This window comes from Serratia proteamaculans, assembly GCF_008830365.1.
GTDB lineage: Bacteria > Pseudomonadota > Gammaproteobacteria > Enterobacterales > Enterobacteriaceae > Serratia > Serratia proteamaculans.
On the sequence record NZ_WBKI01000001.1, the window covers coordinates 860908 to 976250 of the forward strand.

The 115343-nt window shown below is 55.1% G+C and carries 106 protein-coding genes and 2 pseudogenes (1 of these 108 running past the window's edge); 61 read left to right on the plus strand and 47 right to left on the minus strand.

Features of this window, described 5'->3' with window-relative positions; all coding sequences use genetic code 11:
• The 3 genes from F8R23_RS04080 to fusA form a co-directional block, all read left to right on the plus strand.
• On the plus strand, positions 1-873 hold the 3' portion of the coding sequence (locus F8R23_RS04080; protein WP_129934587.1) for an ABC transporter permease. 711 nt of this gene lie to the left of the window's left edge; the window shows 873 of its 1584 coding nt (coding positions 712-1584); its start codon lies beyond the left edge, outside the window; it ends in the stop codon at positions 871-873.
• On the plus strand, positions 870-1907 hold the full coding sequence (locus tag F8R23_RS04085; protein WP_129938177.1) for an ABC transporter ATP-binding protein: 1038 nt from the start codon (positions 870-872) through the stop codon (positions 1905-1907). The genes F8R23_RS04080 and F8R23_RS04085 overlap by 4 nt, the downstream gene beginning before the upstream one ends.
• Positions 1908-2164: 257 nt before the next feature.
• Complete coding sequence (gene fusA / locus F8R23_RS04090) at positions 2165-4270, plus strand: elongation factor G (protein WP_129934585.1); 2106 nt, start codon at positions 2165-2167, stop codon at positions 4268-4270.
• Between the two features lie 31 nt (positions 4271-4301).
• On the opposite strand, the gene F8R23_RS04095 is transcribed toward fusA, so the two are convergent.
• A complete protein-coding gene (locus F8R23_RS04095; RefSeq protein ID WP_129934584.1) occupies positions 4302-5267 on the minus strand; it encodes a DMT family transporter in 966 nt (321 codons plus the stop codon).
• An 83-nt stretch (positions 5268-5350) separates the two neighbouring features.
• Positions 5351-6178 (minus strand): AraC family transcriptional regulator, encoded by an 828-nt coding sequence (locus tag F8R23_RS04100; RefSeq protein ID WP_129934583.1) that lies wholly within the window; start codon positions 6176-6178, stop codon positions 5351-5353.
• Positions 6179-6392: 214 nt separating this feature from the next.
• On the opposite strand from F8R23_RS04100, the gene F8R23_RS04105 reads away from it, so the two are divergent.
• Positions 6393-7826, plus strand: a complete 1434-nt coding sequence (locus tag F8R23_RS04105) for an NAD-dependent succinate-semialdehyde dehydrogenase (RefSeq protein ID WP_129934582.1) — start codon at positions 6393-6395, stop codon at positions 7824-7826.
• Between the two features lie 59 nt (positions 7827-7885).
• Here F8R23_RS04105 and F8R23_RS04110 read toward each other — a convergent pair whose 3' ends face one another.
• From F8R23_RS04110 to F8R23_RS04120, 3 genes are read right to left on the minus strand one after another with little or no spacing between them, the layout of a single operon-like run.
• Positions 7886-8800 (minus strand): alpha/beta hydrolase, encoded by a 915-nt coding sequence (locus tag F8R23_RS04110; protein ID WP_151415306.1) that lies wholly within the window; start codon positions 8798-8800, stop codon positions 7886-7888.
• The gene (locus F8R23_RS04115; protein WP_129934580.1) at positions 8790-9686 is read right to left on the minus strand and encodes an alpha/beta fold hydrolase; all 897 of its coding nucleotides are present in this window, start codon (positions 9684-9686) and stop codon (positions 8790-8792) included. The genes F8R23_RS04110 and F8R23_RS04115 overlap by 11 nt, the downstream gene beginning before the upstream one ends.
• Before the next feature lie 29 nt (positions 9687-9715).
• A complete protein-coding gene (locus tag F8R23_RS04120; RefSeq protein WP_129934579.1) occupies positions 9716-10771 on the minus strand; it encodes a sugar phosphate isomerase/epimerase family protein in 1056 nt (351 codons plus the stop codon).
• 141 nt (positions 10772-10912) lie between these two features.
• Here F8R23_RS04120 and F8R23_RS04125 point away from each other — a divergent pair, with 141 nt between their 5' ends.
• Positions 10913-11506 (plus strand): TetR/AcrR family transcriptional regulator, encoded by a 594-nt coding sequence (locus tag F8R23_RS04125; protein ID WP_112349918.1) that lies wholly within the window; start codon positions 10913-10915, stop codon positions 11504-11506.
• Here F8R23_RS04125 and F8R23_RS04130 read toward each other — a convergent pair whose 3' ends face one another.
• The 5 genes and pseudogenes from F8R23_RS04130 to F8R23_RS04150 all read right to left on the minus strand — a co-directional run bounded on the left by F8R23_RS04130 (position 11507) and on the right by F8R23_RS04150 (position 14103).
• The gene (locus tag F8R23_RS04130) at positions 11507-11809 is read right to left on the minus strand and encodes a cupin domain-containing protein (RefSeq protein WP_129934578.1); all 303 of its coding nucleotides are present in this window, start codon (positions 11807-11809) and stop codon (positions 11507-11509) included.
• A gap of 146 nt (positions 11810-11955) precedes the next feature.
• A pseudogene (locus tag F8R23_RS04135) lies at positions 11956-12159 on the minus strand (KUP/HAK/KT family potassium transporter); the annotation flags it as partial.
• 24 nt (positions 12160-12183) lie between these two features.
• The gene (locus F8R23_RS04140; RefSeq protein ID WP_232811072.1) at positions 12184-13053 is read right to left on the minus strand and encodes a hypothetical protein; all 870 of its coding nucleotides are present in this window, start codon (positions 13051-13053) and stop codon (positions 12184-12186) included.
• A 36-nt stretch (positions 13054-13089) separates the two neighbouring features.
• Complete coding sequence (locus tag F8R23_RS04145) at positions 13090-13572, minus strand: Hcp family type VI secretion system effector (protein ID WP_112349919.1); 483 nt, start codon at positions 13570-13572, stop codon at positions 13090-13092.
• Between the two features lie 48 nt (positions 13573-13620).
• On the minus strand, positions 13621-14103 hold the full coding sequence (locus tag F8R23_RS04150) for an Hcp family type VI secretion system effector (protein WP_112349920.1): 483 nt from the start codon (positions 14101-14103) through the stop codon (positions 13621-13623).
• Positions 14104-14432: 329 nt separating this feature from the next.
• On the opposite strand from F8R23_RS04150, the gene F8R23_RS04155 reads away from it, so the two are divergent.
• Positions 14433-14780 (plus strand): ArsR/SmtB family transcription factor, encoded by a 348-nt coding sequence (locus F8R23_RS04155; protein WP_099062958.1) that lies wholly within the window; start codon positions 14433-14435, stop codon positions 14778-14780.
• Positions 14781-14783: 3 nt separating this feature from the next.
• Positions 14784-15317, plus strand: a complete 534-nt coding sequence (locus F8R23_RS04160) for an SRPBCC family protein (protein ID WP_112349921.1) — start codon at positions 14784-14786, stop codon at positions 15315-15317.
• Here F8R23_RS04160 and F8R23_RS04165 read toward each other — a convergent pair whose 3' ends face one another.
• Complete coding sequence (locus tag F8R23_RS04165; RefSeq protein ID WP_129938180.1) at positions 15318-16346, minus strand: transporter; 1029 nt, start codon at positions 16344-16346, stop codon at positions 15318-15320. It abuts the gene before it with no gap.
• A 204-nt stretch (positions 16347-16550) separates the two neighbouring features.
• On the opposite strand from F8R23_RS04165, the gene F8R23_RS04170 reads away from it, so the two are divergent.
• The 4 genes from F8R23_RS04170 to F8R23_RS04185 all read left to right on the plus strand — a co-directional run bounded on the left by F8R23_RS04170 (position 16551) and on the right by F8R23_RS04185 (position 21206).
• The gene (locus F8R23_RS04170; RefSeq protein WP_129934577.1) at positions 16551-18161 is read left to right on the plus strand and encodes an inorganic phosphate transporter; all 1611 of its coding nucleotides are present in this window, start codon (positions 16551-16553) and stop codon (positions 18159-18161) included.
• Between the two features lie 26 nt (positions 18162-18187).
• Complete coding sequence (gene ppk2, locus F8R23_RS04175; RefSeq protein ID WP_129938181.1) at positions 18188-19102, plus strand: polyphosphate kinase 2; 915 nt, start codon at positions 18188-18190, stop codon at positions 19100-19102.
• Between the two features lie 142 nt (positions 19103-19244).
• Complete coding sequence (gene pbpG, locus F8R23_RS04180; protein WP_129938182.1) at positions 19245-20078, plus strand: D-alanyl-D-alanine endopeptidase; 834 nt, start codon at positions 19245-19247, stop codon at positions 20076-20078.
• Between the two features lie 156 nt (positions 20079-20234).
• Positions 20235-21206, plus strand: a complete 972-nt coding sequence (locus F8R23_RS04185; RefSeq protein ID WP_151415307.1) for an LLM class flavin-dependent oxidoreductase — start codon at positions 20235-20237, stop codon at positions 21204-21206.
• Here the strand turns inward: F8R23_RS04185 and F8R23_RS04190 are convergent, their stop codons facing one another.
• The gene (locus tag F8R23_RS04190; RefSeq protein ID WP_151415308.1) at positions 21207-22511 is read right to left on the minus strand and encodes an aminotransferase class I/II-fold pyridoxal phosphate-dependent enzyme; all 1305 of its coding nucleotides are present in this window, start codon (positions 22509-22511) and stop codon (positions 21207-21209) included.
• Between the two features lie 68 nt (positions 22512-22579).
• Here F8R23_RS04190 and F8R23_RS04195 point away from each other — a divergent pair, with 68 nt between their 5' ends.
• From F8R23_RS04195 to pdxY, 3 genes are read left to right on the plus strand one after another with little or no spacing between them, the layout of a single operon-like run.
• Positions 22580-22834 carry a hypothetical protein gene (locus F8R23_RS04195; protein WP_151415309.1) on the plus strand — a complete coding sequence of 85 codons (255 nt, stop codon included), beginning with the start codon at positions 22580-22582 and terminating at the stop codon, positions 22832-22834.
• Positions 22831-23547, plus strand: a complete 717-nt coding sequence (locus tag F8R23_RS04200; RefSeq protein ID WP_129934572.1) for a glutamine amidotransferase — start codon at positions 22831-22833, stop codon at positions 23545-23547. Before F8R23_RS04195 ends, F8R23_RS04200 begins: the two co-directional genes overlap by 4 nt.
• Positions 23548-24387: a pyridoxal kinase gene (gene pdxY / locus F8R23_RS04205; RefSeq protein ID WP_151415310.1), complete on the plus strand. Its 840-nt coding sequence runs from the start codon at positions 23548-23550 to the stop codon at positions 24385-24387.
• Between the two features lie 138 nt (positions 24388-24525).
• Here the strand turns inward: pdxY and F8R23_RS04210 are convergent, their stop codons facing one another.
• The 8 genes from F8R23_RS04210 to F8R23_RS04245 form a co-directional block, all read right to left on the minus strand.
• On the minus strand, positions 24526-24876 hold the full coding sequence (locus F8R23_RS04210) for a DUF7716 domain-containing protein (RefSeq protein WP_017892955.1): 351 nt from the start codon (positions 24874-24876) through the stop codon (positions 24526-24528).
• The gene (locus F8R23_RS04215) at positions 24876-29186 is read right to left on the minus strand and encodes an RHS repeat-associated core domain-containing protein (RefSeq protein ID WP_151415311.1); all 4311 of its coding nucleotides are present in this window, start codon (positions 29184-29186) and stop codon (positions 24876-24878) included. The genes F8R23_RS04210 and F8R23_RS04215 overlap by 1 nt, the downstream gene beginning before the upstream one ends.
• A 9-nt stretch (positions 29187-29195) precedes the next feature.
• The gene (locus tag F8R23_RS04220) at positions 29196-29648 is read right to left on the minus strand and encodes a DcrB-related protein (RefSeq protein WP_129934568.1); all 453 of its coding nucleotides are present in this window, start codon (positions 29646-29648) and stop codon (positions 29196-29198) included.
• Between the two features lie 200 nt (positions 29649-29848).
• The gene (locus tag F8R23_RS04225; protein ID WP_099062947.1) at positions 29849-30562 is read right to left on the minus strand and encodes a flagellar brake protein; all 714 of its coding nucleotides are present in this window, start codon (positions 30560-30562) and stop codon (positions 29849-29851) included.
• 74 nt (positions 30563-30636) lie between these two features.
• Positions 30637-31419 carry an N-formylglutamate amidohydrolase gene (locus tag F8R23_RS04230; protein WP_129934567.1) on the minus strand — a complete coding sequence of 261 codons (783 nt, stop codon included), beginning with the start codon at positions 31417-31419 and terminating at the stop codon, positions 30637-30639.
• Positions 31420-31518: 99 nt separating this feature from the next.
• Entirely contained in the window at positions 31519-33240 is a 1722-nt protein-coding gene (gene olsF / locus F8R23_RS04235) for an ornithine lipid synthase OlsF (protein WP_129934566.1), read from the minus strand.
• A gap of 157 nt (positions 33241-33397) precedes the next feature.
• A complete protein-coding gene (locus tag F8R23_RS04240; RefSeq protein WP_151415312.1) occupies positions 33398-35068 on the minus strand; it encodes a DUF4091 domain-containing protein in 1671 nt (556 codons plus the stop codon).
• A gap of 107 nt (positions 35069-35175) precedes the next feature.
• Positions 35176-35427 carry a hypothetical protein gene (locus F8R23_RS04245; protein WP_129934564.1) on the minus strand — a complete coding sequence of 84 codons (252 nt, stop codon included), beginning with the start codon at positions 35425-35427 and terminating at the stop codon, positions 35176-35178.
• Positions 35428-35533: 106 nt separating this feature from the next.
• Between F8R23_RS04245 and F8R23_RS04250 the strand changes: the two genes are divergently transcribed.
• The 13 genes from F8R23_RS04250 to uspE all read left to right on the plus strand — a co-directional run bounded on the left by F8R23_RS04250 (position 35534) and on the right by uspE (position 48608).
• The gene (locus tag F8R23_RS04250; protein ID WP_151415313.1) at positions 35534-36787 is read left to right on the plus strand and encodes an ABC transporter substrate-binding protein; all 1254 of its coding nucleotides are present in this window, start codon (positions 35534-35536) and stop codon (positions 36785-36787) included.
• 81 nt (positions 36788-36868) lie between these two features.
• Complete coding sequence (locus F8R23_RS04255) at positions 36869-37807, plus strand: carbohydrate ABC transporter permease (protein WP_151415314.1); 939 nt, start codon at positions 36869-36871, stop codon at positions 37805-37807.
• Positions 37808-37819: 12 nt separating this feature from the next.
• Entirely contained in the window at positions 37820-38638 is an 819-nt protein-coding gene (locus tag F8R23_RS04260; RefSeq protein WP_085116964.1) for a carbohydrate ABC transporter permease, read from the plus strand.
• Between the two features lie 22 nt (positions 38639-38660).
• Positions 38661-39773, plus strand: coding sequence for an ABC transporter ATP-binding protein (locus tag F8R23_RS04265; protein WP_129934562.1), 1113 nt, complete (start codon positions 38661-38663; stop codon positions 39771-39773).
• Positions 39774-39792: 19 nt separating this feature from the next.
• Entirely contained in the window at positions 39793-41076 is a 1284-nt protein-coding gene (locus F8R23_RS04270) for a Gfo/Idh/MocA family protein (protein WP_129938190.1), read from the plus strand.
• A gap of 19 nt (positions 41077-41095) precedes the next feature.
• Positions 41096-42004: an ROK family protein gene (locus F8R23_RS04275; RefSeq protein WP_129935168.1), complete on the plus strand. Its 909-nt coding sequence runs from the start codon at positions 41096-41098 to the stop codon at positions 42002-42004.
• A 332-nt stretch (positions 42005-42336) separates the two neighbouring features.
• Positions 42337-43107 carry a transcriptional repressor AgaR gene (gene agaR, locus F8R23_RS04280; protein ID WP_112349940.1) on the plus strand — a complete coding sequence of 257 codons (771 nt, stop codon included), beginning with the start codon at positions 42337-42339 and terminating at the stop codon, positions 43105-43107.
• A 26-nt stretch (positions 43108-43133) separates the two neighbouring features.
• Positions 43134-44300, plus strand: coding sequence for an SIS domain-containing protein (locus F8R23_RS04285; RefSeq protein WP_151415315.1), 1167 nt, complete (start codon positions 43134-43136; stop codon positions 44298-44300).
• A 9-nt stretch (positions 44301-44309) separates the two neighbouring features.
• Positions 44310-45164: a tagatose bisphosphate family class II aldolase gene (locus F8R23_RS04290; RefSeq protein WP_112349942.1), complete on the plus strand. Its 855-nt coding sequence runs from the start codon at positions 44310-44312 to the stop codon at positions 45162-45164.
• Between the two features lie 321 nt (positions 45165-45485).
• Complete coding sequence (locus tag F8R23_RS04295) at positions 45486-45776, plus strand: hypothetical protein (RefSeq protein WP_129934559.1); 291 nt, start codon at positions 45486-45488, stop codon at positions 45774-45776.
• Between the two features lie 231 nt (positions 45777-46007).
• Complete coding sequence (ogt, locus tag F8R23_RS04300; protein ID WP_151415316.1) at positions 46008-46532, plus strand: methylated-DNA--[protein]-cysteine S-methyltransferase; 525 nt, start codon at positions 46008-46010, stop codon at positions 46530-46532.
• Between the two features lie 222 nt (positions 46533-46754).
• The gene (locus F8R23_RS04305) at positions 46755-47519 is read left to right on the plus strand and encodes a fumarate/nitrate reduction transcriptional regulator Fnr (protein WP_151415317.1); all 765 of its coding nucleotides are present in this window, start codon (positions 46755-46757) and stop codon (positions 47517-47519) included.
• Positions 47520-47645: 126 nt separating this feature from the next.
• A complete protein-coding gene (gene uspE, locus F8R23_RS04310; RefSeq protein ID WP_099062933.1) occupies positions 47646-48608 on the plus strand; it encodes a universal stress protein UspE in 963 nt (320 codons plus the stop codon).
• 54 nt (positions 48609-48662) lie between these two features.
• On the opposite strand, the gene pntB is transcribed toward uspE, so the two are convergent.
• Positions 48663-50057: a Re/Si-specific NAD(P)(+) transhydrogenase subunit beta gene (gene pntB, locus F8R23_RS04315; RefSeq protein WP_129934556.1), complete on the minus strand. Its 1395-nt coding sequence runs from the start codon at positions 50055-50057 to the stop codon at positions 48663-48665.
• Between the two features lie 10 nt (positions 50058-50067).
• Positions 50068-51597 (minus strand): Re/Si-specific NAD(P)(+) transhydrogenase subunit alpha, encoded by a 1530-nt coding sequence (gene pntA / locus F8R23_RS04320; RefSeq protein ID WP_129938192.1) that lies wholly within the window; start codon positions 51595-51597, stop codon positions 50068-50070.
• Positions 51598-52136: 539 nt separating this feature from the next.
• On the opposite strand from pntA, the gene ydgH reads away from it, so the two are divergent.
• Positions 52137-53087: a DUF1471 family protein YdgH gene (ydgH, locus tag F8R23_RS04325; RefSeq protein ID WP_099062931.1), complete on the plus strand. Its 951-nt coding sequence runs from the start codon at positions 52137-52139 to the stop codon at positions 53085-53087.
• Positions 53088-53331: 244 nt separating this feature from the next.
• The gene (locus F8R23_RS04330) at positions 53332-54723 is read left to right on the plus strand and encodes an amino acid permease (RefSeq protein WP_129938193.1); all 1392 of its coding nucleotides are present in this window, start codon (positions 53332-53334) and stop codon (positions 54721-54723) included.
• Positions 54724-54752: 29 nt separating this feature from the next.
• Here the strand turns inward: F8R23_RS04330 and F8R23_RS04335 are convergent, their stop codons facing one another.
• Positions 54753-55169 carry a hypothetical protein gene (locus tag F8R23_RS04335; RefSeq protein WP_112349950.1) on the minus strand — a complete coding sequence of 139 codons (417 nt, stop codon included), beginning with the start codon at positions 55167-55169 and terminating at the stop codon, positions 54753-54755.
• A 126-nt stretch (positions 55170-55295) separates the two neighbouring features.
• Here F8R23_RS04335 and folM point away from each other — a divergent pair, with 126 nt between their 5' ends.
• From folM to F8R23_RS04365, 7 genes are all read left to right on the plus strand, one after another.
• Positions 55296-56018: a dihydromonapterin reductase gene (gene folM / locus F8R23_RS04340; protein WP_112349951.1), complete on the plus strand. Its 723-nt coding sequence runs from the start codon at positions 55296-55298 to the stop codon at positions 56016-56018.
• A 74-nt stretch (positions 56019-56092) separates the two neighbouring features.
• Positions 56093-56818, plus strand: coding sequence for a two-component system response regulator RstA (gene rstA / locus F8R23_RS04345; RefSeq protein WP_099063046.1), 726 nt, complete (start codon positions 56093-56095; stop codon positions 56816-56818).
• Positions 56815-58119: a two-component system sensor histidine kinase RstB gene (gene rstB, locus F8R23_RS04350; RefSeq protein ID WP_129934553.1), complete on the plus strand. Its 1305-nt coding sequence runs from the start codon at positions 56815-56817 to the stop codon at positions 58117-58119. Before rstA ends, rstB begins: the two co-directional genes overlap by 4 nt.
• A 67-nt stretch (positions 58120-58186) precedes the next feature.
• Positions 58187-59683: a carboxypeptidase M32 gene (locus F8R23_RS04355; protein ID WP_151415318.1), complete on the plus strand. Its 1497-nt coding sequence runs from the start codon at positions 58187-58189 to the stop codon at positions 59681-59683.
• Between the two features lie 312 nt (positions 59684-59995).
• On the plus strand, positions 59996-60283 hold the full coding sequence (asr, locus tag F8R23_RS04360; RefSeq protein ID WP_129934551.1) for an acid resistance repetitive basic protein Asr: 288 nt from the start codon (positions 59996-59998) through the stop codon (positions 60281-60283).
• 91 nt (positions 60284-60374) lie between these two features.
• Complete coding sequence (gene ydgU, locus F8R23_RS24450; RefSeq protein WP_455431200.1) at positions 60375-60455, plus strand: small membrane protein YdgU; 81 nt, start codon at positions 60375-60377, stop codon at positions 60453-60455.
• A 129-nt stretch (positions 60456-60584) separates the two neighbouring features.
• Complete coding sequence (locus F8R23_RS04365) at positions 60585-61406, plus strand: trypsin-like serine peptidase (protein ID WP_129938194.1); 822 nt, start codon at positions 60585-60587, stop codon at positions 61404-61406.
• 4 nt (positions 61407-61410) lie between these two features.
• Here F8R23_RS04365 and F8R23_RS04370 read toward each other — a convergent pair whose 3' ends face one another.
• A complete protein-coding gene (locus F8R23_RS04370; RefSeq protein ID WP_151415319.1) occupies positions 61411-62229 on the minus strand; it encodes a helix-turn-helix domain-containing protein in 819 nt (272 codons plus the stop codon).
• A gap of 102 nt (positions 62230-62331) precedes the next feature.
• Between F8R23_RS04370 and F8R23_RS04375 the strand changes: the two genes are divergently transcribed.
• Positions 62332-63480 carry a multidrug effflux MFS transporter gene (locus tag F8R23_RS04375; RefSeq protein ID WP_151415320.1) on the plus strand — a complete coding sequence of 383 codons (1149 nt, stop codon included), beginning with the start codon at positions 62332-62334 and terminating at the stop codon, positions 63478-63480.
• Here the strand turns inward: F8R23_RS04375 and hrpA are convergent.
• A complete protein-coding gene (gene hrpA, locus F8R23_RS04380) occupies positions 63458-67345 on the minus strand; it encodes an ATP-dependent RNA helicase HrpA (RefSeq protein WP_129934547.1) in 3888 nt (1295 codons plus the stop codon). The genes F8R23_RS04375 and hrpA overlap by 23 nt on opposite strands.
• Before the next feature lie 269 nt (positions 67346-67614).
• Here hrpA and azoR point away from each other — a divergent pair, with 269 nt between their 5' ends.
• The gene (gene azoR / locus F8R23_RS04385) at positions 67615-68220 is read left to right on the plus strand and encodes an FMN-dependent NADH-azoreductase (RefSeq protein ID WP_099062922.1); all 606 of its coding nucleotides are present in this window, start codon (positions 67615-67617) and stop codon (positions 68218-68220) included.
• Positions 68221-68345: 125 nt separating this feature from the next.
• Here the strand turns inward: azoR and F8R23_RS04390 are convergent, their stop codons facing one another.
• The 3 genes from F8R23_RS04390 to F8R23_RS04400 are packed head-to-tail and all read right to left on the minus strand — an operon-like array spanning position 68346 to position 71484.
• Complete coding sequence (locus tag F8R23_RS04390) at positions 68346-68669, minus strand: YdbL family probable chaperone protein (RefSeq protein ID WP_112349960.1); 324 nt, start codon at positions 68667-68669, stop codon at positions 68346-68348.
• 8 nt (positions 68670-68677) lie between these two features.
• Entirely contained in the window at positions 68678-68875 is a 198-nt protein-coding gene (locus tag F8R23_RS04395; protein WP_129934545.1) for a YnbE family lipoprotein, read from the minus strand.
• Positions 68872-71484 (minus strand): YdbH family protein, encoded by a 2613-nt coding sequence (locus tag F8R23_RS04400; protein ID WP_151415321.1) that lies wholly within the window; start codon positions 71482-71484, stop codon positions 68872-68874. The genes F8R23_RS04395 and F8R23_RS04400 overlap by 4 nt, the downstream gene beginning before the upstream one ends.
• Positions 71485-72021: 537 nt before the next feature.
• Here F8R23_RS04400 and F8R23_RS04405 point away from each other — a divergent pair.
• Both F8R23_RS04405 and hslJ read left to right on the plus strand, forming a co-directional pair.
• Positions 72022-73014, plus strand: a complete 993-nt coding sequence (locus F8R23_RS04405) for a 2-hydroxyacid dehydrogenase (protein WP_099062918.1) — start codon at positions 72022-72024, stop codon at positions 73012-73014.
• Positions 73015-73036: 22 nt separating this feature from the next.
• Positions 73037-73465, plus strand: coding sequence for a heat shock protein HslJ (gene hslJ, locus F8R23_RS04410; RefSeq protein WP_129934543.1), 429 nt, complete (start codon positions 73037-73039; stop codon positions 73463-73465).
• Positions 73466-73506: 41 nt separating this feature from the next.
• On the opposite strand, the gene F8R23_RS04415 is transcribed toward hslJ, so the two are convergent.
• Together F8R23_RS04415 and F8R23_RS04420 are read right to left on the minus strand one after the other, a co-directional pair.
• The gene (locus F8R23_RS04415) at positions 73507-73767 is read right to left on the minus strand and encodes a DUF333 domain-containing protein (protein WP_129934542.1); all 261 of its coding nucleotides are present in this window, start codon (positions 73765-73767) and stop codon (positions 73507-73509) included.
• A gap of 435 nt (positions 73768-74202) precedes the next feature.
• A complete protein-coding gene (locus tag F8R23_RS04420; protein ID WP_085116991.1) occupies positions 74203-74535 on the minus strand; it encodes an SMR family transporter in 333 nt (110 codons plus the stop codon).
• Between the two features lie 251 nt (positions 74536-74786).
• Between F8R23_RS04420 and nifJ the strand changes: the two genes are divergently transcribed.
• The 3 genes from nifJ to F8R23_RS04435 all read left to right on the plus strand — a co-directional run bounded on the left by nifJ (position 74787) and on the right by F8R23_RS04435 (position 80873).
• Positions 74787-78320 (plus strand): pyruvate:ferredoxin (flavodoxin) oxidoreductase, encoded by a 3534-nt coding sequence (nifJ, locus tag F8R23_RS04425; RefSeq protein WP_151415322.1) that lies wholly within the window; start codon positions 74787-74789, stop codon positions 78318-78320.
• A gap of 435 nt (positions 78321-78755) precedes the next feature.
• Positions 78756-80051, plus strand: a complete 1296-nt coding sequence (gene tcuC, locus F8R23_RS04430) for an MFS transporter (RefSeq protein WP_129934540.1) — start codon at positions 78756-78758, stop codon at positions 80049-80051.
• Between the two features lie 15 nt (positions 80052-80066).
• Positions 80067-80873, plus strand: a complete 807-nt coding sequence (locus F8R23_RS04435) for a substrate-binding domain-containing protein (RefSeq protein WP_112349967.1) — start codon at positions 80067-80069, stop codon at positions 80871-80873.
• Here the strand turns inward: F8R23_RS04435 and psrA are convergent.
• Together psrA and F8R23_RS04445 are read right to left on the minus strand one after the other, a co-directional pair.
• Entirely contained in the window at positions 80848-81747 is a 900-nt protein-coding gene (gene psrA, locus F8R23_RS04440) for an L-proline-binding transcription factor PsrA (protein WP_129934539.1), read from the minus strand. The genes F8R23_RS04435 and psrA overlap by 26 nt on opposite strands.
• A gap of 254 nt (positions 81748-82001) precedes the next feature.
• Positions 82002-82607, minus strand: coding sequence for a TetR/AcrR family transcriptional regulator (locus F8R23_RS04445; protein ID WP_099062909.1), 606 nt, complete (start codon positions 82605-82607; stop codon positions 82002-82004).
• A gap of 144 nt (positions 82608-82751) precedes the next feature.
• Between F8R23_RS04445 and F8R23_RS04450 the strand changes: the two genes are divergently transcribed.
• From F8R23_RS04450 to F8R23_RS04475, 6 genes and pseudogenes are all read left to right on the plus strand, one after another.
• Positions 82752-83159, plus strand: coding sequence for a RidA family protein (locus F8R23_RS04450; protein WP_129934538.1), 408 nt, complete (start codon positions 82752-82754; stop codon positions 83157-83159).
• 22 nt (positions 83160-83181) lie between these two features.
• A pseudogene (locus F8R23_RS04455) lies at positions 83182-83402 on the plus strand (aldo/keto reductase); the annotation flags it as partial.
• Between the two features lie 371 nt (positions 83403-83773).
• A complete protein-coding gene (gene umuD / locus F8R23_RS04460; protein WP_198642426.1) occupies positions 83774-84130 on the plus strand; it encodes a translesion error-prone DNA polymerase V autoproteolytic subunit in 357 nt (118 codons plus the stop codon).
• Complete coding sequence (umuC, locus tag F8R23_RS04465; protein WP_129938200.1) at positions 84130-85398, plus strand: translesion error-prone DNA polymerase V subunit UmuC; 1269 nt, start codon at positions 84130-84132, stop codon at positions 85396-85398. The genes umuD and umuC overlap by 1 nt, the downstream gene beginning before the upstream one ends.
• Before the next feature lie 127 nt (positions 85399-85525).
• On the plus strand, positions 85526-86458 hold the full coding sequence (gene ttcA, locus F8R23_RS04470; RefSeq protein ID WP_112349971.1) for a tRNA 2-thiocytidine(32) synthetase TtcA: 933 nt from the start codon (positions 85526-85528) through the stop codon (positions 86456-86458).
• Positions 86459-86599: 141 nt separating this feature from the next.
• Complete coding sequence (locus tag F8R23_RS04475) at positions 86600-86998, plus strand: VOC family protein (protein WP_099062904.1); 399 nt, start codon at positions 86600-86602, stop codon at positions 86996-86998.
• Between the two features lie 217 nt (positions 86999-87215).
• Here the strand turns inward: F8R23_RS04475 and zntB are convergent, their stop codons facing one another.
• Positions 87216-88199, minus strand: a complete 984-nt coding sequence (gene zntB / locus F8R23_RS04480) for a zinc transporter ZntB (RefSeq protein ID WP_129934536.1) — start codon at positions 88197-88199, stop codon at positions 87216-87218.
• Between the two features lie 158 nt (positions 88200-88357).
• Here zntB and F8R23_RS04485 point away from each other — a divergent pair, with 158 nt between their 5' ends.
• On the plus strand, positions 88358-89068 hold the full coding sequence (locus F8R23_RS04485; protein ID WP_129934535.1) for a hypothetical protein: 711 nt from the start codon (positions 88358-88360) through the stop codon (positions 89066-89068).
• Complete coding sequence (locus F8R23_RS04490) at positions 89065-90138, plus strand: hypothetical protein (RefSeq protein ID WP_390901285.1); 1074 nt, start codon at positions 89065-89067, stop codon at positions 90136-90138. Before F8R23_RS04485 ends, F8R23_RS04490 begins: the two co-directional genes overlap by 4 nt.
• A gap of 83 nt (positions 90139-90221) precedes the next feature.
• On the opposite strand, the gene F8R23_RS04495 is transcribed toward F8R23_RS04490, so the two are convergent.
• Positions 90222-91856 (minus strand): peptide ABC transporter substrate-binding protein, encoded by a 1635-nt coding sequence (locus F8R23_RS04495; protein WP_099062901.1) that lies wholly within the window; start codon positions 91854-91856, stop codon positions 90222-90224.
• A gap of 160 nt (positions 91857-92016) precedes the next feature.
• Positions 92017-92367: a hypothetical protein gene (locus F8R23_RS04500; RefSeq protein WP_129934533.1), complete on the minus strand. Its 351-nt coding sequence runs from the start codon at positions 92365-92367 to the stop codon at positions 92017-92019.
• Positions 92368-92565: 198 nt separating this feature from the next.
• Here F8R23_RS04500 and mpaA point away from each other — a divergent pair, with 198 nt between their 5' ends.
• The gene (mpaA, locus tag F8R23_RS04505) at positions 92566-93273 is read left to right on the plus strand and encodes a murein tripeptide amidase MpaA (RefSeq protein ID WP_151415323.1); all 708 of its coding nucleotides are present in this window, start codon (positions 92566-92568) and stop codon (positions 93271-93273) included.
• A 5-nt stretch (positions 93274-93278) separates the two neighbouring features.
• Here the strand turns inward: mpaA and ycjG are convergent, their stop codons facing one another.
• Complete coding sequence (gene ycjG / locus F8R23_RS04510; protein WP_151415324.1) at positions 93279-94250, minus strand: L-Ala-D/L-Glu epimerase; 972 nt, start codon at positions 94248-94250, stop codon at positions 93279-93281.
• A 223-nt stretch (positions 94251-94473) separates the two neighbouring features.
• Between ycjG and tpx the strand changes: the two genes are divergently transcribed.
• Positions 94474-94977 carry a thiol peroxidase gene (gene tpx / locus F8R23_RS04515; protein WP_112349976.1) on the plus strand — a complete coding sequence of 168 codons (504 nt, stop codon included), beginning with the start codon at positions 94474-94476 and terminating at the stop codon, positions 94975-94977.
• A 71-nt stretch (positions 94978-95048) separates the two neighbouring features.
• On the opposite strand, the gene tyrR is transcribed toward tpx, so the two are convergent.
• The 3 genes from tyrR to F8R23_RS04530 form a co-directional block, all read right to left on the minus strand.
• On the minus strand, positions 95049-96620 hold the full coding sequence (gene tyrR / locus F8R23_RS04520) for a transcriptional regulator TyrR (RefSeq protein ID WP_112349977.1): 1572 nt from the start codon (positions 96618-96620) through the stop codon (positions 95049-95051).
• A gap of 329 nt (positions 96621-96949) precedes the next feature.
• Entirely contained in the window at positions 96950-98011 is a 1062-nt protein-coding gene (locus F8R23_RS04525) for a YcjF family protein (protein WP_129938202.1), read from the minus strand.
• On the minus strand, positions 98008-99405 hold the full coding sequence (locus F8R23_RS04530; protein ID WP_129934528.1) for a YcjX family GTP-binding protein: 1398 nt from the start codon (positions 99403-99405) through the stop codon (positions 98008-98010). The genes F8R23_RS04525 and F8R23_RS04530 overlap by 4 nt, the downstream gene beginning before the upstream one ends.
• A 309-nt stretch (positions 99406-99714) precedes the next feature.
• Between F8R23_RS04530 and F8R23_RS04535 the strand changes: the two genes are divergently transcribed.
• Positions 99715-101562 (plus strand): hypothetical protein, encoded by a 1848-nt coding sequence (locus F8R23_RS04535; protein ID WP_151415325.1) that lies wholly within the window; start codon positions 99715-99717, stop codon positions 101560-101562.
• A 13-nt stretch (positions 101563-101575) separates the two neighbouring features.
• Here F8R23_RS04535 and pspD read toward each other — a convergent pair whose 3' ends face one another.
• The 4 genes from pspD to pspA all read right to left on the minus strand — a co-directional run bounded on the left by pspD (position 101576) and on the right by pspA (position 103245).
• Positions 101576-101839, minus strand: a complete 264-nt coding sequence (gene pspD / locus F8R23_RS04540) for a phage shock protein PspD (protein ID WP_151415326.1) — start codon at positions 101837-101839, stop codon at positions 101576-101578.
• Between the two features lie 95 nt (positions 101840-101934).
• On the minus strand, positions 101935-102294 hold the full coding sequence (pspC, locus tag F8R23_RS04545) for an envelope stress response membrane protein PspC (RefSeq protein WP_099062891.1): 360 nt from the start codon (positions 102292-102294) through the stop codon (positions 101935-101937).
• Complete coding sequence (gene pspB, locus F8R23_RS04550) at positions 102294-102521, minus strand: envelope stress response membrane protein PspB (protein WP_012145351.1); 228 nt, start codon at positions 102519-102521, stop codon at positions 102294-102296. Before pspB ends, pspC begins: the two co-directional genes overlap by 1 nt.
• Positions 102522-102579: 58 nt before the next feature.
• Positions 102580-103245 carry a phage shock protein PspA gene (gene pspA, locus F8R23_RS04555; protein WP_085117009.1) on the minus strand — a complete coding sequence of 222 codons (666 nt, stop codon included), beginning with the start codon at positions 103243-103245 and terminating at the stop codon, positions 102580-102582.
• A 184-nt stretch (positions 103246-103429) separates the two neighbouring features.
• On the opposite strand from pspA, the gene pspF reads away from it, so the two are divergent.
• Positions 103430-104437: a phage shock protein operon transcriptional activator gene (gene pspF / locus F8R23_RS04560; RefSeq protein WP_099062890.1), complete on the plus strand. Its 1008-nt coding sequence runs from the start codon at positions 103430-103432 to the stop codon at positions 104435-104437.
• Between the two features lie 192 nt (positions 104438-104629).
• On the opposite strand, the gene zigA is transcribed toward pspF, so the two are convergent.
• Genes zigA through folE2 form a run of 3 tightly spaced genes read right to left on the minus strand, consistent with a single transcriptional unit; the run spans position 104630 to position 107309 of the window.
• Complete coding sequence (gene zigA / locus F8R23_RS04565) at positions 104630-105817, minus strand: zinc metallochaperone GTPase ZigA (RefSeq protein WP_129934526.1); 1188 nt, start codon at positions 105815-105817, stop codon at positions 104630-104632.
• Between the two features lie 12 nt (positions 105818-105829).
• The gene (locus tag F8R23_RS04570; protein WP_129934525.1) at positions 105830-106390 is read right to left on the minus strand and encodes an LbetaH domain-containing protein; all 561 of its coding nucleotides are present in this window, start codon (positions 106388-106390) and stop codon (positions 105830-105832) included.
• The gene (gene folE2 / locus F8R23_RS04575; protein WP_151415327.1) at positions 106380-107309 is read right to left on the minus strand and encodes a GTP cyclohydrolase FolE2; all 930 of its coding nucleotides are present in this window, start codon (positions 107307-107309) and stop codon (positions 106380-106382) included. Before folE2 ends, F8R23_RS04570 begins: the two co-directional genes overlap by 11 nt.
• A gap of 205 nt (positions 107310-107514) precedes the next feature.
• Here folE2 and sapA point away from each other — a divergent pair, with 205 nt between their 5' ends.
• The 6 genes from sapA (at position 107515) to F8R23_RS04610 (ending at position 114428) form a co-directional block, all read left to right on the plus strand.
• On the plus strand, positions 107515-109167 hold the full coding sequence (sapA, locus tag F8R23_RS04580; RefSeq protein WP_129934523.1) for an ABC transporter substrate-binding protein SapA: 1653 nt from the start codon (positions 107515-107517) through the stop codon (positions 109165-109167).
• On the plus strand, positions 109164-110129 hold the full coding sequence (sapB, locus tag F8R23_RS04585; protein ID WP_112349987.1) for a putrescine export ABC transporter permease SapB: 966 nt from the start codon (positions 109164-109166) through the stop codon (positions 110127-110129). Before sapA ends, sapB begins: the two co-directional genes overlap by 4 nt.
• A complete protein-coding gene (gene sapC / locus F8R23_RS04590; protein WP_099062885.1) occupies positions 110116-111006 on the plus strand; it encodes a putrescine export ABC transporter permease SapC in 891 nt (296 codons plus the stop codon). The genes sapB and sapC overlap by 14 nt, the downstream gene beginning before the upstream one ends.
• The gene (gene sapD / locus F8R23_RS04595; RefSeq protein WP_012145360.1) at positions 111006-111998 is read left to right on the plus strand and encodes a putrescine export ABC transporter ATP-binding protein SapD; all 993 of its coding nucleotides are present in this window, start codon (positions 111006-111008) and stop codon (positions 111996-111998) included. Before sapC ends, sapD begins: the two co-directional genes overlap by 1 nt.
• A 1-nt stretch (position 111999) precedes the next feature.
• Positions 112000-112812 (plus strand): putrescine export ABC transporter ATP-binding protein SapF, encoded by an 813-nt coding sequence (gene sapF / locus F8R23_RS04600; RefSeq protein WP_129934522.1) that lies wholly within the window; start codon positions 112000-112002, stop codon positions 112810-112812.
• A 425-nt stretch (positions 112813-113237) separates the two neighbouring features.
• Complete coding sequence (locus F8R23_RS04610) at positions 113238-114428, plus strand: CMD domain-containing protein (protein WP_129934521.1); 1191 nt, start codon at positions 113238-113240, stop codon at positions 114426-114428.
• Position 114429: 1 nt separating this feature from the next.
• Here F8R23_RS04610 and F8R23_RS04615 read toward each other — a convergent pair whose 3' ends face one another.
• Positions 114430-115326, minus strand: coding sequence for a LysR family transcriptional regulator (locus F8R23_RS04615; protein WP_112348445.1), 897 nt, complete (start codon positions 115324-115326; stop codon positions 114430-114432).
• Positions 115327-115343: the final 17 nt, after the last annotated feature.

Below are 115343 nucleotides of genomic sequence, written 5' to 3' on the forward strand. Positions count from 1 at the left end.
ATGCTAGCCGGGGTACTGGTGCTGTGCTGTCTGGGATTACTGATGCTGGAGGCCGCCAGCCGCGGCCGGGCGCGTTATGCTCGCGTCGGCTCCGGCAGTGCGCGCAGTCAAACGGCCTATCGCCTTGGCCCCCTCGCTACCCTGTTCGGCATGCTGTTGCCCCTGAGTCTCACCGCATTGGCGCTGGGCGTGCCCTTTATTACGCTGGCTCGCTGGCTGACCCTGGGCGGGCTCGAAGTATGGCGCAACGCCGAACTGCTGCCGGCATTGCTGCAAACGCTGTCACTGGCTGCCAGCGGTGCGTTGCTGATCACCCTGTGCGCCATCCCGATGGCCTGGCTGTCGGTACGCTACCCGGCACGATTGTATCGGGTGCTGGAAGGCTGCAATTACGTCACCAGTTCGCTGCCCGGTATTGTGGTGGCGCTGGCGCTGGTGACCATCACCATTCACAGCTTCCGGCCTATTTATCAAACAGAAATCACCCTGCTGCTGGCCTATTTGCTGATGTTTATGCCACGCGCCCTGATCAACCTGCGCGCCGGTATTGCGCAGGCCCCGGTAGAGCTGGAAAACGTGGCCCGCAGCCTTGGGCGCTCACCGGCACAGGCGCTATGGAGCACCACCCTGCGTCTGGCCGCGCCTGGCGCCGCCGCAGGTGCGGCGCTGGTGTTTCTGGCAATCTCCAATGAGCTGACCGCGACGCTGCTACTGGCCCCCAACGGCACCCGTACGTTGGCCACCGGCTTCTGGGCGCTGACCAGCGAAATTGACTATGTGGCGGCCGCGCCCTACGCCCTGATTATGGTGGCATTGTCTCTGCCACTGACCTGGCTTCTTTATTCTCAATCCAAACGTACGGCGGGATTATGAGCACGCTTGAACTGCAAGGCATCGGTAAATCCTATAACTCGGACAAGGTGCTGGAGCATGTTGACTTGCGAGTTGAACAGGGCAGCCGCACCGCGATTGTCGGCCCTTCCGGCTCAGGGAAAACCACCCTGCTGCGTATCATTGCCGGTTTTGAAATACCGGACAGCGGCCAGGTGATGCTGCAGGGCCAGCCGATGGCCAACGGCAGCGGCTGGGTACCGGCACACCTGCGTGGCATAGGTTTTGTACCGCAGGACGGCGCGTTATTCCCGCACTTTACCGTAGCCGGCAATATCGGTTTCGGCCTGAAAGGCAGCAAGCGCGACAAGCAACTGCGTATTGATGCGCTGATGGAGATGGTGGCGCTGGATCGCCGTCTGGGGGCATTGTGGCCTCACGAGCTTTCCGGTGGGCAGCAACAGCGGGTGGCCCTGGCTCGCGCCCTGTCTCAGCAGCCCAAGCTGATGTTACTGGACGAACCCTTCTCCGCGCTGGATACCGGCCTGCGCGCCGCAACCCGCAAAGCCGTGGCGGAATTGCTGGCTGAGGCCAAAGTCGCATCGATTCTGGTGACCCACGATCAGACCGAAGCCCTGTCGTTTGCCGATCAGGTAGCGGTGATGCGCAACGGTCGATTGGCGCAGGTTGGACCGCCGCAGGATCTCTATCTGCGCCCGGTGGACGAGCCGACCGCCACCTTTTTAGGCGAGACGCTGGTACTTTCCGCCGAGCTTGAGCAAGGCTGGGCCGATTGCGTGCTCGGGCGAATTGCCGTGGACGATCATCAGCGCCGTGGCCCTGCCCGCATCATGCTGCGTCCGGAACAGATCCAAATCAACCAGTGCGAGACTCAGCAGCAGAGCCAGGCGATGGTGACCAGTATCGATTTCGCGGGTTTTGTCTCCACCTTAAACCTGCGCATGACCGGCAGTGATATCGCAATCGAGATTAAAACCGTCAGCCGCGAAGGTATTCGCGCCGGTTCTCACGTCAGCCTGAATATCATCGGCCAGGCACATATCTTTGCCGAGTAATACAGCAAGGGGCGCTTTAGTGCCCCGGCTATTCAGGCCAGTTGGCCAACGCCGACTGTATTAACCGTCTACTTCCTCGCCGTTCAGAAAGATATAACCTATCGCAGCCATCGAATACGAAAACCCCCGTCATCAACTACGATTAGTCTGTGACCGGTGTAATCACTCGCCCGTCCGGAGATAACCCACAGAGGATTATCATAATTATTCATACTGTTTGAGCCGCTGTTCTTTAAAGTGGCTAAGAAAGGTTAATTATGGCACGTACTACCCCCCTCGAACGCTACCGCAATATCGGCATCTCAGCGCACATTGATGCCGGCAAAACCACCACCACCGAGCGGATTCTGTTTTATACCGGGGTCAGTCACAAGCTGGGCGAAGTGCACGACGGCGCCGCCACCATGGACTGGATGGCACAGGAGCAGGAACGCGGGATTACCATTACCTCGGCGGCGACCACCTGTTTCTGGAACGGCATGCAGCATAATTATCCGCAGCATCGCATCAATATTATCGACACCCCGGGGCACGTGGACTTCACCATTGAGGTCGAGCGTTCCATGCGCGTACTGGACGGTGCGGTGATGGTTTATGACTCGGTGGGCGGTGTACAGCCACAGTCAGAAACCGTCTGGCGTCAGGCCAATAAATACAAGGTGCCGCGGCTGGCGTTCGTCAACAAAATGGACCGCGTCGGCGCTGACTTTTTCCGCGTGCGCAAAATGATGATCGAACGCCTGAAAGCCAACCCGGTACCGATCGTTATCCCGATGGGTGCCGAAGACCATTTCACCGGCGTGGTGGATTTGGTGCGTATGAAAGCCATCCTGTGGGACGAGACAACCCAGGGGATGAGTTTCAGCTTTGAAGAGATCCCCGCCGAGCTGCGCGACTCCGCACAGGAATGGCGAGACAAAATGATCGAAGCCGCCGCCGAAGGCTCGGAAGAGTTGATGGACAAATACCTCAATCAGGTGCCGTTGAGCGAAGAAGAGATCGTCCGTGGTCTGCGCCTGCGCACCGTTGCCGGTGAAATCCAGCCAATGCTGTGCGGCTCGGCTTTCCGTAACAAAGGCGTGCAGCGCATGCTGGATGCGGTAATCGAACTGATGCCTTCACCGCTCGACGTTCCGCCGATGGAAGGCCATGACCAGCACGACAATATCGTTATCCGCCGTGCCGCCGATGACGAAAAATTCTCGGCGCTGGCGTTCAAGCTGATGACCGACCCCTTCGTCGGCCAGCTAACTTTTGTGCGAGTCTATTCCGGCGTGCTGACCAAAGGCAGCAGTGTCTACAACCCGGTAAAAGACAAGAAAGAGCGCATCGGCCGCATTGTGCAAATGCACGCTAACGATCGCAAGGATGTCGAGGAACTGCACGCCGGTGATATCGCCGCCTGCGTGGGGCTAAAAGACGTCACCACCGGCGACACGCTGTGTGATCCGGCGGCCATCATCACGCTGGAAAAAATGGTCTTCCCGGAACCGGTGATCGCGCAGGCGATCGAGCCGAAAACCAAAGCAGATCAGGAGAAAATGGGCATTGCGCTGCAGCGACTCACCTCCGAAGATCCGTCGTTCCGCGTGCGCACCGATGAGGATTCCGGCCAGACCATTATTTACGGCATGGGCGAGTTGCACCTGGAGATCATCGTCGACCGCATGCGCCGCGAGTTTGGTGTGGAAACCACCACTGGCAAACCGCAGGTGTCTTACCGCGAAACTATCCGCAAACGCGTCACCGACGTGGAAGGCAAGTTTGTGCGCCAGTCTGGCGGTAAAGGCCAGTACGGCCACGTGGTGTTGACGGTTGAACCGAATGAACCGGGCAAAGGCTTCGAGTTTTTAGATGAGATCAAGGGTGGCGTGATCCCGGGCGAGTTTATCCCAGCGGTGAAAAAAGGCCTGCTGGAGGCGCTGAGTAACGGCGTACTGGCCGGTTATCAGGTGGTGGATGTCAAGGTGCACCTGACCTTCGGCTCTTACCACGACGTCGACTCTTCGGAACAGGCCTTCCGCATGGCGGCGATCTTCGGCTTCAAAGAAGCCTGCCGCCAGGCCGACCCCGCGATCCTCGAGCCAATCATGTCGGTAGAGGTGGAAACGCCCGAAGACTACGCCGGTAGCGTGATGGGCGACCTGTCGTCACGGCGAGGTATGGTACAGGGAATGGAGGATATTCCGGGCGGAGGCGGTAAAGAAATTCACGCCAAGGTACCGCTGTCCGAGATGTTCGGCTATTCCACCACTCTGCGCTCAATGTCGCAGGGGCGCGCTACCTACACCATGGAGTTCAGCCACTACGCCGAAGCGCCGCGCAGCGTGGCTGAAGAGATCATTCACCACAGTAAAAAATAACCTCATCGCCTGCCGCTCCCAGCGGCAGGCTTCACTCTTTCGCGACCAGTGACACCACCACCGGCTGCGGCTTAATCCGCATCGCGTACACCACCCCGATAATCAGGCAGGCAATACCGCTCAGCGTCAACAGCGGCGGCCAGGCCTGACGCAGCATAAAGGTATAAGCCAGCCCCGCCAGAATTTCGAAGACGATCAACGGCCCCACCAACACCGTCGGCAAACGCTGGCTCGCCTCATTCCAGCACAGCGCACCTATCCAGGAACACAGCATGCCGATAGCGATCATCAAGGGCACAAACACCTCCGGCCTTGGTCCAAACGGCAACGCAAACGCCGGTTGGGTCAGAGTCAATTGGCCGCAGACCAACAGATAACCAACCAGTGCCAGCGGCAGGGTGACCAGGCCCTGCGCGGTCGCCCAGGTGGCGGGCCTTTGGTTGGGGTTTTCCCGCAGCCAACGGGCATTGCGCAAGGGGAACCAGGTCCAGCACGCCACGGCAACCAGCGCCAACCCCAGCCCGCTGGTATAACGCCAGACATCAACCGGTGCGCTATTGCCCTGCAGTTCGGCAACGTTAACCAGCGCCAGTCCACTGGCGATTAATATCAGCGCCGGTGTCAGTTTACGCCAGGAAAGGCGTCCGTCGTGTCGGCTGTAAAACAGGTTGGCAGTCACCGAGATCACCACCGGCAGCGTGCCGATAATCATGGTGGATACCGGTGCCCCGGTGCGCTGAATGGCGCTGGCCAGGCACAGGTAATACAGCAGGTTACCGATCGCCGTCAGTTTCAGCGCCTCCAGCCAGTCGTTACGCCGTAACTTTTTCAGGCGCCGACGATCCAGCCACGCCAGCGGCAAGGCAATCAGGCCAAAGGCCAGGTAGCGGCCGGTAGACTGTAACGCCGCCGGATATTCCGGGATCAGCACCGGGCCAACAAAAATCAAACCCCACATCAAGCCCGCAGACAGGGCAAATAACACGCCAACAAACATAGTGACTCCATCAGAACCCGTGAATAAAACCTGGGGTCAGCCTAGCCGACTTTGGCGAAGGAATATTGTAGCAGGTTGCTGTTTTAGCGGGCCGTAACCTGTTTTTGGTAACGCACTGGCGTGACACCGTAACGGTTAGCGAAAGCTCGGGTCAAATGAGCCTGATCGGTTAGCCCCGCCGCCACCGCCACTTGCGCCGCAGGCATACCACGCCCCAGCATCTGTTTGGCCTGTGACAGACGGATCGCCATCAGCATCTGTTGAGGGGATGCATGGTATTCGGCTTTGAATTTACGTTGGAAATGATAAGGGCTAAGGGAAACCAGTGCCGCCAACTGATCCAACGTAATGACGGTGGCGAAGTTATCCTGCAGATAGCTTTTGACGATATCAAAACGGTGCGCCGCTTCCGCCTTCAGCGGCCGGGCGGCCTGAATATGCGGGCGGAAAATGGCAATCACCTGCAGTAACAGGTGGTCAATGGTCAGTCCGTCATCGGCTTGCCACAGTGCCGCCAGCGTGGCCGATAATTGCTGCGCCGCCTGCGGATCCTGGCGTACCGCATCGGTGAACCAGAACCCCTGCTCGCCGGACAGCCGCTCCAGCGTGGCCGGCTCCAGATAAAGCATACGATAATTCCAGCCGCCGGCGGTTTCTGCCTCACCGGTATGCAGCTCATCCGGGTTCATCAGCACCAGAGAACCCGGTGCCGCCCGATGTTGCGCCCCACGATAGCGAAAACGCTCAGCGCCAAAATCGACGGTACCTATGGCAAAGGCATTATGGGTGTGCGGTTCAAAGGCATAACGCTCAATATGGGCGTGATAAAGCTCTACGCCCGGCACCTGCGATAATTGCCGGAACTGCGCGCTGTCTTTTTCAAAGGGAAACTGTTGTGGAACACCCTGCACCCGTACCACCCTGCTTCAATGCCGCTCGTGGCTGTATGATAGTCAAAGCGGCGGGCTTTGAGTAGTGGCGCACGCGGTGCTCTGGACGCTGCTGCTCATTGCGCGTAGGGTATTTTATCCAGCGTCTGGTGCCTGCAAGTTAGCGCCGACCTGTTGATTATCCCGCCACAGAGTGGGAAACCGTCTTTAACCCCCCTGAAAGTAAGAGGCAACAATGTATCCAGATACTCAACTCTATATCGACGGACAATGGCGCAACGCAGTTGCCGGCAAAACCACGCCGGTCACCAACCCCGCTACCGATGAGGTGATTGGCAGCGTGGCACATGCCACCACGGCCGATCTCGATCTGGCGCTGGCTGCGACCGAACGCGGTTTTAAAGTCTGGCGTGAAACCTCCGCTTACCAGCGGGCAAACCTGATGCGTAAGGCTGCTGCACTGTTTCGTGAACGGGCAGAGAAAATCGCCGCGATCATGAGCCAGGAACAGGGCAAACCGGTGGCGCAGGCCAAGGTCGAAATTCTTAACTCGGCGGACGTGATTGACTGGTTTGCCGGTGAAGCCAGCCGTACCTACGGCCAGATCATCCCTTCCCGCAGCCAGGACGTCCAGCAGCAAACCCTGAAGTTGCCGGTAGGGCCAGTCGCGGCCTTTACTCCGTGGAACTTCCCGATTAACCAGATCGTGCGCAAGCTGTCCGCCGCGCTGGCCGCGGGTTGCTCAATCATTATCAAAGGGCCGGAAGAAACCCCGGCCTCACCGGCGGAGCTGATCAGAGCCTTTGCCGACGCAGGCGTTCCCGCCGGCGTGATCGCGCTGGTGTACGGTACCCCGGCGGAAATTTCAGAATACCTGATCCCGCATCCGACCATTCGTAAGATCTCGTTCACCGGCTCAACCCGCGTCGGCAAGCATCTGGCGGCACTGGCCGGTCAGCATATGAAAAAAGCCACCATGGAGCTGGGCGGCCACGCGCCGGTATTGATTTTTGACGATGCCGACCTCGATGCGGCCGCCAAAGAACTGGCATTGGCCAAGTTCCGTAACGCCGGGCAGGTGTGCATTGCTCCGACCCGTTTCCTGATCCAGCAAGGCGTTTATGAAGCCTTTGTCGAGAAATTCACCGCCGCGGTGCGTGAAATCAAAATGGGTAACGGTTTGCAGGAAGGCGTGACCATGGGACCCATGGTGCTACAACGCAGCGTAGACGCCATTGAGGCCTTTGTGAAAGATGCTATTGCCGAGGGTGCCAAAGCCACTACCGGCGGCAAGCGCGTAGCTGGCCCCGGTAATTTCTTTGAGCCGACGGTATTGCGCGACGTGCCACTGAGCGCCCGGGCAATGTCGGAAGAACCCTTTGGCCCGGTCGCCCTGCTGCGTCCGTTCGTGACCTACGAGGAAGCCATCGCCGAGGCCAATCGCCTGCCTTACGGTCTGGCGGCCTATGCCTACAGCCGCAGCATCGCTACGGTAACGGCATTGGGGCGTGATGTGGAAAGCGGCATGCTGAGCATCAACCATATCGGTTTCGGCCTACCGGAAACGCCGTTTGGCGGCGTGAAAGACTCCGGTCACGGTACCGAAGGCGGCAGCGAAGCCATCGAATCCTATCTGGAGACCCGCTTTGTTACCGTCGCCGGTCGATAATTAACTGTCCCCCTCTCCCTTGGGAGAGGGGGACTTTCACCCAGATAACAGCCCGGGCTTTACTTCGAACCAACCTTATCGAATAACACTCGCGCTGCCGGGGTTAAACCCAGCATATGAATGCAGGCATGCACCATGCCCGGTAACCGCTCACAACGTACCGCTACCCCATCCTCCCGCAGCCGCTGTGCATAATGCTCAGCCTCATCTCGTAATGGATCGTACTCGCAGCTCAGAATGGTCGCCGGAGGTAATCGCCGTAACGTCGCGGCATGCAGCGGTTCTGCGTAAGGGTCGAGCCCCTGAGCTTCTTCAGCCAAATAGTGGTGCCAGCAAAATTTCATTACCTCGCGCGTCAAAAAGAAACCCTGTTCATATTGCCGATAACTGACCGTATCCATCGCACGGCTTAACGCCGGATACAGCAAAAGCTGATGCTCAATCGATGGGCCACCCCGGTCACGGGCCAACAGCGCAACGGCTGCCGCCAGATTGCCCCCGGCGCTGTCACCCCCCACCGCGATCCGCGAGGCATCGATCCCCCACTCATCGGCCCGTTCAACCACCTCGCACAGCGCCTGATACACATCCTCCAACGGCCGTGGATAAGGGTGCTCCGGTGCCAATCGATAATCAACAGACAGGATCAGCCGCCCGCTAGCATTAGCCAGCGCCTGACAAGGTCGGTCATACAACGCCAGTGACCCCAGGCACCAACCGCCGCCGTGGGCGTATAGCATCGCAGGCATCGGTTCTTCCGCTGGCGCCCCCAGGGGCGCATAGGCGCGAATGGCGATCTTGTGCCCGTCATTGGCGATCACCGTCCCATCCCTGACACCGCCGCTGGCTTCACCCTCGCCCTGCAATGCCAACAGCCCGGTCTCGGCGGCGGCGCGCATCTCCGCCAGGGATGTCGGTGCTGTGGCCCCCGCCGTTTCCGCCAGAAAACGGGCAATCTGTGGATCAAGCGGCATCAGCCTGGCTCCCCAGCAAGAAAGGCACCACCAGGGCGATAAATGCCTCATGGCACTCTTCGGTAATGAAATGACCGCAGTCGGCGACCGTCTCACCGCGCAGGTTAACGGCGTTATCTCGTAAGGTAACAAAAGGCGCATCACCGGTTGCATGTTCCGCACCAATGGTCATCACCGGCATACCGAGCGGAGTTTCGGCGCGGCGCTGGTTTTGCCGAATGGTTTCCGGAATGGCACGGTAGTAATCAAATCCGGCCCGCAGGCTGCCCGGTGCCGAATAGGCCGCGATGTAAGTTTCCGCCGCCACCCTATCGCGCCGGTAGGACCAGCGGTTAAAGATATAGCTGAGATACTCCCTCTCACGCCCTAACGTCAACGCCTCCGGCAGGTCTGCCAACTGGTTGAACATGAAGTGCCACAGAAAAATGTTTTGCTCCGCCGGCACAAAAATCGGCGGTGCCGGGGCCAATCCCGGGATCACCGCTTCCGTCAGTACCAGTCCCGTTACCGCCTGCGGAAAATCGCTCGCCATCGCATAACCGATCCACATGCCAATATCATGACCAACCAGTTGATAACGCGCATGCCCAAGTTGCAGCATGCTCTGGTGTAGCGTAGCGGCCACGCTGCCGGTGTCATAACCGCCGCAAGGCTTGTCGGAATCGCCAATGCCCGGCGGATCCACCGCTATCGCCTTAAAGCCTGCCGCCGCCAGCGCCTGCATCACATGCCGCCAGGTGTACCAGGTTTGCGGCCAGCCAGGGATCAGCAATACCGGCTGCCCCTCGCCAAGCGTCACACAGTGAATACGGTTGCCATTTACCCGTGCATAGACGTGTTCGGGTTCAGGTCCATTCAGCATGGGCCCGTTATTTTGCAGTGTCATTGGTGTTCTCCGTGGTGAAAGGGCCTGGCTTAACGCAGGCCAAGCAAGGCATTGATTTGTTGTTGGTCAACCGGCGCACCGGCAAAATCATCAAACACCTTGTCGGTGACGTTGATGATGTGGTCACGAATAAAGGCGGCACCTTCACGTGCGCCATCCTGCGGATGTTTCAGGCAGCATTCCCATTCCAGCGTCGCCCAACCGGCGTATCCATGCTGGGTCAGCCGCGAGAAAATGCCTTTAAAATCCACCTGACCGTCCCCCAAAGAGCGAAAACGCCCGGCGCGATCGGTCCACGACTGATAACCCCCGTAAATGCCCTGTCGCCCGGTCGGATTGAACTCGGCGTCCTTGACGTGGAACATGCGGATAAAGTCCTTATAAATATCGATGTAATCCAGATAGTTCAGCTGTTGCAACACGAAGTGACTCGGGTCGAACAGGATCTGGCAGCGTGGGTGGCCCCCGACGCGCTGATGGAACATTTCGAAGGTCACGCCGTCGTGCAGATCTTCGCTGGGATGGATTTCATAACACAGATTTACCCCCTGCTCGTCGCAGGCATTGAGCACCGGCAGCCAACGTTTCGCCAGTTCATCGAATGCCGTTTCGATCAGCCCCGCTGGACGTTGCGGGAATGGGAACAAATAGGGCCAGGCCAGCGAACCGGAAAAGGTACCCATCTCACTCAGCCCCAGCCGTGCAGAGGCTTTGGCGGCCAACAGCAGTTGCTGGTGCGCCCACTCGCCACGAGCCTGCGGGTTGCCATGCAGTTCCGGTGGCGCAAAGCTGTCGCACAACGCGTCATAGGCCGGATGCACCGCCATCAACTGGCCAAAAATATGGGTCGTCAATTCACTGACCACCAGCCCGTGATCTGCCAGCATGCCGACCAGATCGTCGCAATAGGTTTGGCTTTCTGCGGCGGTGGCCAAATCAAACAGGCGACGGTCCCACGCCGGGATTTGCAGCGCTTTAAAACCGGTTTTTGCCGCCCAATGGGCGATAGCCGGCAGACTGTTAAAGGGGGCGGCATCGTCACTGAACTGTGCCAGATGCAGGCTTGGACCTTTCATAGTTTTCATCCTAAACTCCAATTGGTTGTCGATTGACAAACAATAGGCTTAAATGAATCTCTCAGCAAGCGAATTTTAAAAACTCGTTGGTATTACAGTGGATTTAAGCGATCCTGTTTCACAGAGCAACAGGTTAACAGGAGCAGAGGAATGGCAGGCAGACCGCGCGAATTCGACCGCGAACAGGCGTTACTGAAAGCACGTGACCTATTCTGGCGTCAGGGATATGAAGGCACTTCACTGTCGGATTTGGTCGCCGAACTGGGCATTGCCTCCGCACGTATTTATAAGGCGTTTGGCTCGAAAGAGTTACTGTTCCGCGAAGCCGTGGCCAGTTACGAAAGTCATGAGGGCGGCTTTGCCGATCGCGCATTCAGCGAGGAAGGCAGCATTCGCGTGGCGATAAAACGTTTGTTGAACGACGCGGTGATGCTCTACAGCCGCGCGGACCTGCCGCAAGGCTGCATGGTGGTCTCTTCCGCCGCCAGCGTCAGTGATGAAAACAGCGGCATCAAAGACTGGTTGGCAGAGCACCGCCTGCTGCGCACCCAAGGGATTATTGACCAACTGCGTGCCGCCGTAGCCACAGGCGAATTACCACCACAGACCGATGCTGATGCCCTCGGTGACTATTTTGCCGCCTTCCTGCACGGTCTGTCGGTGCAGGCGCGCGATGGCGTCAGCCACGCCCGGTTAGAAGCTGCGGTCAAGATTGCGCTATTGGCGCTGGAAAGCGGCGGTTAATCATTCCGGCAAATCAAATATCACCAGGGTGCCGTGGCTACCTGTCAGCACCCGGTGAGGCACACCGGCAGCGGCCTGATACAGTTGCCCGGCATTCACTCTAATCTCTTCGCCCTGCACTTCAATCCGTAGTTGCCCGGAGATCACCAGTAATCCTTCGTGATAGTCATGAACTTCATCGGCAATCTCACGCTGATCCATCCGTAATACTTTGATATTGGCTGGGCCGACGCGCCCAAGCACGCTGGATCGCCATGCCTGCGGTAAATCGGCGGCCAACGCAGTAAGATCGAATAATGACATAAGGCTTCATCCGTAAGCAGCACCATCGCTGCCACAGCAATTTACCTTCTCATTCGCCGACGGCTAAATAACCATTGATTTTAACCTATAGCCAAACGGCTCACACCGGCACCCGGCGGCTGATTTCCACCACCTGGTCGCTCGGCCAATATCACCAGCGTCCAGAAAATCAGCGACAACAGGCCGAGGATCACCGACGGGGACGGCGCATCACCGGAGAGAAACAGCACGGTTTTCAGGGTATACAGCGGGCTGGTGCCAATATCGCCAAACACCACCCCCAGTGCGCTGCCGGCCAGCAGCGGCAGGCTCATTTGGGGCGTCTTTTCCGGTTCGTTCCCTGTGGGCATTGTGCCCCCAGCCAGGTTAATCAATCATGGAAGCTTCAGATTACTAAGATATTCATACTGAGTTTGCGAAATGTCCAGTGTCCCATCCTGAAAATAAACCGTCATAAACATATCGCCCTGGCCGACGATATCTACACGCTGGTAGGTACCATTAACAAAACGGCGCACTATCGCCTGAATGGCATCGCTATGGTTAACAGGGATCGCATTATTGTCTGTCACTTTTTGTTCAAAAATAATGGGATGTTCTGCCTGAAGATTGGGGGTGCTCTGTGCGTACTGTGCGCGTTTGGCAGAGCTTTCAGACTTGAAATCGGTAAAGGCGTTGTGGGTGCTATTAAACATATCAGCCAGATTTTTGATATGTGCCGCCATCTGATTCACGACCATGGTTTTATTGGTCACAAAACGTTTGCCAAAAAAAGTTCCCGTGAATACGGCGAGCTGAGCGGCATTTCTGCCCAAAATACTGCCCACACCAGAACCTGCCCCCGCCCATAATCCCGCAATCAGAACCAGTCCGGCCCCACCCACGGTACTCGAAGCGATATTTTCAAAATGCTGAACACGAGCTCCCCTCTGCCATGAGGTACCCGGAACCGAAATGTTAATTCGGTTATCTAAATGATTAATTCGCCCCCCGGGGCGTTGCCCTGACTCAATATTATTGGCCTCCAGCCGGCGATTGTTTTCATCCTTGAGTTCACCCAACGTAAAAGCGATCTGGCTGGTCTCCGTTTTTGACAGTCGATACACTTCTTCCGGTGACATCGATCTGACGAGGATCAGCGCCTCATTCAAAACTTCAAGTGTTAAAAAGTTGGCTGATACGCGGTTATTTGTTTCGTGTTGTGATGTCAGTGCCAAGATTTCATGCGATTTAGGAAATGCCATAATGCCCCCGTCATTAGGATATGCTCCCTAATGTGATTAGCTTTCTTTGTTCTGCTTAATATCCCAGCCCATCTGCACCGAGGCACTCTTGTTACCTTGTGCCGCTTGCTCCCAGTATTCCATTGACACTTTTCCGGCCTGGAAAGAGTATTCAATGCCAAGCGTGGATCCGTGCTCAACCCCGATGAAATCGGTCTGAGTCACCAGCACGTCTTCCAGGGTAATACGGGTATATTCCACTTCCTGTCCACCCGCTTTGCACAGTGACAACTGGACCTTTGCGATATGTTTGCCTGCCGAACAGTATTTCAATAATGCCGGTGTCGCCTTATCTATCAGGGCCTGTACCGTCAGATCACGGAAACTCACTTTACTCGCTCCGCCCCCGCCGCCAACGGCCATATTACCGGACTGCTTCGCACCCCAGCTAAATGAAAAGACATCAATCCAATTTTTGTGATTCGCATTGTGCGATTCACCATTGATGCCCTCTACTTTTAAAAACATATCCATCGCCATAGCTTTTCCCACCAGACTATTATCGTGTTGTTAGAGGCCCGAGTGCACTTAGCTCTCTTTATTCTGTTTGATATCCCAGCCAGATTTGCTCTCGGCACCTTTTGTGCCGCTTTCGCTCTGTTCCCAGTAGCTCATGGTGACTTTTGACGCCTGGAATGAGTAATCGACGACGATCGTATCGCTGTGACCCACACCGTTAAAATCGGTTTGTGTCACCAGCACATCTTCCAGCACGATTTTGGTATATTCCACCTGGCTGCCACCGGCCTTGCAAACTGAAAGTTCAACCTTGGTGACATGTTTACCACTTGAGCAATACTTAAGGATGGCGGGAGTCGATTTATCGATAAGAGCTTGAATACGCAGATCGCTATAATTCACTTTTCCGCTGCCTCCCCCTCCGCCGACTGACATATTTCCCGGCTGGGAAGCGCCCCAGTTAAAGGAAAGTACATCGGTCCATCCTTTGTGATTACTGTCCTGGGACTCGCCCGTTGTTCCTTCAACTTTCAAATAAATATCAATGGCCATTGTCGTCTAATTTCCCATTTATTTATCGTGCAGAGTGGAATAGATAAGATAGTCCCACCAATGAGTAAAAATTTAGCATAGCTTCATGTTAATAAATTTACAGTAATGTCGCTTTGATTAGGATAATTCCGAAATTGAATTCCACGTTTCCCAGCTAAAAAGCTCTCGTTTATCTTTTTCGGGACAGCACTACTTTCCGACGACGGCCACAGAGGTAGGCAATGCACTGCTGGCACCCCCCACGGCTGACCTTGCAGCGGCCGGGGCCTGGAAAAAAAATATTCAACAAACTGGTTGAATATTAGCCCACCTGTTCTATATTCAACCATATGGTTAAATTATCTTCCTCACAGCTGGACGCCATTTTTCGTGCACTTTCCGACCCGACGCGGCGCGCGATACTGCGTACCCTGGCCGGTGGTGAGCACAGCATTGGTGAACTGGCTGCGCCGCTGCAAATGTCATTTGCCGGCGCTTCCAAGCATATCAAGGCACTGGAGCTTGCTGGGCTGGTGCAGCGTACCGTGCAAGGAAGAAACCATATCTGCCGGCTTGAACCCGAGCCAATGGCACAGGCCATGCAATGGCTGAAAACCTACGAGCATTTCTGGACAGAACGGCTGGACGCGTTGGAAATAGCGCTGCTGCAGCCCGAACCGCATCCTCCCAAGGAGTGAACTATGAACGACTACGGCATGATTATTGAAACCGGCACGCTGCGCATTCAGCGGCTGCTGCCCGGCCCGATCGAACGGGTCTGGGCCTATCTGACGGAATCCGACAAACGCGCCACCTGGCTGGCCGCTGGCGATATGAAGCTGGAGAACGGTGCCCAGGTTGAGCTGGTGTTTCGCAATTCCGATCTGACCGGCGAGCACGAAGCCACACCGGCCAAATATAAAAACCTTGGCTGCAGCGTTAGCAATATCGGGCATATCACCTGCCTGTTCCCGCCGCGGCTGCTGAGTTTTACCTGGGCGGAACAAGGGCAGAACCGCCCTTCCGAGGTGACCTTCGAACTGACCGAACAGGGTAACGCCGTGCTGCTGACGGTCACCCACCGTCGCCTGGCCAACCGTGATGAAATGCTCAGCGTGGCCGGTGGCTGGCACACCCATCTGGATATCCTGGTCGATCGCCTGCACGATCGTCAGCCACAGCCGTTCTGGAGTACCCACGCCAGGCTGGAGGAAGAGTACCGGTCCAGACTCTAATCAGCCCTCATCCCGGCGTCTGAAGGCCAGATAGCCGGTCACCAGCGTAAAGCCACCGACCAGCAACACCAAAAGGATAAAACCGTGGTGATTGCTGGCCAGTGGGATCCCGCCCACGTTCATCCCGAAGAAGCCGGCAACGATATTGATCGGCAGCGCCAGGACGGTGATCACCGTCAGGGTGTATAGCGTGCGGTTGTTCTGCTCCATCTGTTTGGCGCCGATCTCCTCCTGTAACAGGCGAATGCGCTCGGTCAAACTGGCAAGGTCGTTTAATACTACGGTGAACTCTTCAGTGAACTGCCGCAGATCCTGAACTACGTCGCGGCTTAGCCAGGTCGGCGGGCGATTCAACAGGCGAAACAGTGCCGCCGGTTCCGGAGCCAGCAGACGTTGAAAGCGCAACAACATGCGACGCATGCGTCCCAGTTCGGTACGGTTACGCTTCACATGGCTGCTCAGCAGGCGATCTTCAATGGTATCGACATACTGGTTGGCCTGCCGCACTACCTGCTCCAGAACTTCTTCCTGTTCTTCCAGCAAATGCGCCAACAACTCGGTAGACGACGCCAGTTGCAACGGCCCCAGCCGCCCCAGCAGCCGTTCAATCAAACGCAGCGGCTTGTGCCGGGCCGTGACCACCAACCCGCTGCGACAATACAGCCACAGCGTCGCAATCTCCGGGTTGTTCTCTTTGGGATGAAAAATTACGTCATTGAGTACCGCGAACAGGTCATCTCCCTGACGCTCAATGCGTGTGGTATGGGAACCGTGGCGGATTTCGTCGAAGAAAAAGTCGGAAATCGCAAAGTGGTTTTTCAGCCATTTCTCCGCGGCTGCATGGTTCAAGTTGAGATGCAGCCAGATAAAGCCCTCACCCGGCAACATCCCCTGATAGGCCAGGCATGCCTGCTGCGAAGACACCCGTTGCGGCGGCTCTGCCGTGCGGAATACGTGGCCGTAAATCAGCCCGGTGACCTCATCATCAAAATCAAGTTTGTGTAATTTTCCCGCAACCGTTTGAGCCATAAACCTTTATCCTGAATAACCACACCCATTAATTAATCGGCCTCCGCCTTTATATCAACCTTTAAATACCAACGTTAATTATTTTCACTTTTCCCGATGATTAATATTAGCGTCATAAAAAAGTCACATTATTTCCCAATACTTTGATGACAACAGCGTACCGCAGCGTCAGTATTCTAATGAAGTCTATCGGGAAGGTCCTTTATGAGCGATAACAGCGCCGTTCAGGTGGGTGTGCCATCCGCGTCCAGCCTGCCAAAAATCTACCAAAAGAACAGTCGTCTCACTGTTCTTTTTTTTGTTTTTTTATTAGTCCTGGGGATAGCTTTTGCCGGAGTGAATTTATTTAACGACGTCAGCGATGCCGGGGCGGTATATACCAGTTACCTGCCGTTCCTGTTATTGGGGTTAGCGTTATTGATTGCGCTGGGCTTTGAATTTGTTAATGGTTTTCACGATACCGCCAATGCGGTGGCCACCGTTATTTATACCCATTCATTGTCGCCGATGGTGGCCGTAGTCTGGTCAGGGTTCTTTAACTTTCTCGGCGTATTGCTCTCCAGCGGCGTGGTCGCATTCGGCATCATTTCGCTGCTGCCCGTCGAGTTGATCTTACAGGCCGGCACCGGCAACGGTTTCGCCATGGTCTACGCCCTGCTGTTCTCGGCGATTATCTGGAACCTCGGCACCTGGTGGCTCGGGTTGCCTGCGTCGTCATCTCATACTCTGATTGGCTCAATCATCGGCGTTGGGGTGGCCAATGCCCTGATCCACGGCCGCACCGGCACCAGCGGTGTCGACTGGGGCCAGGCGATCAAGGTGGGTTATGCGCTGCTGCTTTCACCAGTGATCGGCTTTGTGTTTGCTGCACTGCTGTTACTGGTGCTGAAAGTCTTTGTCAAAAATCGCCAACTGTATACCGCCCCCAAGAATGACTCGCCGCCACCGCTGTGGATCCGCGGTTTGCTGATCCTCACCTGTACCGGAGTTTCCTTTGCCCATGGCTCCAACGACGGGCAAAAAGGCATGGGCCTGATCATGCTGATCCTGGTCGGTACCATGCCCATCGCCTACGCGCTCAACCGTTCAATGCCGCCAGAACAAATCCCACGTGTAGCGGCATTGGCAGAAGTCACCAAAAACCAATTGCTAAGCCAGTTCCCGGTGGCCAGCCAGGCACAGCCCCGTGAGGTGCTGACCGGATATGTACGCACCAATGAACTGACGCCAGAAGTGGTGCCCGCGCTGGCGCAATTGACCGGTGCCATCGGCGATCAGGTCCGTCAGTACGGTTCGGTCGATAAGATCCCCGCGCAGGCAGTTTCCAACACCCGTAACGATATGTATCTGGCATCAGAAGTCATTAAACACCTGAAGGCGGAAAAACAGCTGCAAATATCCGCTGACTCGCAGCGCAATCTGGATGCCCTGAAAAGCGATCTGGACAGCGCCACCCGCTTTATCCCGTTCTGGGTCAAGGTGGTGGTGGCAATTGCTCTCGGGCTGGGCACCATGGTCGGTTGGCGGCGCATCGTGGTCACCGTCGGTGAGAAGATCGGCAAAAGTCACCTGACCTATGCCCAGGGCGCCAGCGCCGAACTGGTGGCGATGACCACTATCGGCGCCGCGGACATCTTCGGATTACCGGTCTCCACCACTCACGTTTTGTCATCCGGTATCGCCGGCACTATGGCGGCCAACCGCTCCGGCCTGCAAATGTCTACCCTGCGCAATCTGCTGATGGCCTGGGTATTGACGCTGCCGGCCTCGGTGCTGCTTTCCGCCGGACTGTACTGGATCTTCAACCATTTCTAAAACCGGGCTAACACGGAGAATTAATTATGGCTATGCATGAATTTGACCGCGACGATAGCTTCAATCAGCGTCTGTTGCAGGAGTTCTACGACAGTTACGACGAAGAGCTGGAGATGGAACTGGACGACCTGCGCTTTGACGACAGCGAAGTGGACAGCGACCAGAAGAAAGCCTGGCGCAAACAGTATTTCCGCGAGTTGCTGCGGCTACAGGGTGAGCTGGTCAAACTGCAGGACTGGGTGATGCGTACCGGCCACCGGCTGGTGATCATTTTTGAAGGCCGCGACGCCGCCGGCAAAGGTGGCGTGATCAAACGTATCACTCAACGCCTGAACCCTCGTACCTGCCGCGTGGCCGCGCTGCCGGCACCGAACGATCGCGAACGCACCCAGTGGTATTTTCAACGCTTTATCGCCCACCTGCCGGCGGCGGGTGAAATGGTGTTGTTCGATCGCAGCTGGTACAACCGCGCCGGGGTGGAGAAAGTGATGGGCTTTTGCAATGACGAAGAATATGAAGAGTTTTTCCGTAGCGTGCCTGAGTTCGAGAAAATGCTGACGCGCAGCGGCATTCAAATCGTTAAATACTGGTTCTCGATCACCGACGATGAGCAGGAACTGCGTTTTCTTAGCCGCATCCACGATCCGTTAAAGCAATGGAAGCTCAGCCCGATGGATTTGGAGAGCCGCCGTCGTTGGGAAGACTACACCGAGGCCAAAGAGGTCATGTTAGCGCGCACTAACATTCCTGAGGCACCATGGTGGGTGGTTCAAGGGGTCGACAAGAAAAAGGCGCGTTTGAACTGTATTCGCCACCTGCTTGAGCAACTGCCATACGAAGAGGCGGAAGGCAATGTGATCACCCTGCCGCCGCGCAAACGCAGCCCGGATTACAACCGCCACCCGGTACCCGACAATATGGTGGTGCCTGAAGTGTATTGATTTATCCAGGGAGGCAGTACAGCGCCTCCCTGACCCCTGCCGGATTCTCATCCCGTTACAACGCCACCCTATTTTCTCCACATTTGCTGTGCAGACTCTTGGCAATATTCATTCACCTGTCAGGATCGTAATCACGTCTGCCATGTCTTTATTTAATTCCCTCATCCGTTTTCCCGCACGCCGCTTTGGCGCCATTTTGCTTCTCACTCTGCTGTTCATCCTGCCCGCAGCACAAGCTGCTGCGCCGCTGGTGCTGTACTCGAAATCGGTATTGGTGGTCAATCAACGTACCGGGAAAACCCTGTATCAGAAGCAAGCCAATCGGGTGCAGCCTATCGCCTCGCTAACCAAATTGATGACTGCCATGGTCACGCTGGACAGCAAGCGTCCGCTGGGCAACAGAATGATGGTCACCGCCGCCGACCGTGATTTGTTGAAGAAAACCCACTCGCGCCTGACGATCGGCTCTACCCTCAGCCGCCGTGACATGCTGCATATCGCGCTGATGTCGTCGGAAAATCGCGCCGCTTCGGCGCTGAGTCGCAACTATCCTGGTGGTCGTAAAGCCTTCGTGGCGAAAATGAATCAGAAAGCACGCACCATTGGCATGAAACACGCCCGCTTCTACGATCCTACCGGGCTGACACCGCGCAATGTCGCCAGTGCCAATGACCTGCTGAAAATGGTTAATCACGCCTACCGTTATCAGACCATTCGCCGTTTCAGTACCGACAAACAGCAAATCGTGCGTCCTGGCCGGGGTCAATTGGTCTACCGCAGTTCCAATGGACTGATCAACAATCCCGCCTGGAAAATCCAGTTGCAAAAGACCGGTTTCACCGACGAAGCCGGACACTGTCTGGTGATGCGTACTCTGATTAAAGGGCAGCCGGTGGTGATCATCCTGCTCGGCTCGAAGCAGCGCTACGGCCACTATAAAGATGCCATTCGCCTGAAGGCTTGGCTGGAGTCCTGATCTGATTCGGGCGCGTCAATCACGCGCCCTTTTACCGTTCTGAGCATATCTAAATCCGTTTTTTATCAATGGAATATCCTATCCAAAATCAGTATTAAGCCTGTTGGATTGGGCATGCTATTTGTCATGGATAATTGATGATAAAGGAGCAGGAAAATGGCTTATGCCCTGAGCGTGTTGGAAAAAAGTCCGATTGCCGAAGGAGAAACTGCCGCCCAGGCGCTGACGCGTACGCTGCATTTGGCGCAGCAGGCGGAAATTTGGGGCTATCGTCGTTTTTGGCTGGCCGAGCATCACAATACCGCGCAGCTCGCTTGCCCATCCCCCGAAGTGCTGATCGCTTATTTACTCGGGCAAACTTCCCGTATCCGCATAGGCTCTGGTGGCGTCATGCTGCAACATTACAGTGCTTACAAGGTGGCGGAAAACTTCAATCTGCTGGCGACGCTGGCGCCGGGCCGTGTCGATCTGGGCGTAGGTAAAGCGCCCGGCGGGTTACCGCTCTCCACCCAGGCACTGCAGGCCGCCCACGATCAACAGAATAAACCGGACTTCCCGCAACAGTTGGCTCAGCTCAATGCCTACCTCAATGATGACGCGCAACCCGGCCTGAGTGCCACACCGCAACCCGCGCAACCGGCACAGCGCTTCCTGTTGGGTGCCAGCAGCGAAAGCGCCCAACTGGCTGCCGAACACGGCTGGGCCTTTGTGTTTGCTGCACAGCTCAATGGCAACCCAGAGGATATTCAACGCGCGCTGGCACATTACTCTGAGCAGAGCGGTGGACGTAAAGCTCTGCTGGCGGTCGCGGTGATCGTTGCCGATACGACCGAACAGGCCCAAGCTTTGGCGGCCGGGATCCAGCAATACCGGGTGCATGTGACCGGCGGACAAAGCGTGACGGTCGGCAGCCTTGAGCAGGCCGAGAGTTATGTTCAGCAGGCCGGGGCCACCGATTACCGCATCGAACCACGTGAAAGCCACATCCTGCTCGGCACTGCCCGGCAGGTACGGAGCCAGTTAGATCAATTGCAGCAGCAATATGGCGTGGAAGAGTTTGTGATCGATACGCCGATCAGCGCACCCGCTGCCCGCCTGGCCTCTTTGCAACTGCTGGCACAGGCCTGATCAGTTCACTACCGCGCCCGAGCCTACAGCGACCGCCAGATCCTGCGCCAGTGTTTCCAACTGTGCCGGGATCAGGTTAGCCAGACTGACACGGATCGCCGGGCCGCTTTTCAGGCGGAACGGCTCGCCGCCCTGTACCAACCAGCCACGCTGCGCCATGATTTGGCCGGCGGCGGCTTCCGAACGCACCGGCAGCCAGATATGTACCCCTTCCCCCGCAGGTAATGGTGTCCCGGTCAACGCCTGCAACCGTTCCGCCAACGCATCGCGCCGCTGTTGATAGGCTTGCTGCGCGCGAACCAGCAAACCATCGCGCTGCGCTTGCGTCCATAATTTGACGGCAATTTGCTGCAGGATATGGCTGACCCAACGTTCACGAATGTATTGATCGGCGCGCATCGCCTGTAGCAATTGCGGCTTGCCGCAGGCCAGCGCAATACGTAGATCCGGGCTGAGGAATTTACTCAGCGAGAGCACATACAGGCCATTGTCGGCAGTACAGGGTAAATGCAATGGTTGTTGTGACAGTGGCCCCCAGAAGTCATCGACGATCGCCAGACAGCCCGGGTTTTGCGCCAGAAACTCACGCCAGTGATTGGCGCGGGCAGCGCTAAGCAACATGCCGGTTGGGTTCTGCGCACGCGGTGTCAGGATCACTGCGCAACCCTGAGGGCCGGCGTCGTGCTCCGGCAATCGACACCCTTGTTCATCCACCAGCAACGGCAAGGGTTTGAGACGAAGATGCCGCAGCAGCGTCAACAGCGGCGGCCAGCAGGGATCTTCCACCCACACCGATGCCCCCGGTGCCGCATGGCTGCGCAGCGCCTTTTCGATGGCATCCAGCGCCCCGGAAAACACCGCCGTCTCACCCAGAGATGCACCCTGTTGGCTCAACCAGTCACCGGCAAGCTGACACAAAGCCGGTAAATCACCGCTAACGTCATAGCCATTCTGCTGCGGGAAGATGTCATCCACACTCATTGACAATGCCGGTAGCAAAGCCCCATCCAGGTTGCCGCTGGCCAAATCACGCATGCCCTCGGGCACTTGACGGATATGGCGCGCCACCATCAGGGGTTGCTCAAGCACCTGCGTACCGGCACGCCCGCGGGTAGCGACCAACCCGGCATCCCGCAGCTTGCCATAGGCACTGGCAACGGTATTGGGGTTAACTCCCAATTCGCCCGCCAGTTTACGCACCGGCGGCAACAGGTCACCCGGCTGCAAATCCCCCTGCTTGATCTGCGTGCTGATCTGCTCAGCAATCTGGACAGCGCTGCCGCCTTTTGCATACAATGAACCCATACATAAAACCTTTTTGTATTAGTTCAAAACAGATTACCTGTTTGGAACGTAAAAGTTAAGGGGTAAAGATGGAAAAACATTACGTACTCGATATTCAACACGATGGCAAAGCTTTCGCCCGCTTGCAGATGTTCACCCCCTGGGCCAGCGACCAACTGCAGCAGGCCCAGGCGCTGTTTCCTACGGAGCAGGGCTACCAATTGCACATCAGCCAGGTCAAAGAGCGTCGGATCGTTTATCAAAGTGGCATCAACGGCATCACCATCCTTGGCGATACGCTGGAACTGGAAGCATATCCCCACAGCACAGAGGTACAGCAATGAAGAAAGTTGTCGCTATCAGGCATGTGAATTTTGAAAACCTCGGTATTCTGGGTTCACTGCTTTCACTGCGGGGCTATCAGATTGATTACTATGATGCCGGCCGTGACGATATCCGTTCCATCGATAATGAGGAGACCGACCTGCTGGTGGTGCTTGGCGGCCCGATCAGCGCGGCGCAGCATTTTGCCGGCCAGCAGCATTACCCGTTTCTCAACGACGAATTAGCACTGGTAACACAGCGGCTGCAGCAAAAACGGCCTACGCTAGGCGTCTGTCTTGGCGCACAGGTGATGGCTCAGGCCCTGGGGGCTGACGTGGTTTCGCTCGGCGTGAAAGAGATCGGTTTCGAACCCTTAACATTGGCAGAGCATGAAGACTCGGTACTGGCGCCCTTGGGAACAACGCCTGTGCTGCATTGGCACGGCGATATGTTTATGATCCCGGAGGGCGCGACCTGCCTGGCCGGTACCGAAGTTTGTCCTAATCAGGCATTTGAGTATCAGGATTTCGCCCTTGGGCTACAGTTCCATCTGGAAGCCGATCATCAGGACCTGGAACGCTGGCTAGTGGGCCATGCCTGTGAGCTTGAACTGGCCGGTATTCTGCCACAGCGTTTGCGCCAACAGGCCGCTCGCTACGGTACAGAATTAGAACAGCGCGCCCGCCAGGTGTTTGCGCGGTGGCTGGACAAAATCGAATCAAGGAAGTTATAGATGCAACAGGTTCCTCAATTACAACCCCCGCAGATTGATGTGATCAGTATTCAATCGCAGGTCGTGTACGGCAGCGTCGGCAACGGTATCGCCTATCGCACCTTGCTGAAAAAAGGGCTGGAAGCGCTACAGGTGCCCAGCGTGCTGTTCGGCTGCCCGCCCTATTATGGCGCGCCCAGCGGTGGCGTAATTCCGGCCGAGTGGTTCAGCGGCTTTCTCGAGGATTTACTGACCCGCGGCGTAATGAAACGCACCAGGGCGGTGATCATCGGTTATCTGGGCAACGTTGGCCAATGTCATTTTCTACACACCTGGCTACAGCGCGTGCGCGCTATCAATCCGCAGATAAAAATTTATATCGACCCGGTGATGGGCGATTACGGTGAAGGCGTTTACGTGGATGAACGTATCGTCAGTTGTTATCGCTCACCGTTCCTGCAACTGGCTAATGGCCTCACCCCCAACGGTTTCGAACTGGAGCAGCTTTGCGGGAATCCGTTAACCAGCCGAGAACAAACGCAGCATGCCGCACAGGCGTTATTGAATGACACTACCGAGTGGGTACTGGTGACCAGTGCGCCAGGCGTGGCGGAAAATGACGATCAGATTGGCTTACTGTTGGTCAGTCACGACAAGGTGCAAAGCTATACCCATCCCAAAATTCAGTCGAAGGTAAAGGGCACCGGTGACATGTTCACCGCGTTGCTGGTCAGCCATTTGTTGCACGGGAAAAATCTCAATAGCGCAGTCCTGACCGCCAGCAGTGAGGTCTGCGATGTGCTGGCAGAAGCGGAGCATTTCGGTTTGGAGGAAATCGGCAGCCTGCGTGCTTTGAAATAGAATAGAACGGAGTGACGGATATACCGACATCAGTAGATGAGTATCATTCACCCTGCGTGGATAGGCTCCACACAGGGTGCTACGGATAACTCAGAAAGGCAGTAAAGGAGTCTTTACTGGATTACGAAGTTTTTATGCCTATGAAAACGTAATAAAAGCATCATTCTCCAGGTAATAATTCAACCCTGATATCAGCTCTTCCATAGTTGCGTTTGGCTTTTGATTCAGCGCGCTTCTGAGCACATCCATGAACTGATCACCATAAAAAAACAGCTCCAACTCATTTTGTACTACATAGTCAGGATACACTTCTTCATCATCATCACTGACTTGTGGATAACGCTCAAGATAACATGTCAGTCCGAGCGCAGCTGTGGCCTCGTACTCTTTGGTATAAAGGCAGAAATTATCCTTTGCATAACCCTCTTGAACGATTTTAGTCATCAGATTCTCTAGGCTGTAAGGCGTCATGTACTCTAGCTCTTTCATTAACATCCCCCTCCTGTTCTACTCCTGGCTCTGGCGGCCTTAAGGTTACCCGTGGCACCATCCAGCTTACCTCGTCTTCCGGGCTCTCCACCACCCCACATTTCGCGTCCGCCTTTACCCGTAGGATGGTAAAGAGCGTGATTATCTGCATGATCTACGCGATCAACCAACACCAAACGACCTACATCTTCATGATGATGCCAAGTTAATATTGGTGGACTTGAGGCTTTATTCGGACTTTTCATCCATTCCCCCAATTCCGGATATCGGCCCAACATATCCCGTCTGAAAGAAGGATCAGCATCCATTCTTGCAAGAAACTCTGTGTTTGCGCGGTTAAATTGAACCGCATCACTGGAGTAAATATTCCCAGGAGCAATAGTGTGCTCTTGGAATATATGATATTTGCCGTTAGCTGGTCGATTGGCCAAACCCAGCGGATCCACCCATCCATAAGGATTGGGCGCATACTGGTACAGGTTCATCCCACCACTCAGGCCAATCGGATCCTGTGTGGTGAATCTGCCGACCTCCGGCTCGTAGTAACGGAACAGATTATAGTGTAATCCGCTTTCATCATCCTGGTATTGCCCCGCATAGCGCAGCGGCTGGTCGTAGACAGCCCCTTTGCGGCGTTCCGCACCGGCAACCGTCTGGCCCTGCAACTTGCCGAAAGTATCGTACTGCCCAGACCAGCGTAAATTGCCAGCGCCGTCGGTCACTTCCAGCGGTGCGCTGTTGAGATCGGTATGCAGCCAGTAGATGTCCGCCTGCGGGCTGCTGCCGGCCTGTTCTAGCGCCGCCATCGGTGTCCATGGGCTGGCAGGATCGTAACTCCATGTCCGGCGCGTGCCGTTGTCGCGCTGCTCTTGCAGCAAGCGATATCCCTGCCACAGGAAACACGTGGTTTGTTCCGGTTTACCTTTGTAGCGCACCTGTTTGCGGCTGCGACGGCCCAGCGCATCGTAATGATACTGCGCCTCAAACTCTCCCTGCGGGCCACGACCATGGGCCTGTATCAGCCGGTTGTCGGCATCGTAACGATAATGTTGTTCATACATCCCGTTGCGCCGACTGACCAGATTGCCCCAGGCGTCGTAACGGTAGAATAACTGCTGCCAGTGTGTCAGACGGTTGCTGACGATGGGTGCCAGCGGTAAATACCTTTCGACGTCGCTGTCCGGGCCTTTTTCACCCAACAGATTATCGGCGGCGTCATACACCAGCCGGTTACCTGGCTTGCCGAGGTTCTGCTCGCGGTGCTGCAACAGACGCCCTTCGGCATCATAGCCGTAGTGCACCTCGCCGCGCAGCGCATCACTGACGCCCTCAATCTCACCCCGACCGGTATAACGGAATACCCGCCACAGCACACCGTCTTCCGGTTTGGCTACCTGCCCGTAGCTGAAGGTACTGCTCTGCCAGGTTCTGCGCCCCAACGCATCATACTGGCGATGTTGCTGCAACGCGCCCTGCGTGCGGCCGGTTTCCCGGTGCAGGCGGTCACGGATAAATTCACTCACCAGCTGCTGGTTAAACTTTGCGGCACTGGCGTGGCCGGAACCATAGTACAACCACTGCAACTGGTCTCCCTGTGGCAAGGTCAGTGTCTGCAGGTTGGCCAGCGCATCCCACTGATACTGCAACTCGCCGTGGACGCCCTGTTCCGTCAGCAGATTGCCGGCAGCATCGTATTGCAACTGCACGCGGTCGGTTTCAATACCCAACGCCGCGCCGACGGCTGTTGGCGTACGCGTCAGAGTATTCAGCCTGCCCGCAGCATCATAACAATACTGCCATTGGGCGCTGTCGTTACCGCGCCAGACCAGTTGGCCCGCTTCGTCATATCGGAGTTGGTGCAGGCGCTGAGCTGGAGATACCGAGGTATCCAGCGGCCCGGTTTCCCGATGCTCGGTCAGTTGGCCATCGGGGCCATAACGATAAAAGTGGTCGGTATTATCCGGGCGGCGCTCACCCATTATCCGGCCGACGGCATCGTGGCTGAAGTGATAGTTCCCACCGTTGCCGTTCTCAATATTCGTCAACCAGCCCCGGTTATTGTAATGGTAGTGGCGCGTCCGGTTGATGCGGTCGGTGATGCTGACAGGTTGGCCCAGCAGGTTATACGCCCAGCGGGTTTCGCTGCCGAGCGAGTCCTGATGGCGAGCCAACTGGCCTTGCGCATTCCAGACGAACCGCTCTTCGCTACCGTCCGGATGAAGCAAGGCTTGCAGGCGACCGGCAGCATCCCAACGGTATTGGGTCAGGTGGCCTTCCGCGTCGGTACACTGTGTCAACTGGCCGAGCACGTCATACGCATAGGCGGTGACGCTGCCGGAACAGTCGGTATAACGCGTCAACAGCCCCTGACTGTTCCAGTCAAGTCTCACCACGCCCCCCAGAGCGTCTGTGATGCGCACCGGCAAACTCTCTTCCGTATCGGGGTAGTCGTAAGAAGTCGTATTCTCCAACGCATCAATCTGTCTGGTTAGTCGGCCCTGGGTATCCCAATGCTGAAACGTCTGGCTGCCGTCTGGGGAGGTCACAGAGAACAAGCGGCCGCTGTTGCGGGAATACTGGTAAGTCGTTTTGCGGCCGAGCGGGTCGGTTTCACTCAGCAAGCGACCATAGTTATCCCATTCGCTGTATCGCTGAGCGCCGCCTGGCAATACCACGCCACACAACTCACCCCGCTCATAGATAAATGCCGATTTACGCCCGTCAAAATCCGTAAACTGCGCCACGTTGTTGTCGTCATCCAGTTGCCACAACGCCTGTTTACCGTCATCCCGCACCGCTCGCCGCACACCACCGACAAAATCGTAGTACAGCGTCAGTTCTTCGCCAGCACTGTGACGCCAGGCGCTGACCCTGGGTAATCCTTCAATCTCCTGCCACAGGTATTCATTGAGCAACCCATTTTGATCCTGATGACTGGCCATCAGTCCATCACGCCAGCTAAAGCGCCGGCAGATTTCACCGGCACCATTGGTCACTGTGATCAGTTGTCCTTCATCGTCGTAGCCGTAGCTGACCAGCGACCGTTCGCCGTTTGGGGTATGCAGCAATACGCCGCTGAGGCGCAGCAGACCGTTAGCGGTAGTCATATAGCGGCAGGTTAAGCGCTGGCCGGCACTGTCGACCAACTCAATCAGTTGGCCGTGGTCATCATAAAACAGCGAAGTGGTATTGCCGGTGGCATCGGTCAGCATAGATAACCGGCTCGGCTGTTCACCGTCCAGACGCGGGTAGTGGTAGCTTTGCTCGCCAACATCGAACAGTTGCCAACTGCCGTCGGGATTGTGCATCAGCCAGCACTTTTCGGCTTCGCAATAGGTTTTGTGACCACGGGGTACCATCGGGAAGGAAACATAATCACCGGACGGCGCGCGCCACACCAGCCCGTCCTGGTACGGCTGCAAACTGCTCTCCCAGAACAGACTCCAACCGCGACCCAATACGCTGTCACCGGGGTTGCCACTGCGCCAGTAACGTTGCCAGGCTACCGGCAGACGAGATGGCAACACAAAATCCAGTTCGTCATCGCCGGATAAAAACTTCTGGCCACTGATGATATCCACCGGGCGGGCAATGATGCCTGCGGCGGCCGTGGCGGTCATCAAGGTGCCAAAACGGCAGGCAATCCGCCCCAGTTTGTTGATGCCGGGCAGCTTGCTCAGCATTTTGCCCAGTGCGCCCAGTTTGCTTGCTGCCCCGCCGACGCCACCGACCAGGCCGGCAAATAGCAGTGTCAGGTCAGAGGCTTTGTACAGCCAGTCCGGCACTTCGGGTTTAATCGGCAGTGTGGTGACGGTTCCACCACCAATCAACACATTGGGCGAACCCTCCATCACCTGCGCGTCGCAGTTGGTTTTGTCACCCACGCGGGAAGCGGGCTGGTCGTTGATACTGACTTTGTCGGAGCCCTGCGCCATCTGCATGCTCGGGCCATCATCGCTGCAGGCGACCTGGCTAAGGGTGGCGATCGCGGCAGGTTTGCCGTTGATAAATACATTGGGGGAACCGGTAACGATCTTGCCTGTCGGCGACAGGCTGCCAGCACCGGCATCGGCAATGCCGTCTCGGGCTGCGGTGGCCGCCTCCCCGGTGAGATAACCCACCGCCAGGCTGGCACCAATCAGCAACACACCGACTCCTATACAGGATGCGGCCAGCCCGGCGACGAACAGGGCACCGGCCGCTACCGCTCCGGCGGCGGCGATCAGGCCACCGACTATTGTGCCGCCAATCATACCGGCCAGGGCATGGGAATGCCCGATGGTATCGCCGACGCGTGCCGCTTCACTCATAAATGTTCCTTATGGCTGACCGCTTACGTCCGGTGTCTGCTGATAGCTCTCCAAAACCTGGAGCAATAAGGTTTCATCTTGAGGAGCCAGTTTAAGGGGTTGCGCGAGGGTAAATACCAGTACGCGCCCATCCGTCAGTGCGAACACCGCCTGTCGTTGCCAGATACGTTTGCCATCGCGCAGGTAGCTGGCATGCACAGACTCCCCTGGCAAGCCACTGCGGCCCAATGTCACCGGCTCGCGCCCCTTCAGCACCCAGCCTTTGAGGCTGAGGGACAGGGTTTCAAGCTGACGCGTAATGTAACCGTTCAAGGTTTCATCAGGTTGCAATACATCACGGGAAATATTCAGAGAGGGGGAGATATCATCACCGGCCAACAGCACGTTGACGGTGCGATCGCTGTAGCCTTCCGGCAGAGCAACGCTGCCTTCGGTAAAGGTACAACGGGAATAATCAGGCATCACGCAGAGTCCTTTTGCTTAACGAAGTCTTAAGAATCGCATAACAAAAGGACAAATGAAAATTCAATATTAATCTGCATGATTAACATTAAGAGATTGGGAGAGAAGGAGGTTCCGCACCATGCCAGACCGCGTCTGAGAATCGGAACCCTCTGAATACTGCGTTTAATGAAAGGAGATGGCAAACGCGCCGCCGCTGATCAACGTTTTTTCTTTTTATTAAAATCCAATTCGAAAGCAAACACTGCGCTCTGAATTTTTCTTTCCATTGCCAGGCCCAGCTTCATAAAACGGCACGACAGGCGTGAGAAACGCACCAGTTGGTCGTCGTCATCCAATTCCTGGTCTTCGTTGATCACCACCAGTTCCATATTAACCTTGAAACTGCCATAGCTGCCAAAATCCAACAACGCCTTTTTGAACTGGAATCCAGGCTGAAGATTTTCCGGCAGCGGACCGTCAACGCGCAGGCCAACTCCACCCGCAGAAAGATCGTGGATCCTCAACTGGTACTCGCTACCGTCGGCGTATTCGCCGCTGCAGAGAAACTCACGCCAGTGGGGAGTTGTCACGCGAAACTGACGGCGGCGCTGGATATACACCAGTTCCTTTGGCAGGCGGGTTGAACAGGCATTAACGCCCTGATGGTTGGTAAATTCAGCCTGGCCTACGGAGAACTCGATCTTTGCGTCATGGCTTTCAATCACAATGGTACATTCACCGTCGACTGTCGTGTCTGCCTCATCGCCGCTGAACACAATATTATCCGGTCCGACGCTCAACAGCAGGCTTTGAAACTGCTGTTGGTCATTGACAACCTTCAGTGGCGTGCGCTGTTTACAAATTTCACGCAGTATCGCCAGTACCTCAAAACGCTCCTGCTTGATAAACAATCCGTTATCATTCTGCTCCACTCGTCGCTCCTGACTCTTCCCAATGACGCTTTACACGTTCCTTACAGTTATCATCACTGGGAATATTCCTAAAGTCAAATTTGCCAGCGATGCCAGGCCTGTGGCAGCAGCCTGGCGAAGCGTTCCGCCCAGGCTTGCTGACCCTGTTGATCGGCTATTAAATCCTGGCGGATCTCAATGCCAACGTAGGGAAGCTCCCGCCGCTCGGCATGCACCGGCAGAGTGTAATCCGTTGCATCGGTCATGGCGTAAGGCTCGTTAACGCCGACCTGCAAATCCCCTTCCTCCCGCAGCAGCTCTGCCAGCAGCAATGCAAACTCCGGCTGGCGGTTAAACAGCAGCCCCACTTGCCACGGCCGCTCGTTGCCTTTGAATACCGGGGTGAAGCTGTGCATGGCGATAATCGCCGTCGGCAGCCCGTTGCGCTGGCGTTGATCCAGATTGTCGGTTATCGCCTGGTGATAAGGCCTAAAAATCTCATGCTCGCGCGCCTGCGCATGTCTGGCATCAATACCGACATTCCCGGGGATCGGCGTCAATTCTGACAGTGACGGGATCGAGCTGGCGATGCCGGGCGTGCGGTTACAGTCAATGACCAAACGTGAGTAACGCTGATGGATCAACGTAGTGTCCAGCTGACGGCTGAGATGGCGCGAAACGTTTAATGCGCCGATGTCCCAACCGATATGGCGGTCGATTTCACCGGGTGGCAGACCCAGATCGCCCAACTGCTGCGGTATCGCCTGGCCGGCGTGATCGCACAGCAATAAAAAGGGGGCGACGCCCCTGGGCGTTTCAATCGCCACGGCGGCGGGATCTTCGGCGGATAATAAAGACGAGACAAACGACTGTGGCATGCAAGACTCCGGCGGAGGAACAAAGCCTTATCTTAGGCTAAATCCCACCGCCGACGCCAAGCTTCGGGTTAGATCAAAAAGGCATGAATGAGAAGCCGATCACTCTATGCAGGCATCCTGCGGCTGGTGCACCGCGATGTACCGTTGGAACCGTGCGGGTTTAAGCCGGGTGAGATCGACCAGCACCAGACCGTCAATGCAGTTGTTGAAGGCCGGATCGGTGCCGAAATCAATAAACTGCACCCCGCCCGGTTCACACAGCTCGGTATATTGTTTATACAGCGTCGGGATCGAGCAGCCGATGTTGCTCAACAGGCTTTTCAGCCGAACCAGATCTTCCTGATAGTTATCGCCGGCAAACTGTGCCAATACCTGCGGCAACGAGGCCGGATAAGGCTGACGCGACTGCGCCAACGCATGATTAGGTGAGAAGTACAGTCGGTAGAAGGCAATCAATAGGTCACGCGCCGTCACCGGCATACCGCCGGAAATGGAAACCGGACCAAACAGATAGCGATACTGCGGGTATTTTGCCAGGTATGCGCCAATGCCTAACCACAGATAGTCCAGCCCACGCTTGCCCCAGTAAGCCGGTTGAATAAAACTGCGGCCCAGTTCGATGCCTTGCGCCAGGATAGGTGCCATCTCGCGGTCATAATGGAACAGGCTGTTACTGTAGATACTTTCCAGCCCCTTGTGCTCCAACTGCTCGGCGGTAGGAATAAAACGATAGGCACCGACAATTTCCAGTTCCTCGGCATCCCACAGTACCAGGTGGTAATAGTCGTCGTCATAGCTGTCCAAATCACGACGGCGGCCAGATCCTTCCCCCACCGCACGGAAGGCAATCTCACGCAGGCGACCGAGTTCACGCAGGATAGGCGTACGCGCCTCACCCTTACGGCGATACAAGAAGATAATTTTACCGTCCGGGGTGACCCCAAGACGCTCACAGTTTGCCAGCGCCTTTTTCAGTTCCAATCGGTCCTCTGGCAGGGCGATAGGCGATTCACTGGCGAACAGCCCTTCCTTACCCTGGCCCAGACGGTAAACATGACGGCGGAAACGCTCGGCCAGATCTTTGGCGCTGGTGTGACCATCATGCCAGTTAGTAAAGGGAATACGGCCACCCACACGGATTTTGATGCGTCCGCCCTGCTGCTGGAACATTTCGCGCACCAGCAATAACGTAGAAAGCGGTCGGTAAACCAGCGAGGTGAAATAGAACAGATTGCTGTTACGCGCACTGATATGGATCGGCACAATCGGCGCTCGCGCCTTGGCCGCCAGGCGTAAGAATCCGGTATGCCAGTGGCCGTCACGAATGCCTTTCGGGCTCATGCGTGACACCTCCCCGGCGGGGAACAGGATCAGCGCACCCTGCTTATCCAACTGCGCCTGCATGCCTTCAATTTGCTTGCGGTTGGTCTTGTTGCCCACGTTGTCCACCGGTACAAACAGGTTGCGCAGCGGTTCTATGTAGGTCAACAGTTGGCTGGCGACCACTTTAACGTCCGGTCTTACCGCCGCCACCGCACGCAGCAGCACCAGGCCGTCCAGCGAACCGATCGGGTGGTTAGCCACCAGCACTACCGGCCCCTGGCTCGGGATGTTTTCCAAATCGCCATCGACCAATTCACAGCTGAGGTTGAAGTAGTCCACCACCTGTTCGATCAGGTCCAGCCCCTTCAGGTGCGGATAATCGGCGGCAAACTGTTTGAATTCTTTTTCGAAGAGTAAAGTTCTCAGCAGGCTACGCTGCCAGGCAGGGGTCTTGCGGTGTGGAAATGCATCATGCAACAGAGAGTCCAAGCTAAACATCGCGTTATCTCCTGGCTTAGTCGCTGCAAACTTAAGCCAGCGCCATGACCCTAACATGTCAGTAACATGACAAAAAAATGAATCCCTCAGCTATCAGTTATAGCAAATTATTGAAAAATTGGTGGCGAAGGGACCCCCATCGCCACACCGCCGCATTTTATGCCGCCGAAGTTAAGGCTTCGATGCGCTGATTCACCACTTCGCGTAACCGCAGAAGCGGTTCCGCCTGATGGGGATAGCGTTTAAAAGTGATGTGCATCCCCAGTTGTTGTTCAATCAAGGCTTCTACCGTCGCACGATCGGTCAGGCTTTCCAGCAGTTGCAGGGCTCGCATGTCCTGCAGGCCCTGATGCAGTACCCGTAAACGCAGTGACTCCACCGGCGTCAGGTTTTCTCCGGGATAAACCACAAAGGCATCCCCTGAGGGGAACGCATTGCAGCAATCCGTCACCGCGTAGGGATTGAGCTTCTCCCGCGAATGCCCGCTGTTATAGAAATTGAAGCCCCAATGCAGAAAACCGGCGATGTTGTATCGGTAAAGCTGGATACCCAAAATGCGGTTGCGCGCCGAAGGCTGGGCAAAGAAACGGTTGGCCACCTCGGTTTTTTGCACGCAGCAATAATAAGCCCACAGGCCAGGTACCCGGTTTTCGATAAAAGGTTCGATATGGTCGGTGGCGGCCACCGGCGTTTCCACCAGACCCTGTTGGTAAAAAGCATAATCTGACAACGCATCAAAAGTATGGAACCCGGCCAATAGCGGTCGCAAGGTCACGCTGGCACCTTGGTAAACAGCGATATTTTCCAACGTCGGCTCATCCGAGATGTGAAACCACACCCGTTGTTGTAACTGCCGCTCACGGAACCAACCGGTCAGTGCCGGCAACAAGGCATGTAGGAACTGTTGATACTCTTCGGCATGGGCATCGGTATGCCAGCCGAACAGTGGGCTAAGCGTGCCGTCTGTCTCCACCATGATTTTTGGCGCATGGGTGGCCCCCCACTGGGTAAACAACGGGGCAATTTCAAAGTGTTCAATGCCCTCCTCCTGCGCCATATTCACCCATTGGGCCAGACGCTGGAAATCAAACCGGTAGCCCTGCGCAGACCGCTGCACACCCACCAGTTGCACCGTAGTACGCTCGCCGCCGACGGCAGTATCCAGCGGTGGCGTGAAGATCGGCGTCAACAGCATATTTACCCCACTGTTAACCGCGGTACGGACAAAGTTGCGCGTCGCCAGCCAGTATTCGGGGCTGAATACCGCAATATGGTAATAATCTGCCAGGCAATCGGAATGCAGCCATTCGGTGTGCAACAGGGTTTGCGGTGGCAGTGCAGCCGCCACAATATGCAGCGTCAACTCAGCACTGGCCAGTATGTCCTCGCTGGCCACATCAAACAGCGTCAGTGTCAGGGGGTAATCCCCACCCGCCACCGGTATCGTCGGTGGGGTTAAGGTTAACCACAGGCTGCCGTAATAATTGCAGGCGGCAAAGAAACGCCGATCGACCAACGGTACCAGCGGATCGGGAAATAACCCTGGCTCGGTGCGCAGATAGTTTTCATCGGTCTCGGCATAACAGGGAAAGTGGCTGGGTACCGACTGCACCTGACGCACGCTGATATACTCCGACAATGGTCCCTCAATACGGTAGCCTAATTCACGTCGCGTTTCGTTATCGGCCCGCCGCAGGCAATAAACCCCCTGCCAACACATCATTTCGTTATTCAGTCCGCTGAGTTTATTTATTTGTGTAATCTGCGGAGCATTATGGCTGTGAAATATTTTTTCCAGGCAATGAGTAAAGGTCAATGAAAGACGCATAGCAGTGATCTCGCTTTAATTGGAAAATACTGAGGGGCGATTTTCAGGCTAAACCCTTTTATCGATTCAAACAATAGCCCTCATTCAAAAACCGCCCATAAGCTGCTTCAAATGAAGTCATATACGATTTTTTTGTTTATTTGCATCACAAAAATGAAAGATAACCCGGCATGCACAATAAAAATGTTTTTAATCCCCATTATGGTGCAAGGGTTATCACTTATTCCTATGACGCCAGCAGCCCATAATTGCTGCGCGGCAGGGCTAAAACCGGCCGGGAAGGTTAACAAATTGTGAACAAGCAACGCTTTCAGTTTAAGCTGCACCCCTTTCGGTTTTAACAACAATGAAACATTCACGCCCCATTTTTGGGCAGATCGGGGTGTATTGACACATTGAAAGTTAAGGGATAGAAAGAATTCACATTACGAAAATATTGATTCGTCGTTCACCAAGGGGAAAGCAATGTCACCGATAAAAAATACCGGACGTCTTCTGGCGCATTCTGCCATAGTGGCTGCGTTATTATTGCCTACCATGTTATATGCTGCCGATCAAATAACCTTGCGTTACGCCGTGTGGGATAGAAACCAATTACCTGCCGAGCAAGAGATTGCCAAGCGATTTGAAAAAGAAAACCCTAATATTAAAATCGCCATAGAATTAACCCCCTCGGCGCAGTACTTTGTTAAATTAGACTCCGCCGCTGCCGGTGGCGTCGCACCAGATATATTCTGGATAAACATGCCTTATTTTGTTCAATACGCCAAGAATGGCATTATACAACCCTTAACACCGTATATTACCGGCAGTAGCGTGCAATTAAATAATATCGTCGCCAGTTCGGTTAAAGCCTATCAGTATGACGGCCAGCAGATGGCTATTCCCCGCGATGTTGACTCGATCGCGGTGTGGTACAACAAAAAACTGTTCGATCAGGCCGGGGTCAGCTACCCGACCAACGACTGGAGCTGGGATGACCTGAAGAGCAAAGCGACCGCACTGAAAACCGGTTTGAAAAGCAGCGCCTTCCCACTGGTCATGGATCTGAGCATCGACGGCCAGGACAGCTATATGAACCTGCTGTTCCAGAACGGCAACCACATTGTGCCAAAAGACGGCCAGCCGACCGACATTGCCAACGACAAGTCGATCTGGGTCTATCAACAGCTGCAATCCATGATGAAAGACGGATTGATGCCCAGCGCCCAACAGATGAGCGAAGTCAAAACCGAAAACATTTTCCAGTCCAATCGTGCAGCGATGGTGTATGCCGGTTCATGGCTGGCGGCCCCCTTCGCCAGCAACCCGCTGATTAACGACCATATTGGCGTGGTGATGATGCCGAAAATCGAGCGCCAGTCCGGCGTGGCGCACAGCCTGGCGTTTGCCATGTCCGCCAACAGCGCACACAAGCAGGAAGCCTGGAAATACATTGAGTTTATGAGTTCCGAAGCCTCACAGACTGAGTTGGCGAAAGCGGTGATCCCGGCCAACAAACTGGCGGCAAAAGCCTGGGCGGCGGCGATCACCAAGGTCGATGTGACGCCTTACATTGAAACCCTCAACGTCACCGAGGCTTACCCCACTGCCGGGACCAACACGCCGAAATGGCAGAACATGTGGATCGCCAGCCTGAAGAAAATCTTTATGGGCGCGGAAGCCAAACCTGAAATGGACAAGTCGGTTAAGAAGATTGAACGCGTGATGGAGCAGTAATCACCCCGTGCCGGTGGCGCCTGCCCGAAGGCGCACCGGCCGCGGAATACCGCAGAGCAGTTACAGGTGAGGAAAGGCAACATGTCGCTGGCAGAAAGCTACGGTGCCCTAAAACAACAAAAAAGTACCCCACGACCGGCACTCAGCCGCCTGGAGCGTGCCGAGCGCCTCTGGGGCTGGGTGATGATCTTGCCGCTGCTGATTGGCTTGACGGTGTTTTACCTGGTCCCCTTTTTACAGAACATTTTTTACAGCTTTACCGACCTCAACCAGTTTATGCGCTGGAGCACCCTTAGCGTCGATAACTACGTCAATCTGTTTGAAGACGACGACTTTTACACCGCCGCCGCTAACACGTTGTTCTATGTGGTGGTGTGCGTGCCGATCAGCCTGAGCCTGTCACTGCTGCTGGCGATTGGCCTAAACCAGAACATCCGCGGCAAGGCGTTGCTGCGTACCCTTTTGTTCCTGCCGGCGGTCACCATGCCTGCCGCAGTGGCGATGGTCTGGCAATGGCTGTTCAACAAGGACTTCGGCCTGATCAACCAGGCGACTGGCCTGCTGGGTATTTCGCCGGTGGCCTGGCTGTCCGATCCGGACGTGGTGCGCATCAGCGTTTCTATCATCATTATCTGGTCGTCGCTGGCGCTGAAAATCATCATTTTGCTGGCCGGGTTGCAAAGCATTCCACGCCAACTGTATGAGGCTGCCGACATCGACGGTATCCGCACCCTGCGCCGCTTCTTCTGCATTACCCTGCCGATGATGGTGCCCACGCTGTTCTTCGTTTCGGTGATGAGCTTTATCGAGATCCTGCAAGTCTTTGACGTGGTGTTCCTGATGTTTGACCGCGCGTTGGTGGAAAGCGACGTGATGACCGTGACCAACCTGTTCTACAAATACGCCTTTTACCTGCAGGAGAAAGGTTACGCCTCCGCCATTACCGTGGTGCTGTTCGCCGTCACCCTATTGATCACCCTGATTCAAATGGTGATTGGCAAACGCCTGAAAGTCAGCTGAGGAGCCATGACGATGAGCATAAGTAAAAAAACGTTGGTGTATCTGTTTATGGTTCTGGCGGCACTGGCCTCGGTGGTCCCCTTTATCTGGATGCTGGTGACCTCGCTGAAAACTCAGGCCGAGAGCATTCAGATCCCGCTGACGCTGCTGCCGGCGCACCCCAGTCTGCAGGCCTATGGCAAGGTTATGCGCGAAATCCCGTTCACCGACTTCTATGTGAACTCGCTGCTGGCGACCTTTTTCACCGTCACGCTGCAGATGGTGATCGCCACTATGGCCGCCTACGGCTTCTCACGCCTGCACTTTCGCGGCCGTGATGCGGTGTTCCTGGTGTGTATTTCGATCCTGATGGTGCCGGGTCAGGCTTTTCTGATCCCGCAGTTCCTGGTGGTACAGAAACTGGGGCTGGTGAACAGCATCACCGGTCTGGTGCTGCCGGGTATTTTCAGCATTTACGCCACCTTCCTGCTGCGCCAGTTCTTCCTGGCAGTGCCGAAAGAAATGGAGGAAGCGGCGCTGATCGACGGCTACAGCTACTTCGCTATCTTCTGGCGCATCATGTTGCCGCTGATCCGCCCCGGCATTATCGCCTGCATCATCATTAACGGCCTGTGGAGCTGGAACAACCTGATGTGGCCGCTGATCGTCAACACCACCACCGAGAAACTGACGCTGCCGGTCGGGCTGGCGTCGCTGTCCAGCCGCGCCGGGGTGGAATACCCACTGCTGATGGCCGGTGCGCTGATGGCGGTGATCCCGATGCTGATGCTGTTCATTCTTTTCCAACGCTACTTCATCCAGGGCATCGCCAGCGCTGGGGTAAAAGGCTAACTGCGAACACAAGGTAACTAACATGGCCGGTATACAGTTAAACAATGTGAAGAAGGTCTACCCCAACGGATTCAATGCGTTACAGGGTGTCGATCTGGACATTAAAGACGGCGAGTTTATGGTGTTTGTCGGGCCCTCCGGCTGCGCCAAATCCACCCTGCTGCGGATGATAGCCGGGCTGGAGAGCGTGAGTGAGGGTCAGATCATGATCCACGATCGCTGCGTCAACGACACCATGCCTAAAGATCGCGGCATCGCCATGGTGTTCCAGAATTACGCGCTGTATCCACATATGACGGTCTACAAAAACATGGCGTTTGGCCTGATCGGCAAGGAAAGCAAGGCCGAGATTGACCGCCGGGTGCGAGATGCCGCCGAAAAGCTGGAGATCACCAATCTGTTGCAACGCAAGCCGGGTCAGTTATCCGGCGGCCAGTGCCAGCGCGTGGCGGTCGGCCGCGCCATCGTGCGTAAACCCAAGGTATTTTTGTTCGATGAGCCCTTGTCCAATCTGGATGCCAAACTGCGGGTCACGATGCGCGTACAGCTGATCGAACTGCATAACCAACTGAAACAGGAAGGTGTCGCCGCCACCATGGTGTATGTCACCCACGATCAGGTAGAAGCGATGACCATGGGGGACCGCATCTGCGTGATGAATCGGGGCGCCATTATGCAGGTGGATAAGCCGATCAACCTTTACCACCAGCCCGCCAACCGCTTTGTCGCCGAGTTTATCGGCAGTCCTTCGATGAACCTGCACGATATGGCGATTACCCGCAACGCGCAGGGCATCGGGCTGCGTATCGGCAATCAACACCCTCTCGAACTGCCTGCGTTGCTGCAACAGCAGTTGGAAAGTTACCCCCATGCGCGTGTGTGCCTTGGTATTCGCCCGGAGTGCCTGCGGCTTTGCGCCCCCGGCAGCAGCAATTGCTTCCCGGCGAAGATTGTCACCATCGAACGAATGGGCAACGAAGAGTTACTGCACTGCGAACTGGCCGGGTTGCGCTTTGTGTTGCGCATGGCGTCACAACCTGACTGGGAACCGCGTCTGGGGGAACAGATCCACCTGGCTTTCGATCTGTCCCGCGCGCACCTGTTTGACGAAATCAGCGGCCAAAACCTCAAATAACTAGATCGGAGAATGTGCAATGTCGTCAGTTCAACAACATGGTTATGCCGGTCGCCCGGTTCGGGTGCTGGTGATTGGTGCCGGGGCACGCGGGGAAATTTACTCGCGCTACGCGTTGGCGCACCCGGATTTAATGCAGGTGGTGGCCGTGGCCGAACCGCGAGATGTCTACCGCCGGCAGTTTGTCGAACAGCATGCCATAGCGGCGGACAAGGTGTTCACCGACTGGCAGCAGGCCGCAGACGCCGGCAAATTGGCCGACGCGGTGCTGATTTGTACTCAGGATACTTTGCATCTCGAACCGGCGCTGGCCTTTGCCAAACAGGGTTATGCCATGCTGCTGGAAAAACCGCTGTCGCCGGATGCCAGTGAATGCCGCACTATCGTCGAGGAAGTGGTGCGCCAGAGGCTGATTTTCTCGGTCGGCCATGTGCTGCGCTATACGCGCTATACCCAAAAGCTGAAACAACTGCTGCGCGATAACGTGATTGGCGACATCGTCAGCCTGCAGCACCTGGAGCCGGTGGGTTACTGGCATCAGGCCCACTCCTTCGTGCGCGGCAACTGGCGCAACGACGGTGAGGCGGCCTTTATGCTGCTGCAGAAGTCCTGCCACGACATCGACTGGATCCGCTACATCATGGAATTGCCCTGTGAGCAGATCAGTTCCTTCGGCGGCCTGCGCCACTTCCGCCAGGAAAACCAACCGGCCGGTGCGGCGGACAACTGCCTGGACTGCGCGGTGGAAGCCAACTGCCCTTACTCCGCCAAACGCATTTATCTGGGTGACAACCACAAAGCAACGCCGGGTTTTCTGCGGGTATTAACACCCGAAGTCGATCAGCCGCATCTGCAGGCGGCACTGCGCGACGGTCAATATGGTCGCTGCGTCTACCGCTGCGACAATAACGTGGTCGATCATCAGGTGGTCAATATGCAGTTTACCGGTGGCCGTACCGCCTCCTTCACCATGACCGCCTTTACCCGACTGGAAGATCGCCAAACCCGTATTTTTGGTAGCCACGGTTGTCTCGAAGGTGACGGACGTTACATCCGTATCACCTCTTTTGTCGACGACAGTGAAAAGGTCTACGACGTCGATGAAGCCGAAGATCTGCACGCCATGGCCGGTCACGGCGGTGGCGATTACTACCTGATGCAGCATTTTATCGACGCGATCCGTACCAACGATCCTTCCCAGATACTGTCCGGCCCGGCAGAAACGCTGGAAAGTCATCTGATGGTGTTTGCGGCGGAGCGCGCGCGCCGTGAATCCGCCGTTATTACCCTGAACGGAGCCTGAATACGTGGAAATATCCCAGATACGCTACGGTTTCGACATCGGTGGTACCAAGATCGAAATGGCGGCCTACGACCGGCAGCTCAGGCAGGTGCTGTGCCAGCGGATCGGCACCCCCACCGGCGATTACCGCAAATTTTTGTCCTGCATCCATCAATTGGTCGAGCAGGCCGATAGAGAGTTGCATACCCAGGGCAGCATCGGCATCGGTTTACCGGGCGTGACCGATCCGCGCAGCCGCCGACAACTGGCGGTGAATGTGCCCTGCCTGACCGGCCACTGTCTGGCTGACGACCTGGCGCAAGCCTTGGCGCGGCCGGTTGAAATTGAAAACGACTGCCGCTGCTTTGCCCTTTCCGAAGCCAGTACGCCGCAAACCGACCATCTGGCGCTGGTATTTGGCGCCATTATCGGCACCGGGGCTGGGGGTGGATTGGTGATGAATAAACAGTTGCATAAAGGACGTAACGGGCTTGCCGGGGAATGGGGGCACACCCCTATCTCCGCCCAATTGGCACAACGCTACGACTTACCGCTGTTCACCTGCAACTGCGGGCTAACCGGCTGCTTTGAGCGCTATGTTTCCGGCAGTGGCCTGTTGGCGTTGAGCCGCCATTTCGGTCATCCGGCGGATAACGTCCCGGCGTTAATCGCCAGTTTTCGACTAGGGGACCCTCTGGCACGGCGGTTGATGGCCATGTACGTCGATATTCTGGCCAGCGCACTGGCCGGCCTGCAACTGCTGCTGGACGTAGACGCTTTCGTGCTCGGCGGTGGGCTGTCCAACGTAGGCGAGTTGTACTCCCTGTTGCCGCCAGCCATGAGCCATTGGCTGTTACCCGGCACCGAACCGGCGGCAGTCTACCCACCGGTGCACGGCGACAGCAGCGGTGTACGCGGCGCCGCATTATTACGCCAAAGCTGGCAATAAAAAAGAGTGAAAAGACCGTCAGGAAAAAATCAATGGCACAGCTTTCATCCTGCTTTCGGCAAATTAGCCCCGGCGGTAAGTTGCCGTCTGATAAATAACGGATTACGGCTTTTCACTTTATTTCCCGGCAGCTTTCGGTTGAGGGCAAACTGAAAGGAAGTTGATATATAAACAATTGATACATATGGTTTTTTATAAAATAACCAGTTGCATTTCACTGTTTCGTTTGCTGTAATTCGCCACGAACAACTGAAAGCACTCCTGCCAGATTAACTGCGACGCATTGCGCCGCGGCCGGGTATGGCTACAGCTAAATCAGGAGTCACGCGTTAATGATCAATACCCTAAAACGACGGGAATTAATTATCGACCAGCTTTGTCGCGAAGGCTCGGTACGCGTCGAACAACTCAGCGCCCAGTTTGCAGTTTCCAGCGTCACTATTCGCAGCGATCTGCGTCAACTGGAAAAAAGCGGCTGTGCGGTCCGGGCTTACGGCGGCGCAATGCTCAACAAGCAGTTCGCCTTCGATCGTCCGTTACAGGACAAGGGCCGCATCAATCGCGACGTGAAATACACCATTGCCTGTGCAGCGGCAGCCCTGGTCAACGACGGCGACGCCATCATTCTCGACTCCGGCTCCACCACCAGCCAAATGGCGCAGCAGTTGGTCGGCAAAAAAGATCTGGTGGTAATGACCAACGCATTGAATATCGCTTTCGAACTGGCCAACAACGAACAGGTTGATCTGATGGTGGTCGGCGGCAGCGTACGGCGTAAATCCTGGTCTCTGTACGGCCCGGCCGCCGAGCAGCACATGCGTCAGTTCCGTTTCGATAAGCTGTTTCTCGGCGTCGACGGTTTTGATTTGCACAGCGGCATCACCACGCCGGATCCCGGCGAAGCGCAACTTAACCGCGCCATGTGCGACGTCGCACGCGAAGTGATCGCCGTGGCGGACGCCAGCAAGTTCGGTCGCACCAGTTTTTGCATGATCCGTGAAATCGGCCAAATCCAGCGTTTGGTCACCGACAGCCGCATCCCGGAAAGCTACCTGAATGCGCTGAACCATTTAGGGGTCGATGTGATTATCGCCGACCGTTAACCGAGGTTTTTTAAGGAGTTTTCAACATGAACGGTTATTTTGCTTACGATGCGGGCTGGCTGGAACAACGACACGCGTTGCATACCGCACGTGAGATTTGGCAGCAGCCGGATTTATGGGCCGCCCTGCACCAGCAGTTACAGCTGCAACAAGCGCTGTGGCAGCCTTTCCTTGACCCGCTGCTGGCTAACCCTCGCCTGCAGATTGTTCTGTGCGGTGCGGGCAGCTCTGCCTTCGCCGGCCGCGCGTTGGCGCCCTGGCTGCGTGAGAAAACCGGCCGTGACGTGGTGGCCTACGGCACTACGGATATAGTCGCCAACCCGCACCAGTATCTCGATCTTACGCGCCCTACGCTGCTGGTCTCTTTCGCCCGATCCGGCAACAGCCCGGAGAGCGTGGCAACGGTGGAACTGGCTGACCAACTGCTGCCGGAAAGCTATCACCTGATGCTGGTGTGCAACCCGGACAGCCAATTGGCGCAATATGCCCATCAGCGCGACAATGTCTGTTCATTGGTGATGCCGCAGGGCTCCAACGATCAAAGCTTCGCCATGACTTCCAGCTTTAGCTGCATGATGCTGTCTGCCGCGCTATTGCTCGGCCCGCAGTCCCTGGCCGAGGCCCAGCGGCCTCTGACGGCGATGGTCGTACGCTGCAATGAACTGCGTGAAACCCTGCAGCCCCAGGTGAAAGCATTGGCGGCCAGCGGTTTCCGGCGTTATATCACGCTGGGTGGCAGTTGCTTCACCGGGCTGGCAGAAGAGGCTTCGTTGAAGATGCTGGAGCTGACGGCCGGACAGATTGTCACCCGCTACGATTCGCCGCTCGGTCTGCGCCATGGCCCCAAGTTTATGGTCGATAACCAGACCCTGGTCCTGCTGATGTTCTCCAGCGGCGACTATGCCCGTCAGTACGATCGCGATTTGTGGAATGAGCTGCAACGTGACGGGTTGGCAATGCAGATGGTCGGCCTGGCCGGCAGCACCCAGCCGCTGTGCGACATGATACTGAACCTGCACCACGCTGAAGATGACGTCTGGCTGCTGTTCCCTTACCTGTTATTCACCCAAATGCTGGCATTTGAAAGTTCGCTGGCACTTGACCTGACGCCAGATAACCCGTGCCCGACCGGTGAAGTTAACCGGGTAGTGAAAGGCGTCACCATTTACCGTTATCCGTCATCTGTGGCGTAAGGAATCTCTATGTACCTGATATCCAACCGCGAAATGCTGCTGAAAGCGCAGCGCCAAGGGTATGCCGTACCGGCGTTCAACGTTCATAATCTGGAAACCGTGCAGGTGGTGGCGGAAACCGCCGCCGAACTCCGCTCGCCGGTGATCATGGCCGGTACACCCGGCACCTTCAGCTATGCCGGTACTGACTATTTGATTGGCATCTGTCAGGCGGCCGCACACCGTTACGATCTGCCGTTGGCGCTGCATCTGGACCACCACGAAGAAATGGATGATATCGAACACAAGGTCAAAAGCGGTATCCGCTCGGTAATGATCGACGGCTCACACCTGCCATTCGCACAGAACATCGCCAAGGTGGCCGAGGCCGTGGCGCTGTGCCACCGCTACGGTGCCAGCGTAGAGGCCGAACTGGGCCGCCTCGGTGGGCAGGAGGACGACCTGATTGTCGATTCTACCGACAGCTTCTTTACCGACCCGGCCGCCGCGCGTGAATTTGTCACCACGACCGGTATCGATTCGCTGGCCGTGGCGATTGGTTCCGCCCACGGGTTGTACCACGGCGAACCCAAACTGGATTTTGATCGTCTGGCGCTGATCCGCGAGCAGGTCGATATCCCGCTGGTGCTGCACGGCGCCTCCGGCATTCCTGAAGCCATGGTAAAACGCGCCATTTCACTGGGGGTCTGCAAGGTCAACGTGGCGACCGAGTTGAAAATCGCCTTTGCCGACGCGGTGAAAAGCTATTTCTCCCAGCACCCGGATGCCAATGACCCACGCAAGTATATCGTGCCCGGCAAACTGGCGATGAAAGAGGTGGTTGCCGAGAAAATCCGCATCTGCGGCAGCAGCGGCATGCTGTAACCCAGAATAAAGCACCAAGCCTGGCCGCCGTTTCAGATTCAACTGCGGCCATAACCATTTTTTACCGTGACGTAGTTCACGGTACATCCGCTACATCCGCCTGCGAATCATTAAGCCGTCTTCAGCATGATCTAAATCATGGTTTTTCCCGCCCCCCTCCCTATTATCAAATCAATTGGCACTAAAAATTAAGAATAGTATATAAATCATTCAAAACGGAGATTGCTGTAATTTGGATTAGGATGACATTCAACATACCCGTTTAATTTTTGTTTGATTGGAGTCACTTATTTTTCATTTCATTTTAAAAAGGAATTAATAATGAACTATTCGCTTATGGTATTGGGGCTGCTGGCCCTCCTTCCGGCTGCTTTGCAGGCAGCACAGGGCGGAACAGTCCACTTTACCGGGAAGATCGCCGCCCCCACCTGTGAAATAAGCCACAACAAGGGTAAACTTATATCATCCTGTTACCGTGAAATCAGCGATGAAACCTTTGGTTTTATCACAATGCCCATAGAGATGATGTCATCAGAATTAGTTTCCTCCGCAACTACCGAACTCGTTAATAATAACTCATCTCTTCAGAGAGTGACCGTCAGTTATAATTAACCACGAAATTACATTCTTGAATTCGGATAATATGCATTAGAATAAAAAAGAAGCAATACAGTATTATTTTATAGATCCTCAGATTCATTAATAGTTCTTAACCCGAGTTAAACGAAACATATCTTGAGACGGGGCGAACTCTCTTATCGCCCCATCTTCATGTCCGGAATCCGCCATCACTCCCCCGCATTTCGTGTAATAATCCCCTCATCAAACGAGAGGAGTAATCATATGCAGACTTTTTTTATTGACCGTATGGCGACGCCAGTGGGTGAACTGGTGCTAATTGCCGATGAGCAGGACCGGTTACGCGCCATTGACTGGACTGAGCATGAAGTGCGCCTGATGAAGCTGCTGAATACTCATTACCGTGCCGACCATTTCCAACTGGTAGACAAACGCAACCCCGGCGGTCTGACCGATGCCATGCAGCGCTATTTTACTGGTGAGTTGGATGTCATTGATCAGTTGCCGGTGATGACCGCCGGCACCGAATTCCAGCGTAGTGTATGGCAGCAACTGCGTCAGATCCCATGCGGTGAGATCATTACCTATGGCGAATTGGCGAAACGCATCGGGCGCCCGACTGCCTCACGTGCAGTAGGTATGGCCAACGGCTCCAACCCCATCAGCATCGTGGTCCCCTGCCACCGGGTGATCGGTTCGCAGGGCGCATTGACTGGCTATGCCGGCGGCGTTCAGCGAAAACAATGGCTGTTAAAGCATGAAGGCTATTGGCAGAACGAACTGCTTTAACCCCCGCAGCCGGGCATCGCAAGATACCCCGGCTGCGGTAAGCGTTACGTATTGCTGTAAGTGGCAAGGAAATCAAAACATTTCGGGCAACTACAGAACAATCTACGGTATGGTTGCTCAAATTTCGCACAGAATGCCCCCGTTGTTATTAATGCTACCCTTATCACCTGCAAGAAAAGATGTTAAAATTGACGCATATCAATTATTGAATGAGCGTAATCTATGATCCCGGAAAAACGCGTGACTCGTCGTATCCAGTCTGGTGGTTGTGCGATCCATTGCCAGGATTGCAGTATCAGCCAACTGTGTATTCCTTTTACTCTTAATGCTCATGAGCTGGACCAGCTCGACAACATTATCGAAAGGAAAAAGCCTATCCAGAAGGGCCAGACCCTGTTCAAGGCGGGCGACGAGCTGAAATCGCTGTACGCTATCCGCTCCGGGACCATCAAGAGTTACACCATCACCGAACAAGGTGATGAGCAAATCACCGGCTTCCACCTGGCGGGCGATCTGGTCGGTTTTGACGCTATTGGCGGCCTGAAACACCCAAGCTTCGCTCAGGCGCTGGAAACCTCCATGGTGTGTGAGATCCCATTCGAAACACTGGATGACCTGTCCGGCAAAATGCCAAACCTGCGCCAGCAAATCATGCGCCTGATGAGCGGCGAGATTAAAGGCGACCAGGACATGATCCTGCTGTTGTCGAAGAAAAATGCCGAAGAGCGCCTGGCGGCTTTCGTCTATAACCTGTCGCGCCGCTTTGCGGAACGCGGTTTCTCACCCCGTGAGTTCCGCCTGACCATGACCCGTGGTGACATCGGCAACTATCTTGGCCAGACGGTAGAAACCATCAGCCGCCTGCTGGGTCGCTTCCAGAAAAGCGAAATCCTCAGCGTTAAAGGCAAATACATCACCATCGAAAACGTCGACGCCCTGTCGGTGCTGGCCGGTACGCCACGGATTAACGTGACCGTAAACGCCTGATCCTAAGCTGGGTTGGTAATTCAACAGAATTATTGACCCAGCACATCTCTGCCGCTGTTCTGTTTTTCAATGTTGGGTTACTCTGTAAATTGACAGACTGTTGATTTTCAGCTGTAAGGAGGCCCTATGGCGAAGTATCAGAATCTTCTGGTGGCTATTGACCCCAATCAGGACGACCAGCCGGCACTGCGCCGGGCGGTATACCTGATAAAACGAAATGGCGGGCGCATTAAGGCCTTCCTGCCTATTTACGACTTCTCTTACGAGATGACGACCTTGCTCTCCCCGGACGAAAGAACGGCGATGCGACAAGGTGTTATCAGCCAACGCGCCGCGTGGATCAACGAGCAATGCCGTTTTTACCTCGACGAAGGCGTCCCTATAGAAATCAAAGTCGTCTGGCATAACCGTCCTTATGAGGCGATTATTCAGGAAGTGATCGCCGGTAAGCACGATCTGCTGCTGAAAATGGCGCATCAACACGACCGGCTGGAGTCCGTAATTTTCACCCCAACCGACTGGCACCTGCTACGCAAATGCCCTTGCCCGGTGTGGATGGTCAAGGATCAACCCTGGCAGGAAGGCAGCAAAGCCGTGGTGGCGGTTAATCTGGCCAGCGAAGAGCCTTACCATGACCCATTGAACATCAAGCTGGTGCAGGAAACCGTTGAACTGGCACAAAACGTCAACCAAACCGAAGTTCATCTGGTCGGCGCCTACCCCGTTACTCCCATTAATATCGCTATCGAGCTGCCTGATTTTGACCCCAGTGTCTACAACGATGCCATTCGCGGGCAACACCTGATCGCCATGAAGGCGTTAAGGCAGAAATTCTGCATTAAAGAAGAATTTACCCACGTTGAGAAAGGTCTGCCGGAAGAGGTGATCCCCGATTTGGCCGAGCACTTGCAGGCGGGTGTGGTGGTGTTAGGTACCCTGGGGCGTACCGGGATTTCGGCGGCGTTTATTGGCAACACGGCAGAACATGTGATCGATCATCTGAAATGTGACCTGCTGGTGATTAAGCCGGAAAACTTCAATTGCCCGATCGAAGCTGATGAGGACGATGAGCACGACGACGAAGATTGATGTTTAGCGCATAAAAAAAACGGGCCCTGACAGGCCCGTTTTTATTGGCTTTCGTTACGCCTGCAACGCACGCAATATCGCTTCCACACTCTCTTTGGCATCGCCAAACAGCATCTGGGTGTTCTCTTTAAAGAACAGCGGGTTCTGCACGCCGGCATAGCCGGTGTTCATCGACCGCTTAAAGGCAATCACGTTTTGCGCTTTCCACACTTCCAGCACCGGCATACCGGCGATTGGGCTGCGTGGGTCCTCCAACGCGGCCGGGTTCACCGTATCGTTGGCGCCGATCACCAGCACGGTGTCGGTGTCCGCGAAATCGTCATTGATTTCGTCCATTTCCAGCACCACGTCATACGGTACCCTGGCTTCCGCCAGCAGCACGTTCATGTGGCCCGGCAAGCGCCCGGCAACCGGGTGTATACCAAAGCGCACCTTGATGCCGCGTGCACGCAGTTTCTCGGTGATTTCTGCCACCGGGTACTGCGCCTGCGCCACCGCCATGCCATAGCCTGGGGTGATGATCACCGAAGTGGAATTCTTCAACTGCTCGGCCACATCTTCCGCCGTCGTTTCGCGATACTCGCCCATTTCTTCCGCATTACCGGTCGAAGAACCATCAGTACCGAACCCGCCGGCGATCACGCTGATGAACGACCGGTTCATCGCCTTACACATGATGTAAGACAGGATGGCACCCGAAGAGCCCACCAACGCACCGGTCACGATCAGCAGATCGTTGCTCAACATGAAGCCAGCCGCCGCTGCTGCCCACCCCGAATAGGAGTTGAGCATCGACACCACCACCGGCATGTCAGCACCGCCGATAGATGCCACCAGATGCCAGCCAAACGCCAGTGCAATAGCGGTCATCAGCACCAGTGCCACTGCCTGCCAACCCACGCTGTCGGCACGAACAAACACCACCAGCAGTAGGAAGGAGACCACCAGTGCCGCCAGGTTCATTTTGTGGCGATTTGGCAGCGCCAGCGGTTTGGATGAGATGATGCCGCGCAGTTTGCCGAAGGCCACAATCGAACCGGTGAAGGTAACCGCACCGATAAAGATGCCGAGGAACACTTCGGTCAGATGGATATTCTCCATCACCGGCTCCATCGCCGCGCCGTGATCCAGGTAGCTGTTTAACCCCACCAGGACCGCAGCCAGGCCCACAAAGCTGTGCAGTACCGCCACCAATTCTGGCATTTCGGTCATTTCGACCTTTTTAGCCAGATAGACCCCGATGGAGCCCCCGATGATCATCGCGATAATGATCCAGCCCACGTTGCCGGAGTCCGGACCGAGGATGGTGGCGATCAGCGCAATCGCCATCCCGGCGACGCCAAACAGGTTGCCGCGTTTTGACGTTTCATGGCGCGACAAGCCAGCCAGGCTACAAATAAACAGGATAGCGGCGACAATGTATGCCGCTGTAACTAATCCTCCAGACATATGCTACCCCTTAGTTCTTGCGGAACATCTTCAGCATGCGCTGAGTGACGGTGAATCCACCAAAAATGTTGATGCTGGCGATCAGCACGGCGATAAAGGAGAGGAAACTCACCCAGCCGCCATGGCCAATCTGCAATAACGCACCGACCACGATAATCCCTGAGATCGCATTGGTGACCGACATCAACGGGGTATGCAATGCATGGCTGACGTTCCACACCACGTAGTAACCCACCACGCAGGCCAGCGCAAACACGGTAAAGTGAGACAGGAACTCTTTCGGTGCGGCGTTGGCCAGCCAGCCAAACAGGATGATGGCTAACGCCATCAGGCCATATTTCAGCCACGGTGAAACCGGTTTTGCCTCCGGTTTGGCAACGGGTGCGGCGGCCTGCGCCGGTTTAGGCTGGGCAGAAACCTGGATAGGTGGTGCCGGCCAGGTGACTTCGCCACTGCGTACTACGGTAACGCCGCGGATCACGGTGTCTTCGAAATCAACGTCGATTTCGCCGTTCTTCTCTTTCGACAGCAGCTTCAGCAGGTTAACCAGGTTGGTGCCGTAAAGCTGTGAAGACTGGGTTGGCAGGCGGCTTGGCAGATCGGTATAACCAATGATTTTCACGCCGTTGTCGGTGACGGTCACTCGGTCGGCGACGGTCAGTTCACAGTTACCGCCGTTTTGCGCCGCCAGATCGACGATCACGCTGCCCGGCTTCATTGAAGCCACCATCTCTTTGGTGATCAGCTTCGGTGCAGGTTTGCCCGGGATCAGCGCGGTGGTGACAATGATGTCAACCTCGGCCGCCTGAGCGGCGAACAGTGCCATCTCGGCCTTGATAAAGGCTTCGGACATCACTTTGGCATAGCCGTCACCGCTGCCCGCTTCCTCCTCAAAATCCAGCTCGAGGAATTCGGCCCCCATGCTCTGTACTTGCTCTTTGACTTCCGGACGGGTATCGAAGGCGCGAACAATGGCCCCAAGACTGCCTGCGGCACCGATCGCCGCCAGACCTGCAACGCCGGCACCGATGATCATGACCTTGGCTGGTGGAACCTTGCCCGCGGCGGTGATCTGGCCCGTGAAGAAGCGGCCGAATTCGTGTGCGGCCTCAACAATCGCGCGGTAACCGGCGATGTTGGCCATTGAGCTCAAAGCATCCATGGACTGCGCACGTGAAATACGCGGCACCGAGTCCATAGCCATCGCGGTGACGTTACGTTCAGCCAACTTCGCGATCAGCTCCGGGTTTTGCGCCGGCCAGATAAAGCTGACCAGGGTGCTGCCCTCACGCATTAACGCGATCTCGTCCTCAAGCGGTGCGTTAACTTTCAAAATCAGATCCGACTGCCAAACATCGGCCGTGTCGGTGATCGTTGCCCCAGCGGCTTCATAAGCGCCATCGTCAAAACTTGCCAGTTTGCCCGCCCCGCTTTCAATCGCGACGGTAAAGCCCAGCTTCAGCAATTGTTCCACCGTTTTCGGCGTTGCTGCGACCCGGGCTTCATTGGCCAACCGTTCTCTTGGTACACCAATACGCATAATGTTCCCTTCTCACCTGTCTTTGATGATGTTTATTATCTTCCTACCCATAGCGATGGCCCCGGCCGACAAGCTTTTTGTTAACCTTGTCGGCAGCGAATTAAGGCGCCATCTATAACCTACTGAAAATATGATCGATGATCCATAATTGCTTACGCATTCAGGTCTGTTTTTACATAAAAACGCAGGCAACGACATGACAAATCGCAATTTAAAGTTAAAAAGCCCGCTGGAATGCCGTTTTTACGGCCATATTGTGGCAGCCATCAGGTTGAGAACTTCCGGCGTTGCGCGGCAGTAACGCATAAAAGTTATAAAATTGTGAATAATTAACACTTATGACATCAAAGGCTTTATTATTGAAACTTATGACGATTCTGCGCAAAATAACGGGCACGTTCGTTCAAGGGATTTGTCTCATGGGATAACATAAAATGCTGAGACACTGCTCGAGATTACATGTAATAATCGGCGGCTGAATTACACCTAAACAGTTCAGCACGTTATCAACGTTAATGCGCTAGGCGAAAGGATTTTTTATGAAGCTGAAGAACACGATCATCGCATCAGCCTTGTTATCACTCACTGCGCTGTCTGCTCAGGCGGCACAAGAGTTAACTCCTGAAAAAGCAGCGGCGCTGAAGCCGTTTGATCGCATCACGATTACCGGCCGCTTTAATGCCATCAATGAAGCCGTTGATGCCGTATCCCGCCGTGCAGACAAACTGGGCGCAGACTCCTTCTACATCCAGGACAGCAATAACAGCAATAACGGCGGCAACTGGCGCGTCACCGCAGATCTTTATCATAAAGATGCGCCGGAAGTGAGCAAAGAGCCGAAGTACCGCGTGATTAACGGCGTTACCGAGCTGCCGAAAGAACAAGCCTTCCTGCTGGAGCCGTACGACACGGTGAGCGTCAGCGGTTTCTACCGCAGCCAGCCGGACATTAACGATGCCATCACCAAAGAAGCGAAAAAGAAAGGCGCAGCCTCGTTCTTTATCGTGCGTCAGGTCGATGCCAATCAGGGCGGCAACCAGTTCATTACCGCCTATATCTATAAAGCCGATGCCCCTAAACGTGCAGTACAGAGCCCGGATGCCATCCCGGCTGACTCTGAAGCCGGTAAGGCCGCACTGGCTGCCGGTGGTGCTGCTGCTGCCAAGGTTGAAATCCCGGGTGTTGCCTCTTCCGGCTCACCAAGCCGTGACGTGGGCCGTTTCTTCGAAACCCAGTCCTCTACCGGCAAACGTTATACTGTCACTTTACCGAACGGTACCCAGATTCAAGAAGTGAACAACGTGACTGCCGCGCAGATGGTACCGTTTGATTCTGTGACCTTCACTGGCCACTTCAACAGCATGACCGACGTTTCTACCGAAGTCGCTAAACGTGCTGCCGAGAAAGGCGCCAAGTACTATCATGTGACCCGCCAGTGGCAGAACAAGAGCGGCGGTAACCTGACCGTCAGCGCTGACCTGTTCAAATAAGTTTCACTTTGCGGTTTACCATCGGGCAGCCATTGAGCTGCCCGTTTTTTTGGGCGCGCAGTGCCCTGCCAGTTGAATAGTTTTTTGTAAATTACGCATACTTAATCATTGCATCCATCCGCATCCATCCGTAGAATTTGCGCCAATTTTTAGGGCTATTGTCTACTCGCTCAGTAATTGCCATTACGTTGTTACTGCCAAGCAGTTCCCTCCCAGTTGTTTATTCTGCGTTCAGGATCCGTCATTGGAAAAGAAATTAGGTCTTACCGCGTTAACCGCATTGGTGCTGAGCTCAATGCTGGGTGCCGGGGTTTTCAGCCTGCCACAAAACATGGCGCAGGTCGCCAGCCCGGCGGCCCTGCTGCTGGGTTGGGCGATTACCGGCGTCGGCATCCTGTTTCTGGCTTTTGCCATGCTGTTGCTTACCCGCCTGCGCCCCGATCTGGACGGCGGCATATTCACCTATGCGAAAGAAGGTTTTGGCGAACTGGTGGGATTCTGTTCCGCCTGGGGCTATTGGCTGTGCGCGGTGATCGCCAATGTCTCTTACCTGGTGATCGTCTTTGCCGCGCTGAGTTTATTCACCGATCGCGGCGGTGAGGTCATTCTCGGCGACGGCAATACCTGGCAAGCGCTGCTGGCGGAGTCCGTATTGCTGTGGATCGTCCATGCGCTGGTGCTGCGGGGTGTGCAAACCGCCGCCAGCATCAATCTGGTCGCGACTCTGGCCAAGCTGTTGCCGTTGGGGATGTTTGCCGTGTTGGCCGCGATGGCATTCAACATGGACGTCTTCACGCTGGATTTCCACGGCGTTGCTCTCGGTAAGCCAGTGTGGGAGCAGGTAAAAAATACCATGCTGATTACCCTATGGGTATTTATCGGTGTGGAAGGTGCGGTGGTGGTTTCTGCGCGGGCACGTCATAAAAAAGATGTCGGCCGTGCCACCATGCTGGCAGTGATCTCCGCATTGGCGGTATATCTGTTGGTGACACTGTTATCACTGGGCGTGGTGCCGCGCAGCGAATTGGCCGAGATGCGCAATCCTTCTATGGCGGTGCTGATGGTCGATCTGATTGGCCCCTGGGGTGATGTGATTATCGCGGCCGGGCTGATCGTTTCGGTCTGCGGGGCTTACCTGAGCTGGACGATTATGGCCGCCGAAGTGCCGTTGCTGGCCGCTCAACACGGCGCTTTCCCGAAGATTTTCCGCAAGCAGAACAAGAATCACGCGCCCTCGGCTTCGCTATGGCTGACCAATATTGCGGTTCAGCTCGCTCTGGTGCTGATCTGGCTGACCGGCAGTAACTACAATTCTCTGCTGACTATCGCCTCGGAAATGATCCTGGTGCCCTATTTCCTGGTCGGTGCCTTCCTGTTCAAGGTGGCGATCCGTCGTCAGGACAAACGGCTGATGTTCGCTGCGACAGGCGCTTGCCTGTATGGAATCTGGCTGCTCTACGCTTCAGGATTGATGCATTTGCTGATGTCGGTGCTGCTGTATGCGCCGGGGCTGCTGGTGTTTATCTATGCCCGCAGCGGACACGATGACGTCAAATTGCTGAATCAACTGGAGAAAGGCAGTATTTTTCTGTTGCTGGTGGCCACGGTACCGGCCGGCTGGTTTATGCTGCAGTAGGTGAAGAATTGCCGGGTGGGAACACCCGGTCAGTAACGTTGAGACTGGTGCAGACTGATGGTCATGCGTTCCCCAACCTGAGAGATGATAACTCCCTCAACGCATTCTTGCTGAATGGTCGCCAACTGCTGCGTATCCAGAGCATAGGGCAGTTTAATGTCGAATACTGCCAACCCCTGCTGCTGCGCCAGATCGATCAGGCGCACGATGTTGGTTTCGTCGCTGACCTGGGTGGAAACCACCTGCAGCGCCAACGCTTCCAACTGCTCTTTCCGTGTTTGTGAAGCGGAAGCCTGAGATTTCAATACCATGCCAAAAAATGGCATCACACCATAGATTGCATCAACAAAGCGCCAGTGCTTCTTGCACGATGCGGACAGAAAATCCATGTAATCAAAGCAGATTCTCTCACTGCGGGCGACGGGTGCAAGGTGACTGCTGTTCATCCCTTCCTCTCATTGCCAGTGTATTACATCCTGAAATGGATAATCGATGCGAAGCTTTAACGAATTTCCGCCGTATAATGGCATAATTCCCCTATTGTTTGCCAGTCTGTCCAGGAGCTTTAATCAATGGAACATCACAACTCAGCCCCGGTGCTCATTACGGGCGGCGCACGCCGGATTGGACTGGCACTGGCTAGGTCATTCTTGCAACGCGATATTCCCGTGATTATCGCCTATCGCAGCGACTACCCGGCACTGAGCGAGCTGAAAAGACTGGGGGCAATCTGTATTCAGGGCGATTTCGCAACGCACGACGGCATCTACCGTTTTGCTGAGCAGGTTCGTCAGGCCGCCCCCAAACTGCGCGCGGTGATCCACAACGCCAGCGCCTGGCAGGCCGAATCGCCGGAAGTGCCGCCGGAGCAGGTTATGGCGGCGATGCTGCAAATTCACGTTTATACCCCTTATCTGCTCAATCAATTGCTGGAGTCTTGCCTGCTGGGCCAGGGACAAGCCGGTGCGGATATTATCCACCTGACCGACTATGTGGTGGAGAAAGGCAGCGACAAACACATTGCCTATGCCGCCAGTAAAGCCGCACTGGACAATATGACCCGTTCATTTGCCCGCAAGCTGGCGCCAGAGGTCAAAGTCAATGCCATCGCACCGGCGCTGATTATCTTCAATCCGGGTGATGACGAGCCGTATCGTCAGCAGGCGCTGGCAAAATCACTGATGAAAATCGCCCCTGGTGAGAGTGAAGTGGTCAACCTGGTGAATTACCTGCTGGAAAGCCGCTATGTCACCGGCCGTACCCATGGCGTAGACGGTGGCCGTCCACTGCGCTAACGCACAAATCTGCATGGTATATCGCGGAGCCCCGCGCTATGCTGAATTTCGTTATTCTGATAAAACCGCTGAATATGCATAAAATTGTTTTTGTGGAAGACGATCCGGAAGTCGGCAAACTGATTGCCGCCTATCTGGGCAAGCACGATATTGATGTATTGATTGAGCCACGCGGCGACAGTGCGCAGGCACGCATCGAGTTGGAACAACCAGATCTGGTGCTGCTAGACATCATGTTACCCGGCAAAGACGGCATGACGCTGTGTCGCGATCTGCGCCCGACCTTCCCCGGCCCAATTGTGCTGCTCACCTCACTCGACAGCGACATGAACCATATCCTGTCGTTGGAAATGGGCGCTAACGATTACATCCTGAAAACCACGCCACCGGCAGTATTATTGGCGCGGCTACGTCTGCATTTGCGTCAGCATGGCAATCAGCCAAAGGAAGAATCAACTCAGCCAATCACCCAACACAACGCCTTGCACTTTGGCTTGTTATGTATCGATCCGGTCAACCGTCAGGTGACCCTGGGCGAAGAGATCATCACCCTTTCCACCTCAGATTTTGATCTGCTGTGGGAACTGGCCACCCATGCCGGGCAAATCATGGATCGCGAAGCCCTGCTGCAAAACCTGCGCGGCGTGAGTTATGACGGTCTGGATCGCAGTATCGACGTGGCGATTTCCCGCCTGCGACGCAAGCTGTACGACAATGCGCTGGAGCCCTTCCGCGTCAAAACCGTGCGCAATAAAGGCTATCTGTTCGCCCCGAATGCCTGGGAGTTCGTGCAGCAATGAGAAAGCTTTTTGTGCAGTTCTTCCTGCTGCTTTTCGTTTGCTTCCTGGTGATGGCGATGCTGGTGGGACTGGTGTACAAAGTCACCGCCGAACGCGCCGGCCGCCAGTCGATGGACGACCTGATGAAAAGCTCGCTGTACCTGATGCGCAGTGAACTACGGGAAATTCCGCTGAAAGACTGGAACAAGACCATCGCCACGCTGGACTTGAACCTGTCGTTTAAACTGCACATTGAACCGCTCGGCAAACAGGATCTGAGTGAAGATCTGATGAAACGGCTACGCCTTGGGGAAATTATCGCCCTCGACGACCAATACACCTTTATGCAGCGGATTCCACGCAGCCACTACGTGCTGGTCGTCGGGCCGATCCCTTATCTGTTCTATCTGCATCAAATGCGGCTGCTGGATTTGGCCCTGCTGGTGTTTATCGGCATGTCGCTGGCCCTGCCGGTATTTTTGTGGATGCGCCCGCACTGGCAGGACTTGCTCAAGCTGGAAAATGCGGCTCAGCGCCTCGGTGCCGGGCATCTTGATGAACGCACCCATTTCGATCCCACCTCCAGCCTCAATCGGCTCGGGGTGGCGTTTAATCAGATGGCGGATAACGTCAATACGCTGATCGCCAGCAAGAAACAGTTGATCGACGGCATCGCCCATGAGCTGCGAACGCCGCTGGTGCGGTTGCGCTACCGGCTGGCGATGAGCGATAACCTGACCGAGAGCGAGCAGCAGGCGCTGAACCGCGATATCGGTCAGTTGGAGTCACTGATCGACGAACTGCTGACCTATGCACGCCTCGACCGTCCACAGGTGGCACTCAATATAGAACCTCTCGATTTACCCAAATGGCTGGAGGACAAGGCTGACGATCTGCACCTGATCCACCCGGAACGGGAAATCGAGTTGGATATCCCACACGTCGGCGATTTTGGCGGCGTCGATTTACGACTAATGGAACGAGTGCTGGATAACCTGGTGAACAATGCTCTGCGTTATAGTGAAAAACGTCTGCGTATCGGCCTGTGGTTTGACGGCGACAACGCCTGCCTGCAGGTAGAAGACGACGGCCCTGGTATTCCACCGGAAGAACGTGAACGGGTATTCGAACCCTTTGTGCGTCTCGATCCCAGCCGCGATCGCGCTACCGGCGGCTGCGGGCTGGGCCTGGCCATTGTTCATTCTATCGCCGTGGCCTATCAGGGTCAGGTGTACGTAGACGCCAGTTCACTCGGCGGTGCCAGCTTCCGCTTCTGTTGGCCGCTAAAGCCTACTTTCAATTTAAAAGCAGAACCGGTGTAACCCTGTTTACGCGGCAGCATGAAAACGCGAAAGAGTTATCCGGTTTACAATAAAATGGAGCTAAACGATGACATCTGCACATTCCCCTTCTTCATACGACGAGCTGCGTGCCATTTTCACCCGACTGTCGCGCTTCAGCCACCTCTCCGCCATTGCCGGCTGGGACATGCAAACCATGATGCCACCAAGTGGCAGCAAAGCGCGTTCGGAAGCGCTGGCCGAGCTGAGCGTGCTGCAACACCAAATTTTAACGGCAGAAAAAACCGGTCGTTTGTTTGAACGCGCACAGCAAGAAACGTTGGATGACATCGATCAGGCTAACTTGCTGGAGATGCGCCGTCAGTATGACAATGCGGTGCTGGTACCGGAATCGCTGGTCGAAGCTAAGTCGCTGGCTGGCGCACGTTGTGAGCACGCCTGGCGTTCCCAACGCCCGGCCAACGACTGGGAAGGTTTCTCGGAAAACCTGCGTGAAGTGGTCAAACTGAGCCGGCAGGAAGCGCAGATCCGCGCCGAAGCGGCAGGCTCCAGCCGCTATGATGCCCTGCTGAACCTGTATGAACCGGGGATGCGCAGCAGTGATATTGACCGTATCTTTGGCGATCTGAAAACCTGGCTGCCCGACCTGCTACAGAAAGTAGTAGCCAAACAGGCTCAGGAACCTTGCCAGGTTCCGCAGGGGCCGTTCAATGTGGAAACTCAACGTCAACTGAGCCTGAGCGTGATGAAACTGCTCGGCTTTAACTTCGACGGCGGCCGGGTGGATGTCAGCGCACACCCGTTCTGCGGCGGTGTACCGGAAGATGTACGCATCACTACTCGTTATAACGACAAAGAGTTCCTGACCGCTCTGCTCGGTATCGTGCATGAGACCGGTCATGCCCGTTACGAACAAAATCTTCCGCGTGAATGGTTGGGCCAACCGGTGGCGCAGGCACGCTCTACCGCTATTCATGAATCACAAAGCCTGCTGTTTGAAATGCAGCTGGCGCGCGGCAGCGATTTCCTGAAAATTCTGCGCCCGCTGGTCGTCAATCAATTCGGCGAACAACCGGCGCTGGAAGAAAGTAACTTCATCCGTCTGAATCAACGAGTGAAGCCAGGCCTGATCCGCGTAGACGCTGACGAAGTCAGCTACCCGGCACACGTGATCCTCCGTTATGAAATTGAGAAGGCCCTGGTCGAAGGCGAGATTGAGGTGGAAGACATCCCGGCGCTGTGGAACGAAAAAATGCGCGGCTACCTGGGCCTGGACACCGTCGGCAACTACCGCAACGGCTGCATGCAGGACATTCACTGGACCGATGGCGCATTTGGTTACTTCCCGACTTATACCCTTGGCGCCATGTATGCCGCGCAACTGTTCAATAGCGCACGTGAAGCGCTGCCGACGTTGAACAATGACATCGCCGAAGGCAATCTGAACCCACTGTTCCACTGGCTGAAACAGAATATCTGGCGTCACGGTAGCCGTTTCCCTACCGATCCCCTGATCGCCAATGCGACCGGTGAAACCTTGAATCCGAGCTATTTCCGCAGGCATCTGGAAAACCGTTACCTGTAATATCTTCCCCAGGCACGGCTAACCCCGTGCTTTTTCCCCCTGCTTTGCCGCAACTATTCCATAGCGCACTTCCCCTATCTCAGACACCCTGGCCGCAGAGTGCGGGTTGGTTACCCTCTATATGTATGTTGTAACTAAAATGAGATTGAAAGGCAGTCGAACCCGGTGGATTAACCGGCCAGTATCCACGATGTACATTAGGTTACACGCCGAAACCAATCACTCACGGAAAGCCTCCCGCCGTTTGCCTACTATCTTGTCACCGGCCCCGCAGTGGGCTTGATACATGATGAGTAATTTGAGGAATCAACAATGAAAAAAGTATTAGCTCTGGTTGTTGCCGCTGCAATGGGTCTGTCTTCTGTTGCCTTCGCTGCTGACGCTGCCACGACTACCGCACCAGCGGCAACGGCTACCACCACCATGGCTGCACCGGCCAAGACCACTCACGTGAAAAAACATCACGCGAAGAAAGCACCGGTTCAAAAAGCTCAGGCGGCTAAAAAGCACCACAAAGCCACCGCCAAGAAAGCGCCGGCTCAGAAAGCCCAGGCCGCCAAGAAACACCACAAAAAAACCAGCCATAAAAAAGCGGCGTAACAGCAATCTGATGTGAGGCTCCCTCACCAGTCAAGACTTGAGTTGTCCAACACCCGGTTCGCCGGGTGTTTTTTCATCGGGGGTTCTCATCATGCTGCGTCGCTACTTATTTGAAATCATTCTGACCACGCTGATCCTCTGCGGACTGATCGCCGCCTTTTTTTACCTATAACCGCCCCCCTCCTCTGGATAAGAAATTATTGAAAAATCAATCACTGCCCATCCACACGGCGACTAAATCAGTCTATAGTTACCATTCAGTGTGTTTATGGATGACCCGTATTTTCCAGGCAAGAAACCTATGCGCATAACCGTTTTGCTGTTGCTGTGCTCATTCCCACTCTCACTTCCCCTTTCAGTACGCGCTGATAGCCCATCCGACGCGTCGGTCGCTGAGCAAACTCGCTTATTTTTTGGTAAAGATGAACGCATAAAGGTCACGGAAACCGATGGGTGGCCATGGCAAGCCATTGGGCAGGTGGAAACCGCCAGCGGTAACCTGTGCACCGCCACGCTGATCTCTCCTCATCTGGCACTCACCGCCGGCCACTGTGTGCTGGCACCGCCAGGTCAATTGGATAAGGCCATTGCGCTACGTTTTGTTTCCGGTAATAAAACCTGGAAATACCAGACCGACAATATTGAGACGTTGGTGGATCGCAAGCTGGGGAAAAAACTCAAGCCAGATGGTGAGGGTTGGATTGTGCCGCCGGCCGCGGCGGCCTATGACTTCGCGCTAATCCGCCTAAAGGATAAAAAAACCTTGCCGATTAAACCCCTGCAGCTGTGGCAAGGTGACAGTAAGGCACTGACTCTGGCAATGAAGCAGGCCAAACGGCTGATTACCCAGGCAGGATATCCAGGAGATCATCTGGATGACCTCTACAGTCACCAGAACTGCAAAGTGACAGGCTGGGCGCAACAGGGCGTGCTTTCGCATCAGTGCGATACCCTGCCCGGCGATAGTGGTTCACCGTTACTGCTGAAAACTGCCGACGGCTGGCGGCTTATTGCCATTCAAAGCTCCGCACCGGCGGCGAAAGATCGTTACCGCGCCGATAACCGCGCTTTGGCCGTCACCGGTATCCGCGATGCGCTGGACGCACTGGCTGCTGGGAAATAAATCGTTATGTTCCGGCGTGGGATCCCGCGCCGGAATCAGTAGGCAATTCTCCCACCATAAAACGCCTGGGTGTGGTACCGGTGAACTGGCGGAAAAACGCTATGAAAGCGCTGTCGCTGGAAAAACCCAGGCGTTGGGCTACCGAACTGACCGAGGGCAGCTCCGCTAACAGTTCAATCGCTCTCATCAATCGCCATTGCTGACTCCACTGCTGATAACTCAATCCGCTCTCGCGCTGGAAAATACGCGTCAGCGTTTTGGCGTGCAGATTCAGATACTGTGCCAACACTGCCAATCCAGGCAGCTCATCCCGCCGATCAAGTTCCTCCAGCCAGTGGGCCAAACGCCGGTCATGAGGTAACTTCAGGCCGGTATTCTCCAGCCGTGCCGCATGCAGCTCATTCACCAGCACCGGCAGCAGATCGCGCGCCGTCCGGTGCTCAATAACCTGATTGAATGGCCAATAGGCGATACGGTCAATCACCGCCGCCAGTAAGGGATCCGCTGCCAACACCGCGCATTCTTGCGGCATAGCGGAGACTAATGACGGCTCAAGCCAGATCGAGCGATAGGCAACCTGACCACGGAGTTGAACCCGATGCGCTATGCCACCGGGGATCCACAGGCAGCGAGTAGGCGGTAAGATCAACCACCGATCGGCAAGCGTTACCGTCATACAGCCACGCGGGGCATAGAGTAACTGAGCACGGCGATGCAAATGTTCTTCAGAATCATGTCCTCTGGCTAACTCCGCCGCGACCCCCAGCACCGGTGCCGGCCAGACGTCCGGGTCAAAACTCTCCTGTTGGTCGATCAACGCCATCACACTGTCCTTTTTTTATTGTTTTTTGTCCTTATGATTGTAATGGAACCTTTGGCATTTCCCTATACTGGCGCGATTCTTCACCCATCAAGGTTAATTCCCATGTCACGTTTACCCCTGCCGTTGATGGTAGCCACCATCATGGCCCCCCAGGTGCTCGAAACCCTCTATAGCCCTGCGCTCACGGCAATACGTACCGATTACAACGTCAGCGCCGCTCAGGCCAGCCAAACGCTGTCGATCTATTTCTTTGCTTTTGCCTGCGGCGTCGCCATTTGGGGCGTCATGTGCGATCGCTTTGGCCGCAGAGTCACCATGCTGGCAGGTTTGACGATCTATCTCACCGGCGCAGTAATGGCCCTGCTTAGTCAGAATTTTACGCTGTTGCTGCTCGCACGTGCTGTCGTCGCTTTTGGCGCAGCGGTCGGCTCCATAGTGACGCAAACCATGCTGCGCGATGTTTATCAGGGACAGGCGTTGGGAAAAGTATTTTCGACCCTCGGTATCGCCCTGTCAGTCAGCCCGGTACTGGGCATGTTCGCCGGTGGGATCGTCGTCAGCTGGGGAGGCAGCATGGCCATATTCGCCGCTCAGTGGCTGCTGGCGCTGGTTCTGTTGATTTGGTGTTGGCGTGCCCTGCCGGAAACGAAACCGGCAACACTCTCCGTGGAAGTCACCGCCACAGGCAGTGGCTGGGATATTCTGCGCGATCGACAGATCTGGTACTCCGCGCTATTGATCGCAGGTTTTAATATCATGGTATTCAGCTACTTCAGCCTGGCCCCATTCATGTTCGAACAATTGGAGTTGAGCAGCCAACAGTTCGGCTACTCCGGCATGGCATTAGCACTGGGCAGCCTGCTTGGCGCGCTGTTGAATCGTTATCTGTTGGCCCGGGGCATCAGCGCCAAAAAACAAATCCTTCTGGGCAGTCTGTTGGCATTCGGTGCCGCACTGGCTTTAGGTTACTGGCAACACAGCCTGATGCTGCTGTTACCCTGCACGCTGATCACCCTGGCCTTCGGATTGGTTATCCCCAACGTGTTAAGCCAGGCGCTGAACCGCTACCGGCAGCGGTTGGGCACCGCCGGTGCGATCTTTGGCCTGCTCTACTATCTGCTGATTGGCGCCGGACTGTCACTGGCCGCCAGCGGGCAAAACCTGGCCGCGACGTTGTTAGTGTGCAGCCTGCTGTGCCTGGGTTGCGCAAGCTGTCTGTGCGTGTCACCTAGCCCGAAAGCTGCTCGATAGTCTGCAGAATACGCTTGTCCGAGATCGGATAAGGCGTGCCCAGTTGCTGAGCGAACAGGCTGACGCGCAGCTCTTCGATCATCCAACGCACTTCTTTCACCTCGTCATCCTGGAGGCGTTTCGGCGGCAGCTTGTTCAGCCACTGCTGCCAGGCCTGTTGCACCTGTTCCACCCGTAGCATTTGCGCGCGGTCGCGGTGCGGATCGATCGCCAGCTTCTCCAAGCGGCGTTCAATCGCCTGCAGATAACGTAACGTATCCGGCAGGCGCTTCCAGCCGTTATTGGTCACGAACCCGCGATAAACCAGCGCACCGAGCTGGGTTTTGATATCCGACAGCGCCAGCGCCAACGAGATATCAACCCGGCCTTTCAGGCGCTTGTTGATGTTGAACACCGCCGTCAGGACTTGTTCAACCTGTTTGGCGACACCCACCACCGTTTCGTTCAGTTCGCCACGCACCAGTTCCTGCAGACGGGCGAAGTTTTCCTCCTGCCACACCGGTCCACCGTGTTCAGCAATCAGTTTGTCGATGCCGCACGAGATGCAATCATCGATCAGATCCAGTACTCTGCCGTAGGGGTTAAAATACAGTCCCAGCTTGGCTTTGTTAGGCAGTTTTTCATGCAGATATTTGACCGGCGAAGGAATATTCAGCAACAGCAGGCGACGCGTACCCTGCCACATCGCCTGTTGCTGCTCTTGCTCGCTGTCGAACAGGCGGATTGCCACGCTGTCTTTTTCGTCCACCAGCGCCGGGTAGGCCTTCATCGAATAGCCACCGCGTTTCTGTTCATAAAACTCCGGCAGTTTGCCGAAGCTCCAGATATGCAGATTACTTTGCTCCAGCCCATCGTCCGCCACCGCCGACAGCGTTTCCTGCACCTTGTCCTTCAACTGCAGTTTCAGCACCGTCAGATCTTTGCCTTCACGCAGGGTTTTGTGCTTTTCATCCACCACCCGAAAAGTCATCTTAAGGTGATCGGGCACCTGATCCCATTGCCAGTCCTCACGTGACACCGTCACGCCAGTCATGCGGCGTAACTCTCGCTCCAGCGAATCCAGCAGCGGCAATTCCAGCGCGGTCACCCGCCCCAGGAAAGCCTCGGCATAGTTGGGCGCCGGCACAAAGTTGCGGCGTACCGGCTTCGGCAACGACTTGATCAGAGCAATGATCAGTTCACGGCGGATTCCCGGGATCTGCCATTCAAAGCCCTGTTGCTCTACCTGATTCAGAATAGGCAGCGGAATATGTACCGTAACGCCATCCGCGTCAGTGCCCGGTTCAAACTGGTAACTCAGACGCAGCTTAAGGTTGCCCTGGTACCAGGTGTTTGGGTAATCGAGCGCACTGACCTGATTGGCGCCGTCTTTGATCAGCATTTCTTTTTCAAAGCTGAGCAGGTCTGCATTCTGCTTACCGGCGTTTTTCCACCAGTTATCGAAATGGCGTCCGGACACCACATCGTTCGGAATACGCTGGTCGTAAAAGGCGAACAGGGTTTCGTCATCCACCAGAATGTCACGGCGACGCGATTTGTGTTCCAACTCTTCCACTTCGGCACGCAGCTTCAGGTTAGCGCCAAAGAACGCATGCCGCGTCTGCCAGTCGCCTTCCACCAGCGCATGGCGAATAAACAGTTCACGGCACAGCAGCGGATCGATGTTGCTGTAATTGACCGCCCGTGCGGCCACAATCGGCAACCCGAACAGCGTCACTTTTTCGCTGGCCATTACCGCCCCCTGGGATTTAGACCAGTGCGGTTCACTGTAGCTGTGTTTCACCAGGTGCTGAGCCAGCGGTTCTATCCACTCCGGTTCGATGCGTGCGGCAATACGTCCCCACAGACGGCTGGTTTCCACCAGTTCGGCTACCATGGTCCACTTCGGCGGCTTCTTGAACAGGCCGGAACCCGGGAAGATCGAGAAACGCGCATTGCGGGCACCGGTGAACTCCTGCTTGTCGGCATCTTTCTGACCGATGTGCGACAGCAATCCGGTCAGCAGCGCAGTATGCACGCTGCGGTAATCGGAAGGCTCGCTGTTAACCGGCAGCCCCAGCTCTTTCACCACCTGGCGTAGTTGGGTGTAGATGTCCTGCCATTCGCGCACCCGCAGGTAGTTCAGGAAGTCATTGCGGCACAGCCGGCGGAACTGGCTGGAGGAGTGCTCTTTTTGCTGCTCTTTCAGCCAGTCCCACAGGTTTACGTAGGCCAGGAAATCCGAATCTTTGTCGGCAAAGCGGCGGTGTTTTTCGTCCGACGCCTGCTGTTTGTCCATTGGCCGCTCACGCGGATCCTGGATCGACAGCGCTGCGGTGATGATCATCACCTCACGTACGCTACCGCTCTTCTGCGCTTCCAGCACCATACGTGCCAGCCGTGGGTCGATCGGCAACTGTGCCAGTTGACGGCCCTGTGCGGTAAGCTGGTAATGGCCATTCTCTGCCGTTTTAATCGCGCCCAGCTCTTCCAGCAGGCGCACACCGTCCAAAATATTGCGCTTGTCCGGCGCTTCCACAAAGGGGAAAGCGGCGATATCCCCCAGCCCAAGCGAGGTCATCTGCAGGATCACCGATGCCAGGTTGGTCCGCAGGATCTCCGGGTCGGTAAACTCCGGCCGCGACAGAAAGTCCTGTTCCGCATACAAGCGAATACAAATACCGTCCGACACGCGGCCACAGCGGCCTTTACGCTGATTAGCAGAGGCCTGCGATACCGGTTCGATCGGCAGCCTCTGTACCTTGGTACGGAAGCTGTAACGGCTGATACGCGCGGTACCCGGGTCAATCACATACTTGATGCCCGGAACGGTCAGTGAGGTTTCCGCCACGTTGGTCGCCAGCACGATGCGCCGACCGTGGTGCGATTGGAACACCCGATTCTGTTCGCTGTTCGACAACCGCGCATACAGCGGCAAGACTTCAGTATGCGGCAGATTCAGGCGGCTCAAGGCGTCGGCGGTGTCGCGGATTTCGCGCTCACCGCTCATAAAGATCAGGATATCCCCTGGCCCTTCGCGACCAAGTTCGTCCACCGCATCGAAAATCGCCTGTAGTTGATCGCGGTCGGTATCGTCGGCGTCATCCACCACCGGACGGTAACGAACCTCCACCGGATAAGTCCGACCGGAAACTTCGATAATTGGCGCATTATTGAAATGGCGCGAAAACCGCTGCGGATCGATAGTTGCCGAGGTGATGATAACTTTCAGATCTGGGCGTTTCGGCAGCAGTTCACGCAGGTAACCGAGAATAAAATCGATGTTCAGGCTGCGTTCATGCGCCTCATCGATAATCAGCGTGTCGTACTGCATCAACAGCCGGTCCTGCTGAATTTCCGCCAGCAGGATACCGTCGGTCATCAGCTTGACCAGGGTGTTTTCCCCGACCTGATCGTGAAAACGCACCTTGTAACCCACACTGCCGCCCAACGGGGTTTCCAGCTCATCGGCAATGCGGTTGGCCACGGTACGCGCCGCCAGACGTCGTGGCTGGGTATGGCCGATCAGCCCTTTCACCCCACGCCCCAACTCCAGGCAGATCTTCGGCAACTGCGTAGTTTTCCCCGAGCCGGTTTCACCGGCGACAATCACCACCTGGTGATCACGGATTGCCTGCAGAATATCCTGCTTTTTCTGGCTGACCGGCAGGTTGGCCGGGTAGGTTATTTTTGGGCAGGTCGCGGCACGAGACTGTGCCTTGTGCAACGCCAGCGCGATGTCACTTTCGATTTCAACGGCGGCCGCCAACAGAGCATCGGGATTTTTGATTTTTCGTGCGCCCTGCAGCCGACGTTGCAGGCGTTGTTGATCACGGAGCATCAGCTCGCCCAGTTGGGCAGACAATGCCGCGAGCGGAGATTTCACGTTCGGTATTCCTTGTTTCATCGCTGCTGTATCAAGCTTTAGCAACGGTTTGATAATGGGTTAGCCAGTTTTTAGCTTTGGACGCGCAGAATATCACAAGCCGCTTTTTCCCCATAATCCGGCCGCTTATGGCCCAACAGGTCATTCAATAAAATCGAACAAAGGCCTCGAAATATTGCGCTATCACTGCTGGAAAAATGTGAATAGAGTGTACTGCATGCAAGGGACGCACCGTCCTGATGTCACTGTCATAACGTAAGGAATTACCGATGAGCAAAGTATTGGTTCTCAAATCAAGCATCCTGGCGGGTTACTCTCAGTCTAATCAACTGGCCGATTTCTTCGTTGAACAGTGGGCAAGCGCTCATGGCAACGACACCATCACCGTACGTGACCTGGCTGCACAGCCAATCCCGGTACTGGACGGCGAACTGGTGGGTGCATTGCGTCCTTCCGATACCCCGCTGACCCCACGTCAAACCGAAGCGCTGGCCTTGTCCGATGAACTGATTGCTGAGCTGCAGGCCAATGACACCATCGTTATCGCAGCGCCGATGTATAACTTCAACATCCCTACCCAGTTGAAAAACTATTTCGACCTGATTGCCCGTGCCGGCGTGACCTTCCGTTACACTGAAAACGGCCCGGAAGGCCTGGTGAAAGGCAAACGCGCCATCATCCTGACCAGCCGCGGCGGCATTCATAAAGACACCCCAACTGACCTGATTGAACCTTACCTGCGTCTGTTCCTGGGCTTTATCGGCATCACCGACGTTGAGTTCGTGTTCGCTGAAGGCATCGCTTACGGCCCGGATGTCGCGACCAAAGCGCAGGCCGATGCCAAGGCCGTGCTGACTCAGGTCGTTGCTGCCTGATGTCCCTCGCAGGGGTGTTATGCCCCTGCGAAGCCACAACAGAAAGACCTAAGTCCTGTCACACCTGTTCTACCCTCATAAAAATCCAATGCAGTATTTTATTGCGCGCCTGATGGCGCGCTTTTTTATTTCTTCAACCACTGGCCGTTAATACCGCGTACGTATTCTCCGGCAGGTGCTCGCGTTACCAGCTTCTGCCCGGCCATGTGCGCCACATCGTCGATGGCGATATGATTGCCGTCCGCCACTTGCTGGTATTTTTCGGTGCGACCGGCATTAATGTTTTTCACCAGCGTCAGCGTTTCGGCGTCCTGCTTCACCGGCGCGATATAACCGCTGAGCGTTTCCCCTACGCGGCCCTGCTGTTTGGCTTCATCCAACGTCAGCGCCATCGCCATGCTGCTGAACAACCACCCGGCGCCCAATAAGCCTAAATACCGTTTTTTCATGTTGGCTCCTAGAAAAGACCGCTTTGGGTTTTCAGCAGATTATCAACGTCCTTATCCACCTTGATGTGAATTTCATGTTCGATCTTCACGTTCATGTTGATGGTGATCGGATCTTTAGGCGTCGCGACCTCAATACGCGGCACACAGCCGCTCAGCATAGAGGTGCCCAGCACGGCGAGCAGCAATGGCTCGCGAATGATTTTCATGGTTGTTCCCCAGGTTTTGAGAGGGCCTGTTCCAGCCACTCCTGTAAATTGTCGCCAAAGCGCAGGCTGCGCCACAGCTGAAACACGTTTTCCTGATGGCTATAGTTCAGGATAACCTCTCGTTTGGCACTTTTTTGCGGGTTGACCCCATCGATACGCGCCTTCAGCGTCAGTTCACCGAGATTGTCCAAATCGACCCTGGCCTTGGAACGGTTAATCTCCATATAGCGCAGCCAGTCGATCGCTGCGCCGGTCGCCAGATTATTACTGCCGATAGCATCGGCCATGTCCTTGTCCAACCGCAGTGTCAGCATGCCGGAGTTAGCGATCCACCCGTTGTGCACCAGCCATTTGGGGTGATTCAGGTACAACGGCAGCTCACCGTCTACCCGCCCGGACATGGCAAACTGTTTGGGTTTCAGCGCGGTAAACAAGGCGCTGAGATCGACCTTATCCAGTTTCAGTACCGCAGCATCGTGCTGTGGCATGCGCAACGCTGACAGGCTGATACGGCCGTTCAGCGCGTCCACCCCGACGTTGCTCAGCGTCAGCGGAGCCTGCTCGCTGTAAGGATAGGTACCTTGAAGATCGGCGCTAATATTCTGCATTTCGAACAGGTTGCTGAACGACTTGATACGTAACGTCACCGGTTGCTTGGCACCAAGTTGCCACAGATGATTCTTAAGTCGGTAGGACATCACAAAGTCCAGTCCGCTCATCTCGCCGTCTTTCAGCCACATGCCGCCATTTTTCACCACCCAGTGCCCACCAGCCTCAAAGCCCTGAACCCGGGCGGCGGAGAACGCGGACTGGGCATAAAACTCGCCGTCACGCAGTTTGATATTCAGATCCGGCGAGATCAGCGGTTGGAACACTTTCAGCGATTGTTTCGGCCACCAACCCTCGCCGCGTAAACGCTCGCCGTCCCAGCGTCCCCGCAGAGCTATCGGCCCTATCTGTTCCGCCTGCAGCTTGCCTTGTAACTGGAAGCTGTCCGGCGTCTTGCCCTTGAGCTGCAGAGCCAGCACCGGGGCTGGCAGGTAACCGCCGTTGGTGAAGCTGACCTTGCCCGAGACCAGTTGCAGTTCACCATTGAACGCCGGTGCCTGCGGGTCACGCTGCCAACGCAGCGGTTGGCTGAGGCTGAGCCGCGGCGCATCCACCGTCACCATGCTGTATTTCAACTGATCGAAACCGGTAGAAAGGCGATCCAGTACCAGGGTGGTATCCTGCCAACTGCCGCTGCCAGCGACATCCCAGGCGGCCTGCAGCGGCGGCAATTGACCGTTACCCCAGTAGCGCCATTGCCAGTTGCCGTGGTCCGGCCAAAAGTCCTGTGCCTTACCGTCCAGATGCAGCTTAAAGCGGCCCCAGTAGCTGTCACTGGCGTTAATGATCGCCTGCAGCCGGCCGGTGATACCGGCGGCAGTGACTTTCACTCCGGCCAGCGGCAACCGCGCCTCTTCCAGTTTCATTTCCGGCGTGGCGTTACCCCACAACCGCAGCAGTGAACCTGACTGCAATACCAGCGTCGGGTTAAGAATGGTGCCGCTGAGGATGCCGGGAATGGAGGCGGTCATTGAAAAGTCGGCCAGATTCGCCTGACCGGTCAGTTGGAAGCGTAAATCGCTGTCAATCAACCCGACCTTACCCGGCCCCAACGTCAATACCGCGTTGCCTTTGCCGTTATGGCCGTCGGTAATGACGTTTAAACGAGCGCTGATCTGGGTTTCATCAAAGCCTTTGCTCCAGTTATGCAGCGCAATGCTCAGTCCACCGTTAAGCGGTTGCTGGCTGTATGGCCAACGCCACTCCCCCTGTTTAATACTGACCTGCTGCGGGTTGATTTCCCACGGCAAGCTCGCCAGCGGTTTATCGGCCCCCTTTTCCGTCAGTGTCAGCACCCCCTGCTGCTGCTGCCAGCGCATGTCCAGCAGCAAAGGTTTTTCCAGGTAGGCGGTCTGTATTTCTCCCTGCAGTGCTCCTTGCATCGGCATACTGTCCAAATCCAACGGAATGGCTATCTTGCCGGTCAGATGCAGCGGCTGTGGGCTGTTTGGCGCCTTGAGCGTCAGGCTGTTCAGAGTCAGTTGCTGATGGGGATCCAACAGCGCGTCGACGCTGATGTTAGGACCCTGATACTGCAGATGCTGGCCTTCTGCGGTGGCATGTACCTGCAGTTTTCCGGCGTAGTACTGCCATGGCAGCACCGAGAGATCCTTGATGGTGATATCCAGCAGTGGCAGTTGCTTTTGCAATTGGTCTAGCGCCAGAGGCGCACTGTTGGCGTCACCGGCGGGCAATTTTGATAAACAGGCACTATCGACGTTCAGCTTGTCGCTGATGAGTTGCCAGCGGCCCTGCTGATAAGCCAATCGGGTTGGGCCGACGGCGGCAAGTAAACAATCCTGGGCTAAAAAGCGAGCGCCATCCAACTGCAAGGCTCCCTGCCGCCACTGTAGTTTGCCCTGCAAAACCAACTGACTGCCGTGCGGCAACCAGTGTGAGAGCACACGCGGCAGCCAGCGCGGCAGAGTTTGCCACAGCGCCAGCAGCAGGATCAGCATACTTACCACAATCCCTATGAATACTTTCAATCGCTTAGTCATTAAATGATTGTTTCATTCCTGAGTTAGCCGCCCTTTGCCCGAGCCAAAGACCCTTTGGGCTAAGTCTATGCCTGAATTGGCAATAATGATGGCATGAATTTGACATAGGGTGAAGCCGAGACCGAAGATGATGCCCCGCACAGGGGCTTTTATAGCCATTGATGCGGGTGCTGTAAGTTTTAGTTACATATTCATCACATGAATATGACCTGTTTCAGACTTTTGTTATTGTCGTTAGATTTGATCATTAATAGTCTTGCAAGCATTCTAACAAAAGTCAGCAACCAGCTAACTGTACTAGAGAAGCCATTCCCCACACCCCCGTGGGGATTTTTTTTGGCTCAGGCCAACGAAGTTATTTCACCCCGTATTTGCCACGAATATCCGCCATGCTCCAGCGTCGCCAACTACCCTTAATTAATACCGCCGCTATTGATAACGTTTACCCGTTTTTAGCGTTACCGGAATGGGCTAACCAATTGTAGAATTTACTAAAATCTGTTAAGTTGATCACAAAATCAAGCTGGAGAAACCACGATGAAACTGGCGATATACAGCACTAAACAATATGACCGTAAATATCTCGAACTGGTGAATCAGCAGTTTGGCTACGAGCTGGAGTTCTTCGACTTCCTGCTCAGTAAAAAAACCGCCAAAAACGCCGCCGGTTGCAAAGCAATCTGCATCTTCGTCAATGACGACGGTAGCCGTGAAGTCCTTGAAGAACTGGCGGCATTGGGCGTCGAAATACTGGCCCTGCGCTGCGCCGGTTTCAATAATGTGGATTTGGATGCCGCTAAAGAATTGGGCATCAAGGTCGTCCGCGTGCCGGCCTACTCGCCGGAAGCGGTTGCTGAACACGCCGTGGGTATGATGATGTGCCTTAACCGCCGTATTCACCGCGCCTATCAACGCACCCGCGATGCCAATTTTTCGCTCGAGGGGCTGATCGGCTTCAACATGCATAACCGCACCGCCGGAGTGATTGGCACCGGTAAAATTGGCATCGCCACCATGCGGATCCTGAAAGGGTTCGGCATGAAGCTATTGGCTTATGATCCGTACCCAAGCGAGCAAGCACTGGAACTGGGTGCCGAGTATGTCGATCTGAAAACGCTGTACGCGCAGTCCGACGTGATCACCCTGCACTGCCCACTGACGCCGGAGAACCACCACCTGCTGGACAGCGACGCTTTTGCGGTGATGAAAGACGGTGTGATGATCATCAACACCAGCCGCGGCGCTCTGATTGACTCCTCGGCAGCCATTGACGCCCTGAAGCAGCAGAAAATCGGCGCACTGGGGATGGACGTGTATGAGAATGAGCGCGACCTGTTCTTCGAAGACAAATCCAATGACGTGATCCAGGACGATATCTTCCGTCGCCTGTCAGCCTGCCATAACGTGTTGTTCACCGGTCATCAGGCTTTCCTGACCGAAGAGGCGCTGACCAGCATCTCGGAAACCACGTTGAAAAACATTAATCAATTGGATCGCGGTGAGAACTGCCCTAATCAGCTCAATGCCTGATGATTTTAACAAGGAAGAATATATGAAGAAGTCCATCTCAGTGGCGTTAACGGCGCTGCTGTTAGCGGGGTGCGGAATGAGCCAGAATGGTAAAACGGTGACAGAAAGTGACCTGTTGCATCATAATTTTGCGCTGAAAAGCGTCGATGGCGTGGCGGTGAAGTCGCGTCCCGGTAACGGACCCAACCTTGAGTTCGGTGAGAAAATGCATATTTCCGGTGCCATGTGTAACCACTTCTTCGGTAGCGGCCAATTGCAAGATGGCGTGTTGACGGTGCCGGGGCTGGCTTCTACCCGCATGGCCTGCACTGACCCGCAACTCAACCAGTGGGACTGGGTAATTGGCGACGTACTGGCTAAAGGGGCAAAAGTCGCCCTCAGCGCTCAACAGTTAACGCTGAGCGGCAGCGGCCATGTTCTGGTCTATACCCAGCGAGACTGGGTGCAGTGATCTCTGTTCACCAGGCCTGGCGGCCTGGTGTTCCTTTCTGCTTACCCGGCGCTTGAGCAGGCTCCCTGACCCAGTGTCCATTCTTCACACTGCTTGCCGTTCGGCATCTGGCACATTCTTACAGCCTCACCGTTTAAATTGTGGGCCACGGTTGTGGTGCCGCCCACGCTGGCGCAGTTCGCGCTGGTCTGTAAGGTGTTGATTCTGGCACTGTTGCCCTGCTGCACTGGCTCTTCATTCTTGCTGCTGCATGCGGCCAAAAGCAGTACGGCGCTGGCCAGCAACCATTTTGATGTCGTCATTATTCCACTCCTGAACCCGGAACTACGCTGTGTAAAATCGCCATTGCCGATAACTCGCATCACTTTATGCGGACGCGTTTTGTTATCTTTGATGCAAACCTGTTTAATCTAGCCTGATATATAAATAATGAAAATATATTCCTGCAATTATTTGGCGTTTATTTGAACACTGTGACCTTTATTAGAGTTCCTGGGGGTTTCACCCGCGCGCCTGAACAGCCACAGAGCGGTCTGAGCGAAGGGAGTTGTGCCGGTTTAAGGGAGGGATTAGGGGGCAGTAAGACGGGCTGGGAATTGTCAGATAATAGTAAAAAAACAACGCCGATTTTGTTACTGGATGGATATAACTGATTAATTATTTTCAGTTATTATTACTGAGACCTTCGGCCAGCGTCACTGAATGTCACGCTGGCTATCTTTACCTTAAAATAACAATTAGTGCGCCGCCGTTTTCGACAGTAAATTAATCACCAGTACACCGGCAATAATTAACCCCATGCCAAACACCGCCGGCAGATCCAGCTTTTGCTGATAAACAAATACCGCCGCTATCGATACCAGAACAATCCCCATACCCGACCAGATTGCATAGACAATGCCCAATGGCATGGTTTTAACCACCATCGACAGCCCCCAAAAAGCAACCGCGTAACCGACTACCACCACCAGTGACGGCCACAGACGGGTAAAGCCTTCAGAGGCTTTCAGCATGGTGGTGGCGATGACTTCCGCCACAATCGCCATGGTCAAATACATAAATCCGCTCATCGTTTTTTCTTCTCTAAGTTCACCTGTTCAACAGTATGACGTGCCGGAAATAAATTGTCGTTAAACAACCGCAACAATTCTTCGTCATCGCGCAGTTTTAATTCAGGAAATATCAGCTTACAGCAATTTTTGGCGATTTTTGCTCCGCCACACAAACGCGATAAAGGACCAATATATCCCTCTGCTAGACTTTGTTAATTACTGCGAGAGGTGACTTTTGCAGCTTTTTGAGCAATGAAAGGTAAAGTCGAATGATTACTACAGATGGTAATAATGCAGTCGCTTCCGTCGCCTATCGCGCCAGCGAAGTGATTGCCATCTACCCGATCACTCCCAGTTCGACCATGGCAGAACAGGCGGATGCCTGGTCCGGCGACGGGCGTAAAAACATCTGGGGAGACGTACCGCGAGTGGTAGAAATGCAGTCGGAAGGCGGAGCTATTGCCACGGTGCACGGTGCGTTGCAGACCGGCGCGTTGTCGACCTCGTTTACCTCATCGCAGGGCCTGCTGCTGATGATCCCGACGCTGTACAAACTGGCCGGTGAACTGACGCCGTTTGTCCTGCACGTCGCCGCGCGCACCATCGCCACCCATGCGCTGTCGATTTTCGGCGATCATTCCGATGTGATGGCGGTACGCCAGACCGGCTGCGCCATGCTGTGCGCCAGTAACGTACAGGAAGCGCAGGACTTTGCATTGATTTCTCAAACGGCGAGCCTCAACAGTCGCCTGCCGTTTATTCACTTTTTTGATGGCTTCCGCACCTCGCATGAAATCAACAAAATCGTACCGCTGAGCGACGATACCCTGCGCCAGATGCTGCCGCAGGAGTCGATTGATGCGCACCGCAGCCGCGCGTTGTCGCCAGACCATCCGGTGGTGCGTGGCACCTCCGCCAACCCGGACACCTATTTCCAGTCACGTGAAGCGACCAATCCCTGGTACGACGCGGCCAGCCGGCACGTGATTGATGCAATGGACAAATTTGCCCAGATCACCGGCCGGGCCTATCAGCCTTTCGAATATTACGGTCATCCGCAGGCCGAGCGCGTGGTGATCCTGATGGGTTCCGCTATCGGTACCTGCGAAGAAGCGATCGATGCCCTGCTAACCCGCGGTGAGAAAGTCGGCGTACTGAAAGTGCGACTGTTCCGGCCATTCTCCGCACAATACCTGCTCAGCATGCTGCCGGAGAGCGCAAAAAAAATCGCCGTGCTGGACCGCACCAAAGAGCCGGGAGCGCTGGCCGAACCCTTGTATCTGGACGTGATGACCGCACTGGCTGAAGCCTTCAGCCGTGGCGAGCGCGCCCATATGCCGATGGTGATCGGTGGTCGCTATGGGCTGTCCTCGAAAGAGTTCGGGCCAGATTGTGCGCTGGCGGTGTTTAACGAACTGACGCTGGACAAACCGCGTCCGCGCTTTACCGTCGGTATTTTCGATGATGTGACCGGCCTTTCTCTGCCGCTCAGCGAAGAAACCCTGCCGCAACGCGCCTCGCTGGAAGCGTTGTTCTACGGCCTGGGCAGCGACGGTTCGGTTTCCGCCACCAAGAACAACATCAAAATCATCGGTAACAGTACGCCTCTGTACGCTCAGGGTTATTTTGTCTACGACTCGAAAAAGGCCGGTGGCCTGACGGTGTCGCATCTGCGCGTCAGCGAACAGCCGATTAACTCGGCCTATCTGGTCAGCCGTGCCGATTTTGTCGGCTGCCATCAGCTGCAGTTTATCGATACCTACCAGATGGCAGAACGCCTGAAACCCGGCGGCATCTTCCTGCTCAACACCCCATACGGTGCCGAAGAGGCATGGTCGCGACTGCCGCAAGAAGTGCAGGCCGTGCTGCTACAACGTCAGGCGCGTTTCTACATCATCAACGCCGCAAAACTGGCGCGTGAATGTCGGCTCGGTGCGCGCATCAATACCGTGATGCAGATGGCGTTTTTCCACCTGACCCAAATCCTGCCGGGTGAAGTGGCGTTGCAACAGTTGCAGGACGCCATTGCCCGCAGTTACAGCAGTAAAGGCCAGGATATCGTCGAACGCAACTGGCAGGCGCTGGCCGCCACGTTAGAGGCGCTGATTGAGATCCCGCTGCAGCCGGTTAACGACAGCAGTCCGATGCGTCCGCCGGTGGTTTCCGATGCCGCACCCGACTTTGTCAAAACCGTCACTGCCGCGATGCTGGCCGGACTCGGTGATGCACTGCCGGTATCGGCCTTCCCGCCGGACGGCACCTGGCCGGTGGGCACCACCCAGTGGGAAAAACGCAATATCGCCGAAGCGATCCCGATCTGGCAACCGGACCTGTGTACCCAGTGCAACCACTGCGTTGCCGCCTGCCCACACTCCGCCATTCGCGCCAAAGTGGTGCAGCCGGACGCGATGGAGCATGCCCCTGCCTCGTTGCAATCGCTGGATGTGAAGGCGCGAGATATGCGCGGCCAGAAATATGTGCTGCAGGTGGCTCCGGAAGATTGTACCGGCTGCAACCTGTGCGTTGAGGTGTGCCCGGCGAAAGACCGCCAGAACCCGGACATCAAGGCGATCAACATGGCGCCACGGCTGGATCATCTGGCAGTGGAAAAGGAACACTACGACTTCTTCCTGCAACTACCGGAGATTGATCCGGCGCAGATCGAGCGGATCGACATTCGTACCTCACAGTTGATCTCACCGTTGTTCGAATACTCCGGTGCCTGTTCCGGCTGCGGCGAAACGCCGTACATCAAGCTGCTGACCCAGCTTTATGGCGACCGGTTGCTGATTGCCAACGCCACCGGCTGCTCATCCATTTACGGCGGTAACCTGCCCACCACGCCTTACACCACCAATGCCGAAGGGCGTGGACCGGCCTGGGCCAACTCGCTGTTTGAGGACAACGCCGAATTCGGCCTGGGCTTCCGCCTGACGGTCGACCAGCACCGCAGCCGCGTATTGCGCCTGTTGAATACTTTGGCACCGCAGTTACCGGCACAGCTGGTTAATGCTCTGCAGATGGAGGAGATCGCGCCAGAACCTCGCCGCAAACAGATCGCGGAACTGCGCAGCCTGCTGGCGCAGATCGAAGGTAACGACGCTCGTCAACTGGCGACCGACGCCGATTATCTGGTGGATAAATCCATTTGGCTGATTGGGGGTGACGGTTGGGCTTACGACATCGGGTTTGGTGGGTTGGATCACGTCCTCAGCCTGACCGAGAACGTCAACGTGCTGGTACTGGATACCCAATGCTACTCCAATACCGGTGGCCAACAGTCGAAAGCCACCCCGCTGGGCGCAGTCACCAAGTTCGGTGAGCACGGCAAGCGCAAGGCGCGTAAGGATTTGGGCGTCAGCATGATGATGTACGGCCATGTGTATGTGGCGCAGATCTCGCTGGGCGCGCAGCTCAACCAGACGGTGAAAGCGATCCAGGAAGCCGAGGCCTATCCGGGCCCGTCACTGATTATCGCCTACAGCCCCTGTGAAGAGCACGGTTACGATCTGGCACTCAGCCACGACCAGATGAAGCAATTGACCGCTACTGGCTTCTGGCCGTTGTACCGCTTCGATCCGCGCCGCACTGATGAAGGTAAACCGGCATTGGCGTTGGATTCCCGACCGCCAAACAGCAACCTGACCGAAACGCTGCTGAAAGAACAGCGCTTCCGTCGCCTGAACTCACAGCAGCCGGAAGTTGCCAGCGCGCTGTATCAGGCCGCAGAGAAAGAGCTGAAGGAGAAGTACGACTTCCTCAGCCTGCTGGCCGGCAAAGGGGAAAAAACCTCCGCCGAGTAACTCATCGGGGCGCGACCGGTTCGCGCCCCGCTTCCAGCCAGCTTTGCCGCTGCGCCTCTTTTACCCGGCATTAAAATAACTGTCGTTACAAACTCAGTTTGAGCAGCTTGCGCAGGTACACACTGAGTGGATCTTCCACATACGAAAGAAATGCCCCGCAATTCTGGACTGTCCCCATTTCAGCATTTTCTGCCCCTTCGCCTTATATGAACCTTGTCACAAAACGCGCATGAAGTTTTTAGCCTGTAACGAACAAGGTTGCACAGGGTAATTTTGTTAATGGCCCGTTACAGCTTGTCGCGCCAAATTGTTAACAACGATTCATGCGCCAAACGCATCGGTCCATGAGTTTATTGCGCTTATTTACTTCATTTTCCTGCTCCAGTCTGCAGCAACAGACGCGGTAAAAGCGTCAATGACAAACTGGAGATAAAGATGCATTCCTCTAACGCACCCATGACGATTAGGGCAAGAACCAGCGCGATACTGCGTGTGACCTCTGGCAACTTTCTGGAGCAATTTGATTTTTTCCTGTTCGGATTTTATGCCACCTACATCGCCCATACATTCTTTCCGGCCAGCAGTGAATTTGCCTCGCTGATGATGACCTTTGCAGTCTTTGGCGCGGGCTTTTTGATGCGTCCTATCGGTGCAATCGTGCTGGGTGCGTACATTGATAAAGTCGGCAGACGTAAAGGGCTGATTGTTACCCTGTCGATCATGGCCGCGGGTACTTTCCTGATTGTCCTCATCCCCTCTTATCAAGCAATCGGGCTCTGGGCACCGTTGTTGGTGCTGGGTGGTCGTTTATTACAAGGCTTCTCAGCGGGTGCTGAGCTGGGCGGCGTTTCCGTATACCTGGCTGAGATTGCCACGCCAGGCCGTAAAGGCTTTTACACCAGTTGGCAATCTGGCAGCCAGCAAGTGGCCATTATGGTGGCGGCTGCCATGGGCTTCGCACTGAATGCCGTCATGGAAGAAAGCGCCATTAGCGCATGGGGCTGGCGTCTGCCTTTCCTGTTCGGCTGCCTGATTGTTCCTTTCATCTTTTTCCTGCGCCGCAAACTGGAAGAAACCGAAGAGTTCACCGCCCGCCGCAACCACCTGGCGATGCGCGACGTGTTTAAAACCCTTTTAGCAAACTGGCAGGTGGTTATCGCCGGTATGTTGATGGTCGCCATGACCACCACCGCGTTTTATCTGATCACCGTATATGCACCGACCTTCGGCAAAAAAGTGCTGATGCTCAGCGCATCAGACAGCCTGCTGGTGACCTTGCTGGTTGCGATATCCAATTTCCTCTGGCTACCGGTAGGCGGCGCCCTGTCGGACCGTTTTGGCCGTAAGCCTGTCCTGGTTACCATGGCGTTGCTGGCCCTGGTCACTGCGTATCCGGCGCTTAGTCTGCTTGCTGAAGCCCCCAGCTTTTCCATGATGCTGGCGGTGCTGTTGTGGCTGTCCTTCCTCTACGGCCTTTACAACGGTGCCATGATCCCGGCGTTAACGGAGATCATGCCGATAGAGGTCCGGGTTGCCGGTTTCTCGTTGGCCTACAGCCTGGCAACCGCTGTTTTTGGCGGATTTACGCCGGTTATTTCTACCGCACTGATTGAGTACACCGGCGATAAGGCCTCACCCGGTTACTGGATGAGCTTTGCTGCAATATGTGCATTACTTGCGACGCTTTATCTGTACCGTCGCAGCCCGTTATCACTACAAACCGCACGTTAAATCAGGGATTACGTCATGCAAAAAATTTATCGTTCACTCCTCGCTGCGCTGGTGATTTCGTCTGTCAGCACGGGAGTCTCGGCCAAAGAAGTGACCGTCATGATTTCAGGCGGGTTCAAAGCCGCGCTGGAAAAACTGGCGCCACAATTTGAAGCAAAGAGCGGCGACACTATCATTTTGGTATCAGGTCCCTCTATGGGTAAGACCCCTCAGGCGATCCCAGCACGCCTGGCGCGCGGAGAAAACGCGGATGTGGTGATTATGGTGGGTGATGCGCTGAAAAGTCTGGAAAAGGATAATTGGCTGCAGCCGGGTTCGCGAGTGGAGTTAGCCGACTCCTCGATTGGTATGGTGGTCAAACAAGGTGACCCCAAACCCAATATCAAAAAGGAGGCGGACCTGCGCAATACCCTACTGCAGGCCAAATCTATCGCTTATTCTGACAGTGCCAGCGGCCGCTATGTCAGCAGCCAACTGTTCAAAAAACTGGGTATTGAGGACCAGATGAAAGAGAAGGCGCATATGATTGAGCGCATTCCGGTGGCATCCGAGGTGGCAAAAGGGAAATATGCTGTTGGTTTCCAGCAGGTGAGTGAACTGCTTCCTGTGCCGGGGGTAACCTTTATTGGCGAACTGCCTGAAGATGTACAATACATTACCCGCTTTGCCGGCGCGGTCACTGCTAAAGCAGAACACCGCCAGGAAGGCAAAGCGCTACTGGACTTTCTGTCTTCCGCCGAGGCGAAAAACACCATTCGCGCCACCGGAATGAGATCCGTTAAGGCGGAATTACCGGTTAAACAGCGTGATACTGTTCAGTGATTAACTTTTCCAACTCGGCGGCAACGTAGGACTGCATACGCCCACTGCGCCTGATCAGGCCAACCGTGCGCTTCACCACCGGGTCAGTCAGCGGCAAGTGAGTCAGCACTGAATGCTCTGACGTCGGCATCGACATAGCGGGTACGGCGGCAATGCCGACTCCCGCTTCAACCATGCCCAGCATCGTCGTCACATGGCGGGTTTCGCAGATACTGGGGCGCTCAGGAATGATGTGTTCCAGCATGTTATCCAGCAGATTGCGGTTACCTGAGGTCTTATCCAGCCCCACATAATCCTGCTGATAAAACTCGCGCCAGGTCAGTTTTTTTTTACTCGCGATGGGATGATCGCGCCTGCAGGCAGCCACGTAGACATCCTCCACCAACGGCAGAAATTCGATGTTGGGTTGCAGGTTTCTCGCAAAACAGATGCCGAAGTCAGCCTGACCACTGGCAACCGCTTCAATAACATTACCCGCGCTGCTGTCGATAAGCTTAACGCGTACCCGTGGATAGCGGGCCTGGAAACGGCGAATCACATCGGGCATGAAATAGTAGGCCGCCGAGGGCACCGTAGCGACGGTGACCAGCCCTACGCGGTCCTGGCTGACCTTATTGATATCCGCTAATACCAACTCAACATTCGCCAGGAGCTGATCTGAACGCTCAGCGAAAGTCTGCCCATAGAGTGTCAACGTGACGCGCCGGGTCGTTCTGTCGAACAGTTTAATGCCCAGCGCGGATTCCAGCTTCTCTATCCTGCGGCTCAGTGCTGACTGTGAAAGGCAAATAGACTCCGCGGCAAGCCGAAAATTACCGTATTCAACCAGGGCTCGGAAGGCATAAAGATCGTTAAGATCGAAATTCACAGGCATAGCGGCAGACAATCCTTTCAAGGGTAGCGAGGGCTTAAAGAAAAGATGATAGCCGCATATGGGACAACGGCAAGCCTTAAAGACTGACCGACATTCGCCACCGGTGCGCTACTTTGGGGGTCTGTAACCAGGCAGCCGCTAATGTTCAGCGATGCATGCTGGATAAAGGTTTCGAGCCGAAAAACAAACTCAATCTGGTATGTCGCAATTACCCGCAAGTCACGGGCTGCCCAAAAACATAAAGCTTCCCCGAACTATCGCAGTTTATTGGAACTATTCCGTAAGCCGCTTGCCAGTTGAGTAAACACTTCAATAATTTTTGGCAGCGCCCGTTGCGGATCGTCGCTCGCAGCAATCCAAAGCGCGGAATTCAGCGCGGCACTGTTTAACAGATGTGCAGCGGCATCCGCGTCAACCGATTTAAGTACGCCGCGTTCGATCAACTTTATGACTGTCTGGCGGGTGGATTCGAGGCAACTATTCTGGCTGGGCCATTGTGCCGGATCCCCAAGGAAAGCCGGACCATCAAGCAGAACGATGCGCCTTACTTCTGTGTCCAGCGCCATCTTAATATAGGCAATCCCTTCAGCCAGCAGCCTTTCCCAGTCGTCACCGGCATTCGCGGCGGCGGCTTTGGCTCGTTGTGCCATTTCACCATCTACTTGAGCAACAACAGCGGCAAGCAGCCCCTTTTTATCACCAAAGTTGTGGTATAGCGCCCCACGTGTCAGGCCAACGCTGGCGGTTAATTCATCCATTGATACGGCAGCAAAACCTCTTTCGGCAAAGGATTTCCGCGCTGCCGTAATCAATTTGGCGCGGTTCTCTTCCATTGTCTCGGCGCGGCGTTTGGCGGCCATACGATCTCCTTTTTGACATACGTAACGGATGTCATTTGACATACGCGGCGTATGTGTGATTAATTCAACATACGCCGCGTATATTAAATCAATTTTGCATACCGCGCATCCCGCATCACACATTGACTTAAGAAAGGAAATTCCATGATCCAGCGTGAACCTATTTTTCCTGCTAATCGCCATACTCTCTATGAAGAGCACGGTTATTCCGCCGCGATCCGTTCTGGCGATATGTTGTTCGTTTCCGGTCAAGTTGGTAGCCGCGCCGATGGTACGCCGGAGCCGGATTTTGCCGCGCAGGTGCAACTTGCCTTTGCTAACCTGGCAGCGACTCTTGCAGCAGCTGGTTGTACGTTTGACGACCTGCTTGATGTCACCACCTTTCATACTGACCCGGAACATCAGTTTCCGACGATCATGCAGGTGAAACAGTCCATTTTCCCGCAGCCCCCTTACCCGAACTGGACAGCCGTTGGCGTTACCTGGCTTGCGGGATTCGATTTTGAAATTAAGGTCATTGCCCGAATTCCAACCTCAACCTCCGCAGGTTGACAGAGCGTAATGTTATAACGGTGAAGTTAACCCCCTCAACCAGCAATTACACGCTGTATCGTGGATGCAAAGCTGTAGCATTCAGCCGGAAGCCTGGGCACCGTTTGCAGAAGGGAAAAATGGTCTGTCCCAGCATCCCGTGTTAACGGCGATTGGTCAGAAGTACGGCAAAACGTGGGTCCGGTTGTCCTGCGGTGGATCTTCCAGCGTGGCATCATTTCACTGGCTAAATCGGTGCGAAAATACTCATTGTTTCAGCAGCCTGAGTCACCGGGTACTTAGGCTGAAGATCCAGATTGACGCACTCTTGTTTAAACTCAGGAGTAAATGATTTTTTCGCATTCTCACCTCGTTAGCGTTGCTCATTATATCTCTAACAAAGTGTCCGGAATGATTAGACCATTACAAGCTCCTGTGAACTAAATTCCCCCAAACTTCAAAACATTCGGAGCGCCGTCTAAAAACCCTCTTGATTCATTCCCCACACCTATAATACTGTATATAAACACAGTCAATTAATAGGACAGTAAATCATGTATAAGGCTTCGAACAGCACTACTGTGGTCAAGCAAAAGCGGCTGTACTTTCTCCAGGATTGACAATATATGGCTAGAATGAGTGCATATGGGAATCCCGCGCAAGACTATATACACGCGCGGATCGACCTCAACGAATACTGCATAAGCCATCCTTCTGCGACCTACTTTTTGATCGCCTCTGGGGAAAGCATGATCGAAGCCGGGATCACCGACGGATCCCTGTTGGTTGTCGACCGAAGCATTGGCGCCTGTCACGGCGATATCGTGATCGCCAGCATCGCAGGCGAGTTCACGGTTAAACGTCTCTGCCTGCGTCCTGTCGCGCAGCTTGAGCCGATGAATCCAGAGTTTCGCCCCATTCCTCTGCCGGATGGCGGCGATGATCTGAGCATCGTCGGCGTGGTGGTTTCAACCATCACCAGGCTGAAATAATGTACGCCCTGGCCGATGTAAACAGCTTCTATGCGAGTTGCGAAACGCTGTGGCGTCCGGATCTGCGTGGTCGACCGGTGGTTGTTCTGTCTAATAATGACGGCTGTGTAGTAGCGCAAAGCAAAGAGGCAAAGGCTCTGGGCCTGAAAACAGGCGCGCCCTATTTCAAAATAAAGCGCGATTTTGAGCGTGCCGGCGGTATCGCATTCAGCAGCAACTACGAGCTGTATGCCGATATGTCGATGCGAGTGATGGCCGTGTTCGAAGAGATGGCACCACGGGTCGAAATTTACTCCATCGACGAAAGCTTCCTTGATCTTACCCGGGTACAAAACTGCGTCGATTTGGCAGCGTTCGGGCACCAGGTACGGACCAAAGTGCTGCGTAATACCGGGCTTACCATAGGCGTGGGGATTGCCCAGACCAAAACCCTGGCAAAGCTGGCGAACTTCGCGGCAAAAAAATGGGAGCAAACCCGCGGCGTGGTTGATCTTTCAAACCTGGAACGGCAGCGAAAATTGATGTCCTTGGTGCCGGCAGAAGAAGTCTGGGGTATCGGGCGGCGCATCACCAAAGAGCTGCGAAATATGGGAATAAAAACTGCACTGCAACTGGCGGATGCAAGCACCTCGATGATTCGCAAGCATTTCAGCGTGGTGGTTGAACGCACGGTGCGTGAACTGCGTGGTGAATCCTGCTTGTCACTTGAAGAATTTGCCCCAAGCAAACAGCAGATCATTTGCAGCAGGTCATTCGGCGATCGCGTCACTGAGTACAATGATATGCATCAGGCTATCTGCATGCACGCTTCACGCGCAGCAGAAAAACTGCGCGAAGAGCACCAATATTGCCGGAATATCAATGCATGGGTTAAAACCAGCCCCTTCTCAACCAACGAAAAATATTACGGCAACACCGCGAGCATCAGGCTCAGTACGCCGACGCAAGATACCCGCGACATCATTGCCGCCGCGATTCGATGCCTTGACAAGATTTGGCAGCCCGGCCATCGTTATCTAAAAGCTGGCGTTATGCTGCAGGACTTCTATTCGCAAGGCGTCGCTCAGTTGAACCTGTTCGACGAGTATCAGCCGCGCCCCAACAGTGAACGCTTGATGGCAGCCTTGGATCTGATCAATCAGTCCGGGCGCGCTGGAGTCTGGTTTGCCGGACAAGGCAATCAGCAGACCTGGTCGATGAAACGTGAATTTCTCTCCCCCGCATACACCACGCGGGTCAGCGATTTACCGCATGCTCGTGTGTACTGATGTCGACAAGGCGACTTTGCGGTCATGAAATAAAGGAATAATGACCCAATCAGCCTATAGAATGCTAAACTCGCTGCCTAAAACTTCATGCCCATAGTGCCCCCAATTGAGAACGAGCACGATTTAAATGTCAGAACAACAAACAGTTAGTCAAAAAGAGCAGTACAACCTGAACAAATTGCAAAAGCGCCTGCGTCGTAACGTGGGCCAGGCTATCGCCGATTTCAACATGATTGAAGAAGGCGACCGTATCATGGTTTGCCTGTCCGGCGGCAAAGACAGCTACACCATGCTGGAAATCCTGCGCAACCTGCAGCAGAGCGCACCGGTCAATTTCTCACTGATTGCGGTCAACCTCGATCAGAAACAGCCTGGTTTCCCTGAGCATATCCTGCCGGCCTATCTGGAAAGCCTGGGGGTGGAATACAAGATCGTTGAGGAAAACACCTACAGCATCGTCAAGGACAAGATCCCGGAAGGCAAAACCACCTGCTCACTGTGTTCACGCCTGCGCCGCGGCATTCTTTACCGCACCGCTACCGAGCTGGGAGCCACCAAGATTGCCCTTGGCCACCACCGTGACGACATTCTGCAGACGTTGTTCCTCAACATGTTCTACGGCGGCAAACTGAAAGGCATGCCGCCTAAACTGATGAGCGACGATGGTAAGCACGTGGTGATTCGCCCGCTGGCTTATTGCCGTGAAAAAGACATCGAGCGTTTCTCGGTCGCTAAAGGCTTCCCGATTATCCCGTGCAACCTGTGCGGTTCGCAGCCCAATCTGCAGCGCCAGGTGATTGGTGACATGCTGCGTGACTGGGATAAACGTTATCCGGGCCGCCTGGAAACCATGTTCAGCGCAATGCAAAACGTGGTGCCTTCGCACCTGAGTGACTACAACCTGTTTGATTTTAAAGGGATCCACCACGGTAGCGAAGTGGTTGACGGTGGCGATCTGGCCTTTGACCGTGAAGATCTCCCAATGCAGCCGGTCGGCTGGCAACCGGAAGACGCGGATGAAGCCGTCCCGGTCCGTTTAGACGTTCTCGAAATCAAATAAGCCGTTTTGCCGCCCGTTCTCCGCGGGCGGCTCTTTCCCTTCATCAGTTGTCGATCCCGCTCGCAATTTCAGCAGAATTCATCGGACAGTGCCGTTTTTATCCTATACTGTGTTTTTATACAGTCACCCTGGAGATTACCGATGAACATCACTCCCTGCTTGTCTCACGTTTCTCTCGGCAGCAATAATTTTGACGCCGCAGCCGATTTTTACGATCGTACTCTCGCCGCACTAGGCTGTCGACGGGTGTTGGAACACCCTGGTGCCATTGGCTATGGGCGTGATTATCCGGAATTCTGGCTGCAAGTGCCGATCGACGGTAAACCGGCCACGAACGGCAATGGCCTGCACGTGGGTTTTTTCGCCACCAGTAAACAACAGGTTGATGATTTCTACCGCCATGCGCTGGAGGCCGGCGCGACAGATGAAGGGGCTCCCGGCTCACGGCCGCACTATGGTGAAGCCTATTATGGCTGCTTTGTTCGTGACCTGGACGGACATAAGATCGAGGCCAGTTTCTGGGATGAAAGTGCAGCCTGACGGGGTAAATTGCAGACAAAAAAATGCCGGTGATTAAACCGGCATCGTATGAATCAATGTGCTATGCAGTAATTCTAAATATAAGAAAGTAAGACAATTATGGAGCGCAACGCCCATCGCTTGACGTTGCATTCACCTGCGAGATAGATCATGCCCCATTTCCCCCCGGCAAAAGTTGATATCGCTCAATGTTAACCGGGTTATCAGCGTTTTTTGGCTACAACCAGCGACGCCGCTTCAGCCACCAGCCCAGACAAAACACCAATCCGGTCAACGTCAGGCAAAACGCAGCAAAACCGAAAGGATTGCCACCGCCGGGAATACCGCCCAGGTTAACGCCGAACAACCCGGTCAAAAAGGTGGTAGGTAAAAATACCATCGCCAATAGCGACATGGTGTAAGTACGGCGGTTCATGGCATCAGCCATCACGGTGGTGATTTCGTCAGAAAGGATCGCGGTGCGCGCAATGCTGCCATCCAGATCGTCCAACCCGCGCCCCAACCGATCGGCAATGTCCTGCATACGGCGACGGTCGTCATCATTCATCCAGGGCAAGCGATCGCTGGCCAGCCGGGAGAATACGTCACGCTGCGGCGCCATATAGCGACGCAGTACGATCAATTGTTTGCGGATCAGTGCCAACTGCCCGCGCTCAGGAACCTGTTGTTCCAGCAGCGAATCTTCCAGATCGATGATTTTGTCGTGCAGATCCTCAATAAACTCACTGGCGTGGTCGGTCAGTGCATCCGATATTTCCACCAGCCAGTTACCGCTGTTGGTCGGCCCGCTGCCAGTTTGCAGATCGTTCACTACCTGATCGATGGAATACACCTTGCGATGACGGGTGGAAACAATCAGTTTATCGGTCATGTAGACGCGGATAGTTACCAACTGATCCGGCCGCGAGTTGGCATTAAAGTTAATGCTGCGCAGCGTGATCATGGTTCCATCACCCACTTTACTGACACGCGGCCGCGAGCTCTCCCCGGATAGCGCCTCTCTTACCGCATCAGGTAGCAGCGGCGTGGTGGTCAGCCATTCGGCGCTGGCGGGGTGTGCATAATCGAGATGCAGCCAGCAAGGCTCGTCACAGGTGACTTTATCATCGTAATCAATCGATGTTACGCCACCCTTGCCATCGAGCTGGTAGGCATATACTGCGTCAGGAACCTGTAACTCGCGCCCCTCAATGACTTCCATTCCTCATCCCCTCTGCTTTTCAGTTATTCCAGAGTCTAGCGTTAATGATATGTAGATCAAAGGCCAAGCTGTAAGGGTTGGTTTCCCAAACGCACTGATCCGAACCCACTATACTTGTACATACCAAGGAGTGACTGAATAACCAACAGGAGAAATGCATGTTTGATATTAGCGCTGCTGATATTTTTAAAGGGGTATTCCTCCCCCTACTGACCCTATTTATCGCCATCGTCAAAACACCGTTTCGCATCCGGCAAGAGAACCACGGCAAATTACGCGCCCTGATCGAATCTGTAGAAGCTAACAAAGGTGAATGCATCCAACTGTTGCTGTTCAGGGATTATATGCGCAGCAAAAGTGCCAATCTGCTTGAACTACGCCAGCTGTTGATGTTGCCCGATGCCATTCAGGCGCTGGATCTTTATCGCTTTACTCACTCTCAGCAACAAATACTGCGGGTGACGCCTAACGGATTTATATTGAAAGCGTATGCCGATAGCGCCTTTAAACGCTTTTTATTGTCTTGCTGGTATTTCGTGAAGTATCTGTTTTTCGTTACCCTGTTGGTGCTGTTGCCGGCCTTGGCACAGTGGGGCATGCAACAACTGGGGGTGATGATTACGCCATCGGCGGTTACATTCCTGCCCGGAGCTAAAATAGTCAACTACGGACAATTGATCTTCCCGGTATTAGTCTTCACGATGACTATGGGGTGGTTGCTGCACATGACCTTCAAACAGCTATCACAGGCGGGTAATATCGGCTCAGAAACCCGTTTCTTTCGCTATTATCAACAGGCGTTGGAAGCGTGCAAGGCTCGTGAATTGCTAAAGCAACTACGCGAATTTTTAGACGCCACGTCGGGATGACAATGAAAGCAAAAGTTTTACTCTGTCGTCTGGTGAGCCTGGGGGGGTTATTGCAGGCCATCTGCCTGCACGCCAGTCCTGCATTGAGTCAGTTTCCCGAGGCCCACCGGCTGCAACTTGCAGGCTCCGGTCGACTGCCATACTTTGTGGTTAAACCTCAGATTGCCTCACCAGACACCGCTCTGGTGGTCATTCATGGCCATCCGCGTGATGCGGGGAAAACTCTGGCTGCGGCGCTGAAAGCTGCTCAACTTGCCGCCAAAACCGACGGCACGCTGTTGGTCGCCCCGCTGTTTCCAGTTAGCGATGCGCAGGCCACACGTTGCCATTCTCCTGGCGTTCCTTCAGCGCAGCCAGGTGACGCTCTCTGGAGTTGCAGGTCCTGGATAGAAGGCGGTTTGGACCACCAGGGTAATACCACCTCATTTGCCGCTCTTGATCGGCTGATTGTCGAATTGAAAGTAAAATGGCCAAAGCTACAGTCGGTCACCGTCGCCGGTTTCTCCGCCGGGGCGCAATTTGTACAGCACTATGTCGGGTTCGCCCATCCACCTGCCGGCGTGAAGGTGCGTTACGTCATAGCCGACCCCGGCAGTTGGCTCTATTTTGATAGCCACCGGCCGCAGCCGATAAAAAATGCCCACCCCGCCGATTGGCGCGATTGCCAACAACCAGGGAGCTGCAACTTTGACTGGGTTGAGGTTAATAGTGATGTCTGCCCGAACGGCAATCGTTGGAAATACGGCCTTGAGGCCATTCCGGCCTTTCTCGATCAAAATCGTGCATCGGTGCAGCAGCGTTACGCTGCAGCAGATATCACCTATATTGAAGGCGATAAAGACAGTGGGAATTCACCCGGCACCTTCTACAAAATACTCGATAAGTCCTGCGCGGCGCAGTCTCAGGGCCCCTATCGGCTGCAACGTGGCCTGGCCTATGCCGCTTACGACCGACGCTTTATTGCTCCGCACGCCAAACGTGATTTGCTGATCGTTCCCGGTTGCGCACACGACGTAAGCTGTGTATTTCCTTCAACGACGGCGCGTGCTGCCTTGTTTGCTACTCCATAAATTACACCATTCCTCTGCCACAAAAATAACAAGCCCCGCAATTAGCGGGGCTTGATGAAAACTCATGGGGATACCGCAACCTGTCAGTGTTTCAAAATATACATCGTCTGACTGTAAGCCACGTCTTCCGGATTAGTGATCGGGTAGCCTTTCACCCAGGGTTTGATCAATCGGCCATTGGTATACTGATAAATCGGTGCGATTGGTGCCTGATCGGCGATGATCTGTTCCAGCTTATTGTAATCCGTGGTCAGCGCTGCCGGATTGGTTTCATGACTGGCCAGCGCCAGCAGCTTATCGTAATCCGCACTTTTGAATTTAGCGATGTTACCACTGTGGGTTGAGCTCAACAGCGACAGGAAGGTCGAGGCCTCATTGTAATCGCCGACCCAGGAGGCGCGTACCACGTCGAAATTACCGGTGTTACGGCTATCGATGTAGGTTTTCCATTCCTGGTTTTGCAGTTTGACGTCGATACCGAGCGTTTTCTTCCACATTGAAGCCACGGCAATGGCGATTTTCTGGTGACTTTCCGAAGTGTTATACAGCAGCGTCAGCTTCAGCGGATTGTTCGGGCCATAGCCGGCCGCCTGCATCAACGCCTTGGCCTGCGCATCCAGTTCCGCCTGCGGCTGTTGCTGCAACAGGCTCACCTCTGGCTTAAACCCGGCAGTGACGTCCGGTGTGAAGTGGTAAGCCGGTTTTTCACCGGTACCCAACACTTTCTCGGCGATAATTTTGCGATCGATCGCGTAAGACAATGCCTTACGCACCCGAACATCATTCGTCGGCGCACGTTGGGTGTTAAAAGCATAATAATAGGTCCCGAGCTGATCCGGGGTATAGACCTGGTCCGGAATGTCTTTCAACAGCTTTTGGTACATATTTTTCGGGAAGGACTCGGTGATATCGATATCGCCGGCCAGATAACGTTTGGTAGCGTTGGATTCCTGGTTGATCGGCACAAAGGTCACTTTGGTCAGCACCGTGTGCGCATGGTCCCAATAGTGCTCGTTTGGCGTCAGCACCAGCTTTTCGTTGACCACCCGTTCCTGCAGTTTAAACGCGCCATTACCGACCAGATTGCCGACCTTGGTCCAGTCATTACCAAATTTCTCCACCACTGCCTTGTTGACCGGGAACAGGCTGAAGTTGGCGGTCAGGCTGACAAAATACGGTACCGGTTTGTTCAACTGCACTTTAAAGGTGTAATCATCCAGCGCCGTGACGCCCAGCTTATCGGCGGGCAGTTTGCCGGTAACGATCTCATCCGCGTTTTGAATGCCGGCCAGTTGGGCAAACCAGGCGAAAGGAGACAGATTTTTCGGCTCGACCAGCCGTTGCCAGCTATAAACAAAGTCTTTCGCCGTGACAGGGTCACCGTTAGACCAGCGCGCATCTTTACGCAGGGTGAAAATATAGGTTTGGTTATCGGTAGTTTGCCAGCGCGTGGCCACGCCTGGGATCACCTTGCCGTTAGCATCCTGATTCACCAGCCCTTCAAACAGATCGCGCGCCAATTGCGCTTCCGGCAAGCCTACCGCTTTGATCGGATCGAGTGAGGCCGGTTCATCTTTAATGTGGCGAACAATTTCCTGCTTTTCCGCCAGAGTGGTACCTGGGGGAACCTGCGCCGCCATAGCGCTGCTCAACCCTGCGCCGATCGCCACGGCACACAGCGCCAAACGAAAACCTTGTTGAATTTTTTTTCTCGTCATTCTGATTCATCCCCGTTAACCATCTGAATTTTTTATCTTATAGCACAAGATTAGTCTCACCTAGAGTTCCAGACAGTCAAGATGTAAAAACTGGGGGCCAGACAATAAAAAATGCCCGCACGACGATGTCGATATGGGCATTTTCTCTTAACGAACTCGATTAGTCGTAAAGGTGAATACTATTGATGCGGTAGCTGAATTCCTCACCCTCTTCTTCATCAAAAATGGTGAAGAAACCTTTCTCGACCAACGGCTTGGCATGGATATCGGTTTTCTGCATCTGACGTGACTCGGCATCGTCAAAACCATAGTCGAGATAGAAGCTGTTTTTCTGGTAGTCGACGTGCAGGGTAAACGGATAGTTGGACTCATCGCCACGCCCGTCGTCGTTCTTCACCACGCCAAACCATTCACCCTGACGGATCTGGTTTTCCTCGTCCACACCGCACAGCAGCGTGATGGTATCCTGATCATTTTCGCTATAGCTGGCAACTATTCTGGCTACTGGCATGTTAAATCCCCTGTTTGGTTAGCTTTGCCGATAGTATAACAACAGCGAAATAGATGACGGGGTTTTATTGTTACCTGCGCTAACGCACAGTTCACATATCAAGCGATAGCGAACAATTGCTCTGGGAAAGTTAAGTGAAAGCGTAATACACTGAATAAAATGATAATCACTCTCGACCTTTAAATCAGGGACTACATCATGATCCAGCATCGACCGCGCAGTGAACGTGGCCAATTGGCCGTTGCAGGAGAGAATTACGGCAGTTCGCTGTTGGGTGCACCGCTACTTTATTTTCCGGCGGCCGTCAGTGGCCCGGAAACTGGACTGATTATTGCCGGCACCCACGGTGATGAAAGCGCCGCTATCGTTACCCTGTCCTGCGCATTGCGCAGCATCGCACCAAACCAGTTGCGCCACCATGTAGTACTGGCGGTCAATCCCGACGGCTGCCAGCTCGGGCTGCGCGCCAATGCCAACGGGGTCGATCTGAACCGTAACTTCCCGGCAGCCAACTGGCGCTCCGGCGATACAGTTTACCGTTGGAACAGCGCGGCAGAGGCTCGGGACGTTAAACTCTCGACCGGCGGTCGCCCAGGCTCCGAACCGGAAACCCAGGCGCTATGCCATCTGATCCACCGGTTGAAACCGCACTGGGTGGTGTCGTTCCACGAGCCATTGGCCTGTATTGAAGACCCAGCCAGTTCACAGCTCGGCGTTTGGCTTTCGCATAAATTTGCCTTACCGCTGGTCACCAGCGTCGGTTACGAAACGCCGGGGTCATTCGGCAGTTGGTGCGCCGATTTGTCACTGCCCTGCATTACTGCGGAATTCCCCCCTATCTCGGCCGATGCCGCCAGCGAAAACTACCTGGACGCCATGGTAGAGTTACTGACTTACCCGGATTAAACCGGTTATGGGGCGAGATTAATCGCCCCACATTCAAACGCCAGACCCGGTTCAACGTCATTCGCCAGCCAGGTCGGGCCGTCCAAATCGACGAATCGCGCGCCCGGTGCCAAGGGTAGCGCGGCATTGATCGCCCGCGAGGTGCAAAGCATACAGCCGAGCATGATGGCGAAGCCCTGTTCCAGCGCCGCTTCAGCCAGCGCCAGTCCTTCGGTCAGGCCGCCGGTTTTATCCAGCTTGATATTGACCATCTGATAGCGGCCGGCCAGCTTGGGCAAATCACCGCGGGTGTGGCAGCTTTCATCTGCGCAAATGGGTAACGGGTGGATAAAGTTTTCCAGTGCACTGTCATCCGTCGCCGGCAGCGGTTGCTCCAGCATCGCCACGCCCAGATCGGCCAACAGTTGGCAGCGAGCCGCCAGCCCTTCCGCCTGCCAGGACTCATTGGCATCGACAATTAACGTGGTATCCGGCACCGCCGCACGGATCGCCACTAGTCGTTCACTGATCAGATGATTGTCCAGTTTGATTTTCAGCAACCGCGCCCCTTGCTGTTCAAGTTCACGCGCGGCGAAAGCCATGGCTTCCGGCGAACCGATGCTGACCGTTTGCGCCATCAAAATACGTTCCGGTTCTGTAACACCGCTGCGCTGCCAACGGCTTTGGCCACTCAGTTGACACTCCAAATCCCACAACGCGGAATCCACCGCGTTACGAGCAGCGCCTGCTGGCATTAGCTGCTGCAGTTGCTCACGCGTCACACCCTGTTCGACAACCGGTGCCACTTCAGCCAGCAATTCCATCACCGAAGCCTCACTTTCACCGTAACGCGGATAAGGCGTGCATTCACCGACACCCCGTACGCCCTGTTGCTCAATTTCGACCACCACCACTTTGGCTTCGGTACGGCTGCCGCGGGCAATAACAAAAGCGGTATGTAATGGCCAGGCTTCTGGATAAAAACGCATGCTTCTCATAACGGCTCCTGAGCGGAAATTACGCATAATATCGGACGAATACGCGGGTGATTTTTTGGACACACTCTAATATATACAACTATTTAGCAAACTTTATATATCCAACCCACAATTGTTGACATAAACTGATGCCAGGGTGTGAACCTAATGTTAAAGGCGGCCGAAAGGCCATTTTATTAGGCTCATGCCCTTTGTATAAACACCTGTAAAAGGATTCAAGCTAATGACTCAGACAGTACATTTTAAAGGCAACCCGGTTAGCGTTGCAGGCCACCTGCCACAGGCCGGCGAACAAGCCAAAGCCTTCTCGCTGGTTGCCAAAGACCTGTCAGACGTAGCGCTGAGCAGCTTCGCCGGTCAACGCAAAGTTCTGAACATTTTCCCAAGTATTGATACCGGCGTTTGCGCGACCTCAGTACGTACATTCAACCAACTGGCCAGCGGCCTGGATAACACCGTAGTGCTGTGCATCTCGGCTGATCTGCCGTTCGCACAGTCACGCTTCTGCGGTGCGGAAGGCCTGGACAACGTGGTAACCCTGTCCACCCTGCGTGGCGCTGAATTCAAACAGGCTTACGGCGTTGAGATCACCGATGGCCCACTGACGGGTCTGACTGCGCGTGCGGTTGTGGTGCTGGATGGCCAGGACAACGTGCTGTACAGCGAACTGGTGAATGAAATCACCGAAGAGCCGAACTACGATGCGGCGCTGGCTGCGCTGAAGTAATACCAAGAGGCCGAAGAATGCCGGCCTCTAAATGTTAACTGTAGAAACGGGCGCTTATGGCGCCCGTTTTTTTATTCTTCGTTTTCGCCGGTAGGCTTACGGCTGCTGAGGCCATATTCGCGCAACTTATTGGCAATCGCGGTATGTGAAACCCCCAGGCGTTTCGCCAGTTTTCGCGTACTTGGGTAAGTACGGTACAGCCGTGTCAGCACCGAGCGCTCGAATCGCTTGCTGATATCGTCAAGCGAACCATCCATAACCTCATCGCCGAGTGACATTTCAACCTCAAACTCCGGCAGTACGATGTCCTGCGGGCGCAGTTCGAAGCCTTCCGTTTGCGTCAACGCGCGGTAAATCGCGTTCTTCAACTGTCGCACGTTGCCCGGCCAGCCGTATTTGCTGAGGAAACTGCCCAGATCGTTCGCCAACTTCGGCCGCGCGACACCCTGCTCATCGGCAAAACGCGCCACAAACAGCTCGGTCAATGGCATGATGTCCTGCGGACGCTCACGCAGCGGCGGAATAGTGATGGTCAGCACGTTAAGACGATAGTAGAGATCCTCACGGAACTCACCACGTTGTACCAGTTCGGTCAGATTTTTCTGCGTCGCACAAATCACCCGGACATCCACGTGCACCTCGTGTTCTTCACCCACACGACGGAAGGTACCATCGTTAATAAAGCGCAGCAGTTTGGTCTGCATGCGCGGCGACATCTCGCCGATCTCATCCAGCAGCACCGAGCCACCGTGAGCCTGCTCGAAGAAGCCCTTCTTGCCTTCCAGCGCATTCGGATAGGCGCCAGGCGCATGGCCAAACAGCTCACTTTCCGCTACGTCATCCGGCAATGCGGCACAGTTCAGCGCCAGAAACGGCTGCTTGCCACGCGGACTGCGTAAATGGCAGGCCCGGGCCAGAATATCTTTGCCGGTACCGGTGTCGCCGACAATCAACAGCGGCGCATCCAGCATTGCCAACTTGCGTGCCTGCTCCAGCACATGACGCATTTTCGGGCTGGCGGCAACGATGTGATCAAACTCGGTATCGTCATTCACCGACAGATTCTGTAACTGGCGTCCCATACGGGCCGTGGATTTCAGCATCACTACCGCGCCTACGGTGGCATTCTGCTGGTTTTCATCTTCCAGGTAGATAGGTGTGATATCCATCAGGAAGTCCTGGCTGCGGATCACCACCCGTTCAGATTGCGGCGTCGTTTGCTCGCTCTCGAGCCAGCGATTGAAGTTGTAGCCGCCAATTAATGCGGTGGCGGTTTGGTTACGGATTTTGTCTTCGCTGAGTCCGAACAGCGCCTGCGCCGCCGGGTTGGCCAGTTCGACTTTGCCCTTCATGTCGATCGAGAACACCGGCTCCGGCATCGACTCCAACAGCGCGCGCAGTGCGCGGTGTTCGCGTTCAGATGGCATGAAATTCACGGTGCGTACATCGGTCACACCGGCAATGCGGCGGATCTCGACCATCAGCGCGCGGAAGGTGTCAAAATCCAGCTGGGAAAAATTGAGGTAAATGCGGCCGATAGGATCGATTTCGATGCCACGTAAATCTATGCTGCGCAATACCAAAAGATCGAGTAACTCTCGAGTCAGACCGAGCCGGTCTTCGCAAAAAACTTCCAAACGCATCAGTATTGGCCTTATCTCTGCAGGTGCGGGGATGACTGATAACGATGATACTCTCTCACCCCGAGCGGTAGAAGCAATCTGTCAGCAAAAGTTGACAGAACTCTGATTTATCGCTGTTGTTGATGATTTTAAACGCAAGTGAATGACACCATCGGCGTCATTTTAGCTTATCTATAGAGAGTTATCACAACCACCAATAAATTTGCAGATAAATATAATGCATTTACAGGGCGATCGTCTTTCGTCAAGTGAGGGTTACGTATTAGCGTTAGCGGGGAATGATTGCTGCAAGAATGAACAGCGGCGCCTGAGTGAGCGCCGCTGACAGATTATTTGGTTTTGTTATCGCTCTTTTTCAGGGTGTCTTTCAGTTGGCCAATCAGTTGGCTGCGGAAATCACCCAGCTTCGGTTTTTCCCCCTCCAACCAGGGCAGCGGACGACACAGTTCCATCGCCTTGATACCCAGTCTGGCGGTCAGCAAACCGGCACCAATACCCTGCGCCGCTCGGGCAGACAGACGGGCGGCCAGGTCTTGTGACATCCAGTCCATCCCCACTTCGCGTACCAGTTCGGACGCACCGGCAAAGGCAATATTCAGCAGCACCAGGCGGAACAACCGCAAACGGCTGAAGTAACCCAGTTCGATACCATACAGCGCCGCGATGCGGTTGATCAGCCGAATATTACGCCAGGCGATAAACGCCATGTCCACCACCGCCAGCGGGCTGACGGCGATCATTAACGTGGATTCTGCGGCTGAACGGCTGATTTCACGCCGCGCCTGATTATCCAATACCGGCTGCACCAGCTTGGCGTACAGCGCCACGACCTCACGGTCGTTTTGAGTTTCATGCAGCGAAGCCTGCCAGCGTTGCAATGCAGGGTGTCCCTGATCGAGGCCGGCCTGGCGCGCCAGCTTCTCGCAAAACTCACGCCCTTTGCCCAATCCGTGGCTGTGTAACAGCTCGCGTGCCACATCTCGCTCTTCTGCCCGTTGACGCAAGCGATACAGCCGACGCCATTCGGTCACCACCGAACCCACCCCGGCAAAGACAATCAAGCCGCCCGCGACACCGCCGCCCATGGCGATCCAATCCTGTTGCACCCAGGCGGTATGTACCCATTGCACGCCCTGTGCTACCACACTGACGCCGAACAAGGTCAGCCCGGCGGTGACCATTTTGCGCCACAGGCTGCGTTTAGGTTTCAGCGCCGCGTTGATAATCCCTTCGGCGCGTCCCTCCTCCTCTTCCTGCTGCAGCTCCGGCGCCGCTGGGAAAAAGTTTTCCGCCTGCTGTTCATCGAAGGCCACACTGGCGCGTAACACCGGCTCCTGTGGTGGCTGCAGCGGCTGTTCGAAATCGATACGCGGTTTTATCGGCTCGCTCATCGCAATTTATCTCCCAGTAAAAACTCCATCACCGCGTCCAGACGGATATGCGGCAATGGGCTGTCCACACTCATCGCGCGGGGGCGAAACTCATCAAAATGGAAGCCCTGATTTTGCCAGAACGCCGGCCCCGGTAAACGCGCCGGCACTTCGCCGGGGAACACGGTCAGCGGCGCTCCGTCGTTCAGACGGTTGCCTTTCAACGCCGGGATGCGCTGCCCCTGATGGTCGACAATGCCACTTTCGGTAGCCTGTACCGAGGCCAGCCCGACGCAGTCCATGCTGATGCCCTCAAACGCCGCGTTCTGCCACGCTTCCTGCACCAGCTGTTGCAGCAACGACACCAGATTGGCGTGCTGATCGGCGGTGATATGATCCGCCTTGGTGGCGGCGAACATCAGTTTATCGATGGTAGGTGAAAATAACCGGCGGAACAGCGTGCGCTTACCGTAGTGGAAACTTTGCATCAGTTGGGTCAGCGCCAGCCGCATGTCGTTGAACGCCTGCGGGCCACTGTTAAGCGGCTGCAGGCAATCCACCAGCACAATCTGACGATCGAAGCGGACGAAATGCTCTTTATAAAAGTTTTTGACGATGGTCTGGCAGTAATAGTTGAACCGCGCACGCAGCATGCCGATATTGCTGTGTTTATCAGCCTGCGCCAGCCTGGATTCACCGAGACTGTCGACATTGGGCCAGGGGAAGAACTGTAATGCAGGTGCACCGGCCAGATCGCCCGGCAGCACGAAGCGGCCCGGCTGAATAAAATGCAGCCCTTCACTTTTGCACCGCAACAGGTAATCGGTATAGGCCTGGGCGATGGCCGCCAGCTTGTTTTCATCGGCCGGGGCCAGCGGATCGCAGCTTTTACACAGTTCCAGCCAGGGCTTGGCCCACTCGGCGCGGTCGCCCTGCAGCAGACCGGCCATTTGCCGCGACCAGGCCAGATAGTCCTGTTCCAGCATCGGCAAGTCCAACAACCATTCGCCGGGATAATCGACAATCTCCAGATACAGCGTTGAAGTGTCTTTGAAGTGACGCAGCAGTGAGTCGTTGGAACGGTAGCGCAACGCCAGGCGAATTTCGCTGACGCCACGCGTCGGGGTCGGCCAGCTCGGCGGAGTGCCATAAAGCTGTGCCAGCCCTTCATCATAGGTAAAACGCTGAATGCCGAGATCGCGTTGCGGAATGCGCTTCACGCCCAACAGACGTTCTTCACGTACCGGCGAGAACAGCGGCATACGCGCACCGCTGTGAACGTGCAGCAATTGATTGACGAAAGCGGTGATAAAGGCGGTTTTGCCGCTGCGGCTCAGGCCGGTCACCGCCAGGCGCAGGTGTCGATCCATCCCGCGGTTGACCAGCGACGTTAACTCATTTTGCAGTCGTTTCATTTTGCGTAAAGTTACTTCCTTTTGTCATAAAAAACAGCCAGTTAAAAAACCATCATTCTTTAGCATCTATATTCATTATTATAGCCATAAGCTTGGCTATTTTATGTATAGATAGGTTTTTTTGACACCTGCACAGCCCCCTTAACTTTCATTGTGTGGTATATGGCAGAGCGTTCTAATATCGCATCCAATAAAAGATCAAGATAGTATTATCTTTCTGGGATTAATCCCGTCAATACACCATTAATCCATACAGGATTTGGTGTCAAAAATACTATTCCATGAAATTTATATTACCCGGAGAGCCCTATGAACGCAATTAATTTAGAGCAAGGTATTGTCACTGTAAACTCCATGAGTGACTTAAGGATAATTTCTCCTGAACATGATGGTCAGCGTATATTTCTAACTGAATACTATGCCGGAAAAGGCAAAGGCGGAGGTCTATTTACAGGTCATCTCAACATCCCCAACGCAATAGACGATGGTGGATACTCAACCATTAAAGTTGGCCAAGAATCAGCAGTGTGGCGCAGAGACGACCTTACACAACTTTCTTTATATGATGGCGGCTGCGACCCAACACTGAACGATAACAGCACGTTTATTCAAAACATTTCATTAATACAAGGCGATCGCTCAGTAAAAATCCCAAGTGGTTACTGGAATATTGCAAAGCCGATTATTTTCCCGGCTAACCGTGGGATCGCACTCTACGGTGAAAGTAGTTTTAACGGGAGAGCAGCGTTAACCTACTCAGGGCCAGACCTGACTGATATTCATGACGTTAGTGGGGTAATAACCGTAACAGCCAACCCAGGAGAGATGACCTATAGCGGCGTTAATTTCAAAAACTTTCAAATTATCGGTAATTATAAAATCATTAGTGGATTAAGTATCAAGCATGCAGGTTACGTGCAAGTACAGAATGTAAGCATTCTCTACTGCAAAGGGGCTGGCCTCTATCTTGATAAGGTACAGGACAGTTACTTTAAATTCCTGGAGGTTCAGGGATGCGGCAGAACGTCAGGTGATTATAACAGTTATACTGACATTACAGATTATGGGAAGATGCTATTAGCCCCTATTCACTTAACCTCAACTATCAAGAATGATGAATGCAATATGTTGCGCTTCGAAGACTGTCAATGGGAGGCGAACTTAATCAGCCCAACAATCTACGTTCACGGTGGCATTGGTCTTTGGTTCAGAAATTTACATATGGAACACCGTACCGGACCATTAAAAAAACTGATGGGCAGCAACCCTAACGCCAGTTGCCTGTTATATATGAACAACTCAGGTGAAGTTTATCTAAATGAAATTCAGGCATCAGAAGTAAAGCACCTGACATATAGTACAGGGTATGGCGTTTTATATGCTACCAACATTAACCGAGGCGGAGATGTTACGCATGCGGCATCAGGCAAGCAGTTCAATATTTTCATGAATGGATGTTGGCTGCAGGACATGAATTTTTCACCTAGTGTGAAAGCCATGATCAGCAATTGCCGGTTAGCAAATCTGAAGTGGAATTACCCATCCTATGCAGGAACTATTTCTGACACCCAATTTTCCGGCGAGGTTGCCATTACTGAAGACGGTGCCAATACCCGAATCGATCTGGTCGACTGTCAATACGGCAGCGTAAGAAGCAACACCAGTAATCTACGCTTCCTTGGCGGCCGCTGCCTCGGAGATTTTCGTTATGTATCGCGCTCTGGCGTAGGTTCGGTCATCGATGTCGATGTTGAAGGAGCCACAACCATCAGCACAAGTTACGGTAGCTCATATCAACCGGGTAGATCCAACTATACCGTGGCGCGCGTTGCCGATGGTCCCAAGGAACTCGGCGGTACCATGCGCCCCATTGGCTCCGAATGGTTCAATACGGCAGTTTCCGGGGATCAAGAAGGTGCGATTTACAGCTGGGTGAAAACGGCTACGGGCTGGCGGCCCAATAGCCGCATCAGTCGCTTTGGCACCAATTTATCTTCAATGACGCTTTCCCAGCTTCCTGCTGCGGCCTCCTGTAAAGGTACCGTCATTTTCTGCACCAATACCGCCGGCTCGCCAGCGGCTCAGGCCATTATTAGCGATGGCTCAGACTGGGTCTATCTGGCAGCCCCAGGTACGAAAGCGACGACAGCCAATTAAAGTTCATACCGCCCTACTTGGGCGGTATTTTTTCATCTGTAGCATAACGCCCAAATACCTTGTTCAGGCCTTTGCGGAACAGCGGTTCCAGCACCAGCGCCAGGACAAAGCGAATCGGTTTGCGACCCACGGTACGCAGCAGCCAACCGGCCGCCCCTGCCGGGCCGTAATTCAGTAACGCTATGATGATGACTTTAGACAATGTCTTCAACATTGTACCGGCTCCTTGTTTAAATCCACCGGATTTAACGGCGTTTACGGCATAGGTTTTTTTCATTATCAATGCCCTCCGGCACAATTTTGTTCATAAGGATGATGTCAGCGGCAATGCCTGACCTGCGCCACGCGCAGGCCATTGCACTCAAGGCGGGGTTATAACTTGCGGAAACGACTCTGTACGCCGAAGGTATCCGACGTGACATAACGCTCAACCTGCCGCAGTTGCTGTTCGCCACTGCCCAGCTCGTACTCTAATTGGTCGAGCAACTGGCGCGGTGTTTTTTGCTGTTCGCCGTCAAAACGGCTGGCTGGTGCTTCATCCAGCACGAACACCAGGGCGAAATAGGCGATCAGGGTGAAGAAGAACAGTCCGAAGAACATCGACAACACCACAATCACTCGGATCAGGCGCACCGGCACGTCAAAATAATGGGCCAGACCGGCGCAGACGCCCTTCAGCATGCCTTCTTCAGGGACACGATAAAGCTTTTTACTGCCCAGAGTGTTGTTCATCAAGACTGTCTCCAGTTCGGGTGTTCTGCATCGAGGATCTCTTCCAGCGCCTGAATGCGTTCACGCATGCGCTTGGCATCTTCCGCCAACTGCGCCAGACGCTGCATTTCCTGATGGCTCAGTTGAATGCCGTTTTGTTGCCGATTGCTGTAATGCAGCCAAAGCCAAATCGGTGCGACAAACAACACAAAGATTGTCAACGGAATGGCAAGTAATAGAGCACTCATTTATTTTCCTTCTTAATGCGTCTTGGTGGGCGGCCACATCACCGTGGCCGCTGTCGCCTTACTCAGAGCGGTTCATTTTCGCTTTCAGCGCCGCCAGTTGCTCACTGATGGCATCGTCGGCTTTCAGCTCGGCAAATTCTTGATCCAGAGACTTCTTTTTACCGATGATGACGCTTTCCGCCTCGGCTTCCATATGGTCGATGCGGCGTTCGAACTGCTCGAAACGTGCCATCGCTTCATCCAGTTTGCCGCTGTCGAGCTGACGGCGCACGTCGCGGGAAGATGATGCCGCCTGGTGACGCAATGTCAGAGCCTGCTGGCGAGCGCGGGTTTCGGTCAGCTTGTTTTCCAATTCGCCGATTTCGCTTTTCATGCGCGCCAACGTTTCTTCTACGGTAGACACTTCATGAGTCAACGTAGAGATCAGGTCGGCCACTTTTTGTTTTTCGATCAGGGCCGCACGGGCCAGATCTTCTTTCTCTTTGCGCAGCGCCAGTTCGGCTTTGTCCTGCCAATCGCTAAGCTGGTTTTCACCCTGCTCAATGCGGCGCAGCAACTGTTTTTTCTCCGCCAGCGCACGCGCTGAGGTAGAACGCACTTCAACCAGCGTGTCTTCCATCTCCTGGATCATCAAACGGACCAGTTTTTGCGGATCTTCCGCCTTATCCAGCAACGTATTGATGTTGGCGTTCACGATGTCGGCAAAACGAGAAAAAATACCCATAATTCACTTCCTCTTGGTTCTGATGGCGTCTAAAGCGCCGCGTTAGGTCATACAGATTTCTCTAAGACTTAATCAAAACTCGTGCCAACTTTTATTTCATTGAATAACAACAATTTTTTATTTTTGACTCTCTGCAGACTTACTGTAGAGTGATTATTTTCACCAAACATTGGCGAATTTCATCATGAGCGAACAGTTAGAAAACCTGCTGGGCGAAGCAAATGCCTTTGTCGAAGTATTGGAGCAAGTCTCGCAACTGGCAAAGTTGAACAAACCGGTGTTGGTGATCGGTGAGCGCGGTACCGGCAAAGAATTAATTGCCCACCGTTTGCATTACCTTTCCAACCGTTGGCAGGGGCCGTTTATCTCGCTTAACTGCGCGGCGCTGAATGAAAACCTGCTGGACTCCGAACTGTTCGGCCACGAGGCCGGTGCCTTTACCGGCGCGCAGAAACGTCATCTTGGTCGCTTTGAACGTGCCGACGGCGGCACTTTGTTTCTCGATGAGCTGGCCACCGCCCCAATGCTGGTGCAGGAAAAACTGCTGCGGGTAATTGAATACGGTCACCTGGAACGCGTTGGCGGTAGCCAGCCGCTGCAGGTTGATGTCCGGCTGGTGTGCGCTACCAATGACGACCTGCCTGCACTGGCGGCGGCGGGTAAATTCCGCGCCGACTTGCTCGACCGTCTGGCATTCGACGTGGTGCAGTTGCCGCCGCTGCGCCAGCGGCAGCAAGACATCATGTTACTGGCCGAACACTTTGCGATTCAGATGTGCCGCGAGCTGTCGCTGTCGCTGTTCCCCGGCTTTACCGAACGCGCCAGAGACACCCTGCTCGGTTATCACTGGCCGGGCAACGTGCGTGAACTGAAAAACGTGGTGGAACGTTCGGTATATCGGCACGGTACCAGTGACAGCGCGTTGGATGAAATCATCATTAATCCGTTCGCCCAACGGGAAACCCTGCCATTGCCCACCCAACGCGAGACAGGTGATGAACGTCCCACACTGCCGCTGGATTTGAAAACCTGGCAGTTGGCGCAGGAAAAATCGCTGATTGAAGCGGCGCTGCAACAGGGAAGATTTAATCAGCGTAAGGCGGCGGAGCTGCTGGGGCTGACCTATCACCAGTTGCGCGGCATGCTGAAAAAGCACGCATTGTTGCAAAATGGCGAGGTAGAAGAAGAATAACAGGCAAAAAAAAGCCAGCACCCGAGCTGGCTTAAAAAACACTGGAAGCAATGTGAGCAATGTCGTGCCTTTCACAGCAGAGCCACAAGCTGTGGCCTTCCGTGAACTGCCAGGTGATGATAATAGTTCTCAGTATCACCTGTAAAGCACTTTGTTGAGAATTTTTCTCATTACCACACTGTCATTGTGCAATTACCACTCAGGGAAGGGATCGGCCATCTCATGCCAGTAGTCTACCCCGGCAGCCATTTCCTCATCACTTAGCAGGCAGGCATCCAGCAAACGCGTTATTTCGGCCTGCGGTAGGTTCTGCCCGATAAACACCAGTTCCTGGCGCATATCGCCAAAGGGCTCCACCCACTTATCCATAATCTGTGCCTGGGTCTCTTCATCCTGCGGCCAGTTATCTTGCGCAATGGCACGCCAGAAAGTACCCGCCAACCCATAATGGGCGATGCCGCCGGCCTGGCTCCACTGCCCGGCCTGACGCGGACGCGTCGCCAACCAGTAGAACCCTTTGGAACGCAACAGTTTGCCACCGCCCCAGTCGCCATTAATCACCCGATAGAATTTATCCGGTGCAAAAGGTCGCCGCGCCTGATAGACAAAACTGCTGATGCCGTAGTTTTCCGTTTCCGGCAGGTGCTCACCGCGCAGCTCCTTAAGCCAGCCGGGAGCCCGCTGCGCTTTGTCAAAGCTGAAGCTGCCGGTGTTTAATACCGCCTCCAGCGGCAGTTTGCCGGGAGAGATAGCGATGATTTTGGCATCCGGGTTCAAGCTGGCGAGCAGCGCCATCACTTCACCTTGTTGTTCCGGGGTCAGCAAGTCGGTTTTACTCACCAGCATCACGTCGCAGAACTCAATCTGTTCGATCAACAGATCGGCCACGCTACGCAAATCATCCTCGCCCAAACTTTGACCGGCTTCCTGCAGCGACTGCGCCTGCTGGTACTGCTGGATAAAGTTAACCCCGTCCACCACCGTGACCAGAGTATCCAGGCGGGCGAAGTGCGACAGGCTTTCCCCCTGCTCGTCCTCAAAGGTGAAGGTTTCTGCCACCGGTAAAGGTTCGGAGATGCCGCTGGACTCGATCAACAGATAATCAAAGCGGCCGGCCTGCGCCAGTTCACGTACCGAGATCAGCAGATCTTCACGCAGCGTGCAGCAAATGCAGCCATTACTCATCTCCACCAGCTTTTCCTGTTGGCGATCGAGCTGGACTTCGTTCTCGACCAGCGCAGCGTCAATGTTGACTTCGCTCATGTCGTTAACGATCACCGCCACGCGCATGCCCTGGCGATTATTCAGAATATGGTTCAGCACCGTGGTTTTACCGGCGCCAAGAAAGCCGGAAAGCACGGTTACGGGTAATGGATTCATGGGAGTCCTCATTCAAAACTCATTGCGTAATGCCTGGTAGCCGCGCACCAGTTCGATGTTGGTGGCGGCCACCTCTTCAGAAAATTGCAGCGCACCTCGATCGACCTGCGCGTAAAGCGACAGATCGCTGTCAGCGCCGACGCGCTCGGTTGACGGGATATACAGGTTTTCCGGCAGCGTCACACCGTCTACCACCGCGTTGTAGCGCACCACACAGCCGGAACCGATATGACAATTGAACAGCACGCTGTTGAAGCCGATAAACACCCGATCTTCAATGCGGCACGGGCCATGGACGATGGCGCGATGGGCGATAGAGCTGAAGCACCCGATGGTGACCGCCGCACCGCTTTTCGAGTGGATCACCACGCCGTCCTGAATATTGGAATGGGAACCGATAATGATCGGCTCCATGTCCCCGGCTGAATTCAGTTCATCAGCGCGGATCACCACGTACGGCCCAACGTAGACAAAGTCTTCGACAATCACCCGGCCACAGATAATGGCGGTGGGATCGATATAGGCTTTCGGCGAGACCTGAGGCAGGTGGCCACTGGGGTTTTTACGCAGCATTTCCCGGCTCCTGCCAGCTCAATTCCGCCACGGCATTGTGGGCGTGCAGGCTTTCCTGATGCTCCACCCGCAACGAAAACGCGCGCTGATTGCACTGACTGCGTAGCATCCGATACAGGCGGCGTGCGGCATCCTCACAAAACATCAGGTTCTGGCCGTTAGCCAGGGCAAATGCCTGCTCGTCCTGACGTTTCACCAACGTCTGTAGTGGTGTGCCCAGCGCATGCTCGATGCGATCGATTAAATTGACCACCGGCAATGCGACTTCCTCCTCATTCAGCGTGACCGTCACCCAGGCCCAACTGCGTTGGCTGTGCGGCGTGGCAGGCATACCTTGTTCGCCCAGCCAGTCAATCACCTGCTGTTGATCGACTTTCTCGGGTGACGGTTCGAAATCAAACTGAAATTGCTGCTGCGCCAGTTGACGGCTAAGCGCCGCCGAACTCGGACAGGTGGAGGAATAAGGCACACCGACCGTCAGGGACAGGGTCAGTTCGCTGGTCAGCGTGGCGTCAATTTTCAGTGGATAAGCTTTCCAGCCACGCTGTGGCGACAACAACGCCGGGCGTGACAGCAGCAGTTCGCCGCTGATACTCAGGTTGGCGCGGTCGCTGTTCTCCGGTTGCGACGCCAGAAAGGCCTGCAGTTGATCGCTGATACGTTGCGGTGTCAGTTCGCCCTGGGTTAATTCATCCAGCGCCAGGTAGAGGCGCGACATATGTATCCCGCGCGCACCCTGGCGACTGGCACGCAGATTAATCCCGGCATTGACCTTTGCCATCAGCGGCTTGCCAGCCAACTCCAACGGCAGAGCGATCCCTTGCATCCCTACCCAATCGAGCCCAACCTCGCTCATTGTGCCCTGCCAGGCCTGCGCATCCGGCAGCGGTTGGCGTGGTGGAAGTGCAACCATGTTCATACATCCCCTCGCGATTATCAGTACATTGCCAGAGAACGGTAACATGATTTTGTTATGTTATAACATATCAATAGCAACTTTTTTGCCAATACGGGGGAATTGTTCAATCAAGTAGCAGAAAACTCAGCCATTTTGCTCAATGGATTGGGCTGTTCGCCAGAGTGCGATACACTAATGCTATTGCTTATTAACCCATGAAGCCTCTATGCGTGGTTTACCCCTTTGGATTTTGTCGTTGAGTTGCCTGGCGGGCACCGCCCTGGCCTCAACACCTCCTGCGCCCACAGCGGCTCCCCCGTTGCCGGACATCCGCCAGAGCGGCTTTGTCTACTGTGTCAGCGGCATACTGAACACCTTTAACCCGCAGATGGCCAGCAGCGGCCTGACGGTCGATACCCTGGCTGCACAGCTGTACGACCGCCTGCTGGATGTCGACCCCTATACCTACCGCCTGATCCCTGAGCTGGCGCAAAGTTGGGAAGTGCTGGATAACGGTGCGACCTACCGCTTCCATTTACGCAAGGACGTCCCTTTTCAGAGCACCGCCTGGTTCACACCAACCCGTAAACTGAACGCCGACGACGTGGTATTCAGCTTCGAGCGCGTGTTTAACCAAAAGCACCCTTATCATGACGTCAACGGCGGCGAGTATCCGTACTTTGACAGCCTGCAGTTTGGCGACTCGGTGCAAAGCGTGAAAAAGCTCGACGACTACACGGTTGAGATCCGCCTGCAAGCACCGGACGCCTCTTTCTTATGGCATATCGCGACCCATTATGCGCCGGTACTGTCGGCGGAATACGCTGACGACCTGACCCGTGAAGGCCGCCAGGAGATGATCGACCGCGAACCGGTTGGCACCGGCCCCTTCCTGCTGAATGAATACCGCTCGGGGCAATATATTCGTCTGGCGCGCAACGACGTCTACTGGAAAGGCAAACCACGCATGCCGCAGGTGGTCATCGACCTGGGTGCCGGTGGCACCGGCCGGTTATCCAAGCTGCTGACCGGCGAGTGTGATGTGCTGGCCTACCCGGCCGCCAGCCAGCTGTCGATCCTGCGTGATGACCCGCGCCTGCGCCTGACGTTGCGCCCGGGGATGAATATCGCCTATCTGGCCTTCAACACCCGTAAACCGCCGCTCAACGATTTGAAAGTCCGTCAGGCGATTTCGCTGGCGATCAACAACCAGCGTCTGATGCAGTCGATTTACTACGGCACCGCAGAAACGGCCGCCTCCATTTTGCCGCGCGCCTCCTGGGCGTACGACAATGATGCGCACGTCACCGAGTTTGATCCGGCCAAATCACGCGAAATGCTGAAACAGGCTGGCATTGAGTCACTGAACCTTCGTCTGTGGGTGCCTACCGCGTCGCAATCCTACAACCCCAGTCCGTTGAAAACTGCCGAGCTGATCCAGGCCGATTTGGCCCAGGTAGGGATTAAAGTCACCATCGTGCCGGTCGAAGGCCGCTTCCAGGAAGCACGGCTGATGGAGATGAATCACGACCTGACCCTGACCGGCTGGGCCACCGACAGTAACGATCCGGACAGTTTCTTCCGTCCATTACTGAGCTGCGCGGCAATCCGCTCGCAAACCAACTATGCTCACTGGTGTGACCCGGGGTTCGACGAAGTGCTGCAAAATGCCCTGCTGTCACAGCAGTTGGCGCAGCGAATCGAAAACTATCAGAAGGCGCAGAAAATTCTCGAACAACAACTGCCGGTGTTGCCGTTGGCGTCTTCATTGCGCCTGCAGGCCTATCGTTACGACATCAAAGGACTGGTACTGAGCCCGTTCGGCAATGCGTCATTTGCCGGCGTGTTCCGTGAATCTGCGGAGGGGCCGAAAAAGTGATTATCTTTACCTTACGTCGTTTCTTGCTGCTGCTGATCACTCTGTTCTTCCTGACGCTGGTCAGCTTTAGCCTGAGCTATTTCACACCGCGCGCGCCGCTGAACGGTGCCGCCCTGCTGGACGCCTACCAGTTTTACTTTGTCAGTCTGTTGCACTGGGATTTTGGCGTCTCCAGCATTAACGGTCAGGCTATCAGTCAACAGTTGGCTGAAGTGTTCCCGGCAACCATGGAACTGTGCATTCTCGCGTTCACCCTGGCGCTGTTTATCGGCATTCCGCTGGGCATTATTGCCGGCGTGATGCGCGGTAAATGGCAAGATACGGCCATCAGCACCTTTGCGCTGCTCGGTTTTTCAATGCCGGTATTCTGGCTGGCGCTGCTGCTGATGCTGTTTTTCTCACTGCACCTCGGTTGGCTGCCGGTTTCCGGCCGTTTCGATCTGTTGTATCAGGTTAAGCCGATCACCGGTTTCGCCCTGATTGACGCCTGGTTATCTGATTCACCCTATCGCAGCGAAATGATCGGCAGCGCATTACGCCACATGATCTTGCCGATCGCCGCACTGGCGGTGGCACCGACCACCGAGGTGGTGCGTCTGATGCGCATCAGCACCGACGACGTGCTCAATCAGAATTACATTAAGGCCGCCGCGACCCGCGGGTTATCCCGTTTCACCATTATCCGCCGCCACGTATTGCATAATGCGTTGCCGCCGATCGTGCCCAAGCTGGGGCTACAGTTCTCTACCATGCTGACGTTGGCGATGATCACCGAAGTGGTGTTCAGTTGGCCGGGCCTGGGGCGCTGGATGATTAATGCCATCCGCCAGCAGGACTATGCGGCGATCTCCGCCGGTGTGATGGTGGTCGGCACGCTGGTGATCACCATTAACGTGCTGGCCGATATTTTGGGCGCCGCCACCAACCCACTGAAACATAAGGAATGGTATGCCCTTAGATAACGTATACCGCGAAAAGAAAATGCCGAGTCCGCTGCTCTACACCTGGCGGATTTTTTACGGTGATGCGCTGGCGATGATTGGCTTCTACGGCGTGATAGCGTTGCTGCTGCTTTCCCTGTTCGGCAGCCTGCTGGCGCCTTATGCACTAGACCAACAGTTCCTGGGCTATCAACTGTTGCCGCCTTCCTGGTCGCGTTACGGCAACGTTTCCTTCTTCCTCGGTACTGACGACCTGGGCCGCGATATTCTCAGCCGTCTGCTGGCGGGTACCGCCTCTACTTACGGTGCCGCACTGCTGGTCACAGTGGCGGCCGCTATTGTCGGGGTGATCCTCGGGGTATTCGCCGGCGTGACTCGCGGTTTTCGTTCTGCGGTGCTCAATCATATTCTCGACACCCTGCTTTCCATCCCTTCGCTGCTGCTGGCAATTGTGGTGGTCGCGTTCCTCGGCCCCAAGCTCGAACACGCCATGCTGGCCGTCTGGCTGGCGTTGTTGCCACGCATGGTCCGCACCATCTACAGCGCAGTGCACGACGAGCTGGAAAAAGAGTATGTAGTCGCGGTGCGTCTGGACGGTGCCTCTACGCTGCAGATTTTGTGGTACGCCGTGATGCCAAATATCGTGGCGGTGCTAGTGACTGAATTTACCCGCGCGCTGTCGATGGCGATCCTGGATATTGCCGCCCTCGGCTTCCTTGACCTCGGCGCACAGTTACCCTCTCCGGAATGGGGAGCCATGCTCGGCGATTCGCTGGAGCTGGTGTATGTCGCCCCCTGGACGGTCATGCTGCCCGGTGCCGCGATCCTGATCAGCGTGCTGCTGGTTAACCTGTTGGGCGACGGTATGCGCCGCGCAATCAATACGGGGGTGGAATAATGCCATTACTTGATATCCGCAACCTGACGATTGAATTTATGACCGCCGAAGGGCCGGTCAAGGCGGTTGACCGCGTCAGCATGACGCTGAGCGAAGGGGAAGTACGCGGCCTTGTAGGGGAATCCGGCTCGGGCAAGAGTTTGATCGCCAAGGCGATCTGCGGCGTCACCAAAGACAACTGGCGCGTTACCGCGGACCGCTTCCGCTTTGACGATATCGATCTGCTGCAGTTAACCCCGCGTGAACGACGCAAACTGGTCGGGCATAACGTCTCGATGATTTTCCAGGAGCCACAGTCCTGTCTGGATCCCTCCGAAAGCATCGGCCGTCAGCTGGCGCAGGCGATCCCGGGTTGGACCTATAAAGGCCGTTGGTGGCAGCGTTTTAACTGGCGCAAACGCCGCGCTATTGAGTTGCTGCACCGGGTGGGCATCAAGGATCATAAAGACATTATGGGCAGCTTCCCTTATGAGCTGACCGACGGTGAGTGCCAGAAAGTGATGATCGCCATCGCCCTGGCCAATCAGCCGCGCCTGTTGATTGCCGATGAGCCGACCAACGCCATGGAGCCGACCACCCAGGCCCAGATTTTCCGCCTGCTGGCGCGCCTGAACCAAAACAACAACACCACCATTTTGTTGATCAGCCACGATTTGCAAATGATGAGCAAATGGGCGGATCGGGTCAACGTGCTGTACTGCGGGCAGACGGTGGAAAGTGCCCAGTGCGAAGACCTGCTGGCCGCACCACACCATCCTTACACCCAGGCGCTGATCCGCTCAATGCCGGACTTCGGCCGCGCGCTGCCGCATAAAAGCCGGCTCAATACTCTGCCGGGAGCTATTCCCTCACTGGAACATTTGCCGATCGGTTGCCGCCTGGGGCCACGCTGTCCCTATGCACAGAAAAAATGTATTGAAACACCACGCCTGCGCCCGGTGAAAAACCACCTGTTCGCCTGCCACTTCCCGTTGAACATGGAGGAGCAATAACATGGAAACGCTGTTGGAAGTGCGCAATCTGAGCAAAACCTACCGCTACCGCACCGGGCTGTTTCGCCGTCAACACGTAGAAGCGGTGAAATCGGTCAGCTTTACGCTACGTGAGCGGCAAACGCTGGCCATCATCGGCGAGAACGGTTCCGGTAAGTCGACGCTGGCCAAGATGCTGTCCGGCATGGTGGAACCCTCATCCGGCGAACTGTTGATTGATGATCATCGGCTCAACTATGGCGATTATCGCTATCGTAGCCAGCGCATTCGCATGATATTTCAGGATCCGAGTACTTCGCTCAATCCGCGTCAACGTATCGGCCAACTGCTGGATGCCCCATTGCGGCTGAATACCGAAATGGCCGCCCCAGAGCGCGAGCAGCACATCAACCAGACGCTGCGCCAGGTAGGGATGCTGCCGGACCACGCCAATTATTACCCGCACATGTTGGCTTCCGGTCAGAAACAGCGAGTGGCGCTGGCCCGAGCGCTAATCCTGCAACCCAAGGTGATCGTTGCCGATGAAGCACTGGCCTCTCTGGATATGTCGATGCGCTCGCAGATCATCAACCTGATGCTGGAGCTGCAGGACAAACACGGCATATCCTATATCTACGTGACCCAGCATCTGGGGATGATGAAACACATCAGCGATCAGGTGATGGTGATGCACGAAGGGGAAATTGTTGAACGCGGTAGCACTGCCGAAGTGTTGGCTTCCCCGCTGCATGAACTGACTAAACGTCTGATCGCCAGCCACTTCGGCGAAGCCCTCACTGCAGACGCCTGGCGGCGCGATGGCGGCAGGTTCTGACCCCCTGCGATCGTGAAAACCCGCTTCCGAGCGGGTTTTTTATTGCCGAAACGGCATGGCGCTTAGCCAAAATCCTCAAATACAAATTACAATTTTGTTATATATCATTATATTTTATTCCATTCAGTTATTGATTAGCACTTAACATTATTTTATCTCGCCAATCGAATCGGTGAGGATATCCCCTACGTTGAGCTTATTAAACGACAGGATATCGCACTGATGACCAGCCCCCGCAATCGCCGACTCACGCAGTTCTTGCTCGCTTTAGCCGCAGGTTTCTCTGTTTATGGCCACGCACTGTGTTGCGATGGTCAGCGCTGATCCTGTCATTTCGTGCCCCTCTACGGGCATGTTGCCTTTTTATCTTGCCGCCGCTGCCTTACGTATCGGTGGCTGTTGCTATTGATTAAGGATCCTCCCCTATGGAACTACTACGTCGACAACATAATGCCCAGTGGTATCACGAAACCCAAAGCAGCGTCCGGGGTGACCAACCGCTGGAGCCACAGGCCGCCGGCATCCGCGATCGCTTCCTGCTGGGGTTGGGAGCCTTTGCCGACGAAGCGTTGAACAGCGCATTGACTGCCCGCGGCGGGGTGTTTAACGCCTCGCTTGCCAGTTATCACGTGCTGTTCCCGGACCAGATCGAATTAACCCGCGTTGTGACATTGTCACCTTATGATCGTCTCAGCACCGCACTGACCGTCGCTCAGGTGACCGGGGTTCAGTCTCTTTGTAGTCACTACGCTGCCCGCCTCGCCCCGCTTTACAGCCCCGACGCGTCACGTGAAAGCAATATACGCCTGGCCCAAATCACCCAATATGCCCGCCAACTCGCCAGTCAGCCGACCTTGATTTGCCCTAAAGCCTTACAGCAGCTCAGCGATGTCGGGTTAAGCCCGGCAGATATCGTGGCGTTTTCACAAATTATCGGGTTTGTCAGCTATCAGGCACGCGTAGTCGCCGGTGTCGCGGCCTTAGCCGGGCGCCCCACCGGTGTGGTGCCCGGTTTTCCGAACATAGAGGATGCAAAAGGCGTGGAATTCACACAGGAAGAACTGGCCTGGCAATCACGACTGCCGTCGGTGGGGCTGGAAGAGGCCCGCGCTGAACAGCTCGACGTGCTCGATCAAAGCCATCCCGATGCCCGCAGTGAGTCTTATTATCTGTTGCTGGCTCATGATGGTCCGGCACTGCGTGAACGCAATGGCGTGTTTAACAGCATCAACGCCGAGGGTTATGGCCTATCGGCTCGATTGAAAGCGCTGGCGACGCTGGCGGTTTCCCGCATTAACGGCAGCCGCTACTGCGCATCCACCGTCGCACAGGATATTGAAGATGACTTATTGGTCAGTGCCCTGTTCGACAATGTTCATCACGGGCTGGAGAGTACCGATAATTCAGTTTCTCAGGCGGTGATCCGGGTGGTTGCAGACCTGACCCGCACGCCGGAAAAATTCACGCCACGCAGCGTGCAGCCATTGTTTAACAGTGGGCTGAATCAGGCGCAGGCGCTGGACGTGATCCTAACCGGGGCGCTCTATGCCTGGGAGAACCGTTTACGCCAAACCCTGGGGGACACACAGCGCCTCAGCGAAAGCCAGGCGGAATAAGTTACCGCAATAGCCAACCGCGCGCGGCATCAAAGAAGTGCTGCGCCAATGGTGATGCACGCCCCGGCTCGGCGGCCACCACGGCGGCATGGCGCGACATTGCCGCGATAGCGATTGGTCGGCGTTGCAGCTCTGGCATCATGGTCGGCAACAGGTTGCCGTGCGGAAACACCCCGCATCCCAGTCCAACAAAAATGCCCTGCAGCAATTGGAATATCGAGGTAGTTTCCATGCGCACATGCAGCGTCAAACCGGCTTCACGGAAGTTTTGATCAAGGTAGCGGCGGAAGTAACGCGTCGGTTCCGCCAAACACAGCGGCAATGCGGCTATTTCCTCCAGCGTCAGTGGCGCATCCCCTGCCAATTCGGGGAAATGCTCGGGGTGGTACACCAGCTCAACGCCGGCATCCGCCAGCGGTTGCGACTGGAAATGGAGTTCCTGCAGCGTGGAAAGCTCAAAAAATCCGATGCCAATATCCACGGTATGTGCCGTCAGCGCCTCGAGTAACTGATCGGCGCTCAGTACCGATACCCGGTAATCCAACTGAGGAAAACGCTCACTGACCGCCTTTAACATTTGCGCCAGTGAAATGCTGCACTGAGGAACGGCGCCGATGCGCAGCGTGCCGTTAAGACCGTGCTTAAGTGACTCCACCTCCAGCTTCAGTCCCTGATAAACCGAGACAATCTCACGCGCCCACGACAACACCCGCTCACCTTCGGCAGTAAAGCCTTCGAAATTGTTACCGCGGTTGATCAACGAAACACCCAGTTCTTTTTCCAGGTTTTTCAGTCGCATAGATAACGTGGGTTGGCTGACGAAGCTGGCTTCGGCCGCCCGACCAAAGTGGCGCTCCCGTTCGAGATTACACAGGTAGATCAGTTGCTTAATATCCATAAAACGGCTCAATAAGT

Bases quoted from the DNA above. Each gene is read 5' to 3' on its own strand.
- F8R23_RS04085 (WP_129938177.1), top strand. From the start codon at position 870: ATGAGCACGCTTGAACTGCAAGGCATCGGTAAATCCTATAACTCGGAC.
- fusA (WP_129934585.1), top strand. From the start codon at position 2,165: ATGGCACGTACTACCCCCCTCGAACGCTACCGCAATATCGGCATCTCA.
- F8R23_RS04095 (WP_129934584.1), bottom strand. From the start codon at position 5,267: ATGTTTGTTGGCGTGTTATTTGCCCTGTCTGCGGGCTTGATGTGGGGT.
- F8R23_RS04105 (WP_129934582.1), top strand. From the start codon at position 6,393: ATGTATCCAGATACTCAACTCTATATCGACGGACAATGGCGCAACGCA.
- F8R23_RS04110 (WP_151415306.1), bottom strand. From the start codon at position 8,800: ATGCCGCTTGATCCACAGATTGCCCGTTTTCTGGCGGAAACGGCGGGG.
- F8R23_RS04115 (WP_129934580.1), bottom strand. From the start codon at position 9,686: ATGACACTGCAAAATAACGGGCCCATGCTGAATGGACCTGAACCCGAA.
- F8R23_RS04120 (WP_129934579.1), bottom strand. From the start codon at position 10,771: ATGAAAACTATGAAAGGTCCAAGCCTGCATCTGGCACAGTTCAGTGAC.
- F8R23_RS04125 (WP_112349918.1), top strand. From the start codon at position 10,913: ATGGCAGGCAGACCGCGCGAATTCGACCGCGAACAGGCGTTACTGAAA.
- F8R23_RS04130 (WP_129934578.1), bottom strand. From the start codon at position 11,809: ATGTCATTATTCGATCTTACTGCGTTGGCCGCCGATTTACCGCAGGCA.
- F8R23_RS04140 (WP_232811072.1), bottom strand. From the start codon at position 13,053: ATGGCATTTCCTAAATCGCATGAAATCTTGGCACTGACATCACAACAC.
- F8R23_RS04145 (WP_112349919.1), bottom strand. From the start codon at position 13,572: ATGGCGATGGATATGTTTTTAAAAGTAGAGGGCATCAATGGTGAATCG.
- F8R23_RS04150 (WP_112349920.1), bottom strand. From the start codon at position 14,103: ATGGCCATTGATATTTATTTGAAAGTTGAAGGAACAACGGGCGAGTCC.
- F8R23_RS04155 (WP_099062958.1), top strand. From the start codon at position 14,433: ATGGTTAAATTATCTTCCTCACAGCTGGACGCCATTTTTCGTGCACTT.
- F8R23_RS04160 (WP_112349921.1), top strand. From the start codon at position 14,784: ATGAACGACTACGGCATGATTATTGAAACCGGCACGCTGCGCATTCAG.
- F8R23_RS04165 (WP_129938180.1), bottom strand. From the start codon at position 16,346: ATGGCTCAAACGGTTGCGGGAAAATTACACAAACTTGATTTTGATGAT.
- F8R23_RS04170 (WP_129934577.1), top strand. From the start codon at position 16,551: ATGAGCGATAACAGCGCCGTTCAGGTGGGTGTGCCATCCGCGTCCAGC.
- ppk2 (WP_129938181.1), top strand. From the start codon at position 18,188: ATGGCTATGCATGAATTTGACCGCGACGATAGCTTCAATCAGCGTCTG.
- pbpG (WP_129938182.1), top strand. From the start codon at position 19,245: ATGTCTTTATTTAATTCCCTCATCCGTTTTCCCGCACGCCGCTTTGGC.
- F8R23_RS04185 (WP_151415307.1), top strand. From the start codon at position 20,235: ATGGCTTATGCCCTGAGCGTGTTGGAAAAAAGTCCGATTGCCGAAGGA.
- F8R23_RS04190 (WP_151415308.1), bottom strand. From the start codon at position 22,511: ATGGGTTCATTGTATGCAAAAGGCGGCAGCGCTGTCCAGATTGCTGAG.
- F8R23_RS04195 (WP_151415309.1), top strand. From the start codon at position 22,580: ATGGAAAAACATTACGTACTCGATATTCAACACGATGGCAAAGCTTTC.
- F8R23_RS04200 (WP_129934572.1), top strand. From the start codon at position 22,831: ATGAAGAAAGTTGTCGCTATCAGGCATGTGAATTTTGAAAACCTCGGT.
- pdxY (WP_151415310.1), top strand. From the start codon at position 23,548: ATGCAACAGGTTCCTCAATTACAACCCCCGCAGATTGATGTGATCAGT.
- F8R23_RS04210 (WP_017892955.1), bottom strand. From the start codon at position 24,876: ATGAAAGAGCTAGAGTACATGACGCCTTACAGCCTAGAGAATCTGATG.
- F8R23_RS04215 (WP_151415311.1), bottom strand. From the start codon at position 29,186: ATGAGTGAAGCGGCACGCGTCGGCGATACCATCGGGCATTCCCATGCC.
- F8R23_RS04220 (WP_129934568.1), bottom strand. From the start codon at position 29,648: ATGCCTGATTATTCCCGTTGTACCTTTACCGAAGGCAGCGTTGCTCTG.
- F8R23_RS04230 (WP_129934567.1), bottom strand. From the start codon at position 31,419: ATGCCACAGTCGTTTGTCTCGTCTTTATTATCCGCCGAAGATCCCGCC.
- olsF (WP_129934566.1), bottom strand. From the start codon at position 33,240: ATGTTTAGCTTGGACTCTCTGTTGCATGATGCATTTCCACACCGCAAG.
- F8R23_RS04240 (WP_151415312.1), bottom strand. From the start codon at position 35,068: ATGCGTCTTTCATTGACCTTTACTCATTGCCTGGAAAAAATATTTCAC.
- F8R23_RS04250 (WP_151415313.1), top strand. From the start codon at position 35,534: ATGTCACCGATAAAAAATACCGGACGTCTTCTGGCGCATTCTGCCATA.
- F8R23_RS04255 (WP_151415314.1), top strand. From the start codon at position 36,869: ATGTCGCTGGCAGAAAGCTACGGTGCCCTAAAACAACAAAAAAGTACC.
- F8R23_RS04260 (WP_085116964.1), top strand. From the start codon at position 37,820: ATGAGCATAAGTAAAAAAACGTTGGTGTATCTGTTTATGGTTCTGGCG.
- F8R23_RS04265 (WP_129934562.1), top strand. From the start codon at position 38,661: ATGGCCGGTATACAGTTAAACAATGTGAAGAAGGTCTACCCCAACGGA.
- F8R23_RS04270 (WP_129938190.1), top strand. From the start codon at position 39,793: ATGTCGTCAGTTCAACAACATGGTTATGCCGGTCGCCCGGTTCGGGTG.
- agaR (WP_112349940.1), top strand. From the start codon at position 42,337: ATGATCAATACCCTAAAACGACGGGAATTAATTATCGACCAGCTTTGT.
- F8R23_RS04285 (WP_151415315.1), top strand. From the start codon at position 43,134: ATGAACGGTTATTTTGCTTACGATGCGGGCTGGCTGGAACAACGACAC.
- F8R23_RS04290 (WP_112349942.1), top strand. From the start codon at position 44,310: ATGTACCTGATATCCAACCGCGAAATGCTGCTGAAAGCGCAGCGCCAA.
- F8R23_RS04295 (WP_129934559.1), top strand. From the start codon at position 45,486: ATGAACTATTCGCTTATGGTATTGGGGCTGCTGGCCCTCCTTCCGGCT.
- ogt (WP_151415316.1), top strand. From the start codon at position 46,008: ATGCAGACTTTTTTTATTGACCGTATGGCGACGCCAGTGGGTGAACTG.
- F8R23_RS04305 (WP_151415317.1), top strand. From the start codon at position 46,755: ATGATCCCGGAAAAACGCGTGACTCGTCGTATCCAGTCTGGTGGTTGT.
- uspE (WP_099062933.1), top strand. From the start codon at position 47,646: ATGGCGAAGTATCAGAATCTTCTGGTGGCTATTGACCCCAATCAGGAC.
- pntB (WP_129934556.1), bottom strand. From the start codon at position 50,057: ATGTCTGGAGGATTAGTTACAGCGGCATACATTGTCGCCGCTATCCTG.
- pntA (WP_129938192.1), bottom strand. From the start codon at position 51,597: ATGCGTATTGGTGTACCAAGAGAACGGTTGGCCAATGAAGCCCGGGTC.
- ydgH (WP_099062931.1), top strand. From the start codon at position 52,137: ATGAAGCTGAAGAACACGATCATCGCATCAGCCTTGTTATCACTCACT.
- F8R23_RS04335 (WP_112349950.1), bottom strand. From the start codon at position 55,169: ATGAACAGCAGTCACCTTGCACCCGTCGCCCGCAGTGAGAGAATCTGC.
- folM (WP_112349951.1), top strand. From the start codon at position 55,296: ATGGAACATCACAACTCAGCCCCGGTGCTCATTACGGGCGGCGCACGC.
- rstA (WP_099063046.1), top strand. From the start codon at position 56,093: ATGCATAAAATTGTTTTTGTGGAAGACGATCCGGAAGTCGGCAAACTG.
- rstB (WP_129934553.1), top strand. From the start codon at position 56,815: ATGAGAAAGCTTTTTGTGCAGTTCTTCCTGCTGCTTTTCGTTTGCTTC.
- F8R23_RS04355 (WP_151415318.1), top strand. From the start codon at position 58,187: ATGACATCTGCACATTCCCCTTCTTCATACGACGAGCTGCGTGCCATT.
- asr (WP_129934551.1), top strand. From the start codon at position 59,996: ATGAAAAAAGTATTAGCTCTGGTTGTTGCCGCTGCAATGGGTCTGTCT.
- ydgU (WP_455431200.1), top strand. From the start codon at position 60,375: ATGCTGCGTCGCTACTTATTTGAAATCATTCTGACCACGCTGATCCTC.
- F8R23_RS04365 (WP_129938194.1), top strand. From the start codon at position 60,585: ATGCGCATAACCGTTTTGCTGTTGCTGTGCTCATTCCCACTCTCACTT.
- F8R23_RS04370 (WP_151415319.1), bottom strand. From the start codon at position 62,229: ATGGCGTTGATCGACCAACAGGAGAGTTTTGACCCGGACGTCTGGCCG.
- F8R23_RS04375 (WP_151415320.1), top strand. From the start codon at position 62,332: ATGTCACGTTTACCCCTGCCGTTGATGGTAGCCACCATCATGGCCCCC.
- azoR (WP_099062922.1), top strand. From the start codon at position 67,615: ATGAGCAAAGTATTGGTTCTCAAATCAAGCATCCTGGCGGGTTACTCT.
- F8R23_RS04390 (WP_112349960.1), bottom strand. From the start codon at position 68,669: ATGAAAAAACGGTATTTAGGCTTATTGGGCGCCGGGTGGTTGTTCAGC.
- F8R23_RS04395 (WP_129934545.1), bottom strand. From the start codon at position 68,875: ATGAAAATCATTCGCGAGCCATTGCTGCTCGCCGTGCTGGGCACCTCT.
- F8R23_RS04400 (WP_151415321.1), bottom strand. From the start codon at position 71,484: ATGACTAAGCGATTGAAAGTATTCATAGGGATTGTGGTAAGTATGCTG.
- F8R23_RS04405 (WP_099062918.1), top strand. From the start codon at position 72,022: ATGAAACTGGCGATATACAGCACTAAACAATATGACCGTAAATATCTC.
- hslJ (WP_129934543.1), top strand. From the start codon at position 73,037: ATGAAGAAGTCCATCTCAGTGGCGTTAACGGCGCTGCTGTTAGCGGGG.
- F8R23_RS04415 (WP_129934542.1), bottom strand. From the start codon at position 73,767: ATGACGACATCAAAATGGTTGCTGGCCAGCGCCGTACTGCTTTTGGCC.
- F8R23_RS04420 (WP_085116991.1), bottom strand. From the start codon at position 74,535: ATGAGCGGATTTATGTATTTGACCATGGCGATTGTGGCGGAAGTCATC.
- nifJ (WP_151415322.1), top strand. From the start codon at position 74,787: ATGATTACTACAGATGGTAATAATGCAGTCGCTTCCGTCGCCTATCGC.
- tcuC (WP_129934540.1), top strand. From the start codon at position 78,756: ATGCATTCCTCTAACGCACCCATGACGATTAGGGCAAGAACCAGCGCG.
- F8R23_RS04435 (WP_112349967.1), top strand. From the start codon at position 80,067: ATGCAAAAAATTTATCGTTCACTCCTCGCTGCGCTGGTGATTTCGTCT.
- psrA (WP_129934539.1), bottom strand. From the start codon at position 81,747: ATGCCTGTGAATTTCGATCTTAACGATCTTTATGCCTTCCGAGCCCTG.
- F8R23_RS04445 (WP_099062909.1), bottom strand. From the start codon at position 82,607: ATGGCCGCCAAACGCCGCGCCGAGACAATGGAAGAGAACCGCGCCAAA.
- F8R23_RS04450 (WP_129934538.1), top strand. From the start codon at position 82,752: ATGATCCAGCGTGAACCTATTTTTCCTGCTAATCGCCATACTCTCTAT.
- umuD (WP_198642426.1), top strand. From the start codon at position 83,774: ATGAGTGCATATGGGAATCCCGCGCAAGACTATATACACGCGCGGATC.
- umuC (WP_129938200.1), top strand. From the start codon at position 84,130: ATGTACGCCCTGGCCGATGTAAACAGCTTCTATGCGAGTTGCGAAACG.
- ttcA (WP_112349971.1), top strand. From the start codon at position 85,526: ATGTCAGAACAACAAACAGTTAGTCAAAAAGAGCAGTACAACCTGAAC.
- F8R23_RS04475 (WP_099062904.1), top strand. From the start codon at position 86,600: ATGAACATCACTCCCTGCTTGTCTCACGTTTCTCTCGGCAGCAATAAT.
- zntB (WP_129934536.1), bottom strand. From the start codon at position 88,199: ATGGAAGTCATTGAGGGGCGCGAGTTACAGGTTCCTGACGCAGTATAT.
- F8R23_RS04485 (WP_129934535.1), top strand. From the start codon at position 88,358: ATGTTTGATATTAGCGCTGCTGATATTTTTAAAGGGGTATTCCTCCCC.
- F8R23_RS04490 (WP_390901285.1), top strand. From the start codon at position 89,065: ATGACAATGAAAGCAAAAGTTTTACTCTGTCGTCTGGTGAGCCTGGGG.
- F8R23_RS04495 (WP_099062901.1), bottom strand. From the start codon at position 91,856: ATGACGAGAAAAAAAATTCAACAAGGTTTTCGTTTGGCGCTGTGTGCC.
- F8R23_RS04500 (WP_129934533.1), bottom strand. From the start codon at position 92,367: ATGCCAGTAGCCAGAATAGTTGCCAGCTATAGCGAAAATGATCAGGAT.
- mpaA (WP_151415323.1), top strand. From the start codon at position 92,566: ATGATCCAGCATCGACCGCGCAGTGAACGTGGCCAATTGGCCGTTGCA.
- ycjG (WP_151415324.1), bottom strand. From the start codon at position 94,250: ATGAGAAGCATGCGTTTTTATCCAGAAGCCTGGCCATTACATACCGCT.
- tpx (WP_112349976.1), top strand. From the start codon at position 94,474: ATGACTCAGACAGTACATTTTAAAGGCAACCCGGTTAGCGTTGCAGGC.
- tyrR (WP_112349977.1), bottom strand. From the start codon at position 96,620: ATGCGTTTGGAAGTTTTTTGCGAAGACCGGCTCGGTCTGACTCGAGAG.
- F8R23_RS04525 (WP_129938202.1), bottom strand. From the start codon at position 98,011: ATGAGCGAGCCGATAAAACCGCGTATCGATTTCGAACAGCCGCTGCAG.
- F8R23_RS04530 (WP_129934528.1), bottom strand. From the start codon at position 99,405: ATGAAACGACTGCAAAATGAGTTAACGTCGCTGGTCAACCGCGGGATG.
- F8R23_RS04535 (WP_151415325.1), top strand. From the start codon at position 99,715: ATGAACGCAATTAATTTAGAGCAAGGTATTGTCACTGTAAACTCCATG.
- pspD (WP_151415326.1), bottom strand. From the start codon at position 101,839: ATGAAAAAAACCTATGCCGTAAACGCCGTTAAATCCGGTGGATTTAAA.
- pspC (WP_099062891.1), bottom strand. From the start codon at position 102,294: ATGAACAACACTCTGGGCAGTAAAAAGCTTTATCGTGTCCCTGAAGAA.
- pspB (WP_012145351.1), bottom strand. From the start codon at position 102,521: ATGAGTGCTCTATTACTTGCCATTCCGTTGACAATCTTTGTGTTGTTT.
- pspA (WP_085117009.1), bottom strand. From the start codon at position 103,245: ATGGGTATTTTTTCTCGTTTTGCCGACATCGTGAACGCCAACATCAAT.
- pspF (WP_099062890.1), top strand. From the start codon at position 103,430: ATGAGCGAACAGTTAGAAAACCTGCTGGGCGAAGCAAATGCCTTTGTC.
- zigA (WP_129934526.1), bottom strand. From the start codon at position 105,817: ATGAATCCATTACCCGTAACCGTGCTTTCCGGCTTTCTTGGCGCCGGT.
- F8R23_RS04570 (WP_129934525.1), bottom strand. From the start codon at position 106,390: ATGCTGCGTAAAAACCCCAGTGGCCACCTGCCTCAGGTCTCGCCGAAA.
- folE2 (WP_151415327.1), bottom strand. From the start codon at position 107,309: ATGAACATGGTTGCACTTCCACCACGCCAACCGCTGCCGGATGCGCAG.
- sapA (WP_129934523.1), top strand. From the start codon at position 107,515: ATGCGTGGTTTACCCCTTTGGATTTTGTCGTTGAGTTGCCTGGCGGGC.
- sapC (WP_099062885.1), top strand. From the start codon at position 110,116: ATGCCCTTAGATAACGTATACCGCGAAAAGAAAATGCCGAGTCCGCTG.
- sapD (WP_012145360.1), top strand. From the start codon at position 111,006: ATGCCATTACTTGATATCCGCAACCTGACGATTGAATTTATGACCGCC.
- sapF (WP_129934522.1), top strand. From the start codon at position 112,000: ATGGAAACGCTGTTGGAAGTGCGCAATCTGAGCAAAACCTACCGCTAC.
- F8R23_RS04610 (WP_129934521.1), top strand. From the start codon at position 113,238: ATGGAACTACTACGTCGACAACATAATGCCCAGTGGTATCACGAAACC.
- F8R23_RS04615 (WP_112348445.1), bottom strand. From the start codon at position 115,326: ATGGATATTAAGCAACTGATCTACCTGTGTAATCTCGAACGGGAGCGC.